Genomic DNA, 115,343 nt, shown 5'->3' on the forward strand with positions numbered 1-115,343 from the left:
CGCCTGCAGCCCCGGAACAAGGCGCGGTGTATGCGTTGGGCTCTGTTCCAACTGGGGATTGGGCTGGTCAGGGTGGGAAACTGACCGCGTGGCTGGACAACGCATGGCATTTCTTTGAACCCAGTATTGGTTGGAGAGCCTGGGACACCAGTGCAACCTGTTTGAAAATCTGGGACGGCTCTTCCTGGAGCGAACCCACAGCAGCGACCCAGAACCTTGATGGGGTTGGCGTTGCAACAGCTTATGACGCAATCAACAGGCTCTCTGTCAGGTCTCCAGCGACCTTGTTTAGCCACGACGGAAATGGCCACCAGCTAAAGATCAACAAAGCCAGCGCCAGTGATACAGCGTCTTTGCTGTTCCAATCCGATTGGACCGGTCATGCAGAGATGGGGTTATCAGGGTCGACCGGGTTTTCGATCAAGGTTTCGCCCGACGGGACGAGCTGGACAGATGCTATCCAATTTGACCCGACAACCGCACTTGCGACAGGCGCGGCCATTCAGAACGAGGCAGACGACACGACACCAGGGCGTTTGATGCGCGCAGATTTCGGCTTTGGGCCGGGCAACATTTTGGGCCTTGTGTCACAAAACGCCGGGACGCCAACCGGCGCGGTTATCGAAAGGGGGTCCACTGCCAACGGTGAATATGCCCGCTTCGCAGATGGAACTCAGATTTGCACGATTACTCTGGACGCCGTAAGTTGCACGACTGCGTCGGGCGCAATGTTCACAAGCGCGGTCGGGCTATGGGATTTCCCTGTGACCTTTGCCAACGGAACAAAACCTGTCGTCTGCGGCAGCGGCGGAGAGTTGACTCGGTCGGTCGGATTCAGCGCCCCGACAGAAACCGCAGTTTCGTATCAGGTCTTTTCGACTGTCGCTGACAGTACGCAACATTCGCCGGCAGCCATCGCGACCGGTCGCTGGTTCTAAGCGGTCATAGGAAGGTCTTTAAAGACCAATTTGTTATTTGGCCCTAATATCGGCATCCGCCTGCGCAAGGAACCACGCATAGGTTTCGCGGATGCCGTCTTCTAACGGGATACGCGCGCGCCACCCCATATCTGCAAGGCGCGACACATCCATCAGTTTGCGCATTGTACCATCGGGTTTGCTAACATCCTGTGTCACACGCCCTGTAAACCCGACCGTATGCGCTACCATTTCCGCCAATTCCGCGATCGAGACATCCTCACCGCAGCCCACATTGATGTGGCTTAGCATAGGCTGCGTATTCGCCTCATAAACGTCCCGTGGCAGGTCAAGAACGAACAGAGAGGCCTCGGCCATGTCGTCAACATGTAGAAATTCTCGTCTGGGCTTTCCCGTCCCCCAGATGACCACTTCGTCCAAACCATCACGCTTGGCCTCATGAAACCGTCGAATAAGGGCCGGTAGGACGTGACTGTTTTCGGGGTGAAAGTTATCCCCCGGACCATACAGGTTCGTTGGCATTACCGAGCGAAAATCGACCCCGTGCTGACGATTGTAGCTTTCGCACAACTTGATACCGGCAATCTTTGCCACCGCGTATGGTTCGTTTGTCGGCTCCAGAACACCCGTTAGCAGAGCATCCTCGCGCATTGGCTGATCAGCCGCACGTGGGTAAATACATGAGCTGCCCAATTGCAGCAGCCGCCGAACGCCAGAAGCAAAAGCCTGATGGATCACGTTGCATTCGATCATCAGGTTCTCGTAAATGAAATCAGCCGGGTAAGTGTTGTTTGCGTGAATACCGCCCACCTTCGCTGCGGCCAAAATCACGACATCGGGGCGTTCAGCTTGCATAAAGTCGCGAACGGCGGTCTGGTCGGTCAGATCAAGCTGCGCGTGGGTCTGCGTCAGCACTTTCAGCGCTTCACCTGCATTTTGACGTTGCTGCAGACGGCGCAGAATAGCCCCGCCAACCATGCCCCGGTGTCCGGCCACGTAGACTTTGCGAACGCCTTGCTGTTTAGCCATTTTCCAAACTCACCGGCAAATCGTAACCATGCGCTTTCAGCAACGCATGACGTTTGGCCGTTTTCAGATCCTCGATTACCATTTCGGCGCACATCTGCTGTACTGTCAGCTCAGGCTCCCAACTCAGTTTCGTTTTGGCCTTGGTCGGATCGCCCAGCAACGTCTCGACTTCGGCTGGTCGAAAATATTGGGGGTCAATCCGCATAACGATATCCCCGGGCTTTAGCGCCGGGGCGTTGCTGCCTTCAACAGACTTGACTGTCGCGATTTCGTCCACGCCCTGCCCCGAGAATTCAAGCGTGACGCCCAATTCAGCGGCCGACCATTCGATAAACTGGCGGACGGAATACTGCACGCCGGTCGCAATGACAAAATCCTCAGGAGTATCCTGCTGCAGCATCAACCACTGCATCCTTACATAGTCTTTTGCATGCCCCCAATCGCGCAAACTGTCGATATTGCCCATGTACAGGCAGTCTTCGAGCCCTTGAGCAATATTCGCCAATCCACGTGTGATCTTGCGCGTGACAAAAGTCTCACCCCGCCGGGGGCTTTCGTGATTGAACAGGATCCCGTTGCAAGCATACATTCCGTAAGCTTCGCGATAGTTCACAGTGATCCAGTACGAATAGAGCTTTGCTACCGCATATGGCGAGCGTGGATGAAACGGAGTCGTTTCTTTCTGTGGGGTCTCTTGAACCAACCCATAAAGTTCGGATGTCGAGGCTTGATAGAAACGCGTTTTCTTTTCCAGCCCGAGGAATCGGATCGCTTCCAGCAACCGCAAAGTCCCAATTGCATCAACATCTGCCGTGTATTCGGGCGATTCAAAACTGACCGCAACATGGGATTGGGCGCCCAGATTATAGACTTCGTCTGGTTGAACCTCTTGTATGATTCTCGTCAGGTTCGATGTGTCGCTTAGATCGCCATAATGCAGATGCAGACGGGGGTTCGGCTCATGCGGGTCCTGATAGATATGGTCGATGCGCTGCGTATTGAACGACGAGGCCCGACGCTTAATCCCATGCACCTCATAGCCTTTTTCCAAAAGAAACTCGGCCAGATATGATCCGTCTTGTCCCGTTATGCCGGTTATCAGTGCAGTTTTTGTCATTGTCGCGTTCCACAAAACTCAAATCTGGCAGGTAGAACACTCAGAAACAGCAAGAACACCCGGATTGCAACCCGGCGCCCGGAACAGGCATTGAAACCTGCCGAAGTTTGCGGAATGTAAGAACTATAGATGTTACCAGTTCTTTGAGAGGTTTTGGGATATGCGGATAGCGATGATCGGCACAGGATATGTTGGCCTAGTGTCGGGTGTATGTTTCTCGGACTTTGGTCACGACGTGATCTGCGTCGACAAAGCCGCACAGAAAATCGACATGCTGCAAGCCGGACGCGTCCCGATCTATGAACCGGGCCTCGAAGCCCTTATGGCCAAAAACGTAGCAGCGGGACGGCTGAGCTTTACGACAGATCTGACAGCGGCTGTAGACGGGGCGGATGCCGTTTTCATCGCCGTCGGAACCCCAACCCGCCGCGGCGACGGGCATGCCGATCTGACATACGTCATGGATGCCGCGAAAGAGATCGCTCAGGCGGTAACCGACTACACCGTGATCGTTACCAAATCGACGGTACCTGTCGGCACCAACCGCAAGGTGCATGAAGCTGTTACTGCGGCCAATCCCAAAGCTGACTTCGATGTCGCCTCGAACCCGGAATTCCTGCGCGAAGGGGCCGCGATCGATGACTTTATGCGCCCCGACAGGGTCGTGGTCGGAGTTGAAAGCGACCGCGCTGCCGATGTGATGGCCGAGATTTACAGACCGCTTTACCTGAGAGATTTTCCAATCCTGACGACCGACTTGGAAAGTGCCGAGATGATCAAGTACGCGGCGAACGCTTTCCTTGCGACAAAAATCACCTTCATAAACGAGATTGCCGGTTTGTGCGAAAGAGCTGGCGGCGATGTAAAAGAGGTCGCGCGGGGAATTGGCCTCGATGGTCGTATCGGCAATAAATTTCTGCATGCCGGTCCGGGGTACGGGGGGTCCTGCTTTCCAAAAGACACCGCAGCTTTGGCGCGTATCGGACAAGAGCATGCCTACCCCATGCAAATCACCGAAACCGTCATCCGCGTTAATGACGGCGTAAAATCGCGCATGATCGAGAAGATACGCGAGGTTTGTGACGACAGTTTCAACGGCAAGACGGTGGCAATTCTTGGGGTCACGTTCAAACCGAACACTGATGACATGCGGGATGCGCCCTCTCTTACAATCGTTCCAGCCCTGATCGGCGGCGGAGCAACCGTCAAAGTTGTTGACCCCCAGGGTAAAGCAGAAGGTGAGGCCCTATTGCCCGGCGTCGTATGGTGTGATGACCCATATACCGCGACCGAAGGCGCGGATGCAGTCGTCCTGCTAACGGAATGGAACGAATTCCGTGCGCTTAACCTGACGCAGATGGCGCTGTCGATGAAATCCGCTCGGATGGTCGACCTGCGCAACATCTACTCGAATTCGGTCGCCCTCAAGTCCGGATTCGAAACCTATATCGGTGTTGGTCGCTGAGCCCTGATCAGGAACTCGCGTAAAGCGGCACAGTATCGTCGGCACCTTTGGCCAAGGCTTTGCTCTGGTCGCGGCGGACCTGTTCGTACAAAGCCAAGGCTTCGCTGGAAAACAACGAACTGGGTGCTGGCACCGGAATGAAGTTGCTTTGTTGGTCCTGTCCGCGCGCCAATAAAGCATAGTCGCGCTCAGCGACAAGTTGCTTAGCATTCGGGTTCAGATATCGAATAGCCAGCCCTATCCTACGATCATCTGACTGGTTTGGACCCGATCCATGGATGGTCAGACCATGGTGCAACGACATCTGGCCCGGGGCCAACTCGATATGTGTTTTTTCGTCTTCCGCAACCTCCACGGCAATCTCCTGACCCCGCGACAGCAGATTGGTTTCCGAGTAGGTGTCATTATGCGGAAGGATCGGATTTTTGTGGCTTCCACGTACAAAATCCATACACCCGCTCGCGCAGGTTGCCGGCGACAGCGCGATCCATGCCGTTACCTGATCCGGCGTCTCGCCCATCCCCCAATAGGTCAGGTCCTGGTGCATTCCTACTTTATGCCGGGTATGTGGCTCTTTCACAAAAAACTCGGCCGACCAAACCATGATATCAGGGCCCAGAACACCTTCAACGACGTCCAGAACACGAGGGTCCGTGGCAACTCGGACTGCAAATGGCATAACAAGATGAGCGTTTACGCGTTTGTAAGTGTTTAACGGCAACGGCAAGTCAGCCGCTTGCCAGTCCCGTTCTATTTGCTCGAACTCCGCACGAATGTCTGCGGCTTCCTGTGCGGAAAAAACCGACAGTGGGAACAGATAACCGTCCTCCCAATACTGTTCGGCCTGATCTGACGTTAGTTGATGTGCCAATTGTCCGGACATGCGCGCTCCTCCTCAAGCATGTTCCGACAGGCTAAACCCACCGACCAGAAACCCAGAGCGTTGAGTCTTGCCCGTCAGCATAAGTTCAGCTTAGCCTGTCTCACATGTCGTCCCGTATCCCGTCCCTCAATTGGTTACGCGTTTTTGAGGCAGCGGCCCGCACCGAAAGTTTTGCCCGGGCCTCGGCTCAATTGAACATGTCCCCAGCGGCCGTAAGTCAGCAGGTCAAAGCGCTGGAGGACCGCCTGGGTACACCTTTGTTTCACCGGCATGCACACTCTGTCACACTGACCGAAGCAGGCCGGGCATATTTGCCTTCGGTGCAGCAATCATTGTTGATGCTGGAAACCGCAACGACCGGACTTTTTGGAGAGACCCGCGAACAGCGCCTCTACGTTCAATCGGTTCTGTTATTTGCCCATGGCATACTGGCGTCGGAATTACCGGAGTTTCAGCGGTCCCATCCAGCGATCAATTTGTCCCTGAGCACAGGCAATATCGCTTCGGACTTCACAAACAGGTTCACTGACCTGCAAATTGTATTCGGAAACCCATCGCTTTTCGGATCAGAAGGCGACGAGTTGCTGCGCGAGCGATTGTATCCAGTCGCACCTCCGCAAATCGCTGTTCAGATAAACAACCCGCAGGACCTGTTTCAATTCACTTTGATCGAGGTTTCAACCCATCGGGCCAGTTGGCTAAAGCTTTTTGAAAAACTTCGCCTTCCCGCAGGACAGGCGCAGTTTTTCTTCGCTGACAATTCCATCATGGCCGCCGAAATCGCAGCCAGCGGTGGCGGTGTTGCATTAGCGCGCGCACCAGCCACGGACCGTATCATGACACTTTCCGGCCTCGTTCCCTGCCTTCCCAAGATTTCTGTAGCCGGGCAAGAAGCATATCATCTGATTTATCCGGCGCGATCCGCTCTTCGACCTCCGGCCCGAGCTTTTCGTGATTGGATCTTAGATCACAGCGCTGCGGTCCAAACGCGATAACGCCCTTGACCCGTCACCTCTCGAACCAGTGCCCGCTTGGTGAACAGATCGATATTGCGTTGCACCGCTGCCCGCGAAGCCCGGGTCAATTCTTCGGCCAACGGCGCGGAAACCATCGGCCAAGCCGTCATAACATCAATAAGCTGAGGTGGTGTGCGGCCGCTCAGGTCAGCAGTTATCTCTCTGGCACGACGCTCCCAAGCACTGACCCGATCCAGATGTAGCAAGGCAGCGAGGGCCGCCTGCCCTGCCCCCGTAATCCATGCGCTAAGTTTTTCCTCGGTCGATCCCACGCCACGCAGCGCTCCGGGGCCTGAAAGGGCGATTGGCATGAATCGCGCCCCACCCCGCCCCATGGCCGCAGCGTGCCGGGCCGCAATGATCGCGGCTTCTGTGTCCTGAGCGATTCCCTCAGACAGTGCGCGCCATGCATGAAACCCAACCGCGGCCTGCGTCACAGGGTGCAGCCCTTGCGCGTTCTCCATTACTTCGGCCAGATCCGCCACGGCCTCAGGAACTTCGTCAATCCCCTGTGCCAAGCGATCCAGAAATGCCGTCAGACCAGCACCCCAACCACCTTCGGACGGACCGGCGCCGGAAATCAACCGGCGCACTGCCCAACCAGCCCGGAACAGAGCTTGTACATCATCCCCAGTCGCACCAATGCGTAGCCCCGTCCACAACGCCAGGCGATCCACACCAATACGATCGCCGGTCCACCAGCCCAAATCGGAGACTTCCATCAAGGCAAGACGATGCGTCCAACCCTTTGGTCCGGCACGCAGGCGTTCATCTAACGCGCCGAAAGTCGCCGCAAGATCCGCCAATTCCAGTGACAGTTCAGCCTGAGCAGCACGCCAGTCACGCGGGTCGAACAATAAGCGCCGGTCCGATTTAGGTCCCGGCAGCAGGTAATCTTCCTCGACCTCTTCGTCAGGAGGCAGGAACCAAAGGTCCTCATCCTCGGGACCATCTGAGTCATAAATGCTGGGAGGCCCGAGGGGGTCCTCGTCCTCATCAGGTTTGGGCATGACAGGTTTCGACGTCATGCCCGCTATATTTCTGGTATTTCGGTCGGTTCACAAGGCGTTTCGCGAACGAAGACCAATCAGCTTGCAAAGGTTGAGGTCAGGATGTCCAGTTGACCATCCAGTTCAGTACCTTCATCACTGCCGATCAGCATGTAGCCATACCCACCCTGCGACCAAGTCGCCGTCGCCAAACCACTCAGCTTGGCCAGGTTTACGTCCTTACCCGGCGCACCTGCACCTTGGCGGATGATACAAAACGCAAATGGCTGGCCTTCTTCATCAGCAAATACAACCTGAATCAGGGGCTTGCCATTGAACGACAGCACTTGGGCGCGTTTAAGCTCCATCCCCGGCAACGCCTCGAGCGTTTCGCGGTTCAACGATCGGCCAAGCTGTGCTTCGGCTTGTGCAAACTGCGCATCCAAGGCTTGTTCCGAATTGTCCAGAGAGGCGATCGTATCAGGCACATAGAGTGACTGGTAAATCGCGGCCTGCTCTGCCCAACCCAATGGCTCCGGCCGGGTTGCCCAAACCGTTGCCGACACCGCAATGACAGCAACAGAAGCAGCAACAGCCATCAGACGCCACGGCCCATTAACATTGGCAGGTCGCACAGGCTCGGACGCCTGAGGTTCCGGAAGCTCCACAATGGGGGCTTCGGCGGGTACAGTTTCAAAGACCGCCTGCACCACCGGTGCAATCGGGTCCAGCGCCATAAGGCGCGTTTCAAGCGTGGGGTCGGTCTCAATCGCGGACTCAATCGCGATTGCCTGATCTTCATCCACGTTGCCTTCCAGATACGCCTTTAGCGTGTCATCGGAAAACTTCATTTGCCACTCCGTCAAACGGCGTCTGCCGCATCGTGCTGCATCACGGTTTTCAATTTCTGCCGGGCGTTGGACAACCGGCTCATGATAGTTCCTATTGGCACCTCCAGCAACGCAGCGGCTTCTCGGTAGCTATAGCCCTCAACGAACACAAGCATCACCGTCTCCCGCTGCGCTTCTGGCAGCTGCATTACTTGTTTAAACACCTCAGTGGCGAAAATATTCGTTTCTGAGTCAGGTTCAGACGAAATTAATTCCGCTTCGGGTGTTACAGACAGCGCTTGTGCCTTACGAACAGAGCGCGCGCGCACTTCATTCAACCAGATCGAACGGCAGATCGTCATCAGCCAACTGTCCAATCGATCATGAGATGTCACCTGATGGTGACGCTCTAAGGCGCGCAGGCAGGTTGATTGCAGCAAATCGTCGGCCACGTCCGAGGCGCCAGACAAAGCCAACCCAAACCGCCAGACGCGTTTAGAGTGCGTCTGGATCGCGCCGCGTACGGCAAATTCGGAACTAATTTCGACACCCATCGAATAAATCGCGACCTGTGTGTGTTTGTAATGCACGGACCGGGCCCGCAGGGTCAGGACTGACATAACCTGTGGAGGAAAGAAATGAAACTTCTGTTGAAAGCAGTCACGTTTGCGTCGGCAATTGTTGCAACCCCGGTTTTGGCGGAAAGCTGGACCCTGTCAGCCGAGAACTCACATCTCGCGTACGGCACGATCAAAAAAGACACCGTGGGTGAGGTGAACTCCTTCACAAACCTGTCTGGACATGTGGGCCCAGACGGTAAGGCAGAAATCGAAATCGACCTTTCTTCGGTCGAGACGAATATCGATATCCGCAACGAACGGATGATTGAGCATGTATTCCGCAACGTCGGCACCGCCGCACTGACTGCGGAATTTGACATGGAAGAGGTCTCGGGGCTTGCTGTTGGGCAGACCACAGTCGTCGATGCCGAATCTGTCCTTTCATTGGCGGGAACAGATGTTGAGTTCGACGTCGAAATGTTCGTCGTACGTGTGTCCGAAACCTCTGTAATGGTATCGACAAACGACATGGTCTTTCTGAGCACAGAAGACGCGGGCGTGAACGCAGGCGTCGATAAACTGATGGAACTGGCCAGCCTTCCTGGAATCACGCGCACTGTTCCGATCACCGCGCGTCTGTTCTTTAACCTGGACGACAAAAAAGCCGAGGCTGCGCCTGCCGCCGCCACCGTTACCCTTGCGGCCGTAGATGGCGACATCAAAGCCGGTAAAAAAGTCTATCGTAAATGCAAAGCCTGCCATCAAACGAAAGAAGGGCGCAACGGAGTAGGCCCGTCACTGTTCGGTATCGTTGGTGCTTCCGCCGGCCAGGTCGATGGGTTCAAATATTCTGACGCACTGAAAGGCTCCGAAGTTGTTTGGGATACGGAAACGCTGACAAGCTTTTTGGCCGACCCTAAGGGCACAGTTCCTGGTAATAAAATGCAGTTCCCGGGTCTGAAAAAAGACGAAGACATCACCAATGTCATCGCCTACCTGCAGGCAGAGTCGCAGGGCTAAGCAAAAAACGTAATAACTTGAGCTGCTTGCCCGCGCCGTCCTTGTCTATCGAAGACAAGGAGGGCGCGGGTTGTTTTTTTGGCAAGGTATTTTCTTAAGACTGCATTTAGAGAAGATTTTTACGAACCAGATTGCCCCCCTTCCCCTTACCTACAGCGATGGATAGAAAGTCCTCTCGACCTATTTTCAGGAGGCCCCGTTGAACCGCATCGCCCGTACTATCGCCATCGAGATCGGCGCCCGTGCGGAGCAAGTAAGCTCTGCTGTCAAATTGTTGGATGAAGGAGCGACCGTTCCGTTTATCGCGCGCTACCGCAAAGAGGTGACAGGCGGTCTTGATGATACTCAACTACGTAATCTGTCTGAACGCTTGACGTATCTGCGCGAGTTAGACGCTCGCCGGGACACGATCCTGAAATCAATAAAGGAACAGGGAAAGCTGACGCAAGAATTGGCGGGGTCTATCTCTTCTGCCGACACTAAAGCCGAATTGGAAGATATCTACCTGCCGTTTAAGCCAAAACGGCGAACCAAGGCCATGATTGCACGTGAAAACGGCTTGGCTCCGCTTGCTGAAGCAATTCTCAAGAATAGAACAACAGATCCCGATGTCCTGGCTCATCGTTTTGTCAACGAAGCTGTACCCACAAATAAGGATGCCTTAAACGGGGCGCGTGATATTATAACAGAAAGCCTTTCTGAGAACGCGACACTGCTAAAAGAACTGCGAACATTTATGCAACGCGAAGCAGTTTTGACCTCGAAACTTATTGAGGGAAAGCAAATAGAGGGTGCCAAGTACAGCGACTACTTTGATCATTCGGAACTCTGGTCCAAAATTCCGTCGCACCGTGCTCTGGCAATGTTGCGAGCATCGAAGGAGGGGATTGTCACACTGGACATAGCGCCGGAGGCCGACACTGGGTCTGCACGCGCCGAAGCAATTGTTGCAGCACATTTGAATACGCGCAGCAACGCACCCGGTGACGTTTGGTTGCGAAAGGTTGCCGGATGGACTTGGCGCGTAAAACTATCCCTTTCGATGATGGTTGAACTCATGGCAGACCTGCGTACCCGAGCACAGGAAGATGCAATTAAAGTCTTCTCTAGAAACCTGAAGGATTTACTTTTCGCAGCCCCGGCCGGAAGTAAAGCGACACTCGGACTCGATCCCGGCATTCGCACGGGCGTAAAAGCCGCTGTTGTGGACGGGACTGGAAAGCTTGTCGCGACCGATACTTTGTATCCTTTCCAACCAAAAAACGACGGGCACGGCGCCCAATTAAAAATCATCTCCATGATTGAGGCACATGGAATTGAACTGATCGCAATCGGTAACGGCACCGCCAGCCGGGAAACCGAGAAATTGGTGAGAGACACTCTTAAGTTGATGCCCAAGTCGACCAAAGCTCCCAAAGCGGTTGTTGTGTCTGAAGCAGGTGCCTCAGTCTATTCCGCCTCTGAGCTCGCAGCGCGCGAATTCCCGGACCTTGACGTGTCATTGCGCGGCGCTGTTTCGATTGCTAGACGCTTACAAGACCCTCTCGCAGAATTGGTCAAAATCGAACCCAAATCTATCGGTGTCGGCCAATATCAACATGACGTTGATCAGCATAAGCTTTCGCAGTCCCTGGCGTCGGTTATTGAAGACGTAGTGAACGCGGTCGGGGTCGATTTAAATACGGCTTCCGCCCCCCTTCTCTCTCACGTGTCAGGATTAGGACCAGGACTTGCCGAAGCGATTGTTGCCCATCGGGACAACCGTGGCTCCTTTACCTCTCGCGAGGAATTACTTAATGTTCCACGATTGGGACCACGAGCTTATGAGCAATCAGCGGGCTTTTTGCGCATTAACAATGGGGCTGAACCGCTGGACGCATCTTCGGTTCATCCAGAAGCCTATGATGTGGCGCGTCGCATTGTATCAAAATGTGGCCGGGACATTCGTCAAATCTTAGGCAATGAGTCTACGCTCCAAGGTGTAAATCCAGAACAGTTTGTGGACGAAACATTTGGACTGCCCACGGTCCTTGATATTTTCGCAGAGTTGAAAAAGCCCGGCCGCGATCCTCGACCGGACTTTGTCACCGCCTCATTCGCTGATGGCATCGACCAATTGACCGACCTTAAACCCGGCATGGTTTTAGAAGGAACAGTTACAAATGTGGCGGCGTTTGGCGCTTTCGTTGACATAGGTGTTCATCAGGACGGCCTGGTTCACGTTAGTCAATTGGCGGAACGTTATGTAAATGACCCGCATGAAGTCATAAAAACCGGACAAGTGGTCAAAGTCACTGTCATCGACGTAGATGTAGATCGCAAACGGATCGGCTTAACGATGCGCAAACACCAGCCAATCTCAGCCCGGCCAAAACGCACTGGGCTGGCCCAAAAGCAGACTCTCACAAAGGCAACCAAACAAGGCGCACAACACGCAAAAAATCGCAGTAATGAGCACTACGGAGCACTCGGCGATGCGCTTAAATCTGCTATAAAAAAGAATTAGAGCTACGATTTATTGAATGCATAATTTTAGGCAAACGCTTCAGGTTCAAGTTCCTCCCAGAATGCGAATATTTTTGTTGCGTTCAAACCTGACCGCCAACCATGTGATCGAAAATGCTCTCGGTCTAAATCGTTGTCCAATCCTGCCATGAACAGCCTTTTATCGGCGTCTCTCTGCGTTGGGTTTCGCCGCGAAACCAGTTCCTGGACGATCGCCAGTTTTCGCGACCGCTCCGATCGCTCTGCCGAGCGCGCGGCGTACGCCTGATCCTCGACCATCTTTTCCAATTCACGCTGACGAGCAGCTTCGATTGCTTCGGGACTGGGGGTGGTTGGCTCCTGATCATCATTTGCTTGATAATCATCGCGCAATGCCGCTGACAAATAACCAACCGTGGACTTTATCCCACTCTTCCCGGCCACATAGTCCAATTTTTGCTGCACATAGTTTTCTCCGTGTTCAGAGATCCACTGCCGGGCCAAACGATCAGACACGCCCTGCTTGAGCAGGGTTTTATAAATTGAGAGGTTTCGGATCCCATCGCCGTCGTCTATTTCAAACATCGCTTTCTGCGGATTGCCTTTTATCCGAAATCGAATGTCCGTGACCGTACGACCTTTTTTCTGGAACTCCGGTTCAATCAAGATATCCGAGCTTTTGTTCACTTCTGCCACTGCGGGCTTGATTATCTTTGCGTTGAGGTGCTTGAAACTCGCGTAGTAATCGCTTCCATCCACACCCATCAGTTTCCGAAACACATCAAGATCCCACCAACCGGTAGAACCTGTTCTTACAAATCTGTAGCAGTTTTCATAAAGGGCTAAGCCGTGGCCGGAACTGAAGTTTCTTTGAATCTGAACGTTAATAAGAGCATAGATTTTGGGATCATAAAGCTTTTGCGCCAAAGCTGGAGAATAAGCGTATTCACAAACACCACCCTTTAGTTTGGCAAAACTAAGTAGGGACGACACGCCCCACTCTTGGCGACCTTGTTCATCGAGCATATCCCACTCAGCGACAGTTTCAGCCAAAGCCCTAAGGCTGGCACGCAATGTATCGAAATCGTTGGAGTTGTAACCAACCATCATAGCTAAGGTTCGGGCATCAATCGTATGCGTGGCCGCCGACGTCAACGCATCATAGGCATTGAGCAATAATACATTAGAGAGCTTACGCTGCAGCAACGTAAGCTTCCCGCTTATATGAATAGCGGCTACATTTTTCTTAACAGTCTCGCGGCGCAATGCACCTGAGACAGCATCCATGTTCAATTTTGTTTCCGGCATGATTCTGCCTGGCTGCTCTTTTTTCCATTAATTGCACGAAAGGTACCTACGGATCAAATAATTTTGGGTACCCAAATACGGTCTGACGAGCATCCTGAATATGGGTACCAAAGATAGCCTGCACGGAAGTTGTCCACAGGCAAATGACGAGATGGTCGGAAAATACCTAAACCCGGACATTTCAGGGCGGTCTGAAAGCGCGCCCAAACCCCATAACAGAGCCTTTTTTGCGTTATTCCACTCCATCCTGCGAATCGGGCCCTTTTCTACCGCAAACTGGCACCGACTCTCCCGTATGCGGGTACCTTTGGAACTGTAAACAGGCGCCCTTGCTACCGTTTTCCGGCACCTTTCCTTATTTAAGGCGTTGGTTTTATTATTTTATTTATTTCCAAAGATTCTAAAGACTCTAAATAAAATAAATGCCTTTAGTGCTGCATTTTTCGAATTTTACGTCAGTTTCGCGACGAAACCTCAGCCGTCTAGGAAATAATGTGGAAAACCGCAATTCCTAGGATGGCCCCAATCGAAAATGTTCGCTAGAATGAGGAATATTCGACGAAAGAGCGAACATTCATCTGAGGCGCCTACAGTGAGCAAAATAAACCAACCTTCCCTGCCCCCGTACTTCAACTTAAGCCCCGAGCAATCTGCACAAAAGCTACCTGATCCTATCGGAACAACACGCTTCGCTAAAGCAGCAACATTTTGTGCGAAAGGACGTGAAGACCTCGCTCGGCGTGGTTATGCTCCGGACGGGGAAAAACGTTTACGCAGGTTCTCAATCTGGGAAATAACAAAGTACCTAATCCCGGTTGCTCCGGCTCATCTCCGGCGCGTTTTAAAAGCAAACCCGGAGTTACCACAAGGTGAGGGTGATGCAGGTTCAAAGTGGTTCACCTTGGAAGAGGTGCTCACTCTACGAAGTCACTTTGCGACAGAAGGCGTTAGCACGAAGGAATACCTTCCATACAGACCTGAGGGTTTGCCCGCCAAAATTGTCGCGGTCGCTAATTTTAAGGGCGGAGTTGGAAAAACCTCTACAGCGGCGCATCTTGCGATGTCAGCGGCACTGGACGGCTACAAGGTGCTCGTTATCGATTTGGATAGCCAAGGGTCGATGACGTCTATTTTGGGCGGCTCTGTGGCCGATGAATGGCAAACCGTTTTCCCATTGATTGCCAAGGATTACGCGCGTGCCGTTCAGGAAGAAAACAGAGTTCGAAATGCTAGCGATCAACCAGAAATCAGCCTGGACGAGACTCTTGAGGAGGCCTTAAAAACCTCACCGAAGGACGTTATTCAAAAAACACATTGGCCAAATATCGACCTGATTGGCGCTCAACTCAACCTTTACTGGGCTGAGTTCCAAATTCCTGTTTGGCGTATGGGTCTAAGGAATTGGCCCTTGTGGGATGGGTTGACCAATTTCCTTCAAGACGAGGGCGTATTGAACGATTACGATATCGTTTTTTTAGATACTCCTCCTGCACTTGGGTACCTAACGATTAATGCCTTGGCCGCGGCTGACATCTTGTTGGTACCTTTAGGCGCATCGTTCCTTGAATTTGACTCAACGGGTCGTTTCTTTGACATGCTCTATACAACTTTTGCCAGTATCGAAGATGGTGAAAACGCAGCGCAGCGTGCGGCGGGGCTTCCAGAGCTTAAATTCGAGTGGGATGTCGTCAGGGCAATCATCACCCGATTTGATGCCAGCCAGCAAACCGACATGGCCAATGTAATTCAGGCCTATTTCGGGGATTTCATGAACGCATACAGGCAGGATTACACTGCCCTAGTCGGTCAAGCGGGCGAGCAGGTCAACGGGATTTACGAGGCAGACTATAGGGACTTCAACAGGGAAACTTACGTGCGCGGCCGTGAAACATTCGATCGAACCTATGCAGAGTTCAAAGAAGTTTTGATCGGTTGCTGGTGGCGCGACGCCCAAATGGAAGGAAACGCAGATGGCTAAACGCAGAAGACTGACAGCACCGGATACCGCTGAGCTGGAGCAGCTCGAGGCAGGTTTCGCCGCGAAACCTTCACTGAATCCATTCGAGGGTGGGGCGGCAACGCCGCCCATTGCACAGGTCGCTGCCGAGGCTGCGGCGCTAAACGGAATGGCGGCGGTCACCGACAGGGTCGAGTTAGCCAAGGATCAAGGCGATGCAAGCAAATGGCGTGACGCGAAGTCCGCTGGGCTAGTGGCCGAGAAAATCCCTTTGGATCTAATTGATGCCGACTACATACGTCGAGATCGAATGGTCGAAGACGAAGACGCCATGAAGGAATTGTTGGATTCGCTACAATCACACGGGTTGCGAACGCCGATCGAAGTGACGCGTACAGGTGATAGCTACGGATTGATTTCTGGCTTTCGGAGGTTGGATGCCTTCCGCAGGTTGTCACTGAACGACCCCCAGTTCGCTGAGATTCCAGCATTCATTCGTGACGCGGGAACAGGGCAGGGCGCCTACGTTTCGATGGTTGAGGAGAATGAACTACGGTCCAATCTTAGCCCATACGAACGAGGCCGTATTGCCGTTCTGGCTGCAGGTCAGGGTATCTTCGACTCAACTGAGGCTGCCGTTGACGTGTTGTTCGCATCCGCTTCAAAAGCTAAGCGGTCAAAAGTTCGGAGTTTCGCAATCGTGCACGAAGCGCTCGGTGATTTGCTCCGGTACCCCATTGAACTGACTGAAAAGGCAGGTTTGAGTTTGGCGTCTGCGCTGAGGTCAGGCGCGCAGTCTGAACTTCGACAAGCGCTTGCCATGGCAGATGCCGTGGATCCCAAATCGGAGTGGCTGGCACTCGAGTCGACCTTGAAGGGCTTATCACAACCATCAAGTAGCAAGGCAAAGGGCGGACGACCGCAACAGGTGCAGAAGCTGAAATCAGTCCCGCTACCGGGCGGCGGTCAAGTGACCGGAGAGCTTACGTCGAATGAGGTACGCATCAAGGTGCAGTTGCAGGGAGTAGCGTTAGAGGAGGCCGAAGAAATACTTGCCGAAATTGCGCGGTATTTGGCATAGCAGATGAGTTTTGTACCGCCAGTTTTCGCCGTGGTGCGGAATGGATTGCCTAGGCGTGTTTGTGTTTCAGTGGCGGCTTGTGAAAGTAGTGCTCATAAGTGATTATTTATGAGCACTATGTTGTTTGAGGTATTTGAATATAGCCAAGAAGGATTTCATTACCAGGACGCAAAAGTCTAGTTTCATAACTGTGCGGCTGTCGGACACTTCGAGCGGAACAGAACCATTACAGGTTCTCATGGCTTTCCAGGACTTAGTCGCTGCTTTGCCCGGTGTAATATGCAGTAAGTTCAGAGGCTAGGTTCTTGTAAAGCTGGTGAACCTCTTCCAATGGCGGAACTTCCAACTGGTCGATGCGTTTCACATACGGGCAGTTTACAACACAAATCGCATTCCCATCTCGATTCAGCACGGGGTACGCGAGGTTTGTCACACCAATTGCGGTTGCTGACGGCATGCGCTCGTAACCAACTTCGCGGATGCGGGCGATGTGATCCAAAAATTCGCTTCGATCAATTTCCGGTTCGCCCTGTGCAAGCCGGTGGTTCTCCAAAAGGGCATCCAACTCGTCGTCGTCTCGAAACGCAGCTAACACCCGTCCGGTTCCGGTATTTCCTAAACCGACCACCGTTCCCACACGCAGCGAGAAAACCCAGTTGCCGGGCGCTGCAATGGACGCCACGATAACGATGTCACCGTTGCTTTCCATCCCGAGGTGGCATGATTGCCAAGCCTTTCGCGTAATGGCCCTCATTTTCGGTGTGGCGCGCTCCAATAGGCGTTCCACTGGAGGGTGCTGTTGGGACAAGGCGAACATTTTCAAACTGAGCGAATAAAGGTCGTCATCGTCCGAGCGAATAACATATCCGCGTCGCACCAACGTCGAGAGCATTCGGTATATTTCGCTTTGCGAACGATCCAGCGCCCGGGCGACGTCACCTTGCGTCAGGCCATCCCCGTGAGACGATAAAAGCTCAATAATATCTAGGCCTTTTTCTAGGGCCGGGGCGCGGTATTTTTCTTTTCCTTCAGTCACAGCACCCTCCGTCAGTATCGCTAGAACCGGCGTATTACAGCATCTGCCGGGTCAGCACAAAAAGTCAATGTTGATTTATTGATGAATGTATGATTTGCATATGAATTGACACGGAGGAGTTGCCGTATGTGGGAGGGCAAACAAATAAGCGCCAGCGACCTGAAATTTAATCTGAGTCTGCCTGTTCAGGCCGACCGATGCTTGGTGCCGCTACTTTCCAAATACGATGCACTTTGCCGAACCGAGCCCTGCGAGGGGCGTAACTGCTGAGACCGAGGATGAAATGACTAAACCGCAGGGCCGTCTGACCGGAAAGAAAGCGCTGATCACTGCAGCGGGGCAGGGGATAGGCCGCGCCAGTGTCGAGAAGTACGTGGCGGAAGGTGCCGAGGTTATCGCTTGTGACATCAACGATGCAACGCTGTCGGAACTGACCGAGATCGAAGGCGTCACCGCATTGAAGCTCGATGTTACCGACGCAGATGCCGTGGCCCGGGCAATCGCGGACGCTGGAACGCTGGATGTGCTTTTCAATTGTGCTGGGTTTGTCGGCGCGGGCTCGATCCTTGACTGCGATGATGATCAGTGGGACTTCAGCTTTGAGCTGAACGTGAAAGCCATGTACCGCCTGGCCAAGCTGGTGTTACCCGGGATGCTGAGCAACGGGGGTGGCTCGATCATCAACATGTCGTCGGTCGCGTCCTCGATAAAAGGTGTTCCGAACCGTTTCTCGTACTGCGCATCCAAGGCAGCCGTGATCGGTCTGACCAAATCCATCGCATCCGATTTCATCACTCAAGGCATTCGGTGCAATGCTATCTGCCCCGGAACGGTAGACAGCCCCAGCCTGCACGATCGGTTGCGCGCAACTGGCGATTACGATCAGGCATTACAGGATTTTATCGCGCGTCAACCCATGGGACGGATCGGGCGCGCAGACGAAATTGCTGCACTGGCCGTGTATCTGGCTAGTGATGAAACGGCTTTTACAACAGGGCAGACCTTCGCAATCGATGGCGGTTGGACGGTTTGATCAGGGGGAATTGACATGAAACTCTTACGCTTCGGTCCGGCGGGACAAGAAAAACCAGGTCTTTTGGATGATGACGGTACAATCAGAGACCTTTCCGATGTTGTCAGCGATATCGCCGGAGAAGTGTTGTCGGACTCTGGCCTGGACGCATTGCGTGCGCTTGATGTGACGACCTTGCCTTTGGTCGAAGGCTCGCCGCGGATTGGCGCATGCGTGGGTCAGGTGGGAAAGTTCATTTGCATTGGCCTGAACTATGCAGATCACGCGGCCGAAAGCGGTATGGAGCTTCCGGCTGAGCCCGTGATTTTTTTCAAAGCGACGTCCGCCATTACCGGCCCTAATGATACGGTTGAAATACCGCGCGGGTCGGTCAAGACCGACTGGGAAGTTGAACTGGGCGTGGTGATCGGAAAACACGCCAAATACGTGTCTCCAGACGAAGCGCTTGACCATGTTGCGGGCTATTGTGTTGTAAACGACCTGTCTGAGCGTGACTTTCAGCTTCACCGCTCGGGCCAGTGGGTCAAAGGCAAGTCAGCGGACACATTTGGACCGATTGGTCCTTGGTTGGTTACGCGCGACGAAATCGCGGACCCCCAGAACTTGCCGATGTATCTTGAGGTCAACGGGCACCGTTATCAGGACGGGTCGACCAAGACGATGCATTTTGACGTGGCGACCGTCATCTCGCATCTGTCGCAATTTATGTCGTTGCAACCCGGCGATGTGATTTCAACCGGTACACCTCCGGGCGTTGGGATGGGGCAAACTCCTCAGACCTACTTGAAACCCGGCGACAAGATGGAGTTGGGGATCGAAGGCCTTGGTGTACAGCGCCAGACAGTGGAGGCCAGCGCATGACCCGTATCACCGGAATACGAACCGAAGACTTGCGCTTTCCAACATCGGACAGTTTGGACGGGTCGGATGCAATGAACCCTGATCCTGATTACTCAGCCGCTTATGTCGTGCTTGAGACAGATGGCGCGCATGAGGGGCATGGACTGACCTTTACCATCGGTCGAGGAAACGAGATTTGCGTCGCTGCGACTAAGGCGCTGGGGGCCTTGGTCAAAGGGCTGGAGCTTGACTGGATCACCGAGGACATGGGGCGATTCTGGCGCCATATTACTGGCGATAGCCAGTTGCGTTGGATCGGGCCGGACAAGGGCGCGATTCATCTGGCAACCGGGGCAGTGGTGAACGCCGCATGGGATCTGTGGGCGAAAGAGGCGGGTAAACCCGTCTGGCAACTGGTTAGTGAAATGACCCCGGAAGAGATCGTGCGTCTTATCGATTTCCGATATCTCACGGACGCAATCACACCGGATGAGGCGCTGGAAATGCTGCGCGCCGCGGCACCGGGCAAAGCCGACCGGATCGCCACGCTGAAGGCCGAAGGGTATCCGTGCTACACAACCTCTGCCGGGTGGTTGGGCTATCCCGACGACAAGCTGCGCCGCCTTTGCCAAGAAGCAAAAGATGCTGGTTTCACGCACACCAAGTTCAAAGTTGGTCGCGATCTGGATGACGACATCCGACGTCTGACGATTGCCCGCGAAGTGTTGGGCGACGACATGAACATCATGATCGACGCCAACCAGGTGTGGGAGGTCGATCAGGCGATAGAGTGGGTCAATGCCCTGTCCTTTGCACGGCCATTCTTTATCGAGGAACCCACCAGCCCCGACGACGTTTTCGGCCACAAGGCCATTCGTGAAGGTGTGGCACCAGTCAAGGTCGCCACAGGCGAAATGTGCCAGAACCGGATCATGTTCAAGCAGTTCATCAAGGAAGGCGCGATCGACATTGTTCAGATTGACAGCTGCCGGATGGGTGGGCTGAACGAAGTGCTGGCTGTGATGCTGATGGCCGCGAAATACGACCTGCCGGTCTGGCCCCATGCCGGGGGTGTGGGTCTGTGCGAATACGTCCAGCATATGTCGATGATCGACTACATTGCGATCTCGGGCGAGAAGGACAGCAAGCGGATCGAATATGTCGATCATCTGCATGAGCATTTCGTCGATCCCTGCGTCGTCAAGAACGGTGCCTACATGGCACCAACGCAGCCCGGCTTTTCGATTGAAATCAAACCCGAAACACTCAGAGATTTCCGCTTTCCAAGGCAACTGGCAGCGGAATAACCCCGACTGTCCGACCGGGCTCAAGAAACCGGCGGACGAGCATCTATCAACCTGGAGGACAATAAGATGTTGAATTTTGGAAAAACGGCCTTTGGGGCCGCCTGTATTGTTGCGCTCAGCGCAACCGCTGGTCTGGCGCAAGAGACGCTGAGATTTGGCCACGTCTACGAGGCTTCGACGCCGTATCACGCGGCCGCCCTAAGAGCAGCTGAGTTGCTGGAAGAAAAGACCGACGGGCGTTACAAGATGGAGGTTTTCCCAGCCTCGCAACTGGGTAAAGAAGCTGCGCTGAACGAAGCGCTGTCTCTGGGCACGGTTGACGCGATCTATACCGGCGTTGCGTTCCTGGGTCAGTCATATGGTCCGATCAGCATCTCGGATTATCCGTTTACCATGCGGTCTTATGATCACTGGAAAGCCTATGTGAATTCGGACCTGTTCTCTGAGATGGCCGATGAGTACAAGAATATCTCGGGCAACACGATTGCGACCATGACCTATTATGGCGCCCGCCACGTCACCTCGAACAAGCCGATCCTTTCACCGGGTGACATGGAAGGTCTGAAAATCCGTACGCCGAACGCACCGGCCTATCAGATGTTCCCGGAAGCCACTGGTGCAAACCCGACGCCGATGGCGTTTGCCGAAGTGTATCTGGCCCTTCAGCAAGGTGTTGTGGACGCACAGGAAAACCCGCTGCCGACCATCCAGTTCAAAAAGTTCTATGAGGTGCAGTCGAACATCAACCTGACTGGCCACATCACGAACTCGCTGGCTGTTGTGGTGTCACCTGTTACACTGGGTAAGATGGGCGATGATGGTCAGGCGCTGATCGACGCGCTGGCCGAGGCCGCGTCGGCGACATCAGACGAAATCGTACAGTCTGAGGCCGAGCTGGCCGATTGGTTCCGTGAGCAGGGCGTAACCGTGAACGAAGTGGACCGCGCACCCTTTATGGCCGCTGTTGCACCTCTGCTGAGCAGCGACGCTGTTCCGTGGGACGCTGAGACGTTCGAGCGCCTGCAAGCGATTCAGGAATAAGCCAACCAGCCGGACCCGGTGCCAAACCGGGGCCGGCATCTGTCAAGAAGGTGTGCCCCAATGGCCCAGACCGACGCCCCGCCCGAGATCGATTTCGACGCATTGGCCGCAGAAGACGATGCGCATTTCCAAAACTATCGCATCACAGTGCCAGATTACGGATTACTTGCGTTGTTCGCCCTGTTGTTCGGCGTCGTGTTCTTACAGTTTTTCACGCGCTATGTGCTGAACGATTCCATCGCTTGGACCGAAGAGGCTGCACGCTACCTTTTGATCTTGCTAGGTTTTGCCGGAGCGATCCGTTGTCAAGCCGTAGGCAGCCATATCTTGTTGGAGTTCGTCGACAAATACTACGGTCGCAAACTGGGTTGGGTGCATCTCTTCGCGCTGGTCGCGACATTTGTTTTGTTTGCCGTGATCATCTGGTCGGCATTTGAATTGATCCAACGGACCTCTTTCCAACAAATGGTCTCGTTACCTTTCCCGAAATACTATCTGCATATAGCCGTTTTGATCCTGGCCATCGGCAATCTGGGCGTGGTCGCCTACCAGATCTTTTCTCGACTGAAACAATTGGCACAAGGTGGCGACACATGGGCCTGATCATTCTATTTGTTTCGCTGTTCGGCCTCATGCTTCTGCGGGTTCCGATCGCGTTTTCGCTGGCTTTGTCGTCCTTTGCTTACATCCTTCATTCTGGACTGCCGCCAGTTCTGTTGATGCACAACATGGTCAACGGCATGGATAGCTTTCCGCTGCTGGCTATCCCGTTCTTCATTCTGGCCGGAGCGCTGATGAATTCCGCGGGGATCACCGCGCGGATCTTCGGATTTGCCCGCGCCATTGTCGGCTGGATGCATGGCGGGCTGGGTCATGTGAACGTGGGCGCCAGTATTATCTTTGCCGGGATGTCCGGCGCGGCGGTCGCCGATGCGGGTGGCCTTGGCGCGATTGAGATCAAGGCCATGCGCGAGGCAGGCTATGACGATGATTTCAGCGTCGGCGTAACTGCGGCCTCGTCCACCATCGGACCGATCATTCCACCGTCTTTGCCTTTGGTTATCTTTGGAGTCATGGCTTCGGTCTCCATCGGGAAACTGTTCGTTGCCGGGATCGTGCCGGGCCTTTTGATGGCTGTAGCCTTGTCCGCCATGATCTGGTGGATGTCGCGGACACGCAACTATCCGCGCGATGTCAGCTTTAGCCCCTCGGTCATCGCGACCCGGTTCAAGGCGGCTTTCCTTCCGCTTATGACTCCGGTCATCATCGTGGGAGGCATTGTATCGGGTGCCTTCACCCCGACAGAGGCTGCGATTGGGGCCGCAGCCTATGCCCTGATCCTTGGTACGTTGGTCTACCGGACCCTCACCGTTCGGAAACTGGCCGTGATCTCACTCGAAACAATCGAAACGACGGCGGCGATCATGATGATCGTGGGGGCCGCTTCGGTCTTTGCCTGGATTCTGACCGCCAATCAGGTTGCAGCGCATTTTGCCGAATTCGTGTTGTCCTTCACCGACAGCAAAGCCGTTGTCTTGTTGCTGATTATGGCGGTTGTCTTGGTCGTTGGCCTGTTCATGGAGACAATCGCCGCGATCTCAATCCTTGTTCCCGTGCTGATGCCGGTTGCTGCACAATTCGGCATCGATCCGGTGCATCTGGGCATCATCGTGATCCTCAATTTGATGCTTGGGCTTTTGACCCCACCTGTGGGGATGGTGCTGTTCGTCCTGTCCCGTGTTTCCAAAGTACCGTTCGAACAATGCGTACGTGCAACGTTGCCGTTTTTGGTTCCCTTGCTGGGTGTTCTTTTGTTGCTGACCTTTGTGCCTTCGCTGGTCCTTTGGTTGCCCAATTTGCTGTACGGATCATAGAATCGGTTAAACCGGGTCATGCTGAGTGCAAGCTATGACCCGGTTGAAATGCAGTTCGGGACAAACGAATCCGGTACGATTCGACAGCAATCTCCGCAGCCCTCATTTTCCCAACAAGCAGCGCCTTGGGCCGATCTCCTGTTTTATCAGCAGACACTGCCTGTTTCGCGGGCGTGCCTTGAAAATTTCGGTTTAGATTCCGAAAAACCCCCATCAATTCGTTGACAACGATTTTCCAAAAATGCAACCAATTACATATTGGTTGTAAATAAAGGTTGCAATCTGTGCTCAAGCAAAGCTCCAGCACTGATAGCGGCGCGGAGGCCGCGATCCTGAAGCTATCGGCGTTCAGTCTGTCGTTTCACGGCCAGCCCGCGCCGGCGGTGGACAGTTTGGACCTCGCTGTGGCAGCGGGCGAGACGCTGTGCATTGTGGGCGAATCCGGGTGCGGTAAATCAGTGACGGCGATGGCGTTGATGGGATTGCTGCCGCGCGACATCATCGACATCCCTTCGGGGCAGTTGCAGTTCGAGGACCGCACCTATGATCTGCGCACCGAGCAGGTCGACGCTGAAACGCGGGGCGACCGGATGGCGATGATCTTTCAGGAGCCTATGACCTCGCTCAACCCGGCGTTCAAGGTCGGCGATCAGATCACCGAGGCCGTCTTACATCATCGCAACTGCAGTCGGGCTGAGGCGGACGCAAGCGCGCTTGCCATGCTGCGCCGCGTTAGCATCCCGGCCCCGGAACAGCGTTTGAACGAATATCCGCATCAGCTTTCGGGTGGTATGCGGCAACGGGTGATGATCGCGATGGCGCTGATCAACAACCCGTCGCTGCTGATCGCGGATGAGCCGACAACGGCGTTGGACGTAACCATTCAGGCGCAGATTTTGGACCTGATCCGGGAACTTCAGGCGGAAACCGGAATGGGCGCGGTGTTCATCACCCATGATCTTGGTGTGGTTGCCGAGATCGCGACCAATGTGGCCGTAATGTATGGCGGTCAGATCGTTGAAAGCGGCCCGGTGGATGCGGTGTTCGACGATCCTCAGCACCCTTATACGATTGGCCTCATGAGCTCGGTCCCGCGGATGACCGGCGCGCGGGATCGGCTGATCACCGTGCCGGGGACGGTGCCGTCACTGGCCAATATGCCGAAAGGGTGCCGGTTTCGCACGCGCTGCCCCTTTGCGACAGATGACTGCGCCGAACGTCCAACCCTTTCGGAGATAGGGCAGGGGGCGCATGCCGTAGCTTGCCACTATGCCCCGCTGGAACAGCTCAAGGGGGTCCGATGCGCGATGTAATCCTTGAGGCACGGAACCTCACCCGTCATTTCAGGCTGGGCGCAGGGCTGTTCGAACGCAAGACGGTTGTGCGCGCGGTTGATGGGGTGTCCTTGTCGGTGCGCAAGGGCGAGACCTTTGCCATCGTCGGGGAATCCGGCTGCGGGAAATCCACGCTTGCCCGCCTGCTGATGCGTCTGGATCGCCCGACCTCCGGTCAGGTTCTGTTTGACGGACAAGAGGTTCAGGACCTCGCCCGCCGTGACATGGCACCGCTGCGCCAGAAAATGCAGTTCGTGTTCCAGGACCCGTTTTCCTCGCTCAACCCGCGCATGACCGTAGGCAAACTGGTTGGTGAACCGCTGGAGGTCCACGCGCCCGAACTGGACGAGGGCGCGCGCCGTCAGAAAGTGGCCGCGCTGTTGGCGCAGGTCGGGCTGTTGCCGGACCACGCAAACCGTTACCCGCACGAATTCTCGGGCGGCCAAAGGCAGCGGATCGGGATCGCCCGCGCGCTGGCCTCAGGACCGGAGCTGTTGATCGGGGACGAACCCGTCTCGGCGCTGGATGTGTCGGTTCAGGCGCAGGTGGTCAATCTGCTGAACGATCTGAAACAGGATCTGGACCTGACGCTGGTGATCATCGCCCATGATCTGGCCGTGATCCGACATATGAGCGACCGCATCGCGGTGATGTATCTGGGACAGGTGGTCGAAACCGGCCCCGCCGAGCAAGTGTTCGAAGCGCCGCGCCACCCGTATACCCACGCGCTTTTGTCAGCGATCCCGGAACCAGAACCGGGTCGCGCGCGGGATCACATGGCGCTGAAGGGGGAAACGCCCAGCCCGTCTTCTCCGCCGTCAGGGTGCCGGTTCCATACGCGTTGCCCCTTTGCGCAGGATGATTGCCGGGCGCAGGCCCCGGTTCTGGACGATGCGGGCGGGGATCATCACGTCGCCTGCCATCACTGGAAAACCATACCAGAGGCCGGAAAACCGGTCCCGCCACGGCGTCGCAGCGCCGGAGCAGAAGAGCGGTTCGCGCTGTATCGCGCGGCTGTCCAATCTTCGCAGAATTCTGCCGAAAACAGAGAGGAAACATTATGAACGTCTTGAAAACCGGACTGATAGCCGGATTGCTAGGTGCCACGGCATTATCCGCCCAGGCCGCCGATCTGCGCATTGCCCTGCAATCGGATGCCGATGTGCTGGACCCTGATCAGTCGCGTACTTTCGTGGGGCGGATCGTCTATGCCTCGATGTGCGACAAGCTGGTCGACATCACCCCTGATCTGGAACTGATCCCGCAGCTGGCGACCGGATGGGAGTGGAGCGAGGATGGCAAATCCCTGACCATGACCCTGCGCGAGGGCGTGGTGTTTCATGATGGCACGCCGTTCAACGCGCAAGCCGTGGCCGACAATATCGACCGTTCACAAAACCTTGAAGAATCGCGCCGCAAGTCCGAGTTGAAATCGGTCACCGGTGTGGATGTGGTGGATGACTATACCGTCCGCTTCAACATGGCTGCACCCGATGCGACCCTTCTGGCACAATTCGCCGACCGGTCGGGCATGATGGTGTCCCCCACCGCAGCCAAGGCCGCAGGTGCCGATTTCGGCCTGAACCCGGTCTGCTCCGGCCCGTTCAAGTTCAAGGAACGCGTGGCGCAGGACCGGATCGCGCTGGAACGGTTCCCGGATTATTGGAACGCGGATGAAATCCACTTTGACAGCGTCACCTTCCTGCCGATCCCGGACACAACCGTGCGCCTAGCCAACCTGCAATCGGGTGACATTGATATGCTGGAGCGTCTGGCCGCGACCGATCTGACGCAGGCCGAAGGCGATGGCGGCATCAATGTCGAACGCGCCGTTTCGCTTGGATATCAGGGCATTACCATCAATGTGAACAATGGCGACAAGGGCGACAACCCTTGGGGCAATGACAAACGTTTGCGTCAGGCCCTCAGCTATGCGTTGGACCGCGATGCAATCAACCAGGTCGTGTTCGAAGGGGCCTTTGCGCCGGGCAACCAACCTTTCCCGCCGACCTCACCCTGGTATGACGCCGATCACCCGGTGCCTGCGCGTGATGTGGAAAAGGCCAAGGCCTTGTTGGCCGAAGCGGGCTTCCCCGATGGGATCGACCTTGAAGTTCAGGTGCCAAACACCACCGTTCCGCTGCAGCTGATGCAGGTGGTGCAGGCCATGGCCGCCGAGGCCGGGATCAGAATTGAGATCACGTCCAAGGAATTCGCCACCCTGCTGGCGGACCAAAGCGCCGGTGACTATCAGGCCAGCCAGATCGGATGGTCAGGTCGCGTCGATCCCGATGGCAATATCCACCAGTTCATGACCACTGGCGGCGGCATCAACGACAGCCACTATTCCGACCCGAAAGTGGATGAGATGCTGAACAACGCCCGCGCCTCGACGGATTTCGAGGTACGCAAGGCGGACTATGACGCGGCGCGGGACATTCTCGCCCAGGATATGCCGATCGTTTACCTCTATCACCAGACATGGATCTGGGCACTTGATGATGGCCTCAAAGGCTTCACCCCTTACCCCGACGGGATGATCCGTCTGGAAGGCGTGACGCTGGAGAAATAAGCCACTCACGGCCCGCCCGGACCTCCAGCCGGGCGGGTTCCTTATTCCGAAAGCCCTGATCCCATGCTGTCTTTCATCCTGCGTCGCATTCTGATTGCGATCCCGACGATCCTGCTGATCTCGATCTTCGTGTTCAGCCTGCAAAAGCTGCTGCCCGGCGACCCGGTCCTTGCAATGGCAGGCGAGGAGCGGGATCCCGAAGTGCTGGAATTCCTGCGTGAGAAATATCGCCTGAACGATCCGATCCCGGTGCAATACCTGACATGGGTGGGCAATGCATTGCAGGGCGATCTGGGGATATCGCTGCGCACCAATCAGCCGGTGACCGAGCTGATTGCGGAAAAGCTACCGGTGACCATTCAGCTTGCGGTAATGGCGATCCTGTTTGCGCTGGTGATCGGGATACCCGCTGGCATTTTGTCGGCGGTCAAGAAAGGCACGATCACGGATTACGTCGCCAACATTGTAGCTTTGTCCGGGCTGTCGATTCCGAATTTCTGGCTGGGGATCATGCTGATCCTGCTGGTGTCGGTGAAACTCGACCTGTTGCCCGCCTCGGGCTATGTGCCGTTGTCCGAGGACCCAGTAAAGTCGATAACTACAATGCTGATGCCCGCTTTTGTGCTGGGAACCGCGCTGGCCGCGACGCTGATGCGGCATACGCGATCAGCGATGCTGGGCGTGCTGAAATCTGATTATGTGCGCACGGCCCGTGCCAAGGGTCTGTATGAACGCCGCGTGGTGCTGAAACACGCCTTTCGCAATGCGCTGACCCCGATTGTCACGCTGACCGCGCTGCTGTTCGGTGAACTGATTGCAGGCGCCGTTCTGACCGAGCAAATCTTTACCATCCCCGGCTTCGGCAAGATGGTCGTCGATGCGGTGTTTAACCGTGACTATGCCGTGGTGCAGGGCATCGTTCTGGTCACGGCCGTGGGGTTCATTGTAATGAACCTGCTGGCGGATGTGGCCTATGTGCTGCTGAACCCCCGTCTGAGGACTGCCTGATATGGCTTTGGCTGATCCCATCCTCGCGCGGCGTCCCGAAAACCGGGTCTGGAAGAAATTCCGCACCCACAAAAGCGCCATGCTGGGCGGTTTTCTGGTCACGTTCTTCGTGCTGATCGCCCTGCTGGCCCCGATCCTGCCCGTGCCCGATCCGGCAGCGACCGACTGGGGCGCGGTGCGCAAACCACCGACCGCCGCGCATCCGTTTGGCACGGATGAGATCGGGCGGGACGTGCTGTCGCGCATGATCTGGGGGGCGCAGGCATCCTTGCTGGCGGGTGTGGTGTCGGTTGGAATTGCCGTCCTGTTGGGTGTTCCGCTGGGCATCATTGCAGGCTATTTCGGCGGCTGGATCGACGCCATCATCTCACGCTGTACCGAGGCGCTGCTGGCCGCGCCCTTCCTGATCCTCGCCATCGCTCTGGCGGCGTTTCTGGGCCCGTCGCTGACCAATGCGATGATCGCGATTGGGCTTTCGGCGACACCGATCTTCATCCGCCTCACTCGGGGGCAAGTTTTATCGGTGCGGGCCGAAGACTATGTGACATCGGCACGTGCCATCGGCTTGCCAACCTCGAAAATCCTCAGCCGATATATCTTCCCTAATGTGCTGCCGCCCGTTTTGGTGCAGGCGACTCTGACCATCGCCACCGCCATCATTGCCGAGGCGTCGCTGTCCTTTCTCGGCCTTGGCCAGCAACCGCCAGCGCCAAGCTGGGGATCAATGCTGAACACCGCCAAGAACTTCCTCAACCAAGCGCCCTGGATGGCCATGTGGCCGGGCATCGCGATCTTCCTCGTGGTGCTGGGGTTCAACCTTTTGGGCGACGGGCTGCGCGATGCGCTGGACCCGCGCGAACATTGATTTCGGAGAGCTACCATGACTGAATTCACCACCCGCCCCGAGATCCGAGGCACTTTTGGCGTCGTCACCTCGACCCACTGGATCGCCTCGGCTGTGGGGTTCGGTATTCTGGAAAAGGGCGGCAACGCCTTTGACGCTGCCGTTGCCACCGCGATGACCCTGCAAGTGGTCGAGCCGCATCTGAACGGCCCCGCAGGCGACATGCCAGCCATTTTCCACTCGGCCAAGACCGGTAAAACGCAGGTGCTGTGCGCGCAAGGCCCCGCACCCGCAGCGGCAACGATTGAGCATTACACCAGGCTGGGCCTGAACCTGATCCCCGGCTCGGGCTTGTTGGCAACGGTGATCCCCGGAGCCTTCGACGGCTGGATGCTGATGCTGCGCGATCACGGGCAACTGCCGCTGCGCGAGGTGATGGAACCCGCCATCGCCTATGCCCGCGACGGCCACCCGGTTCTGCCGCGCGTGGCACACACGATCGACGGTCTGTCTGATTTCTTTGAGGACGAATGGCCCACATCCGCCGAAACATGGATGCCGGATGGCAAAGCCCCTGAGCCGCACAGCAACTTTGCCAACCCCGCGCTGGCGGCGACCTATGAGCGGCTTGTGACAGATGCCGAGGCCGCCCATGAGGATCGTGCAGATCAGATCGACGCCGCCCGCCGGGCGTGGCGCGAAGGGTTCGTGGCCGACCGCATCTTTGACTATCTGGCCGATGCCAAGGTCATGGATGTTTCCGGCCAGCGGAACGCCGGTGTCATGACGCGCGCGGATATGGCCGATTGGCAGGCGACCTATGAGGACACGTTGACCTATGACTATCACGGCTGGACCGTCCACAAGACCCACGCCTGGAGCCAAGGTCCGGTTTTGTTGCAGGCGCTGGCGATCCTTAAGGGTATCGACCTTGGATCAATGGACCCCAACGGGGCCGAGTTTGTCCATACGGTGATCGAGGCGATGAAGCTCGCCTATGCGGATCGTGAGGCCTATTACGGCGATCCCGATCACAGCGACATTCCGATGGAGTATCTGTTGAGCGACGCCTACGCGGCCGAACGGCGCGCGCTGATCACTGCGGATGCCTCGCAGGATCAACGCCCGGGCCGGGTGCCGGGATATGTACATCTGGCCGACGCCTATATCGCCCGTGCGGCGCGCGATTTCTCGGCCAGAACCGGGGCCAGTGCGGGGGAACCCACCATGTCGCACCTGTCCGAGAAACGCGGCGACACCGTGCATCTGGACGTGATCGACCGTTGGGGCAACATGGTGGCCGCGACACCCTCGGGCGGGTGGCTGCAAAGCTCGCCGGTCATTCCGGGGCTGGGCTTTCCGCTGAATAGCCGGGCACAGATGTTCTGGTTGGAGCCGGGCCTGCCAACCTCTCTGGCTCCGGGGCGCAGACCGCGCACAACACTGACGCCCAGTTTGGCGGAAAAGGACGGGGTGCAGCTGGTGTTTGGCACCCCCGGTGGCGATCAGCAGGATCAGTGGCAACTGATCTGGTTTCTGCGCTTTGTGCATTTCGGACTAGGTTTGCAGGAATGCATGGACGCGCCGCTGTTTCATTCGATGCATTTTCAGGGCTCGTTCTATCCCCGCGCAGCTGCCCCCGGTGAGATGATGATCGAAGCGAGCTTTGGCGAAACCGTGATCGAAGATTTGCGCGCGCGTGGCCACAAAGTCACCGTGGCCGAGCCTTGGACGGTTGGCCGTCTGACCGCCGCTTTGCGCGAAAAGGACGGAACCTTGCGCGCGGCAGCGACGCCGCGATTGATGCAGGCTTATGCGGTGGGGCGGTGACATGACCTATTCCCTGATTGCCAAAGACCCCGAAACCGGCGCCATCGGTCTGATCGTGGCCAGTCGTTTTTTTGCATGTGGGGCGCGGGTGCCCTGTGTTGGCGCGCGCAGTGCGATTGCGTCTCAGGCGTTTTCAAACCCGGTTTGGGGGACCGAAGGGTTGAAACGTCTGGAGGCAGGCGAAGCAGCCCAGGATGTTCTCGATGACCTTGTGCGGCGTGATGAGGGGCGCGCCGCACGCCAAGCGCATCTGATGGACAGCCAAGGGCGCTTCGCCGCCTTTACCGGCGAGGATTGCATCGACTGGGCCGGGCATCGGGTCGGCGATGAACACTCGGTTGCGGGCAATATGCTAGCGGGGCCGGACGTGGTGGATGCCACCTTTGAAACCTATGCCGCCGAGACCGCGCTGCCCTTTCCCGAACGCCTGATGACCGCGATGGAGGCGGGCGAGCGCGCAGGCGGGGACAAGCGCGGCAAGCAGGCCGCCGGTGTGGTCATCCATAGGGGCCAGTCGCATGCGTGGCTGGACATGCGCAGCGACGATCACGCCGATCCGTTGGCCGAGCTGCGGCGGCTCTATGACGTTGCCGGGGAACGGTATCTGCATTTCGTCGAGGCGATGCCCAGCGAGCAGAATTTTTCAGGCAACCCCGACCGGAGCGCACTGGATGCAGCGATTGCGGCGGCTGAGGCCAAACGAAAGGCCGAGGGGCGGGTCAGCCGCTCGCTGGCCAGTGATCCCGCGTGATGCATGAGCGGGATTGATCTTTCAACCCTTGCGACCCTGATCGCCATCGCCGGTGCCGCCGGAGTATTCGGCGGCATTCTAGCCGGTCTGCTGGGGGTTGGCGGCGGCATCGTCATCGTACCCGCCTTGTACTTCGCCCTGTCTCTGACCGGCAGCGATCCGGCGCTGACCATGCAGGTCGCAGTTGGGACCTCTCTGGCCACGATCGTGTTCACCTCGCTGTCCTCCAGCTGGGGGCACTACAAGCGTGGGGCGCTGGACATGGCACTGCTTAAACGCTGGGCCCCGGCCATTCTGGTCGGCGTCGTTATCGGCGGCATATTAGGTGGTGTGGTCAGCGGCTATATTCTGGTTGCGGTCTTCGCCACGGTTGCTGCGCTGGTGGCGCTGGACATGATCTTTCGCAAACCCGGCAATGCCGACAAGCCGCGCAACTTTTCGCCCCGCGTCTGGGCTGCAACCGGCGTGTTTGCCGGGGCGATATCGGCGATGATGGGCATCGGCGGTGGCACGGTTTGTGTGCCGGTTCTGAACTTTCTGGGCTATGACATACGCCGCGCGGTGGGAACCTCGGCCGCTATCGGGTTTGTCATCGGCCTGCCGGGCGCGCTGATCTATGCAGCGACGGGGCTAGGGCAAACTGGCCTGCCGCCTTTCTCGGCAGGTTACGTGAATCTGATCGCGGCGGCACTGATCATTCCGCTGACCACCAGCTTTGCCCATGTGGGGGTTCGCATTGCTCATACGATCTCGCAACGTGCATTGCGCCTTGCGTTTGGTGGGTTCCTGATGCTTACGTCCCTTCGCATGTTTTACGACCTGATCGGAGCGTTCTGACCTTGGAGACCTGCCCTACAGATACCGAGCTGACAGCGGCCCTGCGCACGGGGATCGACACTGGTGATTTCGTGAAGAACGGCAAACTGCTGCCTGAACGTGCGCTGGCCGAGGCGCTGGCCGTGACCCGCGCCCGCATGCGCCGGATTTTAGATCAGCTCGAGGAAGACGGAACCGTGTTTCGCAGACACGGGCAGGGCACCTTTGTGTCGCCGCCACCTGCCGTGGGTGCCAGCCCGTTCCGTTCTGTCGCGGCTAAGGTGATGCCGCGCGATGTCATGGAGGTGCGGTTAGAGATTGAACCTGCTTTGGCGGCTCTGGCTGCGCAGCGTGCAACGACCAGAGAGTTGCGCACGCTGGAGCAGCTTATGCGCGCCACATTAGACGCTGCTGACACGCAGGCTTATGGCGTTGCAGATGATGTGTTCCACTACAAGATCGCCGAACTGGCCCATAACCCGCTGTTCCTGACGGTGTATGATTCAATCCGAGCCGTGCGCAAGCAATCGGCCTGGACCCAACAGCGTGAAACACACTATTCGCCGGCGACTCTGGTGCGTCTGGGCGAGCAGCATGAACAGTTGTTCAGCACAATCTCTGCACGCGATAGTCAGGCGGCTGCTGAGGTCATGCAAACACATTTGTTATCGGTTTCGAATGCGATGCTGCGGGATCGGACCTATGGTCACGCCGCCAGCCTGACCGAAGGGTAAGTCGCCCCGTTAAAACGTTTTGAAGCAGGTTTGAGAGACGAAAATGCCCCCTCTTTTCAACAGTTTCCGTCTTCGGGATGTGACGTTCAAAAACCGCATCGCTGTTTCACCCATGAGCCAGTACCGTGCAAAAGAAGGCCGGGCAAACGACTGGCACCTTGTGCATTTGGGGCGGTTCGCAATGGGTGGGGCCGCACTGGTCTATGCCGAGGCCACTGCCGTCACCCGCAACGGCCGCCGCACGCCTGGCGATCTGGGCCTGTGGGATGACAGTCAGATCGAACCGCTGGCGCGCATCAGCGCTTTTATCGAACAGGAAGGCGCAGTTCCCGGTATCCAACTCAGCCATGCGGGCCGTAAAGCATCCGAGCGGCGCCCATGGCACGGGGAAACCCCACTGGATGAAGTGGATGCCCGCGATCGCAACGAAGAGGCGTGGCACGCCATCGCTCCCTCGGCGTTGCCCTACGCCGATGGTTGGCCCACCCCGCGCGAGATGACCGAAGAGGATATCGAGTCCGTCATCTATGCCTTTGGTGCCGCTGCCGCGCGCGCGCACCGCGCGGGGTTCAAAATGATCGAAATCTATGCCGCTCATGGTTTTCTGGTGCACCAGTTTCTATCGCCCATCACCAATCAAAGGCAGGACAGATGGGGGGGCAGTGCAGAAAACCGGATGCGTTTTGCTGTCGAGGTCGCCCGTGCGATCCGCCGGAATTGGCCCGAAGACTTGCCACTTGCATTCAGACTGTCCGCAACCGATTGGCTTGACGCAGGTCTGACCGTCGACGACACGGGCGAAATCGCCAAGGCGCTAAAAGCTGCAGGTGTGGATATGATCGATTGCAGTTCGGGCGGGATCGGGGGCAAGGAACGGCCGCAGCGTATGACCATCGCTCAGGGCTTCCAAGTTCCCTTTGCTGCGCAGGTACGGGCTCAGGCAGACATGCCCACTATGGCAGTTGGGTTCCTTTGGGACGCAAGTCTGTGCAATGCGGTGATCGAAAATGGGGATGCAGATATGGTCGCTCTTGCGCGGGAATTGCTGGATGATCCCAACTGGCCTTTGCACGCTGCAGCGCATCTGGGTGAAGGCGCTGACCATGCGCTTTGGCCAATCGAAGCAGGTTGGTGGTTGATGAAACGTGACCGGTTACTGTCCAAACTCGGGTTGCGTTCGGATTGATACTCGGCGCGGCACCCGGCCGTCACTCAAAAGGAGGCGAATATGGCGACCCTCTATCACGCTCCACTCACATGTTCGCTCGCCGCCCGGTTCGCGGCGGCTGAGGGAGAGGTCGATCTGGATCTTGTGCTGGTAAACCTAGCGACCCGCAAAACAGAGTCAGGAGGATCGCTCTACGATATCAACCCTCTGGGTCAGGTCGCGGTTTTGGATGTTGATGACGGATCGAGGCTGACCGAGACCTCAACCGTTCTGACCTGGATTCAAACGCACTCGCTTGTAGATGGCTTTCGGATTGCGCCCACTGATCCAAAATACTTTCAGATGCTGCGCTGGTTGGCTTTCTGCGCCACCGAACTGCACAAAGGTTTGTTTCGCGTCGTTTTTTATCAGGAGGCGACGGATGAGGTGAAACAACTTGTTCGAGGTTTGATGCCCTCACGTTTCCAATTACTCGATACACACCTAAAGGATCGGGAATACCTGCTCGGGGATAGTTTTTCAGCCGCTGACGCCTATCTGGCGTGGTTCTTCGTCCTGTCAGGATATGCGAAGGTCGATCATACAGAGTTCCCGCACCTGGAGGCTTACCGCCAACGTGTCTTGAGCCGCAAGTCGATTGCTACGTTGATTGAGGATGACAAGAGGCTGGATCGAGAGCTGCGGCAAAACCTTTTTACGCGTTAGCATGACAGGTCCGTCAGCGCGGACGGCAAATGTCAGAAGAAACTAAACTGCGCTATCGGCGTTCGTAGGAATGCTTTGCCGGCGGGCTTCGCCGGGTGTGACTGCATACCATTTGCGAAATGATCTATGGAACGCGCTGGGTTCGGAATAGCCGACAAGGCGGGCGACTTCTCGGATTGGCAGCGTTGTGGATTTCAGAAGATGGGTTGCGTAGTCGCGGCGTCGCTCTTCTTTGATCCGCCGGATGGTAAGCCCTTCCTCGCGCAAACGGCGGTGTAAGGTCGAGCGCGACAGGCGCAGTTGCTGTGCAATTTTGGAAGTTGGCGGCCATTCATGGTAGGGGCCAGTCAGACAGCTTTCTTGGATTTGCGCCTTCAGGCCAAGGATAGGGCGGTATCCTGACAAAATAGCCTCGGGCGTTGTGCGCAAGAAAGCCTTTAGCGATGCCTCACTGCGTTGAACCGGGCGGTTAAGATAATCGGCATCAAACGAAATCGACGCTTTTGGCGCTCCAAACCGAACGGGTCTGCCGAAAAAGTCACCATAGTCGTTGAGGGCGCAAGGTGCGGGGCAGGGGAACGCGACGGACCGAAGAGGAATGCGTTCACGCACCAGCCAACAGTTCAAGCCATGCAAAATCAGGAAGAAAGCCCGGTATGCGAATGCCGAACGCGGTCCGTTTTCTTCTTGAAGGATGACGTGGCAAAGTCCGTCCTGTATGCGTAGTGTCCCAAAGGGCTCGCCCAGTACCACTTTCAAAAAGCGCAACGCGCGACGCAGGGCCACGTCAAAGGTACGCGCCCCTCTGACCGCATGACCCATTAATGTGAACGAACCCGGCGCCATCGGACGCTCGGCGAGGCCAAAAAACTCGTCGCCCATTCGCTCAGATAAACCCAGCCAAATATGTGCAAATTCATTGGGTTGCAGCATGTTCAAATTGGCCTCGGACAAGTTCAAGTCGGACAGAAGCGCGCGCATGTCGATACCGGCGCGCGCGCCGCTTTCCATCACTTCATCCACAAAAACTCGGGCGATTGGTGATATGGCTTTTTGTCTCATGATTTTGACATTTAATGGCATTGAGTGCCAAAATTGCAAGAACTACGCTCGCTGAAAGCTGGGCTAAAATGGACCTTTGGTTCCTGATCGAAAGTCCCCGGCCATAAGTGCCTAAACGCAGAAGCACCGAGCCCGTTTTCTGGTCAATGCATGCTTTTGAGTTGCGGAGGGAAACGGCAGTATGTTGGGTTTCGATCATATCGACCGCAGTTACGAAGCGGCGCGGCGCGACTTCAGGATCGACATACCCGAGACCTTCAATTTCGCATTTGACGTTTTGGATGCGCGCGCCCGCGAAGCTGACAAGGATGCTCTGCTTTTCATTGATGTGGCGGCGGGCACGCGGCAAACGATCCGCTATTCAGATTTGGCGGACAGTTCTGCCAGGTTTGCAAAAGCTCTCATGGCTATGGGGCTGAAACGCGGCGATGCCGCCTGTGTGGTCATTGGTCGCCAACCAGAGTGGCACAAAGTGCTGTTCGGTTGCATGAAGGCAGGGGTTATCTCGATGCCCGGCACCAATTTGCTGACCGCCAAGGACATTGCCTACCGCATAAACCAGGCCGGGGCGAAAGCCGTAATAGTCTCGCCTATGCATGTCGAAAAGGTTGTAGCGATCCGGCATCAATGCCCGACGCTGCAGCACCTGATTGTTGTAGGTCCTGCCCCGGCAGGTTGGTTGTCATTCGAGGAACTATGCACGGAACAGCCCGGAGGTCTGAACGCCGCTGACCTTCCGACTTTTGCGGCGACAGAAACGATGATGATCTACTTCACGTCGGGCACGACAGCCTTGCCAAAGATGGTGCCTCGGGATTTCGGATATGCATTGGCGCACGCAGCAACTGGGCTGTTTTGGATGGACCTGAGGCAAGATGATCTGCATTGGACGCTGACGGATACGGGCTGGGCCAAAGCGGCTTGGGGGATGCTGTTTCCTCAGGTGCTATTGGGCTGTACGACGGTCCTTTATGATGCACCAGGAATGGACGTCGAGGCGCATCTGAAGGTAATCGGCGAACTGGGTGTCACAACCTTTTGCGCGCCGCCAACTGTCTATCGGCTGTTTGCTCAACAGGACCTGACACAATACGACCTGAGCTCTTTAAGGCGTTGTTTGGGCGCGGGCGAGCCCTTGAACCCAGAAGTAATTCGGTATTGGCGGGATCACACCGGGACGGTCATCGCTGACGGGTATGGTCAGACAGAGACTGTCAATATCGTGGGAAATTTCCCCGACATTGAAACGCGTAGTGGGTCCATGGGTAAACCGGTGCCCGGCTATGATGTGGATGTTGTCGATGACGACGGTAACGTTTTGCCAGATGATGAAGTTGGCCACATTGCCATCCGAACGACCGATAGATGGCCCGCTGGTCTGTTTCATGGATACTTGCGGGATGGGGAATTGGCTACCGAACCATTCCGCAACGGGTGGTACTATACTGGCGATACCGCCTCGCGCGACCGTGACGGATATCTATGGTTTGTAGGTCGTTCTGACGATCTGATATCCTCTGCCGGGTATCGGATCAGCCCTTTCGAGGTTGAAAGCGCGCTATTGGAACACAGCGCAGTTGCGGAAAGCGCGGTTGTCGGTGTGCCAGATGAAACCCGTGGACAACGGGTAAAGGCATTCATTGTGCTTGCAAGTGAATTTGAAGCGTCGGACGATCTTAAGAAAGAAATTCAGGAGTTCTGTAAAAACCAAACAGCGCCCTACAAATACCCGCGTGACATTTCGTTCGTAGAAACCTTGCCCAAGACGATCTCGGGCAAAATCAGACGTGTAGAGCTGAGGGAGACATAAAATTCTGGCGCATGCCGCCGATCAATTAGCATTGCCGAAATGGGAGGAAGCAATGAATTCATTTCTAACGAAGGTCGCCGTGTCAGCGGTTGGCGCATTGGCGTTTTCATCACCCGCGTTTGCGCAATCTGCCGCCGATCTGGTTGCCGACACATCCACACCGGGTGACGTCCTGGTTTATGGGATGGGATACGACCAAAAGCGTTTCAGCGCACTCGATAAGATCAACACCGACAACGTGTCAAAGTTAACACCTGTTTGGGCCTATAGCCTTGGCGACACGCGGGGGCAGGAAAGCTTTCCGTTGATCAAGGACGGAGTAATGTACGCCACCACTCACTCTTCTACATTTGCATTGGAAGCCGCTACAGGTAAGCAAATCTGGAAAACATCTGTTGAATACCCTGCCGAAGCCCCTCGGGTTGCCTGCTGCGGTATCGTGAACCGGGGCGTGGCCATGTTGGATGGTGTATTGTTCCGCACAACGCTTGACGCGCATGTAGTCGCAATGGACGCGGCAACAGGTGAAGAGATCTGGCGCACCAAGTCGATTGACTACAAGCAAGGCTATTCGTTCACTCTGGCACCTTTGTTGGCGGATGGTGTTCTGATCGTCGGGATTTCCGGCGGGGAATACGGGATCCGCGGCTACATCGAAGGGTATGACCCCAAGACGGGCGAACAGCTTTGGCGGACCTATACTGTCCCGGAACCGGGTCAGCCCGGCAGTGAAACCTGGCCAGAGGGTGATGCCTGGCAGCGAGGCGGTGGCCCGGGTTGGCTCACAGGTTCATACGACCCCGAACTCAACCTCGTTTATTGGGGCGTCGGCAATGCTGCGTCGTGGAACGCACAGTTGCGGCCGGGTGATAACCTTTACACGTCATCTATCATTGCGATGGATCCGAAGTCAGGTGAAATCCAGTGGCATTACCAGACATCGCCCAATGACCCTTTCGACCACGATGGAACAAATGAGCTGGTATTGGCTGAACAGGATGGCCGCAAGGTTCTGATGCAAGCCAGCCGCAACGGGTTCTACTATGTGATCGACAGAACCAATGGTGATTTGATCGCGGCCAACCCGTTTGTTGACAAAGTGACATGGGCCGAAAAGATCGACTTGGAAACAGGTCGCCCCGTATACACCGATGTCTACGAAAAGGCCGTCACAGGCGAAGAGACCCAGTATTGGCCATCGGCATTTGGGGGCAAAAACTGGGCGCCCGTTTCTTATCACCCCGACATGAACACCGTGTTCGTCAACACCTTCAACGTAGGTATGAACTACAAGGCCGTTGAGCCGAAATACCGTGCCGGTGTGTTCTATTTCGGGGCGGAGTTTTCGTGGGCGTGGCCTGAAGGACCGCGCGGGGACCTGCGTGCGATTGATCCGATGACTGGTGAGGCCAAGTGGAAAGTACCCAGTGATATTCCACGCAATGCCGGGGTGCTTTCAACTGGTGGCGGCGTGGTGTTTACCGGCGCGCAAACCGGTGAGTTCGAAGCGTTTGACGCAGAAACCGGCGAACTTCTTTGGTCCTTCAACACAGGTTCGGGCATTATTGGCCAGCCGGTGACATGGGAAATGGATGGTCAGCAATACGTATCGGTCCTGAATGGATCGGGTGGTGTCTATCCGCTGTTCTCGGGCGATGAGCGGTTGGCCAACACACCCGCAGGCGGGTCGGTCTGGACCTTTGCAATTCCAAAATGAGGACAATCATGAGCTTTTCGAAGCCTCTTTTGGCGCTGGCCCTGTGTGCGGGGCCAGCTTTCGCCGAAGAACAGCATCCGGACTTCGAGGTCGGGTTAGAAGCCTACGAGTTTTTCTGTTCTAAATGTCATGGAAAGGACATGGTCAATCCGGGCGTCGCCTCTTTTGACCTTCGCCGCTTTCCTCAGGATGACAAAGAGCGGTTCTACAGCTCGGTCAACGATGGCAAAGGCGACATGCCCGCATGGGGCGACGTAATCTATCCCGAAGAGCTTGATGCGCTTTGGGTTTATGTCGCCACGCGCGGTGGTACCGAACCGTTTCCTGAGGACACAAAAAAAAACTAAGTCAGACGGTTGATCCCCATGATCTGGTGAATCCGGGGTACCTGACTGCTTGTTTGGCGCGTAATGCCGGGGCGATCTCGGGGTTACGCGCCGATGGCGGCACAGGGATCGACTTTCGGTTGAGCGAGGCACTGGCGGCAAAGCTGGGGTTACCTCTTTCGGTTTTGTGGTTTGAAAACGAACCCAGTGAGGAAAACGACCCTGTCCTAGAGGTCTTCGCGATGTTGGCGCATGGTCTGTGTGACATGGTGCCATCGCATCCACTCTACCAACCAGCTATTGGTGCACCTCCGGCGGAAACAGGACCACTGCCGCGTTGGTTGGGTATGCCTGAAGTTATAGATGCCGAAACGCAACGCCCAATCGCGGCGCATCTGCCGCATGTCGCGCTTGAGCCGATCTCAGTGACAAAGCCGTATATGCGTGCCGAAATCGGATTGGTCTACGCAGAGCATTCGCCAGAACCCAAAGACCTAGGGGATTTGGCAGGCCGAAAAGTGGCGTATCAGCAGGGCACATTATCCGGTTCGATTTTGCTAACCAACGTACCCGAAATTGCATCTGGGGCGCAGACCTTCAACCCTGGCCCGAAATTCCTATGGAACTTGGAGTCCGGGACTGTCGATGTAGCGATTGTCGATGTTGCGGCTTATGACCACCATTTGAAGCACAACAAGATCAGTAAGTTAAAGCTCGCCGAATGGCGTCATCCATTAGGGATGGATATCGGTATTTCGGTATTGGAACGCCAAGAAGACCTGCTCGCGGCACTTAACGCGGGACTTAGCGAGTTATTCCAGTCAGGTGAAATTGAAGCCATGGCATTGGACGAACAAGTCACCTACACAACGCCGAATTTTGAGGGGCCTCACCCCCCGTTTTCTCTGAAAGACCTGTTCTCCGCGCGGCGACAGTGACGTTCGGTTTGAAACGGCCGCGTGGTTTTTTGGAACGATGAATGTCCCCAAGTGCCGGATAACCAATCTGCAGTTTTGCCAAGATTCTGAGGTTTAACAGGCCAAGGAAAGATACTACCCAGCTTGTTTCACCGCCACGACGGCAAACTCGGAATGCTGTTCCGAAAATGGTCGCCCCGATACGTTCATGTAAGTATCCTCGATCTTGAATCCGGCGTCTAAAAGCTCTTTGCCAAGGCTCTGCGGAGAAAAGTACTGTAACCAGTTGTAAACTGTCTCATCTTCACAGTTCTCCGGAAAGACTGTGTACTTGTCCAAGACGACGGCGTCGGCATCGTATTTGAAGGTGTTGACGAAGCAATAGTAGTCTTCCTCGCACCAGAAATGGTTCAGTTGGTTCTTTTCATAAAAGCTGACCTCATTTCTTTCAGCGTATGCAGCCATCGAGTAGACGTCTAAAAGAACGGCGCCTCCTTCCTTCAGAAGGTCACGGAACTTGGTCAACAAGAGTGCGCGTTGTCCAGGACTAAGGGCGCAGAAATCGCACATGATAATAGTGATTAGATCGAAGCGATCGGTTGTTTCGTAGTTAAGGTAATCTACCTGAACGTATTCGATATCTTTCTTCGCTTGATCCGCCTGATGCTGCGCGAACCGGATGGAGTTTCCCGAGAAATCCAGACCCGTGACATGTGCCCCTGAATTCGCAAACCGGGACGTGTACAAGCCTGGTCCGCAGCCAAAATCGCAAACGGATTTCCCTGGTGCTAGTTGAAACTTTTCGGTGATCCACGCAGAAGACTGTTCGATAAACTGCATATTTCTCGAAGAGACGTCGATGGTTTCATTCAGATGAAAGGACAGCATCTGTTTTGACCGGTGCTCGTCGACCCAGAGCGCGTCGGCGGTGTACACGCTGAAGACCTCAGGTCTGGTGTTTATTTCTTCGAGTCTTTTGAACATGAGTTTTTGCTTCTCCACTTCAGCGAGTTTGGAGGTCTGGAAAGCTGCGTGCAACGTAAATCCTTTTGCTGGTTTCATGTTGCAATGAAATAAATTTCAATCAAAATAAAAAATTGCAAATAGGTGTTGACGATCTGCTGAACGCCTCCTTAAAACTAGCGTTATGCAATAAGAAGCATAAAGTGAAATTTCTTGCACTTGCTGTGTTGGAGGGACAATATGCGGCAAGAGCAGGAGCATTCTGCTGGGAGGAAATCCATGAAATTCAAGAAAACCAGTACGCTGGTTGCGTCTGCTGCTTTGTCCGTAGCTGCCATAACAGCACCAGCCCAGGCCGATGGCATCATGTGCGAGCCGGGCGAAACCTATATCATGAACGTCATGGTCTCGGGTCACCCCTATTGGGTGCCGGTCTATCAGGGCTTTAAACAGGCGGCTGAGGCGTTTGGTTGTGAGACCGTGTTCTCGGGCACTCCGGATTATGACATCACCAAGCAGATCGCCTCGTTCGAGCAGGATTTGGTGAAACAGCCCGCCGGTGTTCTGCTGCATCCGATGCAGTCTGACCCGTTCATCGAGCCGATCAACCGCGCCATCGACAACGGCACCGAAATCGTGACTTTTGCCGCCGACAGTCCGAATTCCAATCGCACCGGCTATATCACGTCGGACAATCACGCCGAGGCGAAGTTCGCGGCGGAAGAGATCGTCAAGCAGGTGGGTGACAGCGCCGAATACGCGGTTCTGGAAAACCCCGGCCAGTCGAACCATGACCTGCGCGTGACCTCGCTGATCGCGTATATGGAAGCGAATTATCCGAACATGAAGCTGGTCGGCCGTCAGGCGACAAACCAGGACAGCAACGCCGCCTATCGTGCGACGGCCTCGATCATTCAGGCCAATCCAAATGTGGCCGCGATCTGGATCCCCGAGGCGGGCTCGGCCGAGGGTGCGGTTGCTGCGAAACTTGAGGCCGGATCGGACATCCTGATCATGCATGCGGACGTGACGCCCACCACGCTGGAGCATATCCGCGCGGGCAACATTCACATGTCGCTGAACCCCAATCAGGGCGTGCAGGGCTTCATGGGGTTCATGGCAGTGCATCTGGCCAATCGTTCGGACATCTTTGATCCGTTCAACGACTGGCAGACCAGCGGGTTCAACCCGGTTCAAATTCCGTTCATGGATAATGGCTTTGCCGTCATCACCAAGGACAATGCCGACAGCTTTGACCTGAACGTCTACATGGAAGGCCGCGATCCGGCCTGATCGGGACACTCCCCGACGAACCGCCCGCGTAATGCCAATCCAGAGTGCGGGCGGTTCTGGAAACAAAACCCAAGATACCTGCGCGAAAGCGGAACCATGCAAGACGACGTTATCCTTCAGATATCGAACCTCAGCAAATCTTTTGGCCCGGTCAAAGCATTGCGCGGGATCGACTTTGAACTCCGCAAGGGGGAAATCCACGCAATTGCAGGGGAAAACGGCGCAGGCAAATCGACTTTGATGAACGTAATCGACGGGATATTGCAACCGGACAGCGGTCAGATCGTTCTGGATGGTAAACCGGTCAAAATCTCGTCGCCGACAATGGCGCAGCAACTGGGCATCGGATTTGTGCATCAGGAGATCGCTCTTTGCCCGGATGTGTCGGTGGCCGAGAACATTTTCATGGCCAAGACCAATGTCAGCCGGTCTTGGCTGATGGACTACAAAAAGCTGGAACGCGAAGCCGTCGACGTGTTCCGACAGCTCAGCGACATTGATCCTTCGGTGCTGGTGAAGAACTTGTCGATCTCGAACCAGCAGTTGGTCGAGATTGCTAAGGCCCTGACGCTGGATTGCCGGATTCTGATCTTGGATGAACCCACAGCCGCACTCACGGAAACCGAGGCGCAGACCCTGTTCGGGATCATGCGCAAACTGGCGGATCAGGGGATTTCGATCATCTATATCTCGCACCGGATGGTTGAGATTTTTGACAATTGCGACCGGGTATCCGTGTTCCGCGATGGTCAGCACATTGTGACAAACGATGTGGCCGATATTCAGCCCAGCGATGTTGTCAATGCGATGGTCGGGCGGGTGATCGACAATCTGTATCCCGAAAAGCAGGATGCGCCGTCGGATGAGGTCATCCTCGACGTGCGCAACCTGACCGAGGCGACGCGCTTCCGCGACGTGAGTTTCACGCTGAAAAAGGGTGAAATTCTGGGCATTGCCGGCCTGATCGGCGCGGGTCGCAGCGAGATCGTCAAAGGCATTTGCAAACTTGAGGGCGACGTAACCGGGCAGGTCTGGCTGAACGGCGAAGAGCTGAAGCTGCGCGACTATCAGGACAGTATCGCCAAGGGGATGGTGTATTTGTCCGAGGACCGCAAAGGGGATGGCGTGTTCCTGGACCTGCCCATCGCCGCCAACGTCTCGGCTCTGAAACTGGAACAGGTGGCCAACGGGATCGGTTTGATCCAATCGGGCACGGAAGAAGCGCAGGCCGAGGCGTTGGGGCGCAAGCTGAACCTGAAATGCGGGTCGCTGAGTGATCCGGTGTCGTCCCTGTCGGGCGGCAATCAGCAAAAGGTGGCACTGGCCAAGATGCTCTCGGTCAATCCGCGCCTGATCTTTCTGGATGAACCGACCCGAGGGGTCGACGTGGGCGCGAAATCCGAGATTCACCGCATTCTGCGCGATCTGGCCAATGATGGCGTGGGGATCGTGGTGATCTCGTCCGAGCTGCCCGAACTGATTGGTGTCTGCGACCGGGTGCTGGTGGTGCGCGAAGGGCGCATCAGCGGGCAGGTCACGGGCGATGAGATGACAGAAGAAAACATCATGCACTTGGCCTCGGTCATGGACGCGCAGGCCTCGGTCGCATGAGCGGAGAGACGAAAATGGACAATACCGTGAACCTGGCCCAAGCAGGTACGACCGACAGTACACCGTTTCTGAGACGCCTCTTGCGGATGCGGGAAACCGGGCTGATTGTTATCATTCTGGCGCTGTTCCTGATCATGTCCTTCGCTTCGCCCTATTTCCTGACCTGGGCCAATATGCGCGCCATGTCGATGGCCTTTGCGGTGGATGGCCTGCTGGTGATCGGGATGACGATCCTGCTGATCTCGGGTGGGATCGACCTGTCGGTCGGGTCGGTCACGGCGCTGGCGATGGTGATCGCTGGGTGGCTGTTCCTCAGCGGGATTGACCCATGGGTGGCCTCGGCCATGGCGATTGCCCTGTGTACGGGGATCGGGGCCTTCATGGGGTTCTTCGTGACCAAGGTGGGGTTGCACCATTTCATCGTATCACTCGCGATCATGGTGATTGCGCGTGGCGCGTGCCTGCTGTTCACCGGGGGACGTCCTTTGGGCCTCTACACCCTGCCGCCCGAGTTCAAATTCATCGGGCAGGGCACCATCGGGCCGATCCCGATCGTGATCGTCATCTTTCTTGTCTTTGTGATCGCCTTTGACTTCATGCTGCGGCGCACGACCATGTTCCGCAAAGTGTTCTATACCGGCAGCAACGAAAAGGCCGCCGCCTATTCCGGTATTCGCACAAAGAAGGTGATTTTCCTGACCACTACTCTGTGTTCGACGCTATGCGGCATCGCAGGCATCATCTACATGGCCCGGTTTGGTTCGGCGCAACCGACCTTTGGACTGGGTTTGGAGCTGACCATCATCGCCGCTGCCGTGATCGGCGGGGCCAGCCTGAATGGCGGCTCGGGCTCGATCCTTGGGGCAATTTTGGGCGTGATTCTGTTGTCACTGGTCTCCAGCTCATTGGCTCTGCTTGACGTGTCGGTCTACTGGCAGGACATCATCCGCGGCTCGATCCTGTTGGCGGCGGTGACCATCGACCATTACCTGAACAAAAGGCGCGGGTGATGGTCGATAAGAAGAAAGACTTTGAACTGATCCGGCAAATCCATACCGTTCTGGTCCTGCACTACCTTGAGGGCAAGAAACAGGCTGAGATCGCACGCGACTTGAACTTGTCGAATTCCAAGGTCAATCGCCTGATCACGCAGGGCCGCAAGATGGGCATGGTCAAGATCGACATCGAAAGCCCGTTCGAAACGCTGATGGATATCGAGCGCGGCTTGACCCAAACGACCAGCCTGTCCGAGGCCATCGTGACACCATCGGTTTCGGGGAGTGCCGAGACAACCCTGCAGCAAGTCGGTCGCGCGGCCGCAAACCACCTGCTGGAAACACTACGCGATGGGGATGTCATCGCGATCACAGGGGGTAAGGCAGTCAGTGCCACGGTGGAGGCGTTAGAGGCCGAGCGGGCTTTTGATGTGACGGTGGTGCCGCTGACGGGCGGCATTCAGGGCAAGTACTATACAGACGTGAACCATTTGGCGACGCAGATGGCCGAGCGGTTGGACGGTAAAACTATGCTGCTGCACGCGCCCCTATTCGCCGAAAGCCGCGATCAGCGCGACATGTTGGAACAGGTCTCTTCGATCCGCGAGGTTTTGGACCTCGCCCGCCGCGCAAACGTGGCGCTGGTGGGTATCGGGTCGATCGAGCCCGAAGGCTCCAGCTATTATGACCTGCATCCGGTGCCCGAGGCCGACCGCAAGATGCTGACAGGCATGGGAGTGATCGGAGAGTTTCTTGCTCACTTGATCCATATCGACGGTTCCGTGTCTAACTATGCGCTCAATTCCCGGTTGGTTTCCGTCGCGCCGCCCGATCTGGCGCAATGCACGCGGGTCATCGGAGTTAGTGCCGGGGCGCAAAAGGTCTTGCCGATCAAGGCCGTTTTGAACGGAAAATTTCTCAATTCGCTGATCCTGGACGAGGATACAGCGACCGCAGTCATACAGGAAATGGAAGGAACACGAGATGTCGCATGAGATGCTGACACGCGAAATCGGAACGTCCGGGATCGAAGCCTCGGTCATCGGGCTGGGCACCTGGGCCATCGGCGGCTGGATGTGGGGCGGCACCGATGAGGCCAAGTCCATCGCTGCGATTCAAGCGTCGGTCGATGCGGGCGTGACACTGATCGACACGGCCCCCGCCTATGGGCAGGGCGTGGCCGAAGTCATTGTGGGCAAGGCGCTGAAAGGCCGCCGCGATCAGGTGGTTCTGGCCACCAAATGCGGGTTGGTCTGGCATACGCAGAAGGGTAACCATTTCTTCGACTATGACGGCAAGCCGGTGCATCGCTATCTGGGCAAGGACGCGATCATCTATGAGGTCGAACAAAGCCTGACCCGTCTGGGTACCGACTATATCGACCACTACATCACCCACTGGCAGGACCCGACCACCCCCATCCCCGAGACGATGGAGGCGCTAGAGACCCTGAAACAGCAGGGCAAGATCCGGTCGATCGGGGCCAGCAATACCTCGGCCGATGAGGTCAAAGCCTATGTGGCTGCCGGTCAGCTGGATGCGATTCAGGAAGAATACTCGATGGTCAAACGCGACATCGAAGGCACGCTTCTGCCCGTTTGTCGTGAGAATGGCGTGTCGGTCCTCAGCTACTCCTCGCTGGCCTTGGGGCTGCTCAGCGGCAAGATCGGGCCGGATCGAGAGTTCACGGGCGATGATCAGCGTAAGGACAATCCACGGTTCTCCATGGCGAACCGGCAGAAAGTGGCGGATCTGATGCAGACCATCGTCCCCATTGCCGAGGCGCATGGCGCGACGCTGGCGCAGACGGTCATCGCGTGGACGGTGCAGCAGCCGGGGATCACCTTCTCGCTCTGTGGCGCGCGGGATGCAGCGCAGGCGGTCGAGAACGCAAAGGCCGGTCAGTTGCGTCTGACCGAGGCCGAGATTGCTGAAATTGACACCCAGGCCCGCGCGCATCTGAGCGATTTGGACAGCTAAGCCCTGAACCCCCGCTAGAAACAGGACCACCATGTCAGAACAACGACAACAAAACCTGACAAATCTGCGCAAGAACGCCGCGTTTGACGTGGTGGTTGTCGGCGGGGGTGTCAACGGCATTGGTGTCTACCGCGAGCTTGCCTTGCAGGGGCTTCGGGTGCTGCTGGTCGAACGGAACGACTTTGCCTCGGGCTGTAGTGCTGCGCCGTCGCGGATGATCCATGGTGGTCTTCGCTACCTAGAAAATGGTGAGTTCGATCTGGTGCGGGAATCTCTTCAGGAACGCGATGCCTTGTTGCTGAACGCGCCCCATATGGTGCGGCCCTTGCCAACGGTCATTCCAATCACCTCTGTGTTTTCGGGCATTTTGAACGCGGCGGCGAGCTTTGTGGGTTGGCAGGGAAAGCCCTCCAGCCGGGGGGCGGTGCCGATCAAACTAGGCCTTTCGCTTTACGATTGGGTAACGCGCAAGAGGCGCATCCTGCCCAAGCATCATTTCAACAGCGCCGGTCGCACCCGCAAAGACTGGCCTGCCTTGACCCCAAAGGCCACACGGTCTGCGGTGTACTATGATGCTCAGATCACCCACCCGGAGCGGCTGTGCATCGAGATGATCCGCGATGTCGCGGCCGAAGCCCCGGACTGCATCGCGCTGAACTATGCGGAAATGACGCGGGATGGGGACAGTTATACCGTCACCGACCGGCGCAGCGGTGCCTCTGTGGCAGTGACACCCAAAGTGATCGTTAACGCGACCGGAGCATGGCTCGACGACACGGTCAACGGGCTGGGTGGCCGGGTTAATGAACGGATGGTTTCGGGCACCAAGGGATCACACCTGATTATTGACAACCCGGTGCTGCTCCAAGCGCTTGGCGGTCACATGGTCTATTTCGAAAACACCGACGGGCGGGTCTGCATTGTCTTTCCCTATCAGGGCAGGGTGTTGGCCGGATCGACCGATATCCGCGTTGAAAAAGCCGCGCGGGTGCGGTGTGAGCCTGAGGAGTTTGACTATATCCTTGGTTCATTGCGCCTGGTGTTTCCGGGGGTCGAGATTTCCCCGGATCATGTAGTGTTCAGCTATAGCGGCATCCGCCCGCTGCCGCGCAGCGATCAGGATTTCACCGGACGCATCTCGCGCGGTCACGATACGCGGCGGCTGGATGGGGACGTGCCGCAATTCTGTATGGTCGGCGGCAAATGGACCACGTTCCGCGCCTTTGGCGAACAAACCGCAGATCAGGTACTGGCCGAGTTGGACAAGACGCGGCGGACTTCGACCCTTGGGTTACCCATCGGCGGTGGGGTTCAGTTCCCTGACGATCCTGAGTCTTTGAAAAGCCGTCTGATTGCGGATTTTCGCATCGCACCCGAGCGCGCGCATCACCTGATGGATCACTATGGAACTCAAGCGGATGATGTGGCTCAGTTTTGCCAGTCGGTTCGGGATGACATGCCCTTGTCAGTGGAGTCCGCTTATACACAGGCTGAAATCATCTGGCTGATGCGCACCGAATATGTCGAGACCCTGTCCGATATCGTGCTGCGCCGGACCGCGCTGGCCATCACAGGGCAAATCTCGGACGCGCTGCTGGCAAACCTTGCCGATATTTTTGCCCGCGAACGTGATCTTGGTCCGCAAGAGATCAATGAACAGAAACAAGCACTTATTTACGAATTGTCCGAGTTCTATGGCGTTACCGCCGAGGCTCTGACCGCACGAAACAAGGAACGGAGAACAGAATGCGTGTAAGCACCAAGGCCCGGATGAACCGGATGTTTACCAATGGGGGCTGTCTGGACGTGGCGATTGACCACGGTGTCTGCAATGAGCCCAGCTTCATGGTCGGGCTTGAGGATATGGCTGGCGTCATGGACACGCTGATCGGGGCCAAACCGGACGCGATTCAGTGCGCTTATGGTCAGGCCGACCTGCTGCAATCGCGGCCTGAAAAGGACAAGCCTGCGCTGGTGATGCGGATCGACATGGGCAACCCCTATAACGATCAGCGTCACCGGGTCATGTGGTCGATGCTGCAAAACGCCGACGAGCCGATCATCGGTGCGCTTGAGATGGATGCCGCCGCCGTTGTGGTGAACCTCTTCATGCTGCCTGATGAGCCCGAGCTGTTCCGCCAATGCGTCGAAAACATCAGCAAAGTGCGCGCAGCTTGCCACAAATACGGCATGCCGCTGATGATCGAGCCGCTGGTCATGCTGCCTAATGATGTGCGCGGTGGCTATCAGGTGGATGGCAACGCCGAAAAGATCGTGACGCTGGTGCGCCTGGCCTCGGAAATGGGAGCTGATATCATCAAAGCCGACCCTACCGAAAACCCCGAAGACTTTCACCGCGTGATCGAAGCTGCGCGCGTGCCGGTCCTGGTACGAGGTGGTGGCAAAGAAGACCTGAAAAACGTGCTGATGAAATCCGCTGCTTTGATGGCGCAGGGTGCGCAAGGGATGGTCTATGGCCGCAACATTTACCAGCATGATAATCCCAAAGCCGTTGTGGCAGCATTGATGGCGATGATCCACAATGGTGCGAGCGGCGAAGAAGCGTGGGATATCTACAACCGTGGCTAAGACAGGTTATATCCTCGGTCTGGATGCGGGGAACACGGTCATAAAGGCCGTGCTCTTCGATCTGCAAGGGCGGCCTGTCGCAATGCAGGCGCTGGATGGCCAATCTTCGACCCCACAGCCCGGTCATGTCGAACGTGACCTGAACGAGCTGTGGTCGAACGCAAGACACGTTATCGGTGGATGTATCAAACAAGCTGGCATCGACCCTGCTGAGATCATCGGGGTGGGTTGTGCAGGCCACGGCAACGGTTTGTACCTGTTGGACAAAGCGGGCGAGCCACTTGTGGGGATACAATCCCTCGATACCCGTGCAGCGGATCTTGCTGAGGAGCTTTCGAATGCTGCTGGAACAGAGCTTCATGCGCTGTGTCTGCAAAAACCGTGGCCTTCGCAAACTCCGGTTCTGCTGGCGTGGATCAAGCGTAACCGGCCGGAAGTCTATGCCCGAACCGGAACAGTCCTGCTGTGCAAGGATTTCATCACGTACAAACTGACAGGCGAAAAAGTCAGCGAAGTCTCGGACATGTCCGGCTGTGGTCTGACGCAAATGCCGGGCTGTACCTACAGCGATGTGCTGCTAGAACACTATGGTCTGGCCGATGCTGGCGATCTGTTGCCGCGTTTGATCGACCCTGCGGAAATTGCAGGAACCGTCGACGCAACCGCTGCGGCTGCCACGGGGCTAAAAGAAGGGACACCCGTCATCGGCGGATATTTTGATGTCATCTCAAGCGCGATGGGATCCGGTGTTGTACGCGCAGGTGAAGCGTCGATTATCGTTGGAACGTGGAGCATCAATCAGGTCTTTTCTCAAACGCCCGCCGTTAATGATAACCTTTTCATGGTGTCCGGTTTCGGCAAAGACCGTTTCGTCAATATTGAGTCCAGCGCGACATCGGCGGCCAATCTCGAGTGGTATGTCCGCGAGTTTGTAGAGCGCGGCGCGCATCATGATGACCCGTTCGGGTTTTGTAACGCGAAGGTCGCGCAAGTCGTACCTGCGCTGGATGACCCGTTTTTCCACCCATTCCTCTATGGATCGGGGCAGGGGGCGTCGTTCCGCGGCGGTTTCTATGGGTTGGCAGGCTGGCATGGTGAGCCGCATATGCTGCGCGCTTTGTTCGAAGGTGCTATGTTCGAGCACCGTCGCCACATCGAAGTCCTCAAATCTGCCGGTGTCGAATTTGATCGGGCCGTGCTGTCAGGTGGCGGATCACGAAGCCCGGTTTGGCCTCAGATGTTTGCGGATTGCCTTGGCGTCCCGATGTCCGTCGCCGAAGCTCAGGAGACCGGGGCGTTGGGTGCGGCTATCGGTGTGACAGTCGCAGTGGGCGCCTACGCGTCCTACGAAGAGGCGATTGCCCAAATGACCCGGCAAAAATCCGAGTTTGTGCCAGACACGTCGCTCAAAGCACACTATGACGCGCGCTACGAACGCTATTTGGCTTTGATCGAGGCGATGCGCGGGTTCTGGGACAGCGCGCCAAAGATGTCCGAAGGGTAACCGGTATGAAGGCCGTCGGTTTCCTGAAATCGCTCCCGATTACTGCTGCAGACAGCCTGCTTGACGTCGATTTGCCAGATCCGACGCCGAGGGCGGCTGACTTGTTGGTCGAGATTGAAGCAATCTCGGTCAACCCCGCCGATGCGAAACAGCGCATCCGAACGGCCGCCAATCAGGATCACTCCGATCCATTCATACTGGGTTATGACGCTGTCGGAGTCGTGCGTGACATGGGGGCCGATGTTGCAGGTTTCAAACCGGGTGACAGAGTGTGGTACGCAGGTGATGCGAGCCGCCCCGGATCTTATGCCGAGTTGCAGGCCGTAGACTACCGGATCGTATCGCGCGCGCCAAAAACAGTACCCCCCGCGGCAGCAGCTTCGTTGCCTCTGGTTTCTTTGACCGCGTGGGAGATGCTGTTTGACCGTCTGCAGGTGTCTGACGCGGATGCATCAACCAGCCTTTTGGTTATCGGAGGCGCCGGAGGCGTTGGATCGATTACGCTGCAATTGGCGCGTAAACTCACCGGATTGAACCTGATCGCTACTGCATCACGCCGGGAAACGGTGGCGTGGTGCCAACAAATGGGCGCACATCGGGTGGTCAATCACCGTGAACTGGTTGCAGAGACGCGGGCGCAGGGTTTCGAATACGTCGAGTTCATCGCTCAATACGCCGACACAGCGCTGCATTGGGACGCAATGGTTGAGTTGATTGCACCACAAGGGCGCATCGGTACCATTGTCGAAACGTCCGAGCGGCTGGACATTTCCGCGCTTCAGGGGAAATCGGCGGCCCTTATGTGGGAGTTGATGTTTACGCGCCCCTTGTTTCAAACCCGAGACATGGCGCGACAGGGACAGATACTGGACCGTGTGGCACGACTGGTGGATGATGGAATTGTTCGGACGACCGAGCAAAAAATACTGCGTGGACTTTCCGCTGACACTTTAAAGCAAGCCCATGCAATCATCGAAACGGGTAAAATGATCGGTAAGCTGGTCGTTGAATACTAAATTGAAAGAACAAGACCCCATGACAGACGCGCAAAAATTTGACGGAGACTACGATTACATCATCGTCGGTGCGGGCACTGCGGGGTGTGTGCTGGCCAACCGGCTGAGCGAGAACCCAAAAAACCGGGTTCTGTTGCTCGAGGCCGGAGGGTCTGACAATTACCACTGGGTGCATATCCCGGTTGGGTATCTCTACTGTATCGGTAACCCACGCACCGATTGGATGATGAAAACTGCATCCGAGCCAGGGCTGAATGGTCGTTCTCTTGTATACCCTCGGGGTAAGGTTTTGGGTGGCTGCACGTCGGTCAATGGCATGATCTACATGCGTGGTCAGGCGGCCGACTATGACCACTGGCGGCAACTGGGCAATACCGGGTGGGGTTGGGATGATGTATTGCCGTACTTCCTGAAATCCGAAGACCACCATGCAGGAAAGTCCGATCTTCACGGGCATGGCGGCGAATGGAAGGTTTCCAAGCAAAGGCTAGAATGGGACATTTTGAAAGCCGTCCAAGAAGGCGCGAAAGAATTCGGGATAATGCCCCGATCCGATTTCAATGACGGAAGCAATGAAGGCACCGGTTTTTTCGAAGTGAACCAGCGCAACGGTGTCCGGTGGAATACGGCCAAAGGGTTTTTGCGTCCTGCAATGAAGCGCAAAAACCTTCGCGTTCTGACGCATGCCGAGACTGAAACACTTTTGTTCGACGGCAAGCAGGTCACAGGCGTGCGCTTTTCGCATAAGGGCACCCAACACGACGCGCACGCGAGTGCCGAAGTTATTCTGGCGGCTGGCGCAATAAACTCGCCTAAGATTCTGGAACTGTCAGGTGTAGGCCGTGGGGATGTTTTGACGGAAAATGGGATCGACGTTCGGCACGAAATGGAAGGCGTGGGTGAGAACCTGCAAGACCATCTGCAAATCCGTACTGTGTTCAAAGTCAAAAATGCCAAAACGCTGAACACGATGGCGAACTCAATGGTCGGGAAGGCCAAGATTGCGTTGCAATACGGGCTCACGCAATCGGGGCCTATGTCCATGGCCCCCAGTCAGTTTGGCATGTTTACCAAGTCCAACCCTGATCTTGAAACGCCAGATCTCGAATATCATGTTCAGCCACTTTCTACGGATAAGTTGGGTGATCCGCTGCACCCGTTCCCGGCGATCACGGTTTCCGTGTGCAACTTGCGTCCCGAAAGCATTGGGACGTGCCACATACAAACTGCAGACAAAGCGCAACAACCGGATATCCGGTTGAATTATTTGTCTACCGAAAATGACAAACGGGTTGCGGTCTCGTCAGTTCGGCAGGCGCGTCAGATCATGACCGCGAATGCATTGAAACCTTATGAACCCGAAGAAATCCTGCCGGGCCCGGTGATGAGTTCAGACGAAGACCTAGTGAAAGGCGTCGGCGATATCGCGACAACGATTTTTCATCCCGTCGGGACGTGCAAGATGGGTTCCGATGCTGCTGCGGTCGTTGGCACAGATTTAAAAGTTCATGGTTTGTCGGGCCTTCGGATCGTGGACGCATCGGTTATGCCGAAAATCGTATCCGGGAACACGGCGTCTCCGGTCGTGATGATCGCAGAAAAAGCGGCGGATATGATCCGTCACGGGCGATGATCAATGAGTGAAATCGTCATATTAGCTCGTATCATTGCAGATGCTGAAGATGCCGAACCTGTCCGGTTGGCGATCGAAGAACTGGCGGCAGCCAGCCGCCAGGAAGCCGGAAACATCATCTATGATGTGTTTATTTCCGGTGCAGAAAAACCCGAATTCCTGTGCCATGAAGTTTGGTCGGACAGTGCTGCTTTTGAGGCCCATAAACACATGCCGCACATGTCGCGTTTTAAGGAACAGGTCACGCAGAGCACCAGAATCACCGTAGAGAAATTGGCAAAACTCTAACAATTTGAGATTCGCGATTTCCGCTGGATACGGTGCGCAAGGGACTACCAGAGAGCCGTCTTGCTGCCTTGGATTAACGTGATAACGCAGGATATATGTTGGTTAGTTTTGAGGGCATATATAAATCAATAAAAACAAATAATTATGTGATTTTAGCTTCTCAGCCGCACTCGAATTTTTTTAAGCAAAAAGTGGTCAAAAAAGTTGACGGCGAAGGTCTGATTGATAATAATAACAACTACTGCAATAAATTTCAGTTTTGATCCTGGAGGGGTCAGATGCTGGGATTGCGGCCCGGACAGAATCTGACCGGATCAGCCGCACTCTGGAGGAAACGAAAAGGGAAAGAGAGAAAAATGCAGCGGAGGAATTTACTAAAGGCAAGCCTGTTGGCGACCACTCTGACAGTTGTGGGCGGTGCAGCGGCTTTTGCCGAAGACGGCAAGCGGATCGCGTTCTTTGTGTCCGACTTGTCGAACGTGTTTCACCAGTCTCAGGCGGCTGAGGCTGAACGTTACGCCAAGGAAAAATACGGTGCCGAAGTGGTGGTGTTTGACGGTCAGGCGGATTCTGCTGTCATGACGCAGAATGTCGACCAAATCTCGGCAGGTGGCTTCGACGCCGCTACGCTGCACATCTGGGATGCCGAGGCTGCGACGCCAGGTGTCGAAGATGCGTTGGCTGACGACATCGTAATGACATCGTTCTTCAGCCCAATTACCGACACCGGTATTCCAACGGCGCGCAGCGACGAGGCTGCTGTTTCGTTCGAGATGGGCGCGCAAATGGCGAAGGCGTGGAAAGACGCGCATCCTGACAAGCCGATCGTGATGGTCCAGCTGGGATGGCCGAACCACACCGAAGTAAACTCTGGCCGGACTGCGCCGTTTGCCGAAGGTGTTCTGTCAGTTGACCCAGATGCGGAAAACCTGGGCGCGCTGGATTCCAGCAAAGGTCAGGAAGCGGCAAAGCAGATCATCGTTGATTTGCTGACGCAGCGACCCGAAGTGAACCTGATCTATTCCGAAGCGTCCAACCTGACTGTCGGAACCATGGCAGGCCTGGCTCAGCTGGGACGTGGTAAATTCGACAACGGGAAACCGCTTACGGAAATCGTCGCCAGCGTCGACTTTGACTCGGTCGAGTTCGAGCAGGTGTACGATCCAAATTCCAGCCTCAAGGTTTCGATGGGATTGCCACCGGTGGAAACTGCGCAAGGCCGGATTGATCTGATCATGGACGTGCTGGATGGCAAAGTTGAACGGACGTCTGACACAGCGGAGGAGTTCTTTTACAAGGCTTACACTGTGTCCTACTGGACGATGCCCAAGGATGAAGCCGAGCAGTGGCTGAAAGATCAGTTCGGCGGCTGACACCAACGCTGAATAGGTCCTAGATGCGGGTTAGGCGGCTGTGCCTGTCCTGACCCGCAGACCACATTCGCAACAAACGACAATGCCGAAGCCTCTGGTTTGCTGGGCGCTTCGGTGTTGGTGGAACTACAATCAAACTCGAGTAAGCTCTGTCTGAGGCTGCTGCATTCGCGCGGTCGGATGGGGTTTGTTTAAAACAAGGGGATGATCGTGCAGACCGCTTTTTCCGAAAAAGCACTGTCCGTCAGAGAATTGACTAAGGACTATCCCGGTGTGCGCGCCGTGGATACCGTATCCTTCGACATAGATCGGAATACGGTTCATTGTCTCGTCGGTGAAAACGGGGCAGGGAAGTCGACCATCGTCAAGATGTTGACTGGGGCGCTAAAACCAACCAGCGGTTCAATGGCTATTCTTGGCCAGAATTACGACCCCTCAACAACGCAGGACGCGCGCAAAAGCGGTGTCGGCACACTGTTCCAGGAATTGCACGTCGTAGACCAGCTGACGGTCCTGGAAAATCTGACTTTGGGAATGGAAGCCAGTCGGTTTGGTTTTCTTGTTAAATCCGATCTCGAAGACAGGGTTGTCAAAACCCTGGCAGCGATTGAGCCGACCATTGATCCAAGGGCGCGCGTCTCTTCACTGAGTGTCGCGCAGAAGCAAATCGTTGAGATCGCGCGCGCAGCGTCGTCCGGTGCCAGTATCATCATAATGGACGAACCCACCGCAGCCCTGTCAGAACGCGAGGTCGAGCGTTTGTTCGGTGTGATCCGTCGGCTCAGAAACGCGGACGTGACGGTCATCTATATCTCGCACAAGCTGGATGAGATTTTCGAATTGGGTGACAACGTCACCGTTCTTCGGGATGGTAAACACATCGCAACGAAACCTCTGACCGAGGTTCAGGGACGCCCTGAACTGATCGAGATGATGGTCGGGCGTGCAATCACGCATGATTATGAACCGCGCGGTGAAAGGTCCGACAAAACAGTTCTTAAAGTCAAAGGGCTGAACAATCACTTACTGAAAGATGTCTCCTTTGACGTGCACGAGGGCGAGATTGTTGGCTTCTACGGGCTGGTTGGCGCGGGCAAAACCGAAATCGCACGCGCGATCTACGGAGCCGACAAGGCTGAAGGGCAAGTTGAGTTCAAGAATCGAGAACGCCCTGTGTCGCCCAAAGATGCCATCGCCGCAGGGGTCGCCTTAGTCCCCGAAGAGCGTCGTACCCAAGGGCTTTTCACCGAGCTGACAATCCGACGTAACATTCCAATCATGAATATCGGAAAACTTGCCCGGTTTGGCATTTTTCAGGATGAGCGCGAAAAGGCTGTTGCGCGGGAATACGTTGGGAAACTGGGTATCGCGACAAACTCGATCGAAAAATACACTGAAAAACTATCAGGCGGTAACCAGCAGAAAGTCGTTCTGTCGAAATGTCTTTTCGCGGACGCCGATATGCTTCTGCTGGACGAACCCACACGGGGCGTTGATGTGGGTGCCAAGTCCGAGATTTACGATTTGATCCGTGATCTTGCCAACAGCGGCAAGGCGATATGTGTCTTTTCGTCTGAGTTAGAGGAAGTGCTGGGCATCTGTGACCGGGTTTTCCTGATGTATGACGGGCGCATTGAGGCCGAGATTCAAAACGGCGGCGACGTAGACATTCCACATATCCTGAATGTCGTAACAGGCGGGGGCGGTGAAACACCATGACAGACCAGGCTATCGCAGGTCGCAGATTGGCCGAGCGCGACAACAGGCTAAGCGATGAGATGTTCATCACCTCTTTGGTCGCAGGGGCAGCGGTCGCCCTATTCATGCTGGCCTCGATCTTCGTCCCTAACTTTTTCCAGTTCCAGAATGTCGTGAACCTTGTGACCAACAACTGGGCCGTGATCTCGCTGGGGGTTGGCGTGACCTTCCTGCTTGTTTCGGGGAACTTCGACCTGTCGGTCGGCGGAATTGTCGCGCTTTCGGGTGTTTTGGCCGTGTGGTTTGCACAATCTGCAGACGGGGCCAATGCGTTGTCGTCCGGTTGGGGTATGCCGACGTGGCTGGCGATGGTGTGCGCGTTGCTGGGTGCGCTGGTGATCGGTGCGATTAACGCGATCTTTGTTGTCGTTCTGCGCGTGCCCTCAATCATCGTGACCTTGGGTACTATGATGTTGGCGCGTGGGATTGCGCAGGTGATCACCCAAGGCTCTCAGCGCAATACGAATTTGCCTGCGGATTTCGGCGTTTTGGGCAACATGTCCATGTTCGGAACCTCGATCAAGTTGCCGGTAGTGTTGATGGGGCTCTTGATTCTTGTGGCCGTCATTGTGGAACGAAAAACGGTTTTCGGGCGCCTTACCTATCTGATTGGCGCAAATCCCGTGGCCTCGCGATTGTCGGGGGTCGATAATGCACGTCATCTGGTGAAACTCTACCTGTTCAGCGCTTTGGTTGCAGGTGCGGTTGGCGTTCTCTTGGCGTCAGAGTTCAAATCGGGCTTCTCCAACCGCGGCACGTTGATGGAGTTCGATGCGCTTGTCATTTCGCTGCTGGGGGGCGTCGCTATCGCAGGCGGGTTTGGCTCGGTCATCGGCATGTTCTTTGGTGCCATCGTACTGGCAACTGTGACCTCGGCTGCAACAGGTCTGGTGTTGTCGCCTGACTGGCAATTCACCCTAAAAGCGATTGCGGTCTTTGTCGCGATCATGGCCCAAACCTGGGCCCTTTCCCGGAGGCACGCATAATGGCCGATCTGACTCAGCAACGCGACTTTGGCGACCGTCTGAAGGGGTTTTTGAAGGACTACTATATCTATCTGGTTCTGATCCTGGTGGTGGTGGTTCTCAGTACAGCGAACTTGGACAAGTTCCCGTTGTTCGAACGGGGCAACTTTCTAAGTGAACGCAACATCATCAATATCTTGCGTATTTCTGCACCGATCCTGACCTTGGCGGGTGCCTTCACGCTATTGATGATCTCAGGGTACATTGACCTTTCCGTTGGCAGTGCAATGAGCCTAAGCGCAGTGGTCTACGCTTTGCTTGCGATCAACGGTGTGCCCTTCCTGCCCGCCTTTCTGGCGACCGTTCTGGTGGGTGTATTGCTGGGTGCGATCAACGGTTTTCTGGTGATACGGTTAAAGATCACGCCTGTTATTGCCACCTTGATTACACTGAGCCTGTACAAAGGCATCGCGCTGCTGCTGGTTGAGGATGGTGTATCCGCCATCAAATCTGGCGGTGGGTTAAAGATGCCCGGCTGGTTCAATGACTATGGGCGTGATGGGGTTCTTTTCGGTCTTCCATGGGCCTTTTGGGTCGCCATTCTGGTCACTATCGCCATGATAGTCGCGCAGGACCGGATGAAGTTGGGTAAGTACGCTGCCGCGACAGGTGGTAACCCAACCGCGGCGAAACTATCGGGTATCAATACGGCGCGCACGGTGATTGTCCTTTACGTTCTGGTGGGTATATGTGCGGCCCTGGCTGGGATTGCCCGGTCGAGTTTTATGTCCTTGGGGGACCCTCTTTCAGGCGACGGCATGGAATTAACCGCTATACTTGTGGTTCTGTTGGGTGGTACAGCCTTCAGCGGCGGCGAGGGGCGTGTTCTGAAATCCTTTATCGGGGCACTGATCATCATGTCTCTGACCGTAGGAATGTTGACACTCGTGCCCGCCTATTTCCAAACTCTGGTCGTTGGCGCCGCACTGTTGCTGGCGGCAGCATCGAACCACTTGGTAAGTAGAAAGGACAGCGAGAGTTGAACGCAAGCGGACCAGATCCTGATACCCTGCGCCTGATTGCCCGTGTCCTGACCTTGCATTTTCAGGAGGGTTTGCTGCAGGCTGAGATTGCGAAAAGCCTGAAACTTTCGACCGCGAAAGTGAACCGCCTGATCAAACAGGGCCGCGAAATGGGTATGGTCGAATTTCGTATTCACAGCCCATTTCAGCGACTGTTCGATCAAGAAAACAAGCTGAAAGATCGATGGCCGGATGCAGAATTTCTGGTTGTGGATACGGTTACCGAAAACGCCGGAACTGTGCTTGATCTTGTCGGCAAAGCTGCTGCCAGACACTTGCAGAACATTCTGGACGATAACGATGTCCTCGCAATATCCGGTGGAAAGGCGCTGAGCGCGGTGGCAAATCACCTTCGCCCCAGCGGCACGGCGAAAAACATCGTGATTCCGCTGACTGGTGGTGTTCAGGGTCAGCATTATACGGACGTAAACCATATCGCGACGCGGATCGCGGACGGGCTTGGTGGCTCTGCCACGCTTATTCACACACCCTTGCACGCCGACAGCAAGGAAGAGCGCGATATGTTGTTATCGATCCGCGTTGTACGCGATGTCTTGGAGCAAGCGCGCAATGCGGATGTCTCTATCCTGGGTCTTGGGGCCGTGTCGGGAGAAGACGCAACTTATTACAAGGCCCATCCGTTGTCTGAAGAAAACAGGGCGCAACTACGTGATGAAGGTGTCAGGGCAGAAGTGTTGGGGCATCTTGTGGATTGCGCGGGTGAGCTGTGTGACAACACGCTGAATTCCAAGCTGGTCAGTCTGCCGCTTGCCGAAGCCAAACAGATCCCAACGCGGATAGGAGTGGCGACCGGAGAAGAAAAAGTAGATCCGATTTTAGCGGCACTAAACGGCGATCACATCAATACCCTCGTAGTCGACGAGACGACCGCACGGTCTGTTTTGCAGGCGCGCTAGGTAACCTATCGGAATTCGCGGCACCAAGACAAAATCGGAGAATCAAACTGAGCCTCGAATAATCTTGTGTTGGTTGTCGATGGCGATGTCAAAAACCCGCACGATGCTGTGCGTATCGCTGGGTTGATCGTCGGCGCAGATTCTGTTGAGGAAAAATCTGCCGAGGTCACCGAACTGCTTGTCCAAGAAGACAAGGTTGCGGTCCTTTAGTGCATGCGCAACGAATATGTCTCCGATGCAACCAATTCCAACGCCTGCGGAAACTGCGCTAAGATATGTTCTGATGCACTCGGTTTGAAACACCGGTTTGGTTTCAAATTCCAAGCTTTCCAAGTAGGGCCTGTCCAGGCCGGGGGCGCACTCCTCTCCGGTGAATTCGACAATTGGAACGGCATCGTTTTTCAGGTGCTCATCCAGAACGAAGTCTTTGCTGGCAAGCCAGCGCACCGTGAAGGGCCAACTGCGTTTGGCAGACTGCGACGACATGTTCTTACTGACAACATAAGCGGTATCGTAAGCATGCTTTAGCAGCGCGTCTTCTAATACATCCGAGCTTTGCGTCGTTATCGAGAAATCCGGGAATGTGATTTCAGTGCTGGTGTTAAAGATTTCATAGACATGCAGAAAAGCTTCGATGAATGAAGTCAGCGCAATACGCACCGGCCTTTCGTGGTCAAGTGTAGAAATCGCCTGAATCTGGTCGAGTTTTTTCGAAATGCAGATGCAATGCTCCAGCAATTCTTCTGCTTCGGGTGTGTTGCCCAGTTTGGGATTGCCGCCAACAAAAAGCTGGAAGCCCAACAGCTTTTCGAGTGTTCGCATTCTGTTGCTGATCGCGGGTTGGGACCGCCCCAAAAGCGTGGCCGTTTGCGAATACGACTTTGTATCGCACAGTGTTTGGAAAGACTCCAAAAGCTCCAGTGAAATACGCATTTCAGTTCTTCCCGGGTAATCGTTAAAAAATTGCCGCGCCGGTTAGAAAAACCTTGGAACACAAGTTTAACTTGCCGACGCGGCACACAGTGAAAGCTGGCCGTTAGGGTCTCAGGCTTGGCCAACTTGGTAGGGTCGTTTGCCCTTATTCATCTCGGAATGTTTTTGTCATTGCATCGCGGATTGGGCGGGTCAGATAGGATGCCACCAGGCGTTCGCCCGTTGAGACAAGAATTTCAACCGGCATTCCTGGCACCAGTTCTTTGTCTTCAATTCGCGTGAATTCCGCCGACGAGACCTCTACCTCGGCGCTGTAGTAAATAGCGCCGGTAACAGGATCCGAGATTGTGTCGGCCGAGACCCATTTGACCAAACCATCCAACTCAGGCGTTTGGTTGTAGTTGAATGCGGTCAACCTGACCCGCGCATTTTGGCCCGGAGCAACGCGATCAATCTCTGTTACCGGAATGTTTGCCATCAGAACGGGTTGTTCTGCGACCGGTACGATATCCATCACAGCTTGACCCGGTGCGATGACACCACCCTTGGTATGGAACGCGAGGTTCAAGACCCGGCCATCCAACGGCGCGATGATCTGACTGCGGGCAACCCGGTCGCTGATCGTGGTCTGACGTTCCAGTGCTTCGCGCAATTGTTGCGAAACGACAGAAAGTTCGGTCGATACATCCTCACGCCAGGTTGCAGCACCACTGACAAGCGCGCTTTCGACTTCGGCAATTTGCGCCACCACGCTGTCGATCTGCGCCTTGTTGCTGGATAGTCCAGCTTCAAGGTCAAGGGCTGTGCGCCGGACCTGCAACAGACGCGTTACGTTGGCCAACCCCTTTTCGTGCAGCCCTGCGACGGTTTCCAATTCTTCTTGGGTAAGCTCTTTGTTAGCCTCCTGGGATTTGATTTGGCTACGCAGTCCAGCCACTTGCGCCAGAAACGCGTCTTTCTGCGTTTCCAACTGCACCGCATTGGCGCTTTTTGCCAGTGCACGACTTTCGAAAAGTTGAGCTTCGGCCGCAAAGATAGTCCGGGCACTCTCTGTGTTCGAGAATTGCACGTCCATGAGGGTGAAATCATCATCGGCCAACTCTGCGCGCAGACGGGCCTCACGGACGGAAAGCGTCTCGATCTGTGTGGTCAGTGCGTTCAGTTCTGCCTGGTCACGCGTTGTATCAAGGCTGACAAGAACCTGACCCTGTTGGACGGCGTCATCTTCTGACACATGGATTTCATGGATGATGCCGCCTTCCAAATGTTGAATGGTCTGGCGATCCGTTTCCAATGCCACCATGCCGGGCGCTACGATCGCGCCGTCAATTCGGGTGGTCATCGACCAGTAGGCCAACCCCCCAACTGTCAGACCCATAACGGCGACGGCGAAAAGAACCCATCTTCCAAAGCGATCCGTTGGTTGTGTTACAGCATCACGCATTTGAGCCATCCTCTTGTTTTTCTACCGCATTAGCGGTGTTTTCACCTGATTTCTTCGCGCGGTTTTCGGAATAGGTCCGCAGGATCTCATCCCGTGGGCCAAAGGCCGACACCATTCCCTTGTCCATCACAAGAACCTTGTCCGCCTGATTGAGTGCACCAAGGCGATGAGCGATGATGACGACCGTTTTGCCTTCTTCTTTCAGGCGGTCGATCGTGATGCTCAATGCAGCGGTCCCGGCGGCATCCAGATTTGAGTTCGGTTCGTCCAGAACGATCAGGGAAGGATTGCGGTACAACACACGGGCCAGACCGATCCGCTGACGCTCGCCACCAGAAAGCGCGCTTCCGGCTTCGCCTAGTGGTGTGTCATAGGCGTTTGGCAGCTGCAGGATCAGGTCATGAGCATTTGCAGCCTGCGCGGCGGACAGAACGTCTTCGTCAGTTGCATCTGCCTGAAACCGTGCGATGTTTTCACGAACGGTGCCGTCAAACAGTTCGACACTTTGCGGCATGTAGCCAACCGAGTCCCGAAGTTGGGCGGCGTTCCAGTAGGCCATGTCGGCTTTGTCCAGGCGAACGCTACCGCGGACAGGATCCAACGCACCGATGATGACGCGGGCCAGAGTAGATTTCCCCGATCCGCTGGGCCCGATCACCGCAAGCACCTCACCAGCTGTGAGAGAGAGTGAGACGTTTCGCAGTGCCATTTTCGCGCCATCCGGCGTGGTGGCAAACACGTTTTTCAGCTCCAGATCGCCACGTGGGTGCGGCAACTGAACAGAGCTTTTCTTGGGTGGGTATTCCGCCAGCAATGTATTCAACCGTTCGCGTGCAGCGCTTGCGACCACATACTGTCGCCAACTGCCAATAGCCTGCTCTGCCGGCGCAAGCGCGCGTCCAACCAGAACAGAGGCCGCGATGATTGAGCCTGCGCTCAGGTCGCCCGAGATGGCAAGATACGCGCCCAAACCAAGAACTGCGGATTGCAGCATCAGTCGAACGGTGCGCGAGATGGATGAAAGCGTTGCAGCCATATCGCTGATATCGCTCTGTTTGACCTGCGCTTTGCCATTCAGCTTGTGCCAGTACTGGTACAGATCATCCCGCATTCGCATGGCGTGGGTGACTTCGTGATTGCGCGCGACGTCGTTCAGGACACGGGCACTTCGGGTTTGATATTGGTTGGCCCGCGCAACACCACGTTGCGTCAGGGCGTTGTTCAATATCGCGATTGCGACAAGGAATACGACGCCCGCCAAACCTGCATAGCCCAGCCAGGGGTGCAGGAGGTAAGCAAAACCAAGATAGATTGGCGTCCACGGGGCATCGAAAATAACAGCAAGGGTCGAGCCGCCGATAAATTCCCGCAAGGTGCCCAGATCACCAATCGCGTCGCGACCTTTGGTACCGCCTTCCTTGACCGAACGTTCGATCTGAGCGTCGAACACGCGTTTTTCCAGCAGGTTGCTAATCCGGTTTCCGATACGCACAAGGATGCGGGACCGGACCAGAGACAACAGGCCGAATACCAGATACAGGCCCAGCATCAGAACGCTCAGGCCAAAAAGGGTCTGATAGCTTTGACTGGGCAGCGCGCGGTCATAGACCAAAATCATGAACAGAGGGCCGGTCAGCATCGTCAGGTTGATAACCATACTCACGGCACCAATTGCGAAAAGACCCGGGCGCGCTGTACGGTAAGCGTTTTGAAGCTCGGTTCGTGTGTTGGGACTATGGGACATGGTGACCCTCTTTCGTGACTGAAATTTCAGAAGAAACGGCGGCGACCCAAGGGCCGCCGCCGCATTTCACTTAGACAAGAACGTTGTCTTCGTTCAGGTCGTCCACCTGGATGCCCAGCAGCGTGATGCTGCCTTCTGCGCCAAGATCGATAACAACGTCGTCACCATCCTGCGAAATGGCACCAGCCAGATCTTCGAAGGTATCAAAGTCGAAATCGGTCGAGCTCAGGTCCAGAGTGTCACCATTGGCGAACGCTTCGAAGTCAGCGATGACGTCGTCACCAAGACCTGCCTCAAAGACGAAGGTGTCAGCACCGCGATTGCCTTCAAGACGGTCGTTGCCTGTACCACCATTGATGATGTCATCACCAATACCGCCGCAGACAATGTCATCGCCAGCACCGCCGAAGAGGATGTCGTTGCCGCGACCGCCTTCCAGCGTATCGTTGCCGTCACCACCTTCGAGGACGTCGTCGCCACGGCCACCGGTCAAGATGTCTTCACCTTCACCACCAACCAGAACGTCTTCGCCGTTACCGCCGTCCAGCACATCGTCTCCGAGGCCGCCCGTCAGGTCATCGTCGCCGTTGCTTCCGGCAAGCTGATCGTTTCCGGCTTCGCCGTCCAGATCATCATCGCCGTTGCCACCGTCCACGATGTCATTTCCGGCACCGGCCAGAACGATATCGTCGCCGTTACCTGCTTCGATGTTGTCGTCACCGACGCCACCTTGCAGATCATCGTCGCCATTGGTCGGATCGACGTTTACGACAACCTCTTCCTCGGCAAAGATAAAGTTCTCAGCCACAAGCTCATCCGGGGCAACCCCTTCGAGAGTGATCTGATCACCATCACCCAGGTCGATTACGGTGTTCTCGCCGTCGGCCACAATCAACAGATCCGAAAGCTGAGTGATTCCGAAATCGGACACATCCAGGAAGTCGCCGTCTTCGACGCTTACCGAGAAGTCAGCCACAACGTCGAAACCGGTACCGCGACGGAAGGCGAACGTGTCGCGGCCCGACCCACCGATCAGGGTGTCGTTGTCGGCACCACCATCCAGGAAGTCGTCACCACGGCCACCGTCAACGATGTCTTCACCTGCACCGCCGAACAGTTCGTCATCACCACCTTCGGCAATGTCGATCACAATGCGCAGAAGCTGCTCATTGCCACCGTTGCGGGTAAAGTCACCTTCGATCGGATCAACAATCGTACCGGCAGCGGTTTCGCCACCCAGAATGTTGACAGGTTCGCCGTCCGGGTTGCCTTCCGAGCCGTTGAAGCCCGGGTGCAGACCCACAACACCGTTTTCCACGGTACCCTGGTCACGTGCGGTCTGGTTGAGGAAGGCTGCGCCTTCTTCATTGTTGACCTCGGTGCCAGCGTCCAGAACATCGTTGCCAAAGCGTTCGATGATAAGCGGGCCAATAAAGTTGCCCTCTTCGTCAAAGATCGGATCTGCCAACGCATCATCTGGAACGGCCAGGAACGCGTCGTTCGATGGGATGATCATGGTTGCCCAGGTAAAGAAGCCCTGACCGACCTGATCGGTGTTGACGTTCAGCGTAAAGCTGGCCGTTTCACCGGGATCGATGACACCCGGCGCACCGATGCCGCCCAGAATGGTCGCATCCACACCGTTGTCACCAACCTGCTGATTGAACTCGGCTGCGATACCTTCGACGCTGCCGTCTTCGGCCAGACGTTCCAGACCCAGGCTGGCTTCTTCGCCTGCGGTGAACAGGTCAAAGTTGGCACCATCATGGAAACCGAACCAGACAGGTGTCAGGAAGGTTCCGCCTTCGCCCAGCGTGTTGGTCACCGATACGGTGATGGCTTCGCCGTCGCCAACCGCGTCACCGCGGATAACGTCGTTACCTGCGCCACCGTTGATGATGTCGTCGCCTGCCGCACCGGCCAGAAGGTTGTCGCCTTCGTCGCCGATCAGGACGTCGTCATTGACGGACCCGGTCAGGTTTTCGATGCTGATCAGCTGATCCTGAACGGCATTTCCATTAGGCGCTGCGTAGTCTGCAGTGCCTGCCGACAGATCCGCGGTCACACCAGAACCGATGTCGCTGAAGTCAGCCGTGTCGATACCTTCACCACCGTCGGTGATGTCGTTACCGCCACCGCCACGCAGGACGTCGTTACCTTCGCCGCCTTCCAGAATGTCGTTGCCACCACGGCCGACCAGCAGATCGTTACCGTCGTTGCCGGTCAGTGTGTTGGCGTTGTTGTCGCCGAACAACTGATCGTCATTGGCCGAACCGTCGAGGTTTTCGAACCCGTCGAAATTCTCGAAGATCGTGACGTTCTCGTTGGGAGCATAAGACGCGCTGCCTGTTGCGAGGTCCGCAATCACCTCAGCACCGATACCCTGGAAGCTGTTGGTGTCGATACCTTCGCCACCGCTCAGATCATCCAGACCACCGCCACCAGCGATAAAGTCGTCACCTGCACCACCATCGATCGCGTTCGGAGCTGCGCCGGTTGCGATGATCGAGTCGTCATTGGACGTGCCGATGATGTTCTCGATACCGGTGAACTCTTCCTCGATCAGCGGGCCGTTACCGCCACCGCCGTTATATACGGCTGTGCCTGTGCCATCTGCCGCCAGGGTGACAGCGACACCTGCAATGGTGGGATCTTCTGCACCAAGGTTGATGTTGGAAAAGTCGTTGGTGTCGATACCTTCACCACCGTCGATGATGTCGGTGCCACCACCGCCTGCCAGGATGTCGTCACCTGCGCCGCCGCTCAGGGTGTCATTGCCACCCAGACCGCTCAGGACATCGTCGCCGTCGAGACCTTCCAACACGTTGTCGTTCGCATCGCCGATCAGAACGTCGCCGTCATTTGAACCGATGACGTTTTCGATGCTGATCAGAGTGTCGGTTTCAGAAACTGCTAGGGTCACTTCTTCGACGTTGGTCACGCCCGATGGGTTCTCGGAGACTTCATCTGCGCTGGCAAGGAAGCCGCCAGCATCCACCAGCGAGTCACGCACGACCGGACCGTTGATGCCGGCAGGTGCATTGTGCAGGTGAATTGCAGAAACCACACCTGGGATCGGTGTCAACAGGTCAGAGACTGCCAGACCGGTTACCGACAGTTCGGACGAGTATGTCGCGACACCATCAATAACTGTGACAGTTACGGTTGCTGTACCTGTTGCCTCAGAGTCCGACAGAGGGCCAGGTTCCTGTGCCGCGTCCAGCGACGCGTTCAGAACCAGGGTGCCGTTGCCGTTTTCATCCAGGTTGTTTTCGACAACCAGCAACTGACCACGGATCTCACCGGCCGGGAAGTCGACTGTGTGGATGTTGTAGTACAGGTTGCCCGCCAGCGCTTCGTCAACCAGGCTGTCCAACGGGTCAGCAAAGTTGGTGAAGTCCGCGTTCTCGATGCTGACCGAGAAGCCAGTCTCGCGTGTCGCGGTTCCTGCGCCAAGGTCGACTTCGACAGGAACGTCGACGTCATTGAACGCAGCAGTGTCGATACCTTCGCCACCATCCAACGAGTCGTTGCCCAATCCGCCGGTCAGGACGTCATCACCAGCGCCGCCTTCGATGATATCATCACCTGCGCCACCATCGATTGCATTCGGTGCTTCACCGGACGCGATGATCGTGTCGTCGTTGGACGAGCCTGTGATGTTTTCGATACCAGAGAATTCTTCCTGGATCAGCGGGCCGTTACCGCCACCACCATTGTATTCGGCTGTGCCTGTGCCATCTGCCGCAAGCGTGACGCTGACACCAGCAATCGTTGGGTCTGCTGCGCCAAGGTTGATGTTGGAAAAGTCGTTGGTGTCGATGCCTTCACCGCCGTCAATGATGTCGGTGCCGCCACCGCCGATCAGGGTGTCATTCCCTGCACCGCCGCTCAGGGTATCGTTGCCACCCAGACCGCTCAGGACATCGTCGCCGTCGAGACCTTCCAATACGTTGTCGTTCGCATCACCGATCAGAACGTCGCCGTCATCCGAACCGATGACATTTTCGATGTTGAGCAGCGTGTCGGTTTCAGAAACTGCTAAGGTCACTTCTTCGACGTTGGTCACGCCCGATGGGTTCTCGGAGACTTCATCCGCGCTGGCCAAGAAGCCACCGGCATCCACCAGCGAGTCACGCACAACTGGGCCATTTTCGCCAGCAGGTGCATTGTGCAAGTGAATTGCAGAAACCACACCTGGGATCGGCGTGAGCAGGTCAGAGACTGCCAGACCGGTTACCGACAGTTCGGACGAGTATGTCGCGACGCCGTCAATAACAGTAACGGTAACAGTCGCAGTACCGGTTGCCAGCGAGTCCGAAACTGGGTCAGGCTCTTGTGCCGCGTCCAGCGAAGCGCTCAGTACAAAGGTGCCGTTGCCGTTTTCATCCAGGTTGTTTTCGACAACCAGCAACTGACCACGGATCTCTCCGCCGGGGAAATCGGCTGTGTGGATGTTGTAGTACAGGTTGCCTGCCAGTGCTTCGTCAACCAGGCTGTCCATCGGGTCAGCGAAGTTGGTGAAGTCCGCGTCTTCGATGCTGACCGAGAAGCCGGTCTCGCGTGTCGCGGTTCCTTCCACAAGGTCGACTTCGACGGGTACGTCGATGTCGTTGAAGACGGCGGTGTCGATGTCGTCACCGCCATCCAGAATGTCATTGCCCAACCCGCCGGTCAGGATGTCATCACCGGCGTTGCCGTTGATTTCATCGTCACCCGCGGTTCCGACTAGATTGTTGGCGTTGTCGTCGCCATCAATTATTTGGCCCACTATTTCTTCGGGATTCATCGTAAACTCCAAGCTGTTAGGCAAGCACTGTTGTGCTCACCGACCGTTAACTGCGCTTGGAAGAAATCATCGCAACTGTTCAAAAATGATGGGTGGGTCATCACCCTTAAATTAACTGCTAAACCACCCCTAACATGTTAATTTTAAAAGAAACAAATATTACCCCTCACGATCCTACAACTAAAGTTGAAGGTCGTTTTTTTACCGGTAATTCGTGTATTTTCATAAAAAATTACGAAACAGACCTGTCATGACACATGAGAACGAAACGCCAGAATGCTATGAGAAACTTCCAATTCGTGATTGGGATTTAGTACGGTTTCTTTTGTGCGTGGCACGCGCGGGCAGTATCTCGCGCGCGTCGGAGCATCTGTCGGAAAGCCCGGCCACGGTTGGTCGGAAATTGCGAGAGATTGAAAAAGATCTGGCAGTGCCGGTGTTTGACCGTGGCACCGCGGGTGTAACGCTGACTAGCATCGGTCAGGAAATTCTGAAATCCGCCGAGCGGATCGAAGCAGAGTTGACCCATATTGGTGAAATATGCCGCGCACATCGGGGTCTGAGCGGTGGGCGCGTCTGTGTGTCCACCCCTGAAGGTTTGGGAGAAGCGATTGTCGCGCCCAGGCTCATCGAGTTTCATTCGCTGAATCCTGAGATCCAAATCGATCTGTTGCTGTCTAACAAAAGAATAAATCTACACAATCGTGAGGCCGACATCGCCGTGCGCCTTGGCCGGTCCGAGTCCCACAGAATATCTTCTGAAAAGCTGGGCGAAGTTGCGTTCGGAATTTACGCCTCTCGCGATTACCTTTTCGGTTTGGACGAGATCAATTCTGCGGCCGAACTGGCGGGTCACAATGTCATTGTCGCCACCGGGGCGCTTAGCCGAACGGTGCAGGAGGAAGAATTCCGCAAGATCATCGGTAAATGCAACATCGCTGCGCGAACGGACAACATCAACGCGCAATTGTCGGCTGTCAAAAGTGGTTTTGGGTTCGCGGTACTTCCGAAGTATATGACACGACCACACTCGGACTTGGTTGAGGTTATGCCAGGTTTTTTGAAATCTACCGTCGAATTATGGATACTCACGCATCAGGATGTTGCGGACTACCCGCATGTTCAAACCACCAAACAGTTTCTCGTGGAAATGTGCGAAAGTCTTGTGAATGAGACACTGCCCACGCGGGTCAAAGAACACTGTCAGCGGAATGGTCGGGTAAGATAGTAGGCGCAAACGTTGCCGCAACTTCTTCGACTGCAAATCTAACCCACCCAAGGCATAGCAAAGCTTTTCAACTGTGCAGGTTCATATGATCAAAGCGATCAATGCAGGTAGGGTAATAGCTGAAAAAGCAGTGCCAAACAGCACCGCACGTGCAGCAAGCTGCACACTGATATTCTCCGCGCGCGCCATGACATAGACATTCGCCGCAGGGGGGAGTGCGGCCATGATTATCGCGGTTGCAATCCAAATGGGATCGAAACCGGGTAAGACAACGAAAATGATGGCTACGAGCAAGGGGTGCAAAATCAATTTACCTGCGAGGCAAATTTGAAGCGGCACTTCTAAGTGGTTGGCCTTGTGGCGGGACAGGGTCAAACCCAAAGAAAAAAGCGCCGCTGGGGCCGCCGCGTTTTGGAATCCGGTCAGTGGGGTGTTGATGAAATCGGGCAGGCCCAGTCCACTAGCGGCAAATGCAAGGCCCGCCAGAGTGGCCAGGATAAAAGGATGCCGCAATACTTTGCCTAAGGACTTGAACAAGCCCTTAATGGAAAACCCGTCGGCGCTGATCATGGCTGGCCAGATCGTAAAGATCAGAAGGACGTCGGCACAAAAGATAAAGGCCGCCGGAGCCCCGGCAGCCGGGCCGAGGACTGCGACGGTCAGAGTAGGCCCCATGTACCCTATGTTCGAATAGCTTGCCGAAAGACCGTAGACTGCCGCATGTTCCTTGGCCTTTGTAATCCGACCGACCCACCAGCCGAATAAAAACATCAACCCGGTCGCCAAGGTCGTAAGCGCCAGAAAACCAATGATGTTGGATGATCCGGGCGGAAGATGACGCACTGATTGAAACAGCAGTGCCGGCAGGGCAACATAAAACACGAAAGCGTCCAGCCACTTTTGCCCCTCTGACGAATGCCTGAGAAGCTTTTCCGCGGCCACTCCAGCCAGAATGTAGACAAAAAAGGGCGCGACAAGTCCGAGACCAACAATCATTGCAGGTATTGGTCGCAAGAAAGGCGGCAGACTGCAAGCATGGTCAAAACGCGGGTTTAGGTGACAGGAATGAGCTGGTGAAATAGTCCCTCAAAACACGCGTCGCGTCAGAGTGTTGGGCTTGTTTGCGAAACGCCATGCCTACATCCATGGTTGGAATGTCCACGCTGGTCTGGACTGTCTCGATCCGCCGTCCCTCTAGTGACCATGGGCGGTAAACCATGTCCGACAAGATCGTAACGCCGTGCCCGTTGGCAACCATTGACCGGACGGCTTCTACGGACGAGGTGCGTAGCTTGATATCAGGCGCGCAATTATGGGCGTTCCAGTATTTCATGCTGGTATGTGCTGCCTCGTCCACCGTCAGCATGACATAGGGCTCGCGGGCAATATCCTGTAGTGAAACGGGGTCTTCATGCGCAAGGGGGTGGCCTGTGGGCAGCCACAGCCTGCGCTGTGATTTCAACAAGGTAATTGTCTCTAGCGCTGGGTTCTGAATGTTTGAGGTCAGCGCGACGGCCATGTCAATTTGACCTGTGACCAATTGCTGCTCGATACTTTGTCGGTTCAACTCGACGATCTGAATGTCCAGGGCAGGGTAAAGCTGGGTCAGTCGTCCTAAATGGTAGGGCAGGAAATACCCGATCACCGTATAGGTCGCGGCCAATCTGATAACACCGGAAATATCGGAGTCGCGCTGATCCAGAACTCGGGCCGCGTCAAGCCTTTCCAAAATATCCCGTGCAGAGTGCAGGAACTGCTGCCCGGCTTCGGTCATCACCATTCCCTGCGCGCGGCGGACGAACAGAGTCGCGCCCAGAATAGTCTCCAGCTCTCGGATCGCGCCCGTTACCGCGGATTGGGAAATCGACAAAAGCTTGGCAGCACGGCTGACCTGCCCGGTTTCGGCTGTGGCGACAAAGTATTTCAGATGCTTGAAATTCATAACAAAGCCACTCGGAGTTATTATCGAAAATAGTGATAATGCATGAGCGAAAAAAAGAAATACCAATTTCTTGCAAATTGCGAATGATGCCCGCGTACGTCACAACAGGGGGCTTGGTGGATGCGAGATATCGTCGATCTGAACTGCGATATGGGCGAAGGGTTCGGCCATTGGGTATTGGGTGATGCCCCCGAGGATAAAATCATGGAGATCATCAGCTCGGCCAATGTGGCCGCGGGTTTTCATGCGGGCGACCCCAATTCCATCGACCGGATGGCCAAGCTGGCGCAGACCCATGGTGTCGGGTTGGGTGCGCACCCGGGCTATGCGGATCTGCGCGGTTTTGGGCGTCGTTACATCAACATGGATTCCGCTGAGTTGATCAATGACGTGGTCTACCAGATCGGTGCCGTGCGGGAATTTGGCCGCCGTCACGGTGCGCCGCTTCAGCACGTGAAACCGCATGGCGCGTTGTATATGGAGGCGGCGGTGAACGAAGACCTGTCGCAGGCTTTGGTCGACACGTTGCAGGCCATCTGCCCGGATGCACCGCTGTTTTGCATGGGTATTTCAAAAACCCATGCCGCCGCGAAACGCGCCGGTCATCCGGTCATTCGCGAGTTCTTCGCGGACAGGGATTATGACAATAGCGGATCCATCGTTTTCGCCCGCAAGGTCGGACGCCCCGATCTTTCACAGGTCGCCGAGAAATGCGTCAAGGCCTGCAAGACTGGCATGGTTACGACGGTGGAGGGCGACGAGATGCAGATCGAATTTGAATCGATCTGCTTCCACTCAGATACGCCCGGTGCGCTCGAGATGGGGCGCGCCATTCGCAAAGGTCTGACTGATAACGGAATTCGGATCGCAACCGCCGGCGAAATCGCCGCGACGCTTTAATCGACTTGTAGGAGAAAACCGATGGCAGAGATCAAATCGCCCGTGCCCGGAACATTCTATACCCAAGCTTCACCCGACGCTCCTGTCTATAAGGCCAAGGGGGATGCTGTGGCCGTTGGCGACGTGATCGGGCTGGTCGAGGTCATGAAGACCTTCATCGAGATCAAGTCTGATGCAACCGGAACCTTTGCCGGGTATGCCGTCGAAAACGAGGCGGCGGTGACGGCGGGTCAGACGTTGGCGGAAGTGGATGGCTAAGCCCATGCGCATCAGACGTTTGTTTATCGCCAATCGGGGTGAGATTGCCGTGCGCATCATTCGTGCCGCGCAAGGATTGGGTGTTCACACCATTCAGGCGCATTCCGAGGCCGACGCAGATATGTTGGCCGTGCGCATGGCGGATGAAAGCGTCTGTGTCGGCCCCGCGCAGGCGGCGCAATCCTATCTGAACATCGACGCATTGGTGCAGGCAGCCCAAGACTGCAACGCCGATGCGGTACACCCCGGTTACGGATTTCTGGCCGAAAACGCGGATTTCGTCCGCGCGGTCGAGGCCGCCGGGATGCGCTTTGTTGGCCCCTCTGCCGACACGATTGACCGCATGGGCGACAAGGTTTCGGCGCGACAGGCAGCGCAAATTGCCGGAGTGCCCGTTGTGCCAGGCTCCAAAGGTCGAATTGCTACGCCGCAAGATGCTTTGGCCATAGCTGATCAGATCGGCTACCCGGTGATGATCAAGGCTTCGGCCGGGGGCGGGGGCAAAGGTATCCGCGTCGCCCAAAATGCCGAAGAACTGGCGCAGATGGCCCCACAGGCGCAGGCCGAGGCGCAGGCGGCCTTTGGTGATGGTGGTTTGTATCTGGAACGAGCGATCACCGCGCCTCGCCATATTGAGGTTCAGATCCTTGGCGATGGCACCAACGCGGTGCATTGCTTTGAACGCGAATGCTCGATGCAGCGCCGCCGCCAGAAAGTGTGGGAAGAGGCCGGGGCGGTCTGTCTGGACGATGCAACCCGCGACAGGTTGTGCGCGTCCGCTGTCGCGTTGGCGAAATCGGTCAACTATGTCGGCGCTGGCACGTTGGAATACCTGTATGACAGTACCACCAACGAGTTCTTTTTCATCGAAATGAACACGCGCATTCAGGTCGAGCACCCTGTGACCGAGATGATCACTGGGCTGGATCTGGTGCAGGAAATGATCCGGGTGTCGGGGGGCGAGCGCCTCTCGGTCACGCAGGGTCAGATCAGCCGCAATGGGCACGCGATAGAAGTGCGCATCAACGCTGAGGACCCGGCACTGCAATTCATGCCATTCCCCGGTCAGGTCGGCCGGATGCGATTGCCCGAGGGTGACGGCGTCCGCTTCGACCATTTTCTGTACGAGGGCTACCAGATTCCGCCGTTTTACGACTCGTTGCTGGGCAAGCTGATCGTCCACGCGCCCACACGCGCGGACGCCATCGCAAAGTTGGCCGCTGCGCTGGATGATCTGACGCTTGAGGGGCTGAAAACCACTATTCCCCTGCACCGGACGCTGGCCGCTGATGCCAATGTGCTGGCGGACCGGATCCACACCCAATGGCTCGAACCGTGGCTGGACGCGGGCAACCTGACCGTACCGGCCTAACCAAGGAGACGCAGCATGAAGACACGTTACACCTATGGTGGCGACGAACACATCTATGTCGAGATGGATGATGAGATGTCGCTGGACGCCTTCTTCAAATCCCTGTCCATGAGCAATGCCGTGCGCGATGCGCAAATCGACGGGGTGACTGAAATCTGCCCCGCCAACGCATCGTTTCAGGTCAAGTTCGACCCCGACGTGATCAGCCCCGATCAGATGATGGAGCAGATCAAGAATCTGGAACACAAGGCCGAAGACGCCGACAAGAGGCTGAAAACGCGGATCATCGAAATCCCGGTCTACTATCAGGACCCTTGGACGCATGAGACGCTGATGCGGTTCCGTGAACGCCATCAGGACCCAAACGGCACCGATCTGGACTATGCCGCGCGTATCAACGGCTATGACAGCGCCGAGGCGTTTATCGAAGCCCACCATTCGCAGCCCTGGTTCGTGTCGATGGTGGGGTTCGTGGCCGGGCTGCCGTTCTTGTACCAACTGGTCGACCGGGACAAGCAATTACAGGTGCCCAAATACCTGCGCCCTCGAACGGATACGCCCAAACAGACGGTGGGCTATGGCGGGTGTTTCTCGTGCATCTATTCGGTGCGCGGGGCAGGGGGGTACCAGATGTTCGGGATCACTCCGATGACCATTTTTGATCCCACCCAGCAGGTTAGCTATCTGAAGGACTTCATGGTGTTCTTCAAACCCGGCGACATCGTGAAATGGAAACCCATCGACCGCGCAGAATATGACCGCATTCTGGCCGAGGTCGAAGCTGGCACCTATGCCCCGCGCATCGCTCAGGTCGATTTCGATCTGGACGCATTCAACGCCGACATGACCGGCACCAATGCCAAGCTGATGGAGGCCCTCAATGACGCTTAAGATACTCTCTCCCGGCCTGTCGACCTCTATTCAGGACCTTGGACGCCCCGGCTATTTCCATCTGGGCATTCCCATTGGTGGGGCGATGGATCGTTTTGCGCTGCGATGTGCCAATATGCTGGTCGGTAACCCCGAGGGCGCTGCAGGGCTCGAAGTGGTGTTCATGGGTCCCGAAATCGAGTTCATGCAGGATGCGCTGGTCGCCGTGACGGGTGCGGAACTGCCACCTAAGGTCGATGGCACCCCGCAACCGACATGGACAGCATTCCCGGTTAAAAAGGGGCAGACCCTCAGCTTTGATTTCCTCAAATCCGGTGCGCGGGCCTATATCGCGGTCAGTGGTGGGATCGACACGCCGCCCGCGCTAGGCAGCCGCTCAACCTATCCCATTGGGGCACTAGGCGGGATCGAGGGGCGTGCGATTCAGGCTGGCGACATGCTCCCCGTTGGAGAGGCCGAACTGATTGAGCCCGGGTTCAGCATTCCCGAACCCCTGCGCCGCGGGCCGGGCTCGCCAGCCGAGTTACGCGTTCTGCCGGGGCTTTACTGGCATCGGCTGACCGAGAAGGCGCAGCAGGGCTTTTTTGCCGATGACTGGGCCGTCGCGCCCGAGGCCGACCGGATGGGCTATCGCTTTAAGGGGGGTCAACCGCTGGAGTTTGTAGACCGGGAACAACCATTTGGTGCTGGGGCTGATCCGTCCAATATCGTGGATGGCTGTTATTCCTACGGCTCGATCCAGGTGCCGGGCGGGCTAGAGCCAATCGTGCTGCACCGTGATGCGGTGTCAGGTGGTGGGTATTTTACCCTGGGGGCGATCATATCGGCAGATATGGACCTGATCGGTCAACTGCAGCCGCATACGCCGGTTAAGTTCAAACAGGTTGATATGGAACAAGCCTTAGCGGCACGCAAAGCGCGGAAAGATATGTTGCGCGAAATTCGAACGCATTTGGGCTAGCACGGCGGCAAAGGCCGTCACCCTGCGCTGAGCGAAAAGTATCCAAGCGACTTTGCGAGATCTTCTTTCGCGAAGTTGCGGCCAATGAACACGATCTCATTGGCCCGCTGGGTGGACGATGCTGGCAGAATTTCCGGGGCCTGAACTGAATTGCGCACGCCTTGCAGCAACAGATAGCCAGCTGGCGTGTCGAACACACCTTTAACCCGGACAATGTCATGGCCGCGGGCATGTAGCAAAGCCGATAGCCAGACCGAAAAGGCGGCCCAGTCGACACTGGCATCAATCCTTAGTCGGGTGGGTTCGATCGCTGGTAGGTTGGACAGCTCGGCCAAAGCAGGAATGGCGATAGGCTGAGCGCTGGGATCAATCGAAGGTGTCGCGTCTTCGCCTTTGATTGCGGCCGAGATATCCGCACCGGGATTTAATTGCGTCAGCGTTGCGTGCACTGCACTGTATGCTCCGGGCAATTGCGCATCGATCTTAGTCAGAATGATGCGGTCGGCGGCTTCGATCTGAGCCCGGCCCAGATGTTCGGTCCCAAGCTGATGGACAATGTTGACTGCGTCCGCCAACACGATGATTTCATCCAGAAGGATGTGATGAACCAGCATCGGGTCAGTTTGTATCGCTGCCGCTATCGCAGCGGGATCGGCCAACCCGCTGGTTTCCAGCACTATTTTTTCTAACCGTTGCTGGTCTGATGCTGTTTGACTACGCGTGTTGCAAATCTGGCGGAGTGAGCTGATCAGATCGGCTTTCCCGACACAACAGGCGCATCCACCGGCCAGAAGGGTCATGCCACTAGCGTGCTGCTGCAACAGGGTGTCGTCCACCGGGGTTTCTGCTGCTTCGTTGACAAGGATGTGGGCGCGTCCGAACCGTCCTTGAAACAACTGATGACGTAGCCAAGTTGTTTTGCCAGATCCCAGATAACCTCCCAGAATAGTCAGCCGTATTCTGGAGTCGTTGGAGGAACCCGCCCCTGACATTCAGGCAGCCGCACCTAAAAAACGAGCGTCCAGGGGATCAAGCGGCGCTCCGGTTTGTGCCTCGGCTTCGGACCATACAGCCTCTAGGTCGGGCACGATGACGGTGCGACCGGTCAGTGACCGTAACTGGATGCCGGGAATGCGGCCATCGTCATGTACAGACAGGCCATAGCTGTTCAGGATCTTGTTCAGGATGTTGGCGCGGCGAAACTTCAACTGCAGCTTGTCGCCGGAAGCATCAGCCCCGGCATCTGTCCAATGACCTGGTCTGGTGGGGAACCCACAGGCGCTGCACATCACGTGTTCTCCTTGGAGGGTGTGCCAGAGGGACGACCCCTCTGGCCATGTTCGGGTCAGATGACCTCGGGGCGTTTGTCACTGTCGAAGGGGAAACGCGCGCGGAAGTCATCGGCGATGGTGTTAAAGTCCACCCACTCAACACCCGAATGGCTGTTGATGTGGTCGATCAGACGCTCGAGCATCAGCAGCACCTGTGGGCGACCGGCAACATCGGGGTGAATGGTGATCGGGAAAATGCCGTAGTCCATTTCACGGTAGACCCAGTCGAACTGGTCCTTCCACATCTCTTCGATGTCGCGCGGATTGACGAAACCGTGGCTGTTGGGTGCGTTCTTGATGAACATCATCGGCGGCAGGTCATCGACGTACCAGTTGGCCCCGATGTCCACGAGGTCGATTTCCTTGCCGTGTTTAAGTGGGTGCATCCATTCACCGGCGGTTTTCGAATAGTCGATCACGTTCCATTCGTCGCCGACACGGGCATAGAACGGCTGGAAGTCGCGATAGCTTTGGCTGTGGTCATACGAGAACCCGTATTTGCCCAGCAGCGCGGCGGTGACGTTCGACATCTCCCACCAGGGCGCCACATAGCCTTTGGGCGCTTCGCCGGTCAGGCCCTTGATCAGTTCGATGGACTTGACCAGTACGTCTTCTTCCTGAGTGGGCGTCATGGCCACCGGGTTTTCGTGCATGTAACCATGCGCACCGATTTCGTGGCCGGCTTCGATGATCATGTCCATTTCCTTTGGAAATGTCTCAAGCGAATGACCAGGAATGAAGAACGAGGTGCGCATGTCGTACTTCTTGAACAGGCGCAATAGACGGGGAATGCCGACTTCTGTCGCAAAGATGCCGCGCTGAATGTCGTTGGGAGAATCTCCACCGCCGTATGAGCCGATCTGGCCCGCGACGGAGTCGATATCCGTCCCGAAGGCGCATAGGATTTTCTTTGTCATGATACTTCTCCTCTGTGTTCTCAAAGTTTGCAAATTCTGGGGATGAATCAGCCTCGTATGATGTTCTCGGTCGCCAATGCCGCCGAAAGAACGGCATGGTCCTGACCATGAGGCGCGGACAGCAATAAGCCCGTGGGCATACCGTTCCGATCCGTTCCGTTGGGGATGGACACACCGGGCCAGTCCAAGAAATTGCCAAGCGACGTGTTGCGCAGTGTCAGGCCGTTGTGTTCGAAAAACACATCCTGATCGGCCTCGAGTGGGGCGATCTCCATCGCGGTTGTTGCGGTTGTCGGGCAAAGCACAATGCAGCCGCCTATTGTGGCCGCGGTTTCTGCCATCAGGCGGACGCGGGCCTGTTGAAGCACAACCAGATCAACAGCGGTCATGGGGCTGGCTTGCAGAACACGGCGCACGACGCGGGCATCCATTTGCTCGGCTTCGGGGCCGTTCACCCGGTCTTTGTGAATCGCCAGGGCCTCGGCCCCGGCCAAGAACCCATGCTGTGACATAAGATCCAGAATGTGCTGCAACTGCGGCAACGAAATGCGTGAGACACGCGCGCCTGCACGTTCCAACCTTGCAACGGCAGCGTCAAAGCGGTCCAAGACATCCTGGCTTGCGCCATCGAACAAAACCTGATCCGGAATGACGAAGTTTAGCTTGTACAATTCCGCAGGATTGATCTGAGGTCGAAGGTGGCCGCGCAAGACGGCATCGACCAGCACGCAATCGGCTACGCTGTTCGCGAGCGGCCCAATCGTGTCCAGCGACGGGGCGAGGGGAAATACGCCGTCCATCGGATATCGCCCCATTGAAGGTTTGTATCCGACCACACCGTTGAACGAGGCCGGGATACGCACCGAACCCCCGGTGTCAGAACCCATCGAAACCGGCACGACCCCTGCGGCGACAACAGCGCCTGACCCCGAGGATGAGCCGCCGGGGCTGCGCGGGTTGTCTTTGTCGGCGTGTATGTTGCGCGGCGTTCCATAATGGGGGTTCAGCCCTATTCCGGAATACGCGAACTCTGTCATGTTGACGGTGCCGACCGAAGTCATTCCGGCGCTGGCCGCACGCGAAACAATCGCGGCATCGGCTGTGGCTGCAGGGTTTGATTTAAGTACAACAGACCCGGCAGTGGTGACGCGACCTTTGAGATCGAACAAATCCTTCCACGCTGTGGGTACACCATCAATCGGGCTGATCGGAATGCCTGCACGCCAACGCAGGTGTGAGGCCTCGGCCTCGGCCTGCGCACGGTCTTTCAGAAGGTCGATAAACAGGGCGGGATCATTATGATCGGACAGCCTGTCAAAGACACCTTCCAGCAGCGCGACGGGGTCAGTCCGCCCAGCCTGCAGGTCTGCGGCCATTTGAGTGATGGTTAGATTGCTCATCTCATACGGGCCCCATCACGCGATCATCGTTGCGCCGCTGGCGTGCCAGGCCACATAGGCCGAGGCCCCCACGGACAGGCGTCCGCGATATTTGTCCACATGGCCTTCTGTGTTGATCGTCGCGCCATTCTCTAGCCGGACCAGCATCTGCATGATGTGGCCGATGACTTGCAGACGTTCGATCTGGCAGGGGATGATGTTCGAACCAAAGGTGCCGCGCAGTTCGGCTTCGTCGGTTTCGACGGGGATCAACTCAACGGCTTCAGCGGGCAACACGATGCTCATCTTTTCGCCCATGGTATGGGCGACGTCGATGCGGTTGGTGCCGGAAATAGCGCCAAAGGGCGTGTCGAGTGTAATTGTTTGACCTTCGGTCGCAGTTACAGTGCCGGGAATAATGGTGTTTGACCCGATAAAGCGCGCGACAAACTCGCTGGTGGGGCGGGTGTACAGCTCGTGCGGGGGGCTGATCTGTTCAACCCGACCTGCATTCATCACGATGATCCGGTCCGACAGCGCCAAAGCTTCGGATTGGGCATGGGTTACGAACACGAAGGTAATTCCAAGTTCGCGCTGCAACAGCTTCAATTCGTTCTGGATGCTTTTTCGAAGATTGGCATCCAACGCGCCGAGGGGTTCGTCCAGCAGCAAAATATCGGGTTCTACGACCAAAGACCGTGCCAAAGCAATCCGCTGACGCTGACCACCGGACAGACGGCTGGTTGGCATTTCCGAGATATCCAGAAGCCCCAGCTTGTCCAGAATGCCATCGACTTTGCGATCAGCTTCGGGTTTCGGAAGGCCTTTAACCTCCAGCCCGAACCGTACGTTCTGCCGCACGTTCATGTGGGGGAACAGCGCGTAGTTCTGGAAAATCATCGATGTCGGGCGCTTTTCCGGGGGCTGGTCATTGACCCGTTGGCCTCGGATCAACAGGTCGCCGGATGTGACGCTTTCGAACCCAGAAATCATCCGCAGCGTCGTTGACTTGCCGCAGCCCGACGGTCCGAGAAAGGCGATGAACTCACCCTTTTCAACGTCGAGGTTAAAGTCGATGACGGCAGGCGTGCCGTTGTCATAAACTTTACCAACGTTTTTGAGTTGCAGATCGTAAGCCAAGGACGTCGCACCCTTTTGATTTGATTTCTTGAAAGGCGGGGAATGGGCTCAGCCGGTTAGACCCGGCTGAACCAGTGTTGAGTTAGGCGGACAGGAACTCATCCCATTTCTGGATCAGCAGGTCGTACTCATCCGGCCACTGGTGCCAGTAGGCGACGTTCGCCGCGCGAGTTTCGAGCGAGCCACCATCGCGCAGATCGCCTTCCTTGATGCCGCGCTCGGTCGCACCGACCCAAGGCTTGCCCTCGTACCAGAAAGCATATTTGTCTGGGTCCATGACCTCTTTGACGTTGACGGTGGGCGAATAGTAACCCTGTTCCGACACTGCAATCGCTGGCGGGCCGGATAGCCAGTAATCAGCATAGGCCGTGACCGCTTCGAGGTTGGGCGAGGTCTTGAGCGGGGACACCCCGATGGACCAGCCGCGATAACCTTCTTTCATCGTCGCATAAGAGCATTCGACCCCCTGCGCCTTGACCGCCATCACCGCAGGCTGCCACGCATCCGCGATCACCATCTCACCCGACGCGAGCAGGTTCACCAGTTCACCAAAGTCACCCCACAGGGCACGGAACTGGCCTTCTTTCTTTTTGGCGATCAGGAATTTTGACGCCTCTTCGATGGCTCCGGCATCCGGGTTGCCGGGGTTTTCAACTTCAAGCAATCCCAGCGCATTCATTGCCAGAATGGCCTGGCCAAATGCGATCAGCGGGTCAACGTTCAGGCCTGTTTTGCCCTTGAACTTGGGATCAAACAGCGCAGCCCAGGTCGAGGCTTCTTCGGCGTCCACCAGATCAGGGCGGTAGCCGATCGAGTCGTAGTTGTAGACCGTCGGCACCATGTTCAGGCGGGTCTGGCTGTCATCCTCCCAAATCTGTCCGACGATCTGGCGGTTGCGATCCCAGCGATCCGAGGCCGTGGTGAAAGTGTCACGAATGCCCGACCAGTTTTTCAAGTCGGACGCAGCGACCGGGGCCAGCTTGTCAGTGGCCACCATCGCGGCCAGGCGTTCGCCGATGATCTCCCAGCAGTCATAGGCGTCGGTGCCCGACAGAATCTCGGTCTGGGTGTTGGGGAAGATATCAGCCTTGCCGTTGACCGACCCTACACCCGATTTTTCCTGAAAGTCGTTCAGGATGCGTTCCTGAACCGTCACTGACAGGCCTACGGTGCGCAATTCCTGATTGCCAAGGTTCGCGGCAAAGGCTTGCTGCGCGCCAAGGAATGGCATCCCGCCCGCAGCCAGCGCAGCGCCGCCTGCGGTTGTCTGAAGGAATTTCCGTCGTGAATATGTACTCATCTCAGTTTACTCCGTGTTGCGGTCGTGTGTCTTATTCTTCTGTTTGGGGCCGCTGGCCCCGCTGTATTCAGTACCGTCCGACCAACAGGCCACCATCTACAGCAATCACTTGTCCGGTGAGGTAACGCGCCCCGTTTGAGGCAAGGAAAACAACGACATCCGCGATATCGTCGGGTTCACCGATCCGTCCCATGGGAATGTTCTCGCCCGCCGTCTCGGCCCCTGCAGGACCCAGCGAGTGTTCTTCGGAAAGAAGTTGTGCGGTGCGGATATATCCGGGCGCGACGCCGTTCACGCGAATGCCATCACGCGCCAGTTCCACGGCCAGCCCGCGCACAAGACCCACCACCCCGGCCTTGGCCGAGGAATAGTGGACATGTTCGTCCCAGCCATAGGCCACACCCATGATCGAGGACAGGCAGATGATGCTGCCTGATCCGCGCGCGCGCATGTCCGTCAGTGCAGGGCGGATCACTCGGAACATGCCCTTGAGGTCAATGTCAAAGGTGTGGTCCCATTTCTCATCGCTCAGCTTGTCCAGAGGTACGCGGTGGGCAATGCCTGCATTGGCGACGATCGTGTCGAGTGCACCGTGGCGCGCCTGAACATCCGCGATCACAGCGTCCGAACGGGCCGTATCGCGAACGTCCAGCATGTGGAATTCAGCGCTTCCGCCTGCTTTTTCGATCTCGGACACGACTGCGCGGCCTTCGGCTTCAAGCACGTCGGTGACAATCACAGTGTCACCCTGCGCAGCAAAGGCCAGCGCGCAGGCGCGGCCAATGCCGATGCCGCCTCCGGTGATGAATACGGTGTTGCTCATAGCATCACGTCTCCTGAATTGGGGCAGAGGGTCTGGCCGACGTAAAGGCGTGCTGCGTCGGAACACAGGAACGCCACCGTGTCAGCCACATCAGCAGGTTCACCAAAATGGCCCAGCGGCAGTTCGGCCGCCTTTGCCGCCTGCCAGTCTGGCGACAGTGCCCGCACCAGCGGCGTGTTGATCGGGCCGGGTGCCACGGCGTTGACACGTATGCCGTCTGCTGACACCTCGCGCGCAAGCGCCTTGGTCATGCCGATGATGCCCGCCTTGGCCGCCGAATAGTGCACCAGCTCAACACCACCGATTTGCCCCAGTTGCGAAGCCACATTGACCACGCAGCCTTTCCCCGCGCTTAACATTTCGTGAAAAACGGCCTTGGTGCACAGGAAAGTCCCGCGCAGATGCACGGCAATCATGCGATCAAAGTCTTCCAGCGACAGTTTGGCGAAGTTGGCTTGATGCACGTGCCCGGCATTGTTCACCAGATGGGTCGGTGCGCCGAACGCCTTGTTGCATTGGACGATCATATCCACCACATCCGCCGGATCGGATACGTCGCCATGATGGGCGATAGCTGCCACGCCGATTTGTGCCACTGTTTCCTGAGCGGCGCTGGCATCGAAGTCGTTGACCAGCACCTTGTAGCCATCGCTTGCCAGTTTCTTGGCAATGGCCTGCCCGATACCAGACCCTGCACCTGTGACAACGGCGACACTCACGAGATGTCCTCCTGCATCGCGATCTTTTTGGCGCGGCGCACGCTGAGGCCCATGAGGATGCCGTAAACAGCCAGCAGCGAGAATGAGAACAGCGTTGTCATCACACCAAAGGCAAAGATGTTGGGATGAATCTCGACCGAGAACGTACCGTAGATTGCCAGCGGCAAGGTCTGATCCCGACCTGATGCAAACAACGTGCGTGGGAATTCATCGAAGCTGAGTGTGAAAGCAAACAGCATGGCGGACAGGACGCCCGGAAAGATAAGCGGAAATGTCACTTTGCGGAAAGTCCGCGCAGGGGGGACCCCCAGCGACCAGGCGGCTTCTTCCACCGAGCCGTCAAAGCGGTTGAGGATCGCCAGCATCACCAGAAACGCGAACGGGAAGGTATAGACCACATGGGCGACAAAGGCGGTGGTCCACCAGTGGCGCTCGATCCCGACGACATTGTTGGCGAGCAGCGAGGTGCCCAGCCCGGTCAGAACACCCGGCACCATCATACCCAGTACGATGAGGTAGAACACCAGACCCGCGCCCTTGAACCGGCGGCGGAAGGCTTGGGCGGCCATGACGCCCAGCACCGTAGCCGTGACCATCGTCATGAAGGCCAGCGTCAGTGACCGTAACAACGCCTCACCCACAGGCAGGGGCGCAATGCGCGACGGCGGGGTAAGGCCGAACAGGTGTTTATACCAGTAGGTCGACCATTCGATGATCGGAAATTGCGGCCCGCCTTCGGGGCCTTGCTGGAACGACAGGATACCCAGCACGATGAACGGGCCATAGAGGAACAGGATGAACCCGGCGACATAGACAGCGAGAATGGGTTTGAGAACCTTGGATTCCATGATCACAACTCGCTTTTCAGGTCGACGATGCGCAGGAAACCGGCCACGACGATGCCCAGAAGAATGGTCAGGATGACGCCTACGACCGAGGCCATCGCCCATTTGAGCGAACCCACCTGCGTGACGATGATGTTGCCCAGCAGGTTCACCTTGCGCCCCGACAGCGCGCCAGAGGTTGCGAATTCACCCAGAACCATCACGCTGACAAAGATTGCGCCGACGACCACTCCCGGCAGGCTGAGCGGGAAGATGATCTTCCAGAAGATGCGACCAAAACCCGCGCCCAGATCGCGCGCGGCCTCGATGATGTTGCGGTCGATGCGGCCCAGCATGAAGGCAATCGGACCGACCATGAACACCACGTAGATCTGCGTCATGCCGATGATCACCGACAGTTCCGAGAACAGCAGAACTTCGATCGGGCTGTCGATCAGACCCAGCTTTTGCAGGATGATGTTAATCGCGCCTTCCTTGCCCAGCATCGGCCTCCACGCCAGCACGCGGATCAGGAATGACGTCCAGAACGGGATGACACACAGCACCAGCAACACGGTCGAAACCGTCTTGCTTTTGACCAACAACCCCACGAATAGTGCCGCCGGGTAGCCGATGATGAAGGTCAGTGCCAAAACGATCAGCCACAGCCGCAGTGTGGTCCAGAGCGCGCCGACATAAGCCTCGGAGCTGAAGAAGTTCTTCCAGCTATCCAGTGTCAGCGTCGAGTTGATGGCAAATGTCGTCTGGGTCCAAAACGACACATAGACGATCATCATGATCGGCGCGACAAGGAATAGGATCATCCAGAACACGCCCGGCGCCAGCAGCCAGCCGGTAAAGGCGTTACGGTCAGAGGAAGCGGCGCTCATGCTGCGGCCTCCTTGCCAAAGACGATGGCGTGCTCGGGGTTCCAGGACAGAACGTAATCCTGACCGACCTCGTATTCGTCAGGTTCGCCAAAGCTAAGGTGGTGGTCTATTTCGACCTGTTTGTGATCCGCCGTTTCAAAGAACGAGATCACAGAAGACCCAAGGTATTCACTGGCCAGATAGCGCGCAGGCAGGGCGGGGCCGGGCAGCTCTTCCCCTTTTCGGAATGCTTTGGTGCGGTCATAGCGGATGGCGTAGACGTCTTTGGCGTTGTGGCATGCGTCTGCGACCTGAACGGTTCCGAACGGGCCGTGAAATTGTCCAGCGTCCAGCGTTCCGTCAAACAGGTTAAAGCGGTTCAGGAACAATGCGACGTCCGAGCTTGCCGGCGTGTCATGAATGTCTTCTGGCGTTCCGGACTGGATGATCCGACCCTGATCCAGCACCGCGATCGTGTCGCCCATAGCCAGGGCTTCGGTCTCGCTTCCGGTGACGTGCAAAAAGGTGACGTCGAGCCGTTCGCGGATCTGGCGCAATTCGGTCTGCATCCGACCGCGCAAATTGGCGTCCAGCGCGCCCAACGGTTCATCTAGCAGCACCAGTTTTGGTTGCATCACCAGCGTGCGGGCTAACGCGACACGTTGTTTTTGACCACCGGAAATCTGATCGGGAACGCGGTCTTCCAGACCCTCCAGACCCACAAGGCCGATCATTTCGGTGACGCGCGCGTCTGTTTCCGCGTCCGGAATATCTTCGACGCCATTGCGCAGGCCGAACGCGATGTTTTCAAAGACGGTCAGATGAGGGAATAGAGCGAAATTCTGGAATACAAACCCGATCCCGCGTTTGTGCGCCGGAAGATCAGTGATGTCCTGACCCAGAAAATGAATGCGGCCTATGTCGGGCTTTTCAAACCCGGCCATTACACGCAGCAGGGTTGTCTTGCCCGAGCCCGATGGCCCTAGCAAAGAGATGTATTCGTTCTGCGTCGCTTCAAACGAAATATCGTCCAACGCGGTCAAGTCACCGAAGTGCCGCGAGACACCGTCCAGCCTGAAGATGGAATCTGTCTGACCCATTCACTTCCCCACAAGGTATTCAGGCCGCACACAGCTTTGCGATATCGGTGCCCCCTCAAACCAAACGGTTCAGCGGGGCCACAATTTGCAGCCTCTTAAAACGTACTTCGTATGAAAGTTTGCAAAAAAAGATGGGTCAATAATCATTTTCTAAAAAATAATTAATGAAAATATCAAAAAAACGCCAAGAAAAGGCGTTATCACTAATTTGTAAAATGAGTTTTGGGTACTTGAGTCATTTACAGTGGCGACAGGTATCTCGGAATCGCTTCTGCTTCGGGGACAAGCGCGACGATCTTCAGGCGGGCTACATTCTTGTCTGCCAAGAGGCGCAGATGCTCTTTCAGGTACTCTGCTGCCGCGGTGATCTGGCGAGAACCGATAAGATCAAAAAGAATACGATATTGGTCAACCGCGACGTGGTCTGCCGGCAGACCTAGCCGGTTCAGAGCTTCGTTAACCGAAGACAACAGCAGCCGGTTGTTGCGTATCATGTCAACCAAGGCGGCGTTCGGGGCCCTTTCGAGGCAGTGCTTCTGAAAGGCCGCTTCGTAGGCGGTCGTCTCTCGTGTCAGTCCCTGACGGATCTGGTCGCGCACTTTGTTAATCTCGGCGGGTTCGATGAAATCTGCGGCCAGCGTCAGGGCTGCGGGCTCAACGATGGCGCGCAACTGGTATTTCTCGCGCAGAACCCGAGCCGTCAGCGGTCCGGCCAACCAATGAGACGACGCGCCCTTGCGGATCAGACCGCGCTCATTCAACCGGCTAAGCACATCGCGCGCGACCGTACGGCTGACACCGAGAAAATCGGCAAGTTCGGTTTCGATCAACCGGAATTCACCAAAGACCTGGCAGGCTGCAACATCCGCCTCGACCTGATCATAGACGCGCATCCATGTGCCGCGCACGGCCAGAGAATTTCTGGATCGGTCCGGTATATCCAGCTGAAACTCGTCAATTGGTCGGCGGATAGGTTCCAGATCGGCTTGCCCGACCAGATATCCACGGCCGCGAAAGCGGTGTATCAACCCTTCTTCATGCAGCTTGCGCAGTGCGACCTGGACGGGCGCGCGGCTGGTTAGCATAACCTTTGCGATCGGTCCCTCGATCAGAACCAAACCACGGGGGAGGCGTCCGGATTGTATATTCCGTCTGAGAATGTCGCTGATAACTTCATAAAGCGGCTCCTGCCCGCGCAAGCCGGCTGATTTGCTCATGACCTGCCCTCTCGGATAGATGAGATAAAGCGGTTCCAGGCGCGGGCGGCATAGTTGTATTCATCCATGACCGTGTTCCACAGCGCAATTCGGCTGACCCGTTCGTGATACGCGCCGCCTGCGCGGCGTCTTCCTTTGCGCACAACTGTCTGACCGTTGGTTCCAACAAGGTCTGATCTGGCGACCTGACCGTCGTACCAGTAATCCCATTCATCCTCGGACAGATACTCGCGCGTTTTTTCCGGAACAGTCATGTAATAGCCCTGTCTGGCCATAACGGCACCCGCTTTGCCCGTCAGCCACCAATTAAGGTATTCGTAGGCCATGCCCAGCTTGGTGCCGGTCAGGTGGCGCGCAAGCGATGCCCCACCATGCCAGGCACGATACCCTTCGCGCGGGACACTTTCGACAAAATGCGGCTCCATCGGGCCAAGGTTGCCATAGGACGGTGACCACATGCTTTGGGCCGCAACTTTTTCAGCATGCAGCAAAGCCTCGGCGTCCTGAGCAGATTTCCAGCTGTCGCAAAAGAAACCCTGTTGCCTGAGGGTTTCCAGAAGCGCCATCAGGCTGTCTATCTCATCGACGGTCATATTGCCGATGTCTGCAAAGCTGAGATCGCCGCTGGCCTCGGCGGCCAGGGCCACGTCGAACAGGCCAATTGCGGGTTCGTCTACGATTGCAATCCGTCCTTTTGCACGCTTGTCCAGCAACCACGCCCAGCTTGAACCTTCTGAGCCTTCTTCGCCAAATACGCGGCGGTCATACCCAAACGAGTCTACGTTATGTGCCGTGGGCAGCATTGAGATAAACTGCATAGGCTGCTGTCCGATCACCCCGTCAGGCTGGACGTAAAGCTTGCGTACAGGGGCATCCCCGTATCCTTGCCGCATGTACTTGCTGACACCACCGAGTTTGGACAGATCGCCAATGTTGTCCCATTCAGCAATACGCTGTGTATCAATCGGTTGAAGCGCGCCCCAATACCAAACGATGTCGAGGTTGTGGAAGCACTGCTCGTAGATATCATAGTGTTCTGGATGCGTCGCAGCCCGACGCTGGCAAGTCAGAAAGTCCAGGGATTCATATTCGATGTCGAATTGCAGATCCGCCATCGCCATCTGACGGACATTTTCCAGCAAGGTCACATCGGTTCCGATAACACGTAGAGTGCGACGTTTGACCCGTGGAGGCGCTGCAAGTTTGTGCTCGACAGACAGGTCGATTGGCATTGGTAATCCAGATTGTTGGTCGTTCCAGAAACGCGAGCCGCCGCAGTGGGCTAGCCCAACTTGATTGTTAGTGCATTCGTGGGCGTTGATCCACGAGAACCCTTGGCCTTGATTGGGAAAGGGCGATCTTTCGACGAAATCTGCGTTTCGAACAACCCTACGATTTCCGGCGATTTGCGATTGGGTTCAGTTCTGGGAACCATTGATCGAGGACACACGTGCGCAAAGATCAATTGCGGCCGACAATGAACGTGCAGTCGCCTTCGCCATATTGGGCAGGATCATCCACTCCAACGCCCAGGCGCTTCCGGACCGCTCCTGTTCATGCACCATTGCGTGATGCATCGCAGATACCTGTGTCGCGTTATACCTTGCCAGCGTAACGAGAAGCTCGGCCAATATAGGGTTCTGTTTATGCGGCATTGCGGACGATGTGCCGCCACCGTTCAGCGTGATCTCGTCTATTCCCTGTTGTGCCATCAGGCAGATATCTTGCCCCATTTTGCCCAGCGAGCCGGAGATCATCGACAGAAGCCCCGCGTATTCCACCAATCCACCACGCGCTGTTTGCCAGTTTTGGTCAGGTACATGCAGGTCAAGGTCGGATGCGATTTGGTTTGCAAGGTCAGGGTGTTTTGGCCCTATGGCTTGGTTATCGCCGACTGCGCCGCCAAGTTGCACGCATTCGACGCAAGGGCGCAGGTGTTCCAGTCGGGTTTGATGGCTGCGTATCGGGGCCTGCCAAGAGGCGATCCTGTGTTCTGCCTTTATCGGCAGTGCCGCCTGCATTCGGGTCCGCCCCATTATGGTCGCGTGATCGAAGCTCTGTTTGAGGTGATCCAGATCTGCGCCAAGTTTCGTCAGGCGCGTCGACAAAAGATCCGACATATCCTTCAGGCAGAGTGCAAGCGCCGTGTCCATGACATCTTGCGATGTCGTGCCGGTGTGAATCGCCTCGGCCAGAGGGCCTGCATCGCGCCTAAGTTCGTGGACTAACGCCGGAACCGGCAGGCCATCTGAGGAAGCGCCTGTTTTCAACGCTTCGATGCTGGGTTTAGCTTTTTCGATCCACGCCGCGGCGGCCTGTGCTGTTTCAATAGGAACCTTGCCGATTGCACCAAGACCGCGAGAATAGGCGGCCTCGAATGTCAACATATGCGCAAGGGATCTTCGGGCAGACCAGATTGCATCAGCATCTTTGTCACCAAACAAGCCAGACAACCACGGGTGTTCGAAAACGTCGCTCATACCTCTATGCTCTCAGAAGACATGCGCGCTGCATTACGTATCGACCTTGCGTAGGCCCAGGATATCTCGGGTTTGAGAAACGCTTGCGACAGGGCGCGAGTGGTTTTCACAGATTTCCACCGTTCGCCTGACCAGCGCGGCATTCGAGGGGGCCAGTGTATCGCGATCCAGTCGCACGTTATCCTCAAGTCCGGTTCGTGCATGGCCGCCCGCAGCAATGGACCATTCGTTCAAAACGATCTGGTTGCGCCCGATACCGGCGGCACACCAAGGTACATCCCCCAGTAGGCGATGCACAGTTTTCACATAAAAGTCGAAAACCTCACGATCGACGGGCATCGCGTTTTTCACGCCCATGACGAATTGAACATAGGGAACGTCCTTTATTTGTCCGTCCCGATACATTTGTGCTGCTTTCAGGATGTGGGACAGGTCGAATGCTTCGATCTCTGGCTTGACGCCGTATTTCACCATTTCTTCGGCAAGCCATTCGACCAGATCAGGTGGGTTTTCATACACCCGCGTTGGAAAATTGTTCGAGCCCACTGATAAAGAGGCCATGTCCGGTGCAAGAGGCAGCATGCCGCCACGCGCTTGCCCGGCACCTGACCGCCCTCCGGTCGATAATTGAACAATCATGCCCGGACAGTGTTTTTCGATGCCCTCTTTCAAAGCAGCAAAGCGCTCGGGGTCAGACGTGGGTTTGCCGTCATCGTCGCGCACATGGCAATGCGCAATCGCGGCACCTGCTTCGAATGCGGCATGGGTGCTTTCGATCTGTTCAGCGACAGTGATCGGGACGGCCGGGTTGTCCGCCTTGGTGGGAACCGAGCCGGTAATTGCAACACATATGATGCACGGGGTATTCGTCGCGCGTTCAGACATCCAGAAACACCGTCTCATTCTGGCCTTGCAGTCGGATGTCAAACCGGTACCCCTCGGCTTCTTTTTCCGCGATTAGCGTGGCCCGCCGAGCAGGCTGCTCAATCAGGTTCAAAACTGGATCTGATGCGTTGGTGTCGGCTTCGTCGGAAAAATAGAGACGCGTGTTGAGACCGACATTGATACCGCGCGCAAGCAAAAGCAGGTTGATATGAGGTGCCATAAGACCCTTTGCCCGATCTGTGACTGGCCCCGGTTTTACCGTTTCAAACGACCATTCCCCGGTTTCGAAATCGGGCGTGACGCGGCCCCAACCGTGAAATCCGTCCTCAACCGTGCCTTGCCCCGGGTATATTCCGGCAGCATTTGCCTGCCATGTCTCGATCAACACATCTTTTACGGGTGTTCCAGTTCCATCCCACACAATGCCGCGAATAGTAATCCGCTCGCCCGCCGCGTTGGGCCCTGCGATGTCCCGACCCAGTTCATGTGTATACACGTCAAAGCCCGCCTCGCCCGGCGCTAGCCCGATGTGAACATAAGGCCCCGCAGTCTGAGAAGGAGTCTCTTTAAGGTAATCGAGTTTTTGAACCATGGTCAGTTCCCCTCGGGCCGATTTTCAAAATAGGTCGAGCGATGCCCGCGTAGAATGATGTCGAATTTGTAGGCAATGCTGTCGAACGGGATCGTTGCATTCATATCAAGCGCTGCAACCAGTTGATCAATGGCCCGTTGATCGGGGATCGTGTTCACGATTGGGCATTTGGCGATCAGGGGGTCGCCTTCAAAATAAAGCTGTGTGATCAGGCGTTGAGCAAAGCTAGTGCCAAAGACCGAGATATGGATATGCGCCGGTCGCCAGCTATTCACCCAGTTGCGCCACGGGTAGGCACCTGGCTTGATCGTTCTGAAGATATAGTAGCCATTTTCGTCGGTAAGTGTGCGCCCACACCCGCCGAAATTCGGGTCAAGCGCGGCGAGATAGGTATCCTTTTTATGTCGGTACCGCCCGCCAGCATTCGCTTGCCAAATCTCGACCAGAGTATTGGGCACAGGGCGCGCGTTTTCATCCAAAACACGCCCATGCAACAGGATGCGTTCACCGATCGGATCGCCCGTCTTGGCGTAGTTTCGCAGCAGGTCGTTGTCCAGCGGGTCGATGTCCCGATGCCCAAAAGTCGGACCGCTCAACTCGCTGGTTGTTGTATCAATGGACAAAAGTGCGTTTGAAGGGGATCGGGTCAGGCTTGTCTTGTAGGCCTGCGCATAAGCTGGCGGATGCCATTCGCGGTCGCGCTGGAATAAATCCTTTGGCTGGGTCATACAGCTTCTTCCTCGATTTCAGCCAAGGTCGCCTTGGCCATTTTAATAGCTCTGTTAGCGCAAGGTACGCCGGCATAGACGGCTGCGTGCATAAAAGCCTGCATGATGTCGGCTTTTGAAGCGCCGGTGTTGGCGCAGGCCCGGACATGCATTGGTATCTCGTCAAAGTTGCGCGTTGCTGCCAGCAGGGCCAGCGTAATCATGGAGCGTTCGCGCAGCGAGATCGTATCGTCCGCCCAAAGCGTGCCCCAAGCACCTTCGGTGATCATGTTCTGGAACGGCGCATCAAAGTCGGATGTCTGTGTCTGGGCCCGATCAACATGCGCATCCCCCAAGACCCGCCGCCGGACTGCCATTCCTTTTGAATATCGATCCGTCATAATCTTTCCTTTGTGCCACGCATCAATATGGTAATCCGACATAGTTTTCGGCCATGGCTTGTTGTGCGGATATGTTTGTGCGCAGGAAATCAATCTCCGCGCGTTGCATTTTCAGGTCAAATTCCGATTGATCCGGGAAACGGTGGAGCAGTGATGAAAACCACCAGCTGAAACGCTCTGCTTTCCAAATGCGCGCAAGTGCTTTTTCGGAATAGGCGTCTATCCCTTTGTGTGAGCCAGTCTCATAGAAGTCACGTAGCGCGTTCAGCAGGTAATGAACGTCTGACGCGGCCGTATTCAATCCTTTTGCGCCTGTTGGCGGAACGATATGCGCGGCGTCTCCACACAGAAACAGCCGACCCCAACGCATTGGTTCGGTGACGAAGGATCGCAGCGGGGCGATTGATTTCTCGATAGAGGGTCCGGTGATGAGGCTTTCAGCATAAGCGTCGGGAATTCGCCGTTTCAGTTCCGCCCAAAATGCTGTGTCGGTCCAATCTTCGGGGGAATCGGAAAGGGAGCATTGAATGTAGTACCGGCTCAGATTCTCATTGCGCATTGAACACAGCGCAAAACCGCGCTGGGATGAGGCGTATATCAGTTCTTCATGCACCGGAGGCGTTTCGGACAGGATGCCAAGCCATCCAAATGGGTATATCTTTTCGTACTCACGACGAATGGTCAGTGGGATGGTCTGGCGGCTCACGCCGTGGAACCCATCGCAGCCCGCAACGAAATCGGCGTCGATTCTTTGTTCGTGACCATCAACGGTAAAGGTCACGAATGGCTGATCGGTATCCGCGTCATGGATTGTCACGTCTTCTGTGTTGAAGACCAACGTCCCGCCTGCGGCTTCTCGCGCGTCGTACAGATCGCGGGTCACCTCAGTTTGTCCGTAGACGACGACGGGTGTTCCGGTCAGGGCTTGGAAATCCACTCGAAAACTGGTGTCCCCTGCCGCGATCAGGGTCCCATTGTGTTTGAAACCTTCGGTACGCAGGCGTTCGGCAACGCCGGCCTGCTCCATAAGGTCGACAAATCCTTTTTCCAATACACCGGCGCGGATACGGCCCAAGACGTAGTCTTTGGTTCTGCGTTCCAGAACAACGCTGTCAATCCCATGTACATACAGGAGCTGAGACAGAAGCAAGCCTGACGGTCCGCCTCCGATCACAACGACTTGAGTGCGCAATTGATCCTCCCGATCCAATTGCAAGCAAGATTACACTGCCGCTACCGTTTGGCAACGCGCAGGGAGAAGGGTGGAAAAAAGCTAAGAACACGTAGTCGGTCCGAAACTGGCCCTTGCTTGAAAACAGGAACCGGCATCAAATCGAAGTCAAAGTTCTGTGTGCGGGTTCGCAAAACGGATAAAAAAGTTGCGATATTGTGCACGTCATGCATTAAATCGCATCAAGATATAAAATGCAGAGGAGGAAACAATGTATATCTCACGAACGCTGATGGGGGCCTTCAGTGCCCTCGCACTTGGTTTCGGCACTTCCGCTACGGCCGCAGAGTACGAGTTCAACCTGCAAAGCTTTTTGCCAGCGCAGGCGACGATTCCGGCGCAGATTATTGATGTCTGGGCTGACAAGATCGAGGCAGACTCGGACGGTCGAATTGAGATTACGCGCTATCCTTCGATGCAACTGGGCGGCAAGCCGCCAGAGCTGCTGGACCAGGTTATTGATGGTGTGATCGACATCACCTGGAACGTGATCGGCTATACACCGGGCCGTTTCCCGTCGACCGAAGTGTTCGAGCTGCCGTTTCTTGTGAACGACGCCAAACCCGCATCCGCCGCATTCTGGACTCTGCTGGAAGAAGACATCGCAGCGCGCGAGTTTTCGGATGTTAAAGTTCTGGGCGGTTGGGTCCATGGACCCGGCATGATCCACGCCAACAAAGAAGTGCTGACACCCGACGACTTCAACGGCATGAAGATCCGCGGTGCATCGCGTCAGGTCAATTCGCTACTGAGCACCTTGGGTGCAACGCCGGTAGGCATGCCCGTCCCTGCGGTGCCCGAGGCGTTGTCCAAAGGGGTAATCGACGGCACCACCATCCCGTGGGAGGTGACAAAAGCGCTGAAAGTTCCAGAGTTGGTAGAAAACCACACCGAATTTACGGGTCCGATGATGTACACGGTCACCTTTGTTCTGGCGATGAACAAGGACAAGTACAACGCGCTGCCCGATGACCTGAAGGCCGTGGTCGACAAACATTCGGGGCTGGAATTCTCGATGTTCGCTGGCGAAGTGCAGCAAGCATATGACGAACCAGCGCGTGAGATTGCATTGGATCGGGGCAATAACGTTGTCACGCTGGACGCCGAACAATCCGCGGTCTGGGCCGAGGCGGCACAGCCTGTTTACTCAGCATGGTTGGCGGAAATGAAAGAAAAGGGCATTGACGGTCAGGCCCTGATCGACCGTGCCAAGGCGCTGATGTCCGAATACGGCAGCTAAGCCTGTACGGAACCGGTCGCGCGGCACTTGGTTGTGTCGCGCGGCTTTTTTTGATGCGTGTGGACTAGCATAGCAGGCGGAGGGGACATGCACCGATACATTGAAAAACTGGCGCGTGGTATGGCGCTGATTGGGGGGGTCGTTCTTACCCTTCTGATCGTGTTGATCTGTGTTTCAGTTCTTGGTCGGTCGTTGAACACGCTGTTGCATGGCTGGCTTGGGCAAGTGATGCCGGGCTTTTCGGAATGGGCGCTTGGGCTGGGCGTCGGGCCCATCAATGGCGATTTTGAGATCGTCGAGGCCGGTGTCGCCTTTTCCATCTTTGCGTTTCTGCCTCTGTGTCAGCTGAATTCTGGGCATGCGGTAGTGGATATTTTTACTTCAAAGCTGTCGCCTCGGTTCAATCGCGCTCTGCAGATGGTGATCGAAATCGTGTTTGCGGCGGTGTTGGTGCTTATTGCGGTGCAGCTCTTTGGAGGCATGATGTCCAAACTTCGGTTTGGCGAGAACACTTTTATCCTGCAATTCCCCGTCTGGTGGGGGTACGCCGCCAGCCTTTGCGCGGCAGTGGTTGCCGCGATTGTCGGTATCTATATGGCTGGCGTCCGCATCCGTGAATGCGTGTCTGGAAAGGAAATACTGTTGTGAGCGATCTCGCTATCGGGTTGCTGTCCTTTCCTGCCCTACTTTTTCTGATCTTCGCTCGGGTCCCGATCGGGCTGGCCATGTTCGTCACTGGTCTGGTGGGGATCGTTTTGGTAACCGGCAATCCGGATATTCCGCTGGGACGACTTAAATCGGAAACCTATTCGACGTTCTCAAGCTACTCTTTGTCCATCGTGCCGATGTTCCTGTTGATGGGTTATTTCGCAACGCTTGGGGGCATGTCCACGGCACTGTTCAAAGCAGCTGAGGGGTTTTTGGGACACCGTAAGGGTGGTGTCGCAATGGCCGCGATTGGCGCGTGTGCCGGGTTTGGTGCAATCTGCGGGTCTTCGCTGGCGACGGCTGCAACAATGGGTCGTGTCGCCTTGCCAGAGTTGCGCCGATACGGATACGCGGGCGGGTTTTCTACTGCGACGCTCGCAGCAGGGGGGACTCTGGGTATTCTGATCCCTCCTTCAGTCGTGTTGGTGATCTATGCGATCCTGACCGAGCAGAACATCGCCAAGCTGTTTCTGGCGGCTTTCATTCCCGGTATTATGGCAGCGTTGGGCTACGTGATCGCTGTCTCGATTTACGTGCGTCTTCACCCCGGCAGCGCCGGAACGCGCACGCCTATTCCATATCGAGAACGCTTTCGTTTGTTGCTGGACGTCTGGCCTGTGCTCTTGGTGTTTGGCGGTGTCGTCGGCGGGATCTATGCCGGATGGTTTACACCCACCGAAGGTGCAGCAGTAGGCGCTGCGGGTACTGGGCTGATCGCGTTGGCCAATGGCGGGCTGACGGTTTCCACCTTCAAAGATAGTATCATCACAACCGCCAAGTCGACAGCGATGATCTTTTTCATCATTCTTGGTGCCGGTTTTTACAATGGGTTTTTGGCGCTGACGAATGTCCCGCAGGAATTGGCGAATTTTGTCCTGAGCAAAGGGTTCAGCCCGTGGGCCATTCTGGCGCTGATCCTCGTATTCTACCTTATCCTTGGTTGCGTGATGGACAGCCTCAGCATGATCCTGCTGACCATACCAATCTTCTATCCTGTTATTTCCGTTCTGGACTTCGGTCTCGTCGATTTGATCGCGATGCAACATGATGCAGCACGCGCTGCATTGGCAGGTGCCGCGGACATAGCGCCGGAAATCAAGGCCGAAGTCGAAGCTCTGATCGCGTCAGGTGCTGAAATCAGTCGGGACCTGCAAAAAGAGATCGGCATCCGCGTTACTCAGGGAATGGCTGACCGAATTGCGGAAGAACGGACAGCGATCTGGTTTGGGATACTGGTTTTGATCGTGGTTGAGGTCGGGCTGATTACACCACCTGTCGGGATGAATCTGTTTGTCATCAACGCCATGGATAAAACCACGGGTATGCTTGAAACCTACAAGGCGGTTTTGTTCTTTGTGGGCTCAGACATCATCCGAGTGATCATTCTGGTGGTGTTCCCGGCGATCACGTTGTTCCTGATCCCATTTGGCTGACATCTTCACGATTATGCATGAAAGTGCATAAAAAATAAAAACTATGTTGCAGACTCTGATTTAAGTGATGCAATATAACGCACAGACAGCTCAGCCAGAGGACGCCAATGCCAAAGCAAGACTTTATTCAGGTGCTCGACCAGATTGGGCAGGATATCGCAGGACATGCACTGGACGCCGAGCTTGAGGCCATGCTGAACCGCACCTATCCACCATCCTCGGCCACATTCAAAAAACTGGCGGCGCTGTGCAGTGAGGGAGAGGCCGAAGGCTGGCTCATGGCGCGCGAAGCCGGAGGCATCCGTTACGGCCGCGCCATCAAGCCCGGTGAGATCGCGGGCGAGTTCAGCGTTGATGTTGTGCGAATGAAAGACGTCCGTGGCCCACATCACGTGCACACAACTGGCGAGATCGGCGCGGTCTTTCCGTTGGACGGAGCACCGCAATTCGATGGCAAGGGCGAAGGCTGGTACGTCTACGGCCCCGGTTCAGACCACCATCCGACGGTCGAAGGAGGGGACGCTTACGTGCTGTACCTTTTGCCCGACGGGGCCATCGAATTTACCGGTAAGTAACTGGTCTGCCGAGGGGAGGAGGAACCCGTGTCAGAAAATCAAAACGCAGCTCTTTGGTTTGTCGACCGACATATCGACGAAGGGCGCGGCGACAAGGTCGCCTTTCGCGAGGCTGATGGACAGTGCCGCACGCTGACCTATGCTGAACTCGCGGATCAAAGCGCAGTCTTTGCAGGGGCACTGACGCAGCATGGTGTGCGTCGCGAAGAACGTGTGGCTATGATCGTGTTGGATCAGATTGAGTTTCCGGTGGTGTTCTGGGGCGCGATCAAGGCAGGTGCCATCCCGGTGCCAATGAACACGTTGTTGTCCAGCTCGGTTTATGCAGCGACCCTGAATGACAGCCGTGCGACCACACTGATTGTTTCGGCCGCACTGTGGAAAACTGTCGAGCCCGCTGTTCGTGACAATGCCTTTCTGCGCAACGTTGTTGTGATCGGTGACGCTCCGGGTGGAACGATCGACTACGCTGACTTTGTAAATGGGGCTAAGCCGATGCCTGCGGTCGAAGCGCTGGCAGATGAGACTGCATTCTGGCTGTATTCATCGGGTTCGACCGGCCTGCCCAAGGGGGTGCGGCACGTCCATTCCAGTTTGAAGGCCACGGCTGACACTTTCAGTGCGCAGGTTTTGGGTTTGCGTGAAGACGATGTCGTTTTCTCGGTGGCCAAGCTGTTTTTCGCATATGGCTTGGGCAATGGATTGACCTTTCCACTGTCGGTCGGGGCATCGACAGTTTTGCTGGCGGGGCGGCCTTTGCCAGATATCGCGTTCGATATCATTGAAAACCAATCTCCGACGATATTCTGCGGTGTGCCCACGTTCTTTGCCGCCCTAAATGCGTATCTCGAAGGCCGGGGTGGGGATGTGAGCACGAACTTGCGTTTATGCACCTCTGCCGGAGAAGCGCTGCCGCGCGAGGTCGGCGAGTCGTGGGAGAAACACGTGGGCACAGAGATTGTGGACGGTGTCGGCTCGACCGAAATGCTTCACATCTTTTTGTCCAACCGCCCCGGTGACATCGTTTACGGCACCTCGGGCACCGCGGTGCCGGGCTATGACGTGCGGCTGGTCGGTGAAGATGGTGAAGTCGTCGCGGATGGAGAGGTTGGCGAGTTGCTGGTCTCGGGGCCCTCAGCTGCGGAAAGCTACTGGAACAGGCGCGAAAAGTCGCGTGACACTTTTGAGGGTCACTGGACTCGGACCGGCGACAAATATGAACGCTCTTCTGACGGGCGCTATATCTATTGTGGGCGCACTGATGACATGTTCAAAGTGTCGGGTATTTGGGTCAGTCCCTTCGAAGTAGAGCAGGTTCTGATCGAACATCCCGCCATTCTGGAGGCCGCGATTGTGGCCCAGCCGGATGCGCAGGGGTTGGATAAGCCCAAAGCATTCGTTGTGCTCAAGGACGGGCAGACTGCAGACGCAATCGGCGATCTCAGGGAATTTGTGAAAGACAGGATCGGCAAGTGGAAGTACCCGCGCTGGATTGATGTTGTCGATGACCTGCCGAAAACGGCGACGGGTAAAATCCAACGATTTAAACTAAGGGATACGGCATGAGTTGGCAAGTCGGTGGCAACGCACGGGTCGAGGTTGATGGCACCAGTTTGGAATACAGCATGTGGGGTCCATCGCCTGAGGTGGCGCCAACAATAATCATGTTGCACGAGGGGCTGGGCTGTGTCGCCATGTGGCGCGATTTTCCGTCACAAGTGGCTGCAGCAACCGGGTTTGGAGTTCTGGCATATTCGCGTGCTGGGTATGGCCAATCAGATCCCGCAAGCCTGCCGCGTCCCCTTGATTACATGACGGTTGAGGCGCAGCAGGTGTTGCCTCATGTACTGGATAAGGTTGGATTTAAGCGGGGTGTCCTGCTTGGCCATTCGGACGGCGCGACGATTGCTGCGATCTATGCCGGATCCGTTTCCGACACGCGGGTGCGTGGTTTGATCCTGATGGCACCGCACTTTTTCGTAGAAGAGGTCAGCCTCACATCCATCAAGGCGGCGCGTGAAGCATTTGACCGCGGGGAATTGTCCGATCGCCTTGGTTGGTACCACCGCGATGCAACTGCAACCTTCCACGGCTGGTGCGATGCGTGGCTAAACCCGGATTTTCGTGACTGGAATGTTGCAGATGTCATCGACTATCTTCGGATACCGACCCTTGCCGTGCAGGGGAGCGATGACCAGTACGGAACCGTTGCCCAGATTACCGAGATCGAAACCCGCAGTTATGCACCGGTTGAGACAGCCATTTTGCCAAATTGCAAACATGCGCCACATCGTGACCAGCCTGATGCGACCATTGCAGCGATTGCCGAGTTCACGCATCGGCTTGAACGGCTTGAGCGCGCTATGCCGATTCCTGCATGACCTGCGACTGGCGGCCTCCATATGCTTATGTACCGGGGCAAACGCCTCGGCATCCAGAAGGATTGTTTGATCGGTTCAAGACCAATCTTCAGGATCTTCCAGCGGACCGCCTAAATGAAACTCGGGCCTGGGCCGCCGGTTTGGCTTTTCTAAAAGATGGTTATTTCTGGGAAGCGCATGAGGTCCTCGAAGCCGTGTGGTTGGCCTGCCCGCCAAACTCGCCCGAACGTTTGATGGTGCAGGCAATCATACAGCGCGCGAATGCTGGACTGAAGGCCAAGATGGGCCGTGATCAGGCCACTGAACGGCTTATGGCACTGTCGGACCAATTATTGCGTGAAGCCGTCGACCGTGCGGGCCGAGATGTTTTGGGTATCTCACATGAAAATGCATTATAATGCACTAAAACTGGCAATACATAACAAATAAGCGCGATCATTGGGTGTAAGGTGTAATATCATGCACATATTTCTTTACTCACCCATACACGCGCACTATTCTGCACTTCAGACGACAGGAGCGCCTCATGACTAAGGTCATCGACTTTCAGACTGATCCATCGAAATATCGCCATTGGCGTGTCGAATATGATGGCCCGATCGCCAACCTCATCATGGATGTGGACGAGAATGAGGGCCTGTTCGACGGCTATCAGTTGAAACTTAACTCCTACGATTTGGGTGTGGACATTGAGCTTGCCGACATTGTCCAGCGCATGCGTTTCGAGCACCCTGAGGTCAAAGTTGTGATCATGCAATCCGGCAAAGACAAAGTGTTCTGTGCCGGAGCGAATATCCGCATGTTGGGTGGAGCTGCACATAGCCACAAAGTGAACTTCTGCAAATTCACGAACGAGACCCGTAACACCTTTGAAGCCGCCGAACAGGACAGTGGCCAGAAATATATTGCCGCAGTCAAAGGCGCTTGTGCGGGCGGCGGTTACGAATTGGCGCTGGCCTGCAATCATATCATGCTGACGGATGACAGCTCATCTTCGGTTGCATTGCCCGAAGTTCCGTTGCTGGCTGTTCTTCCAGGTACGGGCGGGCTGACACGTGTGACGGACAAGCGGAAAGTTCGGCGCGATCTGGCTGATATTTTTTGCTCGACCGAAGAAGGTGTCAAAGGCAAGCGCGCCAAGGAGTGGCGACTTGTTGACGAGGTCGTTCCAAACTCGAAATTCGACGCGACAGTTCAGGAACGCGCTCGTGAATTCGCCGAAGGGATGTCGAAACCTGAAGGTGTCCGTGGCGTGACTTTACGGCCGTTGGACAAAACCGTCAGCGAGGATGGTTCAATATCCTACAGCTTGGTCGAAGTGTCTGTTGACAGAAAAGGCCGAAAAGCGACGGTAACGATTAGCGGCCCAGATGCCGAAGCGCCTGCGGATATGGATGCGTTTACCGCGCAAGGGGATCAAGCCTATTTGCTTCGTCTTGCTCGTGAATTGGATGACGCCATTTTGCATCTGCGCCTGAACGAGATGGAACTGGGCCTGCTCGTCTTCCGCACCCAGGGCGATCCCGACCTGTTTCAGGCGCATGAGGCACTATTGCTGAACAATAGTGATCACTGGCTTGCCAACGAAGTTCTGCACTACTGGAAACGCTTGTTGAAACGGATTGATGTCACGTCACGGTCGATGTCGGCGTTGGTCGAGCACGGTTCATGTTTCACCGGCATTCTGGCTGAAATCCTATGGGCCGTTGATCGGACCTATATGATGGAGGACGAGTTTGAAGGCGACAATCGTCCTATCGCGACAGTTACCTTAACAGACGCCAACTTTGGTCCTTTGCCCATGGGTAATGACCTGACCCGACTGGAAACGCGGTTTTGGGGCAACCCGGAAGCGACTGAACAAGCCAAGGCGCAAAAACACGCAGCCCTTGAGGCCGAACAAGCTGATGAGCTTGGCCTCGTGACGATGATTTTGGACGATATCGACTGGGAAGACGAAATTCGCATCTTCGAAGAAGAACGTGCGTCGTTCAGCCCGGATGCGATGACCGGGATGGAGGCGAATTTGCGGTTCGCCGGTCCCGAAACGATGGAAACCCGCATCTTCGGGCGTCTCACCGCCTGGCAGAACTGGATATTCAACCGGCCAAACGCGGTCGGGCCCGATGGCGCTTTGCAGCGCTACGGTACCGGCGTGCGAGGCGACTACAACATGGAGCGCGTTTGATCGCTTCCGCCCGAACCTTCAGCAGGAGAATGGTATGCTTGACGTCATTAACGTAAGTTACGACACACAGATCCCCAACAATGTTGGCCTGAGCCAGGACCGTAAAGTTTTGAAAGCGCTTGAAAAATGGCACCCCGGTTACATCGACTGGTGGAACAAGCTGATCCCGCAGAACTTTCAGGAATCGATGGTTTACTTGCGTACGGCTGTCAGTGTTGATCCCAAGGGCTGGGCCAAGTTCGACTACGTGAAAATGCCGGAATACCGCTGGGGCGTCCTGCTGGCCCCGCAGGTCGAAGAGCGCATCATTCCGATGGGCGAGCACAAGGGCGAGAAGGCTTGGCAAGAAGTTCCTGGCGAATATCGCAACATGCTCAAGCGCCTGATCGTTATTCAGGGTGATACTGAGCCGGGTTCGGTCGAACAGCAGCGGTTCCTTGGGCTGACGGCACCGTCGCTTTATGACATGCGCAACCTGTTTCAGGTGAACGTCGAAGAAGGTCGCCACCTGTGGGCCATGGTTTACCTGTTGCAAAAGTACTTTGGTAAGGACGGCCGCGAAGAGGCGGATGATCTATTGATCCGGTCTTCAGGCTCGGATGAGGCACCGCGTATGCTTGGGGCCTTCAATGAAGAGACACCAGATTGGCTGTCTTTCTTCATGTTTACTTACTTTACCGATCGCGACGGCAAGATGCAGTTGGAAAGCCTGGCGCAATCGGGCTTTGATCCCCTCAGTCGAACGTGCCGTTTTATGTTGACCGAAGAAGCACATCATATGTTTGTCGGTGAAACGGGTGTCAGCCGGATTGTGCAGCGCACCTGCGAGGCCATGAACGAAGCAGGTTTGACCGATCCGTATGACATCGGAAAAGTACGTGACCTGGGTGTCATCGACTTGCCGACGATCCAGAAAAAACTGAATTTGCATTACACGCTGTCTCTGGATCTGTTCGGGCAGGAGGTATCGACCAATGCCGCCAACGCGTTCAACGCGGGTATCAAAGGTCGTTACATGGAAAACCGCATTGATGATGACCATCAGTTGCAGCAAGACACTTACGCGGTCAAAAGCATCGTCGACGGCAAGATCATCAGTCAGGATGTGCCAGCGCTAACCGCAATCAACATGCGGCTGCGCGACGATTATGTTCGCGATGCGTCGGGTGGTGTCGGACGCTGGAACAAGATCATCGAAAAGGCCGGCATCGACTTTAAACTGTCGCTGCCCCACGAGGCGTTCCATCGTCAAATCGGAGTTTTTGCCGCGATCAAGGCAAACCCAGAAGGCGACATCATCTCGGAAGCGGACTGGGCTGCGAATGTCGACAAATGGTTGCCGACCAAAGAAGACGGCGCTTACATCCAGTCTCTGATGGTTCCGTGCTATGAACCCGGCAAATACGCAGGTTGGATTTCTGCGCCGAAAGTTGGCATCGACAACAAGCCCGGCGATTTCGAGTATGTGAAACTCCACATGGCGTGAGAAAATGCGCAGAAGGCCCTCTGGCCTTCTGCTTTCGAACTTTGTGAGGGAGACTGAAAAATGTCCGCAGAACAGCCAATTCAACGCAGCGCAAAGCCGGAAACATTCAATGACAGGCCGCTGATCCGCGCCAATTGCATCGGTTGCACAAGCTGCACAGGGCTGTGCGCGGCGATCATTGATGTCATGACTGTTCCTGCCATTGTCACGGGGCAACGCAAGGCATGAACAAGCCCGTCAAACAGCACCTGATCGACCCCGAGATTTGTATACGCTGTTATACGTGTGAAATGACCTGCCCCGTTCAGGCCATTGAGCATGATGACAACAACGTCGTGGTGAACGCGGACCTCTGCAATTTCTGCATGGATTGCATTCCAGTTTGCCCAACCGGATCGATCGACGAATGGCGTGTGGTTGACGAGCCATACTCGCTCGAAGATCAGTACTCATGGGAAGAACTGCCTGAACAGGCAGATCTGGGAACGCCGGATGCAGATACGGGTATCGAGGCGCTGGATGACGCAATGGCCGCACTTTTGGCCGAAGCGCATAAAGGGACCGGCGGAAAACCCAAAGCGCCCGCTACCGCATCAAAGCCAACGATCAACCTTTATAATCTGGGCAAACCGGTTCAGGCTGTTGTTCAGGGAAACTACCGGCTAACTGCGGAAGGTGCAGAAAGTGACGTGCGTCATATCATTCTGGACTTTCAAGGGCATCCGATGCCCGTTCTGGAAGGTCAATCCGTGGGGATCATCCCGCCGGGTACCGATGGCGACGGCGCACCGCACCTGCCTCGGCTCTATTCCGTTTCAAGCCCACGCGACGGAGAGCGTCCGGGATTTAACAACATATCTCTGACGGTGAAACGCGAAGAGCTGGGTGTGTGCTCGAACTACGTCTGCGACCTGAAAACAGGTGATACTGTAAATGTAACCGGACCGTTTGGGGCCACCTTCCTGTTGCCTGATGACCCGGATGCGCGGATTTTGATGATCTGCACGGGTACCGGTTCCGCACCGATGCGCGCCTTTACGATGCGGCGACAGCGCAAGGTTGGCACGATTCATGGCGGCATGACGATGTTCTTCGGAGCGCGTACCCCGGACAGTTTGCCCTATTTCGGCCCGTTGCAAAAAGTTCCTTCAAGTCTGTTGAAGCAGCATCTGGTCTTCAGTCGACAGGATGGGCAAGAAAAGGAATATGTTCAGGACCGAATGCTGAAGGAGCAAGGCGCGGTCGCTGAAATGCTGCGCGACCCGAACTGCTATGTTTATATTTGCGGCCTGCGCGACATGGAAGACGGGGTCGAGAGCGCCTTTACCGAAATCGCAACAAATGCTGGTCAGAATTGGAAGGAATTGCGAGACCAGATGCGCGAGGACGGGCGTTATCACGTTGAAACCTACTAAGATGTCAGAACGCCCGGCGTCGGCCTATCAGCATGGCATTCGCGTAACGTGGGGCGATTGCGACCCTGCGAAGATCGCGTATACAGGACGCCTGCCGTGGTTCACTCTGGATGCCATTAACGCCTGGTGGGAAGACCATTTGGGGCAGGGATGGTACCAGCTTGAGCTGGATCGTAACGTCGGCACACCTTTCGTACGGCTCGAGATGGATTTTCTGTCGCCTGTCACGCCGCGGCACCGTTTGATCTGCCATGTCTGGCCAAGCCGCTTGGGCACGTCTTCGATTACGTTCCGGGTGGACGGAGAGCAAGACGGTAAACTTTGCTTTTCAGCACAGACCGTCAGCGTGTTTATTGTGGCCGACGCTTTCAGGAAATGTAAGCCGCCGACGGACATCCAAGACTTGCTAAAACCCTATCTCAGTGACGCCGGGCAGTCTGACACATAACCAATTCCCTTTTTGCTTTGGCATAAGTAATGTGCATTATTGTACACATTCGGGATTGCGGAAAATATGGCAGAAATCACAACCTTTGGGGGCGTCTCGACCCAGATAGATACTGAGTCCGAGATGGAGCGGGCCATATCCGCCCTGATGATACAGGTTGGTGAAAGAGTTCGAAGCGCCCGAGAACGCAAAGGGATTTCGCGCCGCATTCTGTCTGAAACATCCGGCGTATCGCAGCGCTATCTGGCACAGCTTGAGGCTGGAACCGGCAATATCTCGATTGGTTTGCTCAAACGGATCGCGCATTCGCTGGATCACAAGATCGAGTGGTTTGTCGGCGAAGAAGACCCGTGGAATTCGGCCAGTCTGCGTGTTGCAGAATTGTTTTCTGCGGCTGACAGTGAAACCCGTGATCTTGTTTTACGCACCCTTGCGCCGGGTAGCGATCAAATCGGGCGGGCTGAGCGGATTTGTCTGATCGGTCTGCGCGGGGCGGGTAAATCAACGCTTGGAAAGATGGCTGCAGATCATCTGAACGTCCCTTTTCTCGAATTAAATAAAGAGATTGCCTTACACGGAGGGATGCCGATCGACGAGATCCTCGCCCTTTATGGTCAGGAAGGCTATCGCAAGCTTGAGGCAGGTTCGCTGGACCGGGTGATCGAAAACTATGACCGGATGATCCTGGCTGTCGCGGGTGGGATCGTCTCCGAGCCTGAGACGTTCAACAAGCTGCTATCGAATTTTCACACGATCTGGCTGAAGGCCACGCCGCAAGAGCATATGGATCGGGTGCGCGCCCAAGGGGATGAACGTCCGATGCAGGGTAATGCTGATGCGATGGAACAATTGACGTCCATTCTGACCAGCCGCGAAGCCCTCTATGCTCGGGCCGGGTATATGTTGGATACATCGTTAACGTCGCTTGAAACCTCTTTGGATGACTTGATTGCGATCATTCAAGAGAACCGGCTGCTCGAGGTTTGACGCGGGGCAACCCGATGGCTTGCAGCGCATGAATTATAACGCAAAAAGGAATACCCGATGAGTGTGGAGTTCTGGCGCGACGGCGCGGTTGGGTTCGTCAAGCTGAACAACCCGCCCGTCAATGCGATTGGTTTGAGCGTGCGTCAGGGTCTTATGGATGCATTGGATTGGGCCGAGGTGCAACATGACCTGTCCCGCATTGTTCTGCATGGTTCCGAGCGCGTTTTCGCCGCGGGTGCAGACGCGAAAGAGTTCGATGCGCCGCCCGTAGCACCGCATCTGCCGGACATCGTCAACCGGATTGAGCTGTGCGAAACGCCGTGGGTGGCCGCAATTACCGGTGCCGCCTTGGGCGGGGGGTGTGAGCTGGCACTGGCGTGCCGGTATCGTATCGCGAAGCCCGGCGCCAGTATTGGACTGCCCGAAGTCACGCTGGGCGTTGTGCCCGGCGCTGGTGGCACCCAAAGACTGCCGCGTTTGATTGGAATGAAGGCTGCGCTTGAGTTGATCTCGACCGGAAAACCGGTAACGGCTGAACGCGCCGAAGCCTTGATGTTGGTCGATGGGGTCGCAGACGATCCCGTTCACACGGCGCAATACTTGGATCTTGGAACCATTGAGCTGTCTTCACGTGTCGGTCAGTTGGAGCAGCCTGAGCTTGATGAGGATGTTTTAGAACAGGCCCGTCAGGCAGTGCGCAGCAAAGCAGCACTCCAGCTCGCTCCGGAACGGGCCATTGATCTGGTCGCGCTGTCAGCTACGACTGGTTTGACAGAGGGGATGGCCAGGGAACGCGCGGCATTTCTTGAGTTACGTCAAGGTACACAGGCGCGGGCCTTACGTCACATTTTCTTCGCCGAGCGCGGCGCGCGCGCTCCGGCAGGGTTAACGACGCAACCTGCGCCTTTGGATCACGTGGCGGTTGTCGGGGGTGGCACCATGGGTTCAGGTATCGCCTATGCTCTGTTGAACGCAGGTGTTCGCGTCACATTATTGGAGACGGATGCAGACGGCGTCACGCGCGCGCAGAAAAATGTCGAACGCGTCATCGACGGCAGCGTCAAGCGTGGTCTGATTTCTGAAGCTGAAGCTTCTGATCAACGGGGCCGGTTCAAGGCGTCGTCGAACTATGGTGACGCTTCTCAGGCGAGTCTGGCGATTGAGACAGCATACGAAGACATGGATGTCAAAAAAGACATCTTTGCCGCGATGCATTCGCATCTTCCCTCCGATACCATCCTTGCCACGAATACGTCTTATCTCGACGTCGATATCATCGCAGCGGGGCTGAACGATCCGTCCCGCGTGTTGGGGCTGCACTTTTTCGCGCCTGCCCATATCATGAAGTTGCTGGAAATCGTGCAGGGACAGGCGACCGGCGAACGGGCTTTGGCCACCGGGTTTGCGCTGGCGAAGCGGCTGCGCAAGGTCCCGGTTCTTTTGGGTGTATGTGACGGCTTCATAGGAAACCGAATTCTGGCCCGCTACCGCGAGGCAGCCGACACCGTTTTGCTTGAGGGGTCTACCCCTTGGGAGATCGACGAGGCCATGGTCGAATTCGGGTACGCAATGGGTCCGTATGAAGCCCAGGATCTATCTGGTCTTGATATTGCCTATGCCAATCGCCGCCGTCAGGATGCGACCCGCGATCCGAACCGGCGATATATCCTCATTGCGGATCGCATGATCGAACTGGGCAAGCTTGGCAAAAAAGCTGGGGCCGGGTGGTACCGATATCCGGGTGGTGGCGGCAAAGTAGAGGATCCGATTGTCGCCGATCTGGCGATTGAAGAAGCCCATTTTGCCAAAGTCACGCGCCGCTACTTTTCGCCGGACGAAATTCGTGAACGGCTGATTTTTGCAATGATCAAAGAAGCTGTCAGCATCCTTGAGGAAGGTATCGCCAAATCGGCCAGTGACGTCGATCTGGTCACGGTGTTCGGATACGGATTTCCCCGCTGGCGCGGAGGGTTGCTGCACTACGCTGATGACTTCGGTTTGGATAAGGTTCTTGCCAAACTGGAAGACTTTGCGAAAGAGGATGAAGTCGTCTGGAAACCCAGCGGGTCTTTACGTGAATGCGTCCGACGCGGTGTGCCCTTGGCGGAGATGTTTGACGGGAAGTGATCCGGGATCAGCGCCCGGTTGGCCTGAGGCTGAACGGGATGAATGTTGCGACGATGCTTGCGGCGTTCAGGCAAAGGCTGTTTCTCAGCGCCGCCTAAACCTTGCTAATACCGTCGCAACAGAGTTCTTGCGGTCTTACCAGGAATTGTATGACAGGTACTTGCCCGACATTTCGACCTTGACCCGATCACCCTTTTCATGCGGTACGCGGGTGACCTGCATGTCGAAATCAATTGCCGACATGATGCCCGTTCCGAATTTCTCTTCGATCAGGGCCTTCAGGGTTGGGCCGTATACACCGACGATTTCGTAAAACCGATAAATACAGGGGTCGGTTGGAACACTTTGTTCCCACACCTTTGTCGGCGGCTCTTCCAGCACACCAGCCGCCTCTTGCGGCAGGCCCATTGCTGCGACGAGGGCTTCGGCCTTTTCTTTGGGGAATGCGTTCATACCCATGCAGGCAGAATGCGTCCAAACCGGTGACATGTCGATTTTCTCGGCGATCCCTTCCCAAGTCAGGCCAGCTTGTTTTTTTGCCGACAGGATCATCAGGGTTACGTCTTCTTTTGTCATCATCGTGGGTAGCTCAAGTGTATCTTTCATGGGGGGTCCTCCTTTTTGATCTTGATGTGTCGACGCGCCGAACCGGTCAGTCGTTGACGGCGCGCAGTTGTGGGTTTTGTTCGGTAGAAGCCGCGGCAGGCTCGGTGTGATCAATCACAACCGATTCCGGCATTTGAGCCGCTCCGTCGCTGGCTTGCCCGGCCAGTTCTTTCGAGCGTTGTCCGAGGAACTGCACAAGGTGATTGCGGATGGCATAATAGTTCGGATGCTCGACAATCTCGGTTCGGTTGCGCGGTCTTGGGATGGTGATTTCGACAGATTCCGCAACGCGGGCAAATGGCCCATTGGTCATCAGCAGGATGCGATCGGCCAACAGGATTGCTTCGTCGATGTCATGGGTGATCATGAACACGGTCTGTTCGGTCTCGCCCCATACCTTGAGCAATTCATCCTGAATGGTACCGCGTGTCAGGGCATCCAGCGCGCCAAAGGGTTCGTCCAGCAGCAGAAGTTTTGGCTGATTGGCAAAGGCACGCGCGATCGAAACACGCTGACGCATCCCACCTGAAAGTTGGCTGGGTTTGCGATGTACGACATCGCCTTCCAGTCCGACTTTGGCCAAAAACTCGCGGGCGTGGGCGTCTACCTTGGCCGCTGGCCAATCCGGATAGCGCGCTTTGACACCGAAGGTCACATTCTTCAATGCGGACAACCAGGGAAGCAATGAATAGTTCTGGAAAACCACGCCCCGGTCCAGCGAGGGGCCGGACACCTCGAACCCATCCATTTTGACCACGCCCGAAGTGGGTTCAGCCAACCCCGCCAGAATGTTCATGATCGTCGACTTGCCACAGCCGGAATGGCCGAGGATGCAGACGAACTCGCCCTTTTCGATGCCAAAGCTGGCGTTTTCGAACACGGTCAGGGTTCCGCCCTGACCGTCGGGGAATTGCTGGGTCAGCAACTCGATATTGAGAAACGGCTTGCTCATGATGCTGCTCCTTATTCCGCATAGGCCACGGCGCGTTGCAGGTAGGCAAAGGCCGAGTCCAGCAGCATTCCGACGACGCCGATCATGAGGATTGAAAAGATGACTGAGGTCAGGTCGAGGTTGTTCCACTCGTTCCAGACATAGTAGCCAATACCTGTGCCACCCACGAGCATTTCTGCCGCGACGATCACCAGCCAGGCGATACCAATCGAAATGCGCATCCCAGTGATAATGGTGGGCGCGGCTGCAGGCAGGATCACTGTGAATGCTGTCCGGAGCGGCCCAAGTTCGTGCGTGCGCGCAACGTTAACCCAATCCTGTCTTACTCCTGCGACACCGAAAGCTGTGTTGATCAGCATTGGCCAGATCGAGCATATGAAGATCACGAATATCGCACTGGCCTCACTGTCCTGAATGATGAAAAGCGCCAGTGGCATCCATGCCAGCGGGGAAATCGGGCGTAGCACCTGTATGAATGGGTTGAAGGCCTTGTAAGCGACCTGACTCATGCCGATCAGAAAGCCCAACGGGATCGCCACCAATGCGGCCATCAGATAGCCGGTAAGGACGCGATAGATCGAGTATCCAATCTGAATGCCGATCCCCTTGTCATTGGGGCCGGCATCATAGAATGGGTTCGACAGCTGCTCCCACGCTTTGGCAAGTACCTGGCTTGGGGGTGGAACACCGGCTTTCTGTGCTCCGCCACCGGTCAGGCGTTCGTATTCCGTCAGCTCTCCGGCCGCTTTCTGAGCGGGGATTGCGGCCTCCCAAATCAGGAGGCCGACCACCAACATGACCACCGATAAAAGCGCGGCCCGCTGGTTCAGTGTTAGGTTGTCCAACATTTACGAAGCTTTCCCAATCGCGAAGCTGGAGACGTAACCTTCGGGGTCTTTGGGATCGAAGGTTTTGCCCATGATGGTGTGGGTTTTGTAAGTCACGTCCGGGGCGTCATATCCCAGGTCGTTCATGATCTTCTTAGCGTCTGCCGCCAGATAGACTTGTTCAGCCACACCTTTGTAGTCCACGTCGCCTTCGATATACCCCCAACGTTTCATCTGGGTCAGGATCCAAACGCCCATCGAATGCCAGGGGAACGGGTCAAAGTCGATCCGATCGGGTACCTGCTGAACTTCTCCGAGGCCGTCAGCATAGGTTCCGGTCAGAACCTGCTCGATCACGGGAACCGGCTGGTTCAGGTAATTTGTCGGTGCGATGGCTTCGGAGATGTCTTTGCGATTGTCCGGGTTCGACGCGAATTGCGTGGCGTCGATGATCGACTTGAGAAGCGCGCCATATGTGTTGGGCAATTCGGTCGCAAAGCTCAGCGGCGCGGCAAAGGCACAGCAAGGGTGACCTTCCCAGATGTCTTTGGTCAGGGTGTGAATGAATCCGATGCCTTCCCACACAGCACGCTGGTTGAACGGGTCGGGCGACAGGTAGCCATCCAGGTTTCCGGCTCGCAGGTTGGCAACCATCTCTGGTGGCGGAACAACGCGGATTTGGATATCGACATCCGGGTCCAGACCGAACTCGGCCACGTAGTAACGCAGAAGGAAGTTGTGCATCGAGTATTCGAACGGCACGCCGAAGGTGAAGCCTTTCCACTGCTTCGGATCACGTTTGTCCAGATGCTCATTCGAAAGCACGATGGCCTGCCCGTTGATGTTCTCAACCGCGGGCATGATGTAGGGCGTTGCCACAGATCCGGCGCCCAGCGTCATCGCAAGTGGCATCGGGGTTAGCATGTGGCTGGCGTCGTATTCACCGGACAGCGATTTGTCGCGTGCCACGGCCCAACCGGCTGTTTTGATGACTTGGGCGTTTAGTCCGTAACGTTCGTAAAAGCCCATTGGCTGGGCCATGATAATCGGCGTCGCGCAGGTGATCGGAACAAACCCGATATTCAGGTCGGTTTTTTCTGGCGTGCCCAGATTGTCGAGAATGGCAGCCTTGGCTTCGTCGAGTGGGAAGACGGACGCAAGGGCAGCAGCAGCGGTACCGCCACCCAGCATGCCCATGAACGAGCGACGGCTAATGTCGTTTTGTCCAAAGACAGACCGCACGATTGCGCTTTCCACAACGCGTTCGGTCATTTCCTCGGATGTCATGATTTTCGCTTCGGTATGATCTTTGTAATGCCCATGTCCCGACAAACACCCCTCGCAGCCGCAATCGGCCCCGTGTCTCAGATCGGTTTTCGCGGAAAACGGATTTCCCAAGCTCTTTATCGTCATGGCTACGCCCTTTCGCATTGAAGTTGCGATCATCGTGGCAGCCGCATTCGTTAAGAAATAGTAGGGGCATAAAATTTGTGCACATTATAAAACCCATCGGAAACAGACGCTTATAAGGTTGACTGAGCGGTAAGGGTTACGAAAAATCGTAAATTACGAAATCTCGTATCGCACTTTTGCGTCTTGCCGATAGACTGGGTGCATGTCTTTGGATCTTTTGCCTCCTGATTCCGTTTTGCAGTCGATGCCCGAAGCTGCGCTGGTTCTCGACACAACGTCTGACCGGGTCGTTCAGTGGAACAGACCCGCCGCTGATTTGCTTGCGGGTTCTCCCAATGCGACGCCGCAGGCTTTCTCGTCTTACCTGAAGGACGCGTTTCCGCAGTTCATTGTTTTCATCGAGGAGGTAGACCATCGATGTGAAAGCTGGACGCGAGATGTGACCCTGACATCGGCTCAGGGTCTGGCAATTCGATCAGAACTTCGCGCGCGGCCGGTACGTGGAAAAACCGGTTGGCTGATGATGACGATCACCGACCTTGATGCGCTGGATCAGCGGGCAGAGTTGACCGCAACAGCCGAAGCCTTTCGTGGTGGTATACTGGAATGGCAACGCACCGAGGGGTTCTTTGCCGAACTTGAACGACAGAACCAGCTGATCCTGAACGCGGCTGGCGAAGGGATTTATGGTGTGAACGCAGAAGGCAAGACAACCTTCGTCAATCGCGCAGCGCAAGAAATGCTGGGGTGGACGAGCGAGGATTTGTTGGGCAAAGACATTCACTCGATGATCCACCACCACCATTTGAAT

General features: G+C 56.1%; 103 protein-coding genes (2 of these 103 cut by a window edge). 64 read left to right on the plus strand and 39 right to left on the minus strand.

Features of this window, described 5'->3' with window-relative positions; genetic code table 11:
* Window positions 1–938, plus strand: partial view of a DUF2793 domain-containing protein gene (locus ACR0BD_RS07260; protein WP_480829687.1) — the 3' portion only. It extends 139 nt beyond the left edge of the window; the window shows 938 of its 1,077 coding nt (coding positions 140–1,077); its start codon lies off the left edge, out of view; it ends in the stop codon at window positions 936–938.
* A 33-nt stretch (window positions 939–971) separates the two neighbouring features.
* Here the strand turns inward: ACR0BD_RS07260 and fcl are convergent, their stop codons facing one another.
* Window positions 972–1,967, minus strand: a complete 996-nt coding sequence (fcl, locus tag ACR0BD_RS07265; RefSeq protein ID WP_480829689.1) for a GDP-L-fucose synthase — start codon at window positions 1,965–1,967, stop codon at window positions 972–974.
* Entirely contained in the window at window positions 1,960–3,084 is a 1,125-nt protein-coding gene (gmd, locus tag ACR0BD_RS07270; protein WP_480829691.1) for a GDP-mannose 4,6-dehydratase, read from the minus strand. The genes fcl and gmd overlap by 8 nt, the downstream gene beginning before the upstream one ends.
* Before the next feature lie 160 nt (window positions 3,085–3,244).
* On the opposite strand from gmd, the gene ACR0BD_RS07275 reads away from it, so the two are divergent.
* Window positions 3,245–4,549, plus strand: a complete 1,305-nt coding sequence (locus ACR0BD_RS07275) for a UDP-glucose dehydrogenase family protein (RefSeq protein ID WP_480829692.1) — start codon at window positions 3,245–3,247, stop codon at window positions 4,547–4,549.
* Between the two features lie 7 nt (window positions 4,550–4,556).
* Here the strand turns inward: ACR0BD_RS07275 and ACR0BD_RS07280 are convergent, their stop codons facing one another.
* Window positions 4,557–5,432 (minus strand): phytanoyl-CoA dioxygenase family protein, encoded by an 876-nt coding sequence (locus ACR0BD_RS07280; protein WP_480829693.1) that lies wholly within the window; start codon window positions 5,430–5,432, stop codon window positions 4,557–4,559.
* Window positions 5,433–5,536: 104 nt separating this feature from the next.
* On the opposite strand from ACR0BD_RS07280, the gene ACR0BD_RS07285 reads away from it, so the two are divergent.
* Window positions 5,537–6,427 carry a LysR family transcriptional regulator gene (locus tag ACR0BD_RS07285; RefSeq protein ID WP_480829694.1) on the plus strand — a complete coding sequence of 297 codons (891 nt, stop codon included), beginning with the start codon at window positions 5,537–5,539 and terminating at the stop codon, window positions 6,425–6,427.
* On the opposite strand, the gene ACR0BD_RS07290 is transcribed toward ACR0BD_RS07285, so the two are convergent.
* The 3 genes from ACR0BD_RS07290 to ACR0BD_RS07300 are packed head-to-tail and all read right to left on the minus strand — an operon-like array spanning window position 6,400 to window position 8,887.
* Window positions 6,400–7,476 carry a helix-turn-helix domain-containing protein gene (locus ACR0BD_RS07290; protein ID WP_480829696.1) on the minus strand — a complete coding sequence of 359 codons (1,077 nt, stop codon included), beginning with the start codon at window positions 7,474–7,476 and terminating at the stop codon, window positions 6,400–6,402. The two genes, ACR0BD_RS07285 and ACR0BD_RS07290, sit on opposite strands and share 28 nt — an antisense overlap.
* 59 nt (window positions 7,477–7,535) lie before the next feature.
* Window positions 7,536–8,288: a hypothetical protein gene (locus ACR0BD_RS07295; RefSeq protein WP_480829698.1), complete on the minus strand. Its 753-nt coding sequence runs from the start codon at window positions 8,286–8,288 to the stop codon at window positions 7,536–7,538.
* 11 nt (window positions 8,289–8,299) lie between these two features.
* Window positions 8,300–8,887 carry an RNA polymerase sigma factor gene (locus ACR0BD_RS07300; RefSeq protein WP_480707165.1) on the minus strand — a complete coding sequence of 196 codons (588 nt, stop codon included), beginning with the start codon at window positions 8,885–8,887 and terminating at the stop codon, window positions 8,300–8,302.
* Window positions 8,888–8,905: 18 nt separating this feature from the next.
* Here ACR0BD_RS07300 and ACR0BD_RS07305 point away from each other — a divergent pair, with 18 nt between their 5' ends.
* Together ACR0BD_RS07305 and ACR0BD_RS07310 are read left to right on the plus strand one after the other, a co-directional pair.
* Window positions 8,906–9,847 carry a c-type cytochrome gene (locus ACR0BD_RS07305; protein WP_480829700.1) on the plus strand — a complete coding sequence of 314 codons (942 nt, stop codon included), beginning with the start codon at window positions 8,906–8,908 and terminating at the stop codon, window positions 9,845–9,847.
* 199 nt (window positions 9,848–10,046) lie between these two features.
* Window positions 10,047–12,353 carry a Tex family protein gene (locus ACR0BD_RS07310; protein ID WP_480829701.1) on the plus strand — a complete coding sequence of 769 codons (2,307 nt, stop codon included), beginning with the start codon at window positions 10,047–10,049 and terminating at the stop codon, window positions 12,351–12,353.
* 26 nt (window positions 12,354–12,379) lie between these two features.
* On the opposite strand, the gene ACR0BD_RS07315 is transcribed toward ACR0BD_RS07310, so the two are convergent.
* Window positions 12,380–13,639, minus strand: a complete 1,260-nt coding sequence (locus ACR0BD_RS07315) for a replication initiation protein (protein ID WP_480829702.1) — start codon at window positions 13,637–13,639, stop codon at window positions 12,380–12,382.
* A 601-nt stretch (window positions 13,640–14,240) separates the two neighbouring features.
* Between ACR0BD_RS07315 and ACR0BD_RS07320 the strand changes: the two genes are divergently transcribed.
* Together ACR0BD_RS07320 and ACR0BD_RS07325 are read left to right on the plus strand one after the other, a co-directional pair.
* Entirely contained in the window at window positions 14,241–15,617 is a 1,377-nt protein-coding gene (locus ACR0BD_RS07320) for an AAA family ATPase (RefSeq protein ID WP_480829871.1), read from the plus strand.
* On the plus strand, window positions 15,610–16,677 hold the full coding sequence (locus ACR0BD_RS07325) for a ParB/RepB/Spo0J family partition protein (protein WP_480829703.1): 1,068 nt from the start codon (window positions 15,610–15,612) through the stop codon (window positions 16,675–16,677). Before ACR0BD_RS07320 ends, ACR0BD_RS07325 begins: the two co-directional genes overlap by 8 nt.
* A gap of 253 nt (window positions 16,678–16,930) precedes the next feature.
* Here the strand turns inward: ACR0BD_RS07325 and ACR0BD_RS07330 are convergent, their stop codons facing one another.
* A complete protein-coding gene (locus ACR0BD_RS07330; RefSeq protein WP_480697000.1) occupies window positions 16,931–17,713 on the minus strand; it encodes an IclR family transcriptional regulator in 783 nt (260 codons plus the stop codon).
* A gap of 283 nt (window positions 17,714–17,996) precedes the next feature.
* On the opposite strand from ACR0BD_RS07330, the gene ACR0BD_RS07335 reads away from it, so the two are divergent.
* The 17 genes from ACR0BD_RS07335 to ACR0BD_RS07415 all read left to right on the plus strand — a co-directional run bounded on the left by ACR0BD_RS07335 (window position 17,997) and on the right by ACR0BD_RS07415 (window position 35,570).
* Window positions 17,997–18,746 (plus strand): SDR family oxidoreductase, encoded by a 750-nt coding sequence (locus ACR0BD_RS07335; protein ID WP_480829704.1) that lies wholly within the window; start codon window positions 17,997–17,999, stop codon window positions 18,744–18,746.
* Between the two features lie 15 nt (window positions 18,747–18,761).
* The gene (locus tag ACR0BD_RS07340) at window positions 18,762–19,607 is read left to right on the plus strand and encodes a fumarylacetoacetate hydrolase family protein (protein ID WP_480696996.1); all 846 of its coding nucleotides are present in this window, start codon (window positions 18,762–18,764) and stop codon (window positions 19,605–19,607) included.
* Entirely contained in the window at window positions 19,604–20,893 is a 1,290-nt protein-coding gene (locus tag ACR0BD_RS07345) for an L-fuconate dehydratase (RefSeq protein ID WP_480829706.1), read from the plus strand. Before ACR0BD_RS07340 ends, ACR0BD_RS07345 begins: the two co-directional genes overlap by 4 nt.
* 66 nt (window positions 20,894–20,959) lie before the next feature.
* A complete protein-coding gene (locus tag ACR0BD_RS07350) occupies window positions 20,960–21,934 on the plus strand; it encodes a sialic acid TRAP transporter substrate-binding protein SiaP (protein WP_480696992.1) in 975 nt (324 codons plus the stop codon).
* A 60-nt stretch (window positions 21,935–21,994) separates the two neighbouring features.
* Window positions 21,995–22,537 (plus strand): TRAP transporter small permease, encoded by a 543-nt coding sequence (locus ACR0BD_RS07355; protein ID WP_480829708.1) that lies wholly within the window; start codon window positions 21,995–21,997, stop codon window positions 22,535–22,537.
* Window positions 22,528–23,808 carry a TRAP transporter large permease gene (locus ACR0BD_RS07360; RefSeq protein WP_480696988.1) on the plus strand — a complete coding sequence of 427 codons (1,281 nt, stop codon included), beginning with the start codon at window positions 22,528–22,530 and terminating at the stop codon, window positions 23,806–23,808. Before ACR0BD_RS07355 ends, ACR0BD_RS07360 begins: the two co-directional genes overlap by 10 nt.
* Before the next feature lie 284 nt (window positions 23,809–24,092).
* Entirely contained in the window at window positions 24,093–25,121 is a 1,029-nt protein-coding gene (locus tag ACR0BD_RS07365) for an ABC transporter ATP-binding protein (RefSeq protein ID WP_480829710.1), read from the plus strand.
* Window positions 25,109–26,206, plus strand: coding sequence for an ABC transporter ATP-binding protein (locus tag ACR0BD_RS07370; protein WP_480829711.1), 1,098 nt, complete (start codon window positions 25,109–25,111; stop codon window positions 26,204–26,206). The genes ACR0BD_RS07365 and ACR0BD_RS07370 overlap by 13 nt, the downstream gene beginning before the upstream one ends.
* A complete protein-coding gene (locus ACR0BD_RS07375) occupies window positions 26,203–27,714 on the plus strand; it encodes an ABC transporter substrate-binding protein (RefSeq protein ID WP_480829712.1) in 1,512 nt (503 codons plus the stop codon). The genes ACR0BD_RS07370 and ACR0BD_RS07375 overlap by 4 nt, the downstream gene beginning before the upstream one ends.
* 63 nt (window positions 27,715–27,777) lie before the next feature.
* Window positions 27,778–28,722 (plus strand): ABC transporter permease, encoded by a 945-nt coding sequence (locus ACR0BD_RS07380; RefSeq protein ID WP_480829713.1) that lies wholly within the window; start codon window positions 27,778–27,780, stop codon window positions 28,720–28,722.
* A gap of 1 nt (window position 28,723) precedes the next feature.
* Window positions 28,724–29,587, plus strand: coding sequence for an ABC transporter permease (locus ACR0BD_RS07385; protein WP_480696978.1), 864 nt, complete (start codon window positions 28,724–28,726; stop codon window positions 29,585–29,587).
* Window positions 29,588–29,602: 15 nt separating this feature from the next.
* Window positions 29,603–31,396, plus strand: coding sequence for a gamma-glutamyltransferase family protein (locus ACR0BD_RS07390; RefSeq protein WP_480829714.1), 1,794 nt, complete (start codon window positions 29,603–29,605; stop codon window positions 31,394–31,396).
* A 1-nt stretch (window position 31,397) separates the two neighbouring features.
* Entirely contained in the window at window positions 31,398–32,147 is a 750-nt protein-coding gene (locus tag ACR0BD_RS07395; protein WP_480829715.1) for a DUF1028 domain-containing protein, read from the plus strand.
* Between the two features lie 3 nt (window positions 32,148–32,150).
* Complete coding sequence (locus ACR0BD_RS07400; RefSeq protein ID WP_480829716.1) at window positions 32,151–32,984, plus strand: sulfite exporter TauE/SafE family protein; 834 nt, start codon at window positions 32,151–32,153, stop codon at window positions 32,982–32,984.
* Between the two features lie 2 nt (window positions 32,985–32,986).
* A complete protein-coding gene (locus tag ACR0BD_RS07405) occupies window positions 32,987–33,697 on the plus strand; it encodes a FadR/GntR family transcriptional regulator (protein WP_480829717.1) in 711 nt (236 codons plus the stop codon).
* A gap of 43 nt (window positions 33,698–33,740) precedes the next feature.
* Window positions 33,741–34,883, plus strand: coding sequence for an NADH:flavin oxidoreductase/NADH oxidase (locus ACR0BD_RS07410; protein ID WP_480829719.1), 1,143 nt, complete (start codon window positions 33,741–33,743; stop codon window positions 34,881–34,883).
* A 42-nt stretch (window positions 34,884–34,925) separates the two neighbouring features.
* On the plus strand, window positions 34,926–35,570 hold the full coding sequence (locus ACR0BD_RS07415) for a glutathione binding-like protein (protein WP_480829720.1): 645 nt from the start codon (window positions 34,926–34,928) through the stop codon (window positions 35,568–35,570).
* Between the two features lie 42 nt (window positions 35,571–35,612).
* On the opposite strand, the gene ACR0BD_RS07420 is transcribed toward ACR0BD_RS07415, so the two are convergent.
* On the minus strand, window positions 35,613–36,632 hold the full coding sequence (locus ACR0BD_RS07420; protein WP_480829721.1) for an AraC family transcriptional regulator: 1,020 nt from the start codon (window positions 36,630–36,632) through the stop codon (window positions 35,613–35,615).
* A gap of 181 nt (window positions 36,633–36,813) precedes the next feature.
* On the opposite strand from ACR0BD_RS07420, the gene ACR0BD_RS07425 reads away from it, so the two are divergent.
* From ACR0BD_RS07425 to ACR0BD_RS07440, 4 genes are read left to right on the plus strand one after another with little or no spacing between them, the layout of a single operon-like run.
* Window positions 36,814–38,442: an AMP-binding protein gene (locus ACR0BD_RS07425; RefSeq protein ID WP_480829722.1), complete on the plus strand. Its 1,629-nt coding sequence runs from the start codon at window positions 36,814–36,816 to the stop codon at window positions 38,440–38,442.
* A 52-nt stretch (window positions 38,443–38,494) separates the two neighbouring features.
* Window positions 38,495–40,159 carry a PQQ-dependent dehydrogenase, methanol/ethanol family gene (locus ACR0BD_RS07430; RefSeq protein ID WP_480829723.1) on the plus strand — a complete coding sequence of 555 codons (1,665 nt, stop codon included), beginning with the start codon at window positions 38,495–38,497 and terminating at the stop codon, window positions 40,157–40,159.
* Between the two features lie 8 nt (window positions 40,160–40,167).
* Entirely contained in the window at window positions 40,168–40,506 is a 339-nt protein-coding gene (locus ACR0BD_RS07435) for a c-type cytochrome (protein WP_480829725.1), read from the plus strand.
* Window positions 40,507–40,559: 53 nt separating this feature from the next.
* Window positions 40,560–41,423, plus strand: coding sequence for a substrate-binding periplasmic protein (locus tag ACR0BD_RS07440; protein ID WP_480829726.1), 864 nt, complete (start codon window positions 40,560–40,562; stop codon window positions 41,421–41,423).
* 114 nt (window positions 41,424–41,537) lie between these two features.
* On the opposite strand, the gene ACR0BD_RS07445 is transcribed toward ACR0BD_RS07440, so the two are convergent.
* A complete protein-coding gene (locus ACR0BD_RS07445) occupies window positions 41,538–42,464 on the minus strand; it encodes a class I SAM-dependent methyltransferase (RefSeq protein WP_480829727.1) in 927 nt (308 codons plus the stop codon).
* A gap of 180 nt (window positions 42,465–42,644) precedes the next feature.
* Here ACR0BD_RS07445 and ACR0BD_RS07450 point away from each other — a divergent pair, with 180 nt between their 5' ends.
* The 16 genes from ACR0BD_RS07450 (at window position 42,645) to ACR0BD_RS07525 (ending at window position 61,369) form a co-directional block, all read left to right on the plus strand.
* On the plus strand, window positions 42,645–43,658 hold the full coding sequence (locus ACR0BD_RS07450) for a substrate-binding domain-containing protein (RefSeq protein ID WP_480829728.1): 1,014 nt from the start codon (window positions 42,645–42,647) through the stop codon (window positions 43,656–43,658).
* 96 nt (window positions 43,659–43,754) lie between these two features.
* Complete coding sequence (locus tag ACR0BD_RS07455; RefSeq protein WP_480829730.1) at window positions 43,755–45,269, plus strand: sugar ABC transporter ATP-binding protein; 1,515 nt, start codon at window positions 43,755–43,757, stop codon at window positions 45,267–45,269.
* A 14-nt stretch (window positions 45,270–45,283) separates the two neighbouring features.
* Window positions 45,284–46,279: an ABC transporter permease gene (locus tag ACR0BD_RS07460; RefSeq protein ID WP_480697024.1), complete on the plus strand. Its 996-nt coding sequence runs from the start codon at window positions 45,284–45,286 to the stop codon at window positions 46,277–46,279.
* Window positions 46,279–47,259, plus strand: a complete 981-nt coding sequence (locus tag ACR0BD_RS07465; RefSeq protein WP_480829733.1) for a sugar-binding transcriptional regulator — start codon at window positions 46,279–46,281, stop codon at window positions 47,257–47,259. The genes ACR0BD_RS07460 and ACR0BD_RS07465 overlap by 1 nt, the downstream gene beginning before the upstream one ends.
* Window positions 47,249–48,244: an aldo/keto reductase gene (locus ACR0BD_RS07470; protein ID WP_480829734.1), complete on the plus strand. Its 996-nt coding sequence runs from the start codon at window positions 47,249–47,251 to the stop codon at window positions 48,242–48,244. Before ACR0BD_RS07465 ends, ACR0BD_RS07470 begins: the two co-directional genes overlap by 11 nt.
* Before the next feature lie 31 nt (window positions 48,245–48,275).
* A complete protein-coding gene (locus tag ACR0BD_RS07475) occupies window positions 48,276–50,000 on the plus strand; it encodes a glycerol-3-phosphate dehydrogenase/oxidase (RefSeq protein ID WP_480829736.1) in 1,725 nt (574 codons plus the stop codon).
* Window positions 49,991–50,833 carry a class I fructose-bisphosphate aldolase gene (locus ACR0BD_RS07480; protein ID WP_480655102.1) on the plus strand — a complete coding sequence of 281 codons (843 nt, stop codon included), beginning with the start codon at window positions 49,991–49,993 and terminating at the stop codon, window positions 50,831–50,833. Before ACR0BD_RS07475 ends, ACR0BD_RS07480 begins: the two co-directional genes overlap by 10 nt.
* A complete protein-coding gene (locus tag ACR0BD_RS07485) occupies window positions 50,826–52,337 on the plus strand; it encodes an FGGY-family carbohydrate kinase (RefSeq protein WP_480829737.1) in 1,512 nt (503 codons plus the stop codon). The genes ACR0BD_RS07480 and ACR0BD_RS07485 overlap by 8 nt, the downstream gene beginning before the upstream one ends.
* A 5-nt stretch (window positions 52,338–52,342) precedes the next feature.
* A complete protein-coding gene (locus ACR0BD_RS07490) occupies window positions 52,343–53,353 on the plus strand; it encodes a zinc-binding alcohol dehydrogenase family protein (RefSeq protein WP_480829738.1) in 1,011 nt (336 codons plus the stop codon).
* A 19-nt stretch (window positions 53,354–53,372) separates the two neighbouring features.
* On the plus strand, window positions 53,373–54,986 hold the full coding sequence (locus ACR0BD_RS07495; protein WP_480829739.1) for a GMC family oxidoreductase: 1,614 nt from the start codon (window positions 53,373–53,375) through the stop codon (window positions 54,984–54,986).
* 3 nt (window positions 54,987–54,989) lie between these two features.
* On the plus strand, window positions 54,990–55,274 hold the full coding sequence (locus ACR0BD_RS07500; RefSeq protein WP_480829740.1) for a putative quinol monooxygenase: 285 nt from the start codon (window positions 54,990–54,992) through the stop codon (window positions 55,272–55,274).
* 356 nt (window positions 55,275–55,630) lie between these two features.
* On the plus strand, window positions 55,631–56,647 hold the full coding sequence (locus tag ACR0BD_RS07505; RefSeq protein WP_480697040.1) for a sugar ABC transporter substrate-binding protein: 1,017 nt from the start codon (window positions 55,631–55,633) through the stop codon (window positions 56,645–56,647).
* Window positions 56,648–56,857: 210 nt separating this feature from the next.
* A complete protein-coding gene (locus tag ACR0BD_RS07510; RefSeq protein ID WP_480829741.1) occupies window positions 56,858–58,366 on the plus strand; it encodes a sugar ABC transporter ATP-binding protein in 1,509 nt (502 codons plus the stop codon).
* Window positions 58,363–59,391: an ABC transporter permease gene (locus tag ACR0BD_RS07515; protein ID WP_480829742.1), complete on the plus strand. Its 1,029-nt coding sequence runs from the start codon at window positions 58,363–58,365 to the stop codon at window positions 59,389–59,391. The genes ACR0BD_RS07510 and ACR0BD_RS07515 overlap by 4 nt, the downstream gene beginning before the upstream one ends.
* Complete coding sequence (locus ACR0BD_RS07520; RefSeq protein WP_480829744.1) at window positions 59,391–60,413, plus strand: ABC transporter permease; 1,023 nt, start codon at window positions 59,391–59,393, stop codon at window positions 60,411–60,413. The genes ACR0BD_RS07515 and ACR0BD_RS07520 overlap by 1 nt, the downstream gene beginning before the upstream one ends.
* Window positions 60,410–61,369 carry a sugar-binding transcriptional regulator gene (locus ACR0BD_RS07525; protein WP_480829746.1) on the plus strand — a complete coding sequence of 320 codons (960 nt, stop codon included), beginning with the start codon at window positions 60,410–60,412 and terminating at the stop codon, window positions 61,367–61,369. The genes ACR0BD_RS07520 and ACR0BD_RS07525 overlap by 4 nt, the downstream gene beginning before the upstream one ends.
* 42 nt (window positions 61,370–61,411) lie before the next feature.
* Here ACR0BD_RS07525 and ACR0BD_RS07530 read toward each other — a convergent pair whose 3' ends face one another.
* The 4 genes from ACR0BD_RS07530 to ACR0BD_RS07545 all read right to left on the minus strand — a co-directional run bounded on the left by ACR0BD_RS07530 (window position 61,412) and on the right by ACR0BD_RS07545 (window position 70,279).
* A complete protein-coding gene (locus tag ACR0BD_RS07530; protein WP_480829747.1) occupies window positions 61,412–62,302 on the minus strand; it encodes a LysR family transcriptional regulator in 891 nt (296 codons plus the stop codon).
* Window positions 62,303–62,447: 145 nt separating this feature from the next.
* On the minus strand, window positions 62,448–63,746 hold the full coding sequence (locus tag ACR0BD_RS07535; protein ID WP_480829748.1) for an HlyD family type I secretion periplasmic adaptor subunit: 1,299 nt from the start codon (window positions 63,744–63,746) through the stop codon (window positions 62,448–62,450).
* Complete coding sequence (locus ACR0BD_RS07540) at window positions 63,739–65,490, minus strand: type I secretion system permease/ATPase (protein ID WP_480829749.1); 1,752 nt, start codon at window positions 65,488–65,490, stop codon at window positions 63,739–63,741. The genes ACR0BD_RS07535 and ACR0BD_RS07540 overlap by 8 nt, the downstream gene beginning before the upstream one ends.
* A 70-nt stretch (window positions 65,491–65,560) precedes the next feature.
* Window positions 65,561–70,279, minus strand: a complete 4,719-nt coding sequence (locus ACR0BD_RS07545; RefSeq protein WP_480829750.1) for a CHRD domain-containing protein — start codon at window positions 70,277–70,279, stop codon at window positions 65,561–65,563.
* Window positions 70,280–70,529: 250 nt separating this feature from the next.
* Here ACR0BD_RS07545 and ACR0BD_RS07550 point away from each other — a divergent pair, with 250 nt between their 5' ends.
* Window positions 70,530–71,507 carry a LysR family transcriptional regulator gene (locus tag ACR0BD_RS07550; protein WP_480829751.1) on the plus strand — a complete coding sequence of 326 codons (978 nt, stop codon included), beginning with the start codon at window positions 70,530–70,532 and terminating at the stop codon, window positions 71,505–71,507.
* 81 nt (window positions 71,508–71,588) lie between these two features.
* Here the strand turns inward: ACR0BD_RS07550 and ACR0BD_RS07555 are convergent, their stop codons facing one another.
* Together ACR0BD_RS07555 and ACR0BD_RS07560 are read right to left on the minus strand one after the other, a co-directional pair.
* Window positions 71,589–72,503 carry an AEC family transporter gene (locus ACR0BD_RS07555; RefSeq protein ID WP_480829752.1) on the minus strand — a complete coding sequence of 305 codons (915 nt, stop codon included), beginning with the start codon at window positions 72,501–72,503 and terminating at the stop codon, window positions 71,589–71,591.
* Window positions 72,504–72,546: 43 nt separating this feature from the next.
* Complete coding sequence (locus tag ACR0BD_RS07560; RefSeq protein ID WP_480829753.1) at window positions 72,547–73,449, minus strand: LysR family transcriptional regulator; 903 nt, start codon at window positions 73,447–73,449, stop codon at window positions 72,547–72,549.
* 120 nt (window positions 73,450–73,569) lie between these two features.
* Here ACR0BD_RS07560 and ACR0BD_RS07565 point away from each other — a divergent pair, with 120 nt between their 5' ends.
* Genes ACR0BD_RS07565 through ACR0BD_RS07585 form a run of 5 tightly spaced genes read left to right on the plus strand, consistent with a single transcriptional unit; the run spans window position 73,570 to window position 77,831 of the window.
* A complete protein-coding gene (locus tag ACR0BD_RS07565) occupies window positions 73,570–74,349 on the plus strand; it encodes a 5-oxoprolinase subunit PxpA (protein ID WP_480829755.1) in 780 nt (259 codons plus the stop codon).
* Between the two features lie 21 nt (window positions 74,350–74,370).
* A complete protein-coding gene (locus tag ACR0BD_RS07570; protein ID WP_480829756.1) occupies window positions 74,371–74,607 on the plus strand; it encodes an acetyl-CoA carboxylase in 237 nt (78 codons plus the stop codon).
* 4 nt (window positions 74,608–74,611) lie between these two features.
* Window positions 74,612–75,979, plus strand: a complete 1,368-nt coding sequence (locus ACR0BD_RS07575; protein WP_480829872.1) for an acetyl-CoA carboxylase biotin carboxylase subunit — start codon at window positions 74,612–74,614, stop codon at window positions 75,977–75,979.
* Between the two features lie 15 nt (window positions 75,980–75,994).
* On the plus strand, window positions 75,995–76,870 hold the full coding sequence (locus ACR0BD_RS07580) for a 5-oxoprolinase subunit B family protein (protein WP_480829757.1): 876 nt from the start codon (window positions 75,995–75,997) through the stop codon (window positions 76,868–76,870).
* Window positions 76,860–77,831 carry a 5-oxoprolinase subunit C family protein gene (locus tag ACR0BD_RS07585; RefSeq protein ID WP_480829758.1) on the plus strand — a complete coding sequence of 324 codons (972 nt, stop codon included), beginning with the start codon at window positions 76,860–76,862 and terminating at the stop codon, window positions 77,829–77,831. Before ACR0BD_RS07580 ends, ACR0BD_RS07585 begins: the two co-directional genes overlap by 11 nt.
* 17 nt (window positions 77,832–77,848) lie before the next feature.
* Here the strand turns inward: ACR0BD_RS07585 and ACR0BD_RS07590 are convergent, their stop codons facing one another.
* From ACR0BD_RS07590 to pobA, 19 genes are all read right to left on the minus strand, one after another.
* Window positions 77,849–78,823, minus strand: coding sequence for a CobW family GTP-binding protein (locus tag ACR0BD_RS07590; protein WP_480829760.1), 975 nt, complete (start codon window positions 78,821–78,823; stop codon window positions 77,849–77,851).
* A complete protein-coding gene (locus ACR0BD_RS07595) occupies window positions 78,824–79,120 on the minus strand; it encodes a hypothetical protein (protein WP_480829761.1) in 297 nt (98 codons plus the stop codon). It lies immediately after the preceding gene.
* Window positions 79,121–79,176: 56 nt separating this feature from the next.
* Entirely contained in the window at window positions 79,177–80,079 is a 903-nt protein-coding gene (locus ACR0BD_RS07600; RefSeq protein ID WP_480697078.1) for a polysaccharide deacetylase family protein, read from the minus strand.
* A 47-nt stretch (window positions 80,080–80,126) separates the two neighbouring features.
* Window positions 80,127–81,479 (minus strand): amidase, encoded by a 1,353-nt coding sequence (locus tag ACR0BD_RS07605; RefSeq protein WP_480829762.1) that lies wholly within the window; start codon window positions 81,477–81,479, stop codon window positions 80,127–80,129.
* A 15-nt stretch (window positions 81,480–81,494) separates the two neighbouring features.
* Window positions 81,495–82,598 (minus strand): ABC transporter ATP-binding protein, encoded by a 1,104-nt coding sequence (locus ACR0BD_RS07610; protein WP_480829763.1) that lies wholly within the window; start codon window positions 82,596–82,598, stop codon window positions 81,495–81,497.
* Window positions 82,599–82,680: 82 nt separating this feature from the next.
* Window positions 82,681–83,898, minus strand: a complete 1,218-nt coding sequence (locus tag ACR0BD_RS07615; RefSeq protein ID WP_480697085.1) for an ABC transporter substrate-binding protein — start codon at window positions 83,896–83,898, stop codon at window positions 82,681–82,683.
* 67 nt (window positions 83,899–83,965) lie between these two features.
* Complete coding sequence (locus ACR0BD_RS07620) at window positions 83,966–84,721, minus strand: SDR family NAD(P)-dependent oxidoreductase (RefSeq protein WP_480829765.1); 756 nt, start codon at window positions 84,719–84,721, stop codon at window positions 83,966–83,968.
* Window positions 84,718–85,440, minus strand: a complete 723-nt coding sequence (locus ACR0BD_RS07625) for an SDR family NAD(P)-dependent oxidoreductase (protein ID WP_480829766.1) — start codon at window positions 85,438–85,440, stop codon at window positions 84,718–84,720. The genes ACR0BD_RS07620 and ACR0BD_RS07625 overlap by 4 nt, the downstream gene beginning before the upstream one ends.
* Window positions 85,437–86,288: an ABC transporter permease gene (locus ACR0BD_RS07630; RefSeq protein ID WP_480697090.1), complete on the minus strand. Its 852-nt coding sequence runs from the start codon at window positions 86,286–86,288 to the stop codon at window positions 85,437–85,439. The genes ACR0BD_RS07625 and ACR0BD_RS07630 overlap by 4 nt, the downstream gene beginning before the upstream one ends.
* 2 nt (window positions 86,289–86,290) lie before the next feature.
* On the minus strand, window positions 86,291–87,154 hold the full coding sequence (locus ACR0BD_RS07635; RefSeq protein WP_480697092.1) for an ABC transporter permease: 864 nt from the start codon (window positions 87,152–87,154) through the stop codon (window positions 86,291–86,293).
* Window positions 87,151–88,233 carry an ABC transporter ATP-binding protein gene (locus tag ACR0BD_RS07640; RefSeq protein WP_480829767.1) on the minus strand — a complete coding sequence of 361 codons (1,083 nt, stop codon included), beginning with the start codon at window positions 88,231–88,233 and terminating at the stop codon, window positions 87,151–87,153. The genes ACR0BD_RS07635 and ACR0BD_RS07640 overlap by 4 nt, the downstream gene beginning before the upstream one ends.
* A gap of 239 nt (window positions 88,234–88,472) precedes the next feature.
* The gene (locus ACR0BD_RS07645) at window positions 88,473–89,450 is read right to left on the minus strand and encodes a GntR family transcriptional regulator (RefSeq protein WP_480829769.1); all 978 of its coding nucleotides are present in this window, start codon (window positions 89,448–89,450) and stop codon (window positions 88,473–88,475) included.
* Window positions 89,447–90,682 (minus strand): ABC transporter substrate-binding protein, encoded by a 1,236-nt coding sequence (locus ACR0BD_RS07650; RefSeq protein WP_480829770.1) that lies wholly within the window; start codon window positions 90,680–90,682, stop codon window positions 89,447–89,449. The genes ACR0BD_RS07645 and ACR0BD_RS07650 overlap by 4 nt, the downstream gene beginning before the upstream one ends.
* Before the next feature lie 186 nt (window positions 90,683–90,868).
* Window positions 90,869–91,930 (minus strand): 3-carboxy-cis,cis-muconate cycloisomerase, encoded by a 1,062-nt coding sequence (locus tag ACR0BD_RS07655; protein ID WP_480829771.1) that lies wholly within the window; start codon window positions 91,928–91,930, stop codon window positions 90,869–90,871.
* Window positions 91,931–91,963: 33 nt separating this feature from the next.
* Window positions 91,964–92,815: a 3-oxoadipate:acetyl-CoA acetyltransferase gene (locus ACR0BD_RS07660; protein WP_480829773.1), complete on the minus strand. Its 852-nt coding sequence runs from the start codon at window positions 92,813–92,815 to the stop codon at window positions 91,964–91,966.
* The gene (gene pcaG / locus ACR0BD_RS07665) at window positions 92,808–93,407 is read right to left on the minus strand and encodes a protocatechuate 3,4-dioxygenase subunit alpha (RefSeq protein ID WP_480829774.1); all 600 of its coding nucleotides are present in this window, start codon (window positions 93,405–93,407) and stop codon (window positions 92,808–92,810) included. Before pcaG ends, ACR0BD_RS07660 begins: the two co-directional genes overlap by 8 nt.
* Window positions 93,408–93,409: 2 nt before the next feature.
* On the minus strand, window positions 93,410–94,135 hold the full coding sequence (pcaH, locus tag ACR0BD_RS07670) for a protocatechuate 3,4-dioxygenase subunit beta (RefSeq protein WP_480829775.1): 726 nt from the start codon (window positions 94,133–94,135) through the stop codon (window positions 93,410–93,412).
* Window positions 94,132–94,515: a 4-carboxymuconolactone decarboxylase gene (gene pcaC, locus ACR0BD_RS07675; protein WP_480829776.1), complete on the minus strand. Its 384-nt coding sequence runs from the start codon at window positions 94,513–94,515 to the stop codon at window positions 94,132–94,134. The genes pcaH and pcaC overlap by 4 nt, the downstream gene beginning before the upstream one ends.
* Before the next feature lie 22 nt (window positions 94,516–94,537).
* On the minus strand, window positions 94,538–95,707 hold the full coding sequence (gene pobA / locus ACR0BD_RS07680) for a 4-hydroxybenzoate 3-monooxygenase (protein WP_480829778.1): 1,170 nt from the start codon (window positions 95,705–95,707) through the stop codon (window positions 94,538–94,540).
* Window positions 95,708–95,957: 250 nt separating this feature from the next.
* Here pobA and ACR0BD_RS07685 point away from each other — a divergent pair, with 250 nt between their 5' ends.
* The 13 genes from ACR0BD_RS07685 to ACR0BD_RS07745 all read left to right on the plus strand — a co-directional run bounded on the left by ACR0BD_RS07685 (window position 95,958) and on the right by ACR0BD_RS07745 (window position 110,734).
* Entirely contained in the window at window positions 95,958–96,986 is a 1,029-nt protein-coding gene (locus ACR0BD_RS07685; RefSeq protein WP_480697112.1) for a TRAP transporter substrate-binding protein, read from the plus strand.
* Window positions 96,987–97,073: 87 nt separating this feature from the next.
* Window positions 97,074–97,634 carry a TRAP transporter small permease gene (locus ACR0BD_RS07690; RefSeq protein WP_480829780.1) on the plus strand — a complete coding sequence of 187 codons (561 nt, stop codon included), beginning with the start codon at window positions 97,074–97,076 and terminating at the stop codon, window positions 97,632–97,634.
* Entirely contained in the window at window positions 97,631–99,127 is a 1,497-nt protein-coding gene (locus ACR0BD_RS07695; RefSeq protein WP_480829781.1) for a TRAP transporter large permease, read from the plus strand. The genes ACR0BD_RS07690 and ACR0BD_RS07695 overlap by 4 nt, the downstream gene beginning before the upstream one ends.
* 107 nt (window positions 99,128–99,234) lie before the next feature.
* Complete coding sequence (locus tag ACR0BD_RS07700) at window positions 99,235–99,702, plus strand: 4-hydroxylaminobenzoate lyase (RefSeq protein WP_480697117.1); 468 nt, start codon at window positions 99,235–99,237, stop codon at window positions 99,700–99,702.
* Window positions 99,703–99,729: 27 nt separating this feature from the next.
* Window positions 99,730–101,268, plus strand: a complete 1,539-nt coding sequence (locus tag ACR0BD_RS07705; protein WP_480829782.1) for a benzoate-CoA ligase family protein — start codon at window positions 99,730–99,732, stop codon at window positions 101,266–101,268.
* On the plus strand, window positions 101,265–102,083 hold the full coding sequence (locus ACR0BD_RS07710) for an alpha/beta fold hydrolase (protein WP_480829783.1): 819 nt from the start codon (window positions 101,265–101,267) through the stop codon (window positions 102,081–102,083). Before ACR0BD_RS07705 ends, ACR0BD_RS07710 begins: the two co-directional genes overlap by 4 nt.
* On the plus strand, window positions 102,080–102,481 hold the full coding sequence (locus ACR0BD_RS07715; protein ID WP_480829784.1) for a DUF309 domain-containing protein: 402 nt from the start codon (window positions 102,080–102,082) through the stop codon (window positions 102,479–102,481). The genes ACR0BD_RS07710 and ACR0BD_RS07715 overlap by 4 nt, the downstream gene beginning before the upstream one ends.
* Before the next feature lie 128 nt (window positions 102,482–102,609).
* Window positions 102,610–104,271 carry a 2,3-epoxybenzoyl-CoA dihydrolase gene (boxC, locus tag ACR0BD_RS07720; RefSeq protein WP_480829785.1) on the plus strand — a complete coding sequence of 554 codons (1,662 nt, stop codon included), beginning with the start codon at window positions 102,610–102,612 and terminating at the stop codon, window positions 104,269–104,271.
* Between the two features lie 34 nt (window positions 104,272–104,305).
* Window positions 104,306–105,757: a benzoyl-CoA 2,3-epoxidase subunit BoxB gene (gene boxB / locus ACR0BD_RS07725; protein ID WP_480829786.1), complete on the plus strand. Its 1,452-nt coding sequence runs from the start codon at window positions 104,306–104,308 to the stop codon at window positions 105,755–105,757.
* A gap of 224 nt (window positions 105,758–105,981) precedes the next feature.
* Window positions 105,982–107,172, plus strand: a complete 1,191-nt coding sequence (gene boxA, locus ACR0BD_RS07730) for a benzoyl-CoA 2,3-epoxidase subunit BoxA (protein ID WP_480829787.1) — start codon at window positions 105,982–105,984, stop codon at window positions 107,170–107,172.
* A gap of 1 nt (window position 107,173) precedes the next feature.
* Complete coding sequence (locus tag ACR0BD_RS07735; RefSeq protein WP_480829788.1) at window positions 107,174–107,620, plus strand: acyl-CoA thioesterase; 447 nt, start codon at window positions 107,174–107,176, stop codon at window positions 107,618–107,620.
* 66 nt (window positions 107,621–107,686) lie between these two features.
* Complete coding sequence (locus ACR0BD_RS07740; RefSeq protein WP_480697135.1) at window positions 107,687–108,607, plus strand: helix-turn-helix transcriptional regulator; 921 nt, start codon at window positions 107,687–107,689, stop codon at window positions 108,605–108,607.
* Window positions 108,608–108,664: 57 nt separating this feature from the next.
* Window positions 108,665–110,734: a 3-hydroxyacyl-CoA dehydrogenase NAD-binding domain-containing protein gene (locus ACR0BD_RS07745; protein WP_480829789.1), complete on the plus strand. Its 2,070-nt coding sequence runs from the start codon at window positions 108,665–108,667 to the stop codon at window positions 110,732–110,734.
* 135 nt (window positions 110,735–110,869) lie between these two features.
* On the opposite strand, the gene cynS is transcribed toward ACR0BD_RS07745, so the two are convergent.
* The 4 genes from cynS to ACR0BD_RS07765 are packed head-to-tail and all read right to left on the minus strand — an operon-like array spanning window position 110,870 to window position 114,532.
* Complete coding sequence (gene cynS, locus ACR0BD_RS07750) at window positions 110,870–111,340, minus strand: cyanase (protein WP_480829790.1); 471 nt, start codon at window positions 111,338–111,340, stop codon at window positions 110,870–110,872.
* A gap of 46 nt (window positions 111,341–111,386) precedes the next feature.
* Window positions 111,387–112,292, minus strand: coding sequence for an ABC transporter ATP-binding protein (locus ACR0BD_RS07755; protein WP_480829792.1), 906 nt, complete (start codon window positions 112,290–112,292; stop codon window positions 111,387–111,389).
* 11 nt (window positions 112,293–112,303) lie between these two features.
* The gene (gene ntrB / locus ACR0BD_RS07760; protein ID WP_480697141.1) at window positions 112,304–113,140 is read right to left on the minus strand and encodes a nitrate ABC transporter permease; all 837 of its coding nucleotides are present in this window, start codon (window positions 113,138–113,140) and stop codon (window positions 112,304–112,306) included.
* Window positions 113,141–114,532 (minus strand): CmpA/NrtA family ABC transporter substrate-binding protein, encoded by a 1,392-nt coding sequence (locus ACR0BD_RS07765; RefSeq protein ID WP_480829793.1) that lies wholly within the window; start codon window positions 114,530–114,532, stop codon window positions 113,141–113,143. It lies immediately after the preceding gene.
* Window positions 114,533–114,734: 202 nt separating this feature from the next.
* Here ACR0BD_RS07765 and ACR0BD_RS07770 point away from each other — a divergent pair, with 202 nt between their 5' ends.
* Window positions 114,735–115,343, plus strand: partial view of a sigma 54-interacting transcriptional regulator gene (locus ACR0BD_RS07770; RefSeq protein WP_480829794.1) — the 5' end (the start) only. Its footprint extends 1,248 nt past the window's final position; only the first 609 of its 1,857 coding nucleotides appear in the window; the start codon lies at window positions 114,735–114,737; its stop codon lies beyond the right edge, outside the window.

It is taken from the genome of Ruegeria sp. G5, from assembly GCF_056533365.1.

Bases quoted from the DNA above. Each gene is read 5' to 3' on its own strand.
- fcl (WP_480829689.1), bottom strand. From the start codon at position 1,967: ATGGCTAAACAGCAAGGCGTTCGCAAAGTCTACGTGGCCGGACACCGG.
- gmd (WP_480829691.1), bottom strand. From the start codon at position 3,084: ATGACAAAAACTGCACTGATAACCGGCATAACGGGACAAGACGGATCA.
- ACR0BD_RS07275 (WP_480829692.1), top strand. From the start codon at position 3,245: ATGCGGATAGCGATGATCGGCACAGGATATGTTGGCCTAGTGTCGGGT.
- ACR0BD_RS07280 (WP_480829693.1), bottom strand. From the start codon at position 5,432: ATGTCCGGACAATTGGCACATCAACTAACGTCAGATCAGGCCGAACAG.
- ACR0BD_RS07285 (WP_480829694.1), top strand. From the start codon at position 5,537: ATGTCGTCCCGTATCCCGTCCCTCAATTGGTTACGCGTTTTTGAGGCA.
- ACR0BD_RS07290 (WP_480829696.1), bottom strand. From the start codon at position 7,476: ATGACGTCGAAACCTGTCATGCCCAAACCTGATGAGGACGAGGACCCC.
- ACR0BD_RS07295 (WP_480829698.1), bottom strand. From the start codon at position 8,288: ATGAAGTTTTCCGATGACACGCTAAAGGCGTATCTGGAAGGCAACGTG.
- ACR0BD_RS07300 (WP_480707165.1), bottom strand. From the start codon at position 8,887: ATGTCAGTCCTGACCCTGCGGGCCCGGTCCGTGCATTACAAACACACA.
- ACR0BD_RS07305 (WP_480829700.1), top strand. From the start codon at position 8,906: ATGAAACTTCTGTTGAAAGCAGTCACGTTTGCGTCGGCAATTGTTGCA.
- ACR0BD_RS07315 (WP_480829702.1), bottom strand. From the start codon at position 13,639: ATGCCGGAAACAAAATTGAACATGGATGCTGTCTCAGGTGCATTGCGC.
- ACR0BD_RS07325 (WP_480829703.1), top strand. From the start codon at position 15,610: ATGGCTAAACGCAGAAGACTGACAGCACCGGATACCGCTGAGCTGGAG.
- ACR0BD_RS07335 (WP_480829704.1), top strand. From the start codon at position 17,997: ATGACTAAACCGCAGGGCCGTCTGACCGGAAAGAAAGCGCTGATCACT.
- ACR0BD_RS07340 (WP_480696996.1), top strand. From the start codon at position 18,762: ATGAAACTCTTACGCTTCGGTCCGGCGGGACAAGAAAAACCAGGTCTT.
- ACR0BD_RS07345 (WP_480829706.1), top strand. From the start codon at position 19,604: ATGACCCGTATCACCGGAATACGAACCGAAGACTTGCGCTTTCCAACA.
- ACR0BD_RS07350 (WP_480696992.1), top strand. From the start codon at position 20,960: ATGTTGAATTTTGGAAAAACGGCCTTTGGGGCCGCCTGTATTGTTGCG.
- ACR0BD_RS07355 (WP_480829708.1), top strand. From the start codon at position 21,995: ATGGCCCAGACCGACGCCCCGCCCGAGATCGATTTCGACGCATTGGCC.
- ACR0BD_RS07360 (WP_480696988.1), top strand. From the start codon at position 22,528: ATGGGCCTGATCATTCTATTTGTTTCGCTGTTCGGCCTCATGCTTCTG.
- ACR0BD_RS07370 (WP_480829711.1), top strand. From the start codon at position 25,109: ATGCGCGATGTAATCCTTGAGGCACGGAACCTCACCCGTCATTTCAGG.
- ACR0BD_RS07375 (WP_480829712.1), top strand. From the start codon at position 26,203: ATGAACGTCTTGAAAACCGGACTGATAGCCGGATTGCTAGGTGCCACG.
- ACR0BD_RS07380 (WP_480829713.1), top strand. From the start codon at position 27,778: ATGCTGTCTTTCATCCTGCGTCGCATTCTGATTGCGATCCCGACGATC.
- ACR0BD_RS07385 (WP_480696978.1), top strand. From the start codon at position 28,724: ATGGCTTTGGCTGATCCCATCCTCGCGCGGCGTCCCGAAAACCGGGTC.
- ACR0BD_RS07390 (WP_480829714.1), top strand. From the start codon at position 29,603: ATGACTGAATTCACCACCCGCCCCGAGATCCGAGGCACTTTTGGCGTC.
- ACR0BD_RS07395 (WP_480829715.1), top strand. From the start codon at position 31,398: ATGACCTATTCCCTGATTGCCAAAGACCCCGAAACCGGCGCCATCGGT.
- ACR0BD_RS07400 (WP_480829716.1), top strand. From the start codon at position 32,151: ATGAGCGGGATTGATCTTTCAACCCTTGCGACCCTGATCGCCATCGCC.
- ACR0BD_RS07410 (WP_480829719.1), top strand. From the start codon at position 33,741: ATGCCCCCTCTTTTCAACAGTTTCCGTCTTCGGGATGTGACGTTCAAA.
- ACR0BD_RS07415 (WP_480829720.1), top strand. From the start codon at position 34,926: ATGGCGACCCTCTATCACGCTCCACTCACATGTTCGCTCGCCGCCCGG.
- ACR0BD_RS07420 (WP_480829721.1), bottom strand. From the start codon at position 36,632: ATGAGACAAAAAGCCATATCACCAATCGCCCGAGTTTTTGTGGATGAA.
- ACR0BD_RS07425 (WP_480829722.1), top strand. From the start codon at position 36,814: ATGTTGGGTTTCGATCATATCGACCGCAGTTACGAAGCGGCGCGGCGC.
- ACR0BD_RS07430 (WP_480829723.1), top strand. From the start codon at position 38,495: ATGAATTCATTTCTAACGAAGGTCGCCGTGTCAGCGGTTGGCGCATTG.
- ACR0BD_RS07435 (WP_480829725.1), top strand. From the start codon at position 40,168: ATGAGCTTTTCGAAGCCTCTTTTGGCGCTGGCCCTGTGTGCGGGGCCA.
- ACR0BD_RS07445 (WP_480829727.1), bottom strand. From the start codon at position 42,464: ATGAAACCAGCAAAAGGATTTACGTTGCACGCAGCTTTCCAGACCTCC.
- ACR0BD_RS07450 (WP_480829728.1), top strand. From the start codon at position 42,645: ATGAAATTCAAGAAAACCAGTACGCTGGTTGCGTCTGCTGCTTTGTCC.
- ACR0BD_RS07455 (WP_480829730.1), top strand. From the start codon at position 43,755: ATGCAAGACGACGTTATCCTTCAGATATCGAACCTCAGCAAATCTTTT.
- ACR0BD_RS07460 (WP_480697024.1), top strand. From the start codon at position 45,284: ATGGACAATACCGTGAACCTGGCCCAAGCAGGTACGACCGACAGTACA.
- ACR0BD_RS07465 (WP_480829733.1), top strand. From the start codon at position 46,279: ATGGTCGATAAGAAGAAAGACTTTGAACTGATCCGGCAAATCCATACC.
- ACR0BD_RS07470 (WP_480829734.1), top strand. From the start codon at position 47,249: ATGTCGCATGAGATGCTGACACGCGAAATCGGAACGTCCGGGATCGAA.
- ACR0BD_RS07475 (WP_480829736.1), top strand. From the start codon at position 48,276: ATGTCAGAACAACGACAACAAAACCTGACAAATCTGCGCAAGAACGCC.
- ACR0BD_RS07480 (WP_480655102.1), top strand. From the start codon at position 49,991: ATGCGTGTAAGCACCAAGGCCCGGATGAACCGGATGTTTACCAATGGG.
- ACR0BD_RS07490 (WP_480829738.1), top strand. From the start codon at position 52,343: ATGAAGGCCGTCGGTTTCCTGAAATCGCTCCCGATTACTGCTGCAGAC.
- ACR0BD_RS07495 (WP_480829739.1), top strand. From the start codon at position 53,373: ATGACAGACGCGCAAAAATTTGACGGAGACTACGATTACATCATCGTC.
- ACR0BD_RS07500 (WP_480829740.1), top strand. From the start codon at position 54,990: ATGAGTGAAATCGTCATATTAGCTCGTATCATTGCAGATGCTGAAGAT.
- ACR0BD_RS07505 (WP_480697040.1), top strand. From the start codon at position 55,631: ATGCAGCGGAGGAATTTACTAAAGGCAAGCCTGTTGGCGACCACTCTG.
- ACR0BD_RS07515 (WP_480829742.1), top strand. From the start codon at position 58,363: ATGACAGACCAGGCTATCGCAGGTCGCAGATTGGCCGAGCGCGACAAC.
- ACR0BD_RS07520 (WP_480829744.1), top strand. From the start codon at position 59,391: ATGGCCGATCTGACTCAGCAACGCGACTTTGGCGACCGTCTGAAGGGG.
- ACR0BD_RS07530 (WP_480829747.1), bottom strand. From the start codon at position 62,302: ATGCGTATTTCACTGGAGCTTTTGGAGTCTTTCCAAACACTGTGCGAT.
- ACR0BD_RS07535 (WP_480829748.1), bottom strand. From the start codon at position 63,746: ATGCGTGATGCTGTAACACAACCAACGGATCGCTTTGGAAGATGGGTT.
- ACR0BD_RS07540 (WP_480829749.1), bottom strand. From the start codon at position 65,490: ATGTCCCATAGTCCCAACACACGAACCGAGCTTCAAAACGCTTACCGT.
- ACR0BD_RS07545 (WP_480829750.1), bottom strand. From the start codon at position 70,279: ATGAATCCCGAAGAAATAGTGGGCCAAATAATTGATGGCGACGACAAC.
- ACR0BD_RS07550 (WP_480829751.1), top strand. From the start codon at position 70,530: ATGACACATGAGAACGAAACGCCAGAATGCTATGAGAAACTTCCAATT.
- ACR0BD_RS07555 (WP_480829752.1), bottom strand. From the start codon at position 72,503: ATGATTGTTGGTCTCGGACTTGTCGCGCCCTTTTTTGTCTACATTCTG.
- ACR0BD_RS07560 (WP_480829753.1), bottom strand. From the start codon at position 73,449: ATGAATTTCAAGCATCTGAAATACTTTGTCGCCACAGCCGAAACCGGG.
- ACR0BD_RS07565 (WP_480829755.1), top strand. From the start codon at position 73,570: ATGCGAGATATCGTCGATCTGAACTGCGATATGGGCGAAGGGTTCGGC.
- ACR0BD_RS07570 (WP_480829756.1), top strand. From the start codon at position 74,371: ATGGCAGAGATCAAATCGCCCGTGCCCGGAACATTCTATACCCAAGCT.
- ACR0BD_RS07575 (WP_480829872.1), top strand. From the start codon at position 74,612: ATGCGCATCAGACGTTTGTTTATCGCCAATCGGGGTGAGATTGCCGTG.
- ACR0BD_RS07580 (WP_480829757.1), top strand. From the start codon at position 75,995: ATGAAGACACGTTACACCTATGGTGGCGACGAACACATCTATGTCGAG.
- ACR0BD_RS07585 (WP_480829758.1), top strand. From the start codon at position 76,860: ATGACGCTTAAGATACTCTCTCCCGGCCTGTCGACCTCTATTCAGGAC.
- ACR0BD_RS07590 (WP_480829760.1), bottom strand. From the start codon at position 78,823: ATGTCAGGGGCGGGTTCCTCCAACGACTCCAGAATACGGCTGACTATT.
- ACR0BD_RS07595 (WP_480829761.1), bottom strand. From the start codon at position 79,120: ATGTGCAGCGCCTGTGGGTTCCCCACCAGACCAGGTCATTGGACAGAT.
- ACR0BD_RS07600 (WP_480697078.1), bottom strand. From the start codon at position 80,079: ATGACAAAGAAAATCCTATGCGCCTTCGGGACGGATATCGACTCCGTC.
- ACR0BD_RS07605 (WP_480829762.1), bottom strand. From the start codon at position 81,479: ATGAGCAATCTAACCATCACTCAAATGGCCGCAGACCTGCAGGCTGGG.
- ACR0BD_RS07615 (WP_480697085.1), bottom strand. From the start codon at position 83,898: ATGAGTACATATTCACGACGGAAATTCCTTCAGACAACCGCAGGCGGC.
- ACR0BD_RS07620 (WP_480829765.1), bottom strand. From the start codon at position 84,721: ATGAGCAACACCGTATTCATCACCGGAGGCGGCATCGGCATTGGCCGC.
- ACR0BD_RS07630 (WP_480697090.1), bottom strand. From the start codon at position 86,288: ATGGAATCCAAGGTTCTCAAACCCATTCTCGCTGTCTATGTCGCCGGG.
- ACR0BD_RS07635 (WP_480697092.1), bottom strand. From the start codon at position 87,154: ATGAGCGCCGCTTCCTCTGACCGTAACGCCTTTACCGGCTGGCTGCTG.
- ACR0BD_RS07640 (WP_480829767.1), bottom strand. From the start codon at position 88,233: ATGGGTCAGACAGATTCCATCTTCAGGCTGGACGGTGTCTCGCGGCAC.
- ACR0BD_RS07645 (WP_480829769.1), bottom strand. From the start codon at position 89,450: ATGAGCAAATCAGCCGGCTTGCGCGGGCAGGAGCCGCTTTATGAAGTT.
- ACR0BD_RS07650 (WP_480829770.1), bottom strand. From the start codon at position 90,682: ATGCCAATCGACCTGTCTGTCGAGCACAAACTTGCAGCGCCTCCACGG.
- ACR0BD_RS07655 (WP_480829771.1), bottom strand. From the start codon at position 91,930: ATGAGCGACGTTTTCGAACACCCGTGGTTGTCTGGCTTGTTTGGTGAC.
- ACR0BD_RS07660 (WP_480829773.1), bottom strand. From the start codon at position 92,815: ATGTCTGAACGCGCGACGAATACCCCGTGCATCATATGTGTTGCAATT.
- pcaG (WP_480829774.1), bottom strand. From the start codon at position 93,407: ATGGTTCAAAAACTCGATTACCTTAAAGAGACTCCTTCTCAGACTGCG.
- pcaH (WP_480829775.1), bottom strand. From the start codon at position 94,135: ATGACCCAGCCAAAGGATTTATTCCAGCGCGACCGCGAATGGCATCCG.
- pcaC (WP_480829776.1), bottom strand. From the start codon at position 94,515: ATGACGGATCGATATTCAAAAGGAATGGCAGTCCGGCGGCGGGTCTTG.
- ACR0BD_RS07685 (WP_480697112.1), top strand. From the start codon at position 95,958: ATGTATATCTCACGAACGCTGATGGGGGCCTTCAGTGCCCTCGCACTT.
- ACR0BD_RS07690 (WP_480829780.1), top strand. From the start codon at position 97,074: ATGCACCGATACATTGAAAAACTGGCGCGTGGTATGGCGCTGATTGGG.
- ACR0BD_RS07700 (WP_480697117.1), top strand. From the start codon at position 99,235: ATGCCAAAGCAAGACTTTATTCAGGTGCTCGACCAGATTGGGCAGGAT.
- ACR0BD_RS07710 (WP_480829783.1), top strand. From the start codon at position 101,265: ATGAGTTGGCAAGTCGGTGGCAACGCACGGGTCGAGGTTGATGGCACC.
- ACR0BD_RS07715 (WP_480829784.1), top strand. From the start codon at position 102,080: ATGACCTGCGACTGGCGGCCTCCATATGCTTATGTACCGGGGCAAACG.
- boxC (WP_480829785.1), top strand. From the start codon at position 102,610: ATGACTAAGGTCATCGACTTTCAGACTGATCCATCGAAATATCGCCAT.
- boxB (WP_480829786.1), top strand. From the start codon at position 104,306: ATGCTTGACGTCATTAACGTAAGTTACGACACACAGATCCCCAACAAT.
- boxA (WP_480829787.1), top strand. From the start codon at position 105,982: ATGAACAAGCCCGTCAAACAGCACCTGATCGACCCCGAGATTTGTATA.
- ACR0BD_RS07735 (WP_480829788.1), top strand. From the start codon at position 107,174: ATGTCAGAACGCCCGGCGTCGGCCTATCAGCATGGCATTCGCGTAACG.
- ACR0BD_RS07740 (WP_480697135.1), top strand. From the start codon at position 107,687: ATGGCAGAAATCACAACCTTTGGGGGCGTCTCGACCCAGATAGATACT.
- ACR0BD_RS07745 (WP_480829789.1), top strand. From the start codon at position 108,665: ATGAGTGTGGAGTTCTGGCGCGACGGCGCGGTTGGGTTCGTCAAGCTG.
- cynS (WP_480829790.1), bottom strand. From the start codon at position 111,340: ATGAAAGATACACTTGAGCTACCCACGATGATGACAAAAGAAGACGTA.
- ACR0BD_RS07755 (WP_480829792.1), bottom strand. From the start codon at position 112,292: ATGAGCAAGCCGTTTCTCAATATCGAGTTGCTGACCCAGCAATTCCCC.
- ntrB (WP_480697141.1), bottom strand. From the start codon at position 113,140: ATGTTGGACAACCTAACACTGAACCAGCGGGCCGCGCTTTTATCGGTG.
- ACR0BD_RS07765 (WP_480829793.1), bottom strand. From the start codon at position 114,532: ATGACGATAAAGAGCTTGGGAAATCCGTTTTCCGCGAAAACCGATCTG.